Genomic DNA, 90,076 nt, shown 5'->3' with positions numbered 1-90,076 from the left:
GGCAGGTGGCAGGTGGCAGGTGGCAGGTGGCAGGTGGCAGGTGGCAGGTGGCAGGTGGCAGGTGGCAGGTGGCAGGTGGCAGGTGGCAGGCGGCAGGCGGCAGGCGGCAGGTGGCAGGTGGCAGGTGGCAGGATAATAGTTTGTTATTCAATCATTTCTACATTTAACCTGATGCCTAAAAAACAGACAAACAGTGGTGGATAGCTGGATTGCATCCGCAAGTTACTTTATAATCCCGCGCCACAGGCCCCTTAGCTCAGTGGTTAGAGCAGGCGACTCATAATCGCTTGGTCGCTGGTTCAAGTCCAGCAGGGGCCACCAGATTTTACCTGTTAAATCAGGAAATTAAGCCACTCTTAACCGAGTGGCTTTTTTGTTTGTGGTGGTCAGTGTCGCAAAAGTGTCGCATGACTTTTTTGGCCCTTCTGAACGCAGGTACAAAAAAACCCGCTTTCACGGGCTATCAGTGAAGCAATGATGGCTGTCTGTCGTTGTGCGTAAAAATCGGCACCTTGTTAGTCTGGCCTGGCGAGACGATCATCCCTGCGATGCTTTCGTGCGTTTTGAAGGTACAGCTGCAATTAATGTTCTGGCACTGGTGATAACGTTCTTTTGTCTCGCGTGAGATATAGCGGCTGCTTTTGGCATGGGCAGCGGTCTGGCAAAGCGGGCAATGCATCATGGTAGCGTTCTCCTTGTGTACACTGCCTTAATAACTCAAACCTACAAAAATAACAATAAAATTCACTTAAAGTGAGTTTTAATTTTCTGATTCAGTTTTATACTCAACATCCGACAGCAACACCTCAAACTCTAGCGCCGTCGTGTAGCCGCTGTCGCTCAGGCTGTGCGTTACCTTGCTGATTAGCCACGGCTGCGCGTCGATCACTGCCTTAAACCCGCTTACCCTTACCGGCGTTTCCGGGAAGAGATCCGCCCGCCCTATTGCAAGCGTCAGCGAGAACTCAGCAACGCCGCGCTGCAGCTTGTCCCATTTCGCCTTTGCGGCCCGCATCGCGGCGGTCTTAGTGGCGTAAACCGTGGTCAGCGCAAATACGTTATCTTCCGTGCCGGCCAGATAGTCGCCTTCCTTTGCCTCCGGGGATTTGGTGGCGGTGGCCTTTTTCTTTCTGGCCGCCGGATGCTCCAGCGCGCGCAGGTGCTTTTCCTTCGGCTTGCGCTTCACCTTTACCTTCTTCGGCTTCGGATCTCTGGTGTGCAGCCAGCTGGCCGACACGCCGGTATAGGCGCCACGGTCGGCAATGCTAAAGCTGTGCCGGTCGCCGTCCTGTCGCGTAATGTTCAGTTGCGGGATCGGTTTGCCGCTGGCCGTGACGCAGCTGCCCGGACGCAGAAACAGCAGCTTTCCTGCTTTCACGGCGGCCACCGCGCCGTACAGCGTGGCAAGCCGCGTCAGGAACGCCGCGTCGGTTTCCTGCGTCTGGTCGATATGGCTCACCGCCTGCGTGGCGAATCCTGCGGCCAGCACCGCCTTCAGCTTGTTGCGCTCCGCTACTTGCTTCACCACGTCGCCCAGGGTGGTGTCGTGATACGACACCTCGCGCCGCGAGTTAAGCGTCCCGCGAAAATCCGCGCTGCGCGCACGGATCGTCATGGTGTCCGGCGCGCCGTGGTGCTCCACTTCATCCACCGTAAACTCGCCCTTACCGACCAGCGCCTGGCCTTTCCAGCCGAGAAACAGCTTAATCACCGCGCCGCGTACCGGCATCGCCAGCAGCCCGTCGGCGTCGTCCAGCTCAAGGTCGAGCTGGTCGGCCTCAAAGCCCCGGTTATCGGTCAGCGTCAGCGAGATAAGCCGGTCGCGGATATTGGCCGTGACGTCCTTAGAGTTCACCGACAGCATAAAGTCCGGGGCCATCTGCGCGCCCGCCTGTATTGCCATGCTGCTGATGCTCATGACAGTAGCCCGCCCACGGTTGCGCTCGCGCTGGCGGCGACGGTTTTCGCCTGACTGATAACGGACGTAATCTGTCCCGGCAGGTTGCCCGCACCGCTTATCAGCCCGTCGGCCTGCTTTTTCAGGTCGCCATACATTGAGGTTAACGACTCGTCAACGCGCTTCAGGCTCAGCGTAAAGGTGATTTTCAGCGCGCTACCGTTGCTTAAAAACTCGCTGTGCGAGGCCGAAAAGTTCTCCGTCACGTACATGCCGTAAATAGTGCCGTTACCGCCAATCAGCGGCCACGCCCGGCCCTCGTCGGCCAGCAGCTTAAAGCTCAGCAGCGACACGGCGCCGCCGGTGACTTCCGGGCGCAGCTCGCCGGTCAGGGTGATTTTTTCATCGCCCACGCCGAGAAACTGCGCCGACGCCCGCTGCCCGACGCGGCTGTTAGTGGGCCAGCGGTAGTCGATATTCTGCTGCATATCTGAATAGGGCAGCGTCTGGCGCATAAACGGCAGCAGCCCGTAAATCATCATCATGTTATTCCCATCCCATTTTGCTGCGCTGCTGTGCCTGGCGTTTGCGTTGCTCGCGGGCCTGATGCTGCGCCATCAGCTCCAGCGCGTCGTCTTTGGTCATACCCGGATGCATGTGGATATCGTACTGGTAGCTGTTCTGGCTCTGGTCGTTGTAGCCGCCCGCCGCCGGTGACGTTACCGGGTTATAAGGCGGCGCCGTGTCGGCCAGGCTCCACGGCAGGCCGTTCGGCGCGACCGGGTCGTGCTTATCCTTCGGATTGTTCGGATCGCTCCCCGGCTGCTTGTCCTTCAGGTCTTCGGACTTGCTGTCGATAAGGTGCAGTTTTTCCAGCATCCAGCTGATACCGTTTGTAAGCTGCTCAAGCGCCTTGCCGGGTATCTTCAGCCCCTCGGCCAGCGCGTTGCCGAACTTCTTGCCCATATCACCCGCGCTTTTCAGCTCCGCTTGCGTGGACTTCACCGGCTCCAGCAGCTTTTTAAACCAGTTCCAGGCGGCCTTAATTTTTTCTGTTATCCAGTCAAAAACGGGCTTCAGCGGCCCGAAAGCCTCGCTGATTGGCCCAATCGCGGCCTTAAAGCCCTCGGCCACACCGCCCATAAATGCTTTAATGGGCTGCCAGTACTTACGGATAAGCAGCGCCCCCGCAACGACGGCGGCCACCACGGCCACGACCGGCCAGGAAATCAGCCCCATTTCCGTCACAATGGCTTCGCCCGCCTTGGTAAAGGCGGTGCGCAGCAGGCCCGCGCCGCCGATAAGCGCATTAACGCCGGTAATCACCGGCCAGGCGACAAGGCCAATTGCACCAATCGCGCCCACTAAAACCAGCCCCGCCGTGGCGGCCAGGGCCATCCCCTTTGCCAGCATTGGGTTTTTCTGGATCCAGCCGTCCACGTTCAGCAAAAACTTTGTGGTCTGCTTTGTCAGCGAGCGCAGGGTCTTATCAAGGCCGTCAAACAGGTCGGTGCCGATAGCCTCTTTGGCAGACTGCAGTTCTTTAAGATCGCCGCCGAGGTTGTCCTGCTGCACGTTGACCAGCTTCGCCGTGCTGCCGTCCGATCCCTGAAAGGTTTTCGTCAGTTTGTCCAGCTCACCGCTGGCGGCGGATTTCATCAGCGTGACGGCTGCCGACGCGGCCTCCTCGCCGAAGATGGTCTTCAGGTATTCCGCCTGCTGGGTATCGCCGAACCTGTTTTTATCAAAGGACTTTTGCATCTCCTTCAGGATGGTGAAAAACGGCCGCAGGTTGCCCTTGCCGTCGGCGGTCTTTACGCCCAGCTCTTTAATCGCCTTGAACGCCTCGCCGGTCGGCCCCTGCACGCGCAGCAGCATGGCGCGGATACCCGTCCCGGCCATGCTGCCGGTCGTGCCGTTGTTAGCCAGCGATCCAATCATCGCCGCCGTCTGCTCGGCGCTGACCTTCGCATTTTTCGCCACCGACGCGACGTAGGGCATGGCGTCGCTCAGGTCGTCGAATTTGGTCGCGGTTTTGTTGAGCGTCGCGGATATCACGTCGCCCAGGTGCGCGACCTCGCTGTTAGCCAGCCCGAACGCGTTTTTCGTGCTCATTAAAAGCTCGGCGCTTTCTTCCATCGTGCGATTGTTCGCCAGCGACATATTCAGCGTAACCGGCGTGGCCGCCTTAATGTCGTCAACGTTCGCGCCCGATTTGGCGATAACGATTTGCGCCTGCGCGGCATCGTTGGCCGAGGCCGCCGTGTTGTCGCCGATGCTGCGCGCCTGGATGCGCAGTGATTGAAAGTCGGCGGAGTTTTTATCAAGGCCGAGCGTCGCCTGCAGCGTGGAGTTTGCCAGCGCGAAGTCGTAGCCGGGACGGAGGACGGAAGAGGCCGCGACCGCGCCGACCGTGGCGGCGCCGACACCGGCCGCGCCGACGTTGCGCATTTTCGCCGACAATTCCTGGCCTTTACGGTAGCGCTCGCCGGTCTGGTTCAGCCGCTCCTGCTGCTGACTCAGGCGCTGCAGCTCCATTTTCTGACGGCTCAGGCTGACGGTCGCCTGGGCGGCGGCGGTTTTCAGCCGCTGCTGCTCGCTGCCGAGGTTTTTGGTGGAGATCCCGGCGGCGTTCAGCGCCTCGCGCTGCTGCTGCACCGACAGGCGCAGGCTGTTGCTTTTGGTCTGCAGCGCGCTGGCCGCCTGCCGGGCTTTTTCCAGCGCGCGGGCCTGCGCCGTAGTGGGCTTTTCGGTATTTTTAAAGGCCACGGCCAGCGCGGCCGCTTCCGCCTTCGCATCCTTCAGGCTCTGCTGCGTGAAGGCCAGCTGTGCGCTTGATTTGCGAAAGCCGTCAATCTTCGCTGCCTGCGCGTCCAGTTCCTTCAGGCTGCTTTGCGCGTCGCGGATGCCGCCCGCCAGCGCCTTGGTCTGGTTCTGAATGGCCTTAAAGGGCCGCGTCGCCTGATCCACCGCCTTCAGCAGCACCTGCAACTTGAGGTTATTCATCGGTTTTTACTCCGCTGCGAATGATGGCCTTGTGCCGCCAGTCGATAAGCTCGGCCAGCGGCATGGCGTACATTTCAGACGGCGGCCAGTGAAACACCGTCGCTATGTCCGCCATCAGGTCGTTAACGGTCAACGCGTTGGGCCAGCTTACGCGTCCGACTTCGGCGACAAAAAACCGATCACCTTACCGGCCAGGGCAATCAGGTCGGCCGGATCGAGGTTCAGGCACTCTGCTTTTGTTAAGTTGGGCAGCGTGATGCGCGGCAGCACGGTAATCAGCGCGTCCACGTCCGAGCCTGCGAGATCGGCCAGGCGGGTGCCGCGCAGCGCGCCGGAATTCGGCTTAATCACCTCAACGCTGTTAATTGCCTGCTCGCCGCGCATCAACGGGGTTTCCAGGGTGACGACGTTTTCTTTGTTTTCCATGATTGTTCTCTTTTTTAAGTCGGGATAAGACCAGCGCCGGGCGCTGGCTCAGAAATTAAACGAGGCCGATATTTTTACGGCGTTGCTCCAGACGGTCGGTGCCGTTGACCTTCTCCACCATGTTGATGGTGTCAATTTCAATCAGCTCCTTGCCGTTAAAGGTCATCTTGTAATAGGTGCATTTGGTGGTGATTTTGGTTTCTGTATCCTCGCCCTGTTTGGCCTCCCCAAAATCAAACGCCTGATGCTTGCCGCGCACCTCAATCTCCACCGGGATTTCCTCGCCGGTGTCGTCGCGCTGGTAAGAGCCGGTAAAGCGCAGCGGCACGGACGTTGCGCCCCACTGCGTCAGCACCAGCTCGTCGATACCGCCGATGCTCCATTCGATATCCAGCGCGTCATCGTCCAGGCCCATATCAATATGGGCCGCGCCGCTCATGCCGCCGCCCCGGAACGGGTCAAGCTTGCGGCTCAGCTTCGGCAGCGTGACGCTGGTTACAACGCCCTGATAGCTGTTTGAGTCGTTAAAGAGGTTCATCCCCTTGAGTTTTCGTGGCAGTGCCATTTTTCAGTCCTCAGCTGTTAACAGACGCGGCGAAGTTCGCCAGATAGGAGTCGGTAATACGCTGGCGTAGGGTTAAATCTTCCAGCGGCGGCACCGGCGTATAGTCGTAATCAATCGACAGCTTGCCCGCCTTCAGGGTGTCCTTATCGTTGGCCGCCTCGTCGTACCAGCAGTTGGCGCCCAGCAGATAACCGGCGTTGACCAGCTCGCGGAATTTGGCATTAATGCCCGCAATAATCTCGCGCACCAGTACCGGCGTCAGCGGCTTGTCGTTGGCCCACATATGCGCCTCGGCCATCGTGTCGGCCAGTACCTGCGCGGTGCGGGTGTAGTTCTCAAACGCGAATAGCGGATCGTCGCTGCAGGTGCGGTTGCCCCAGAAGCGAAAGCCGTCCTTGCGAATAAGCGTGGTCACGCAGGCTTCGTTAAGCAGGTCGGCGTCGGTGCCGGTCTGCTGCAGATCCCAGAAGACGCCCGCAGAAATGCCGGTGACGCCGTTCACGCCGACGTTAGAAAGCGTCTTATGCCAGCCGGTGTCGTTGTCGGTTTTGGCGCGCAGGCCCAGCGCGCGCGCCGTGGCCCAGGCGGTTTCGGACGCGTTAATCGAAGTATTCCAGGCAATGAAATCCGGCCAGATAACCATGATTTCGCGCTGGCTGAAGTTCTCACGGTATTTCATGGCGTCAGAGACGGTTTTGCAGTTCCACGCCGAGACGTAGCAGAAGGCACGCAGCTGCTGCGCGATGCTGGCAAGCGCGGTCGCTACTTCTAAAGAGTCGAGGCCCGGCACGCCGAGAATACGCGGCTTGACGTCGAGCTGGGTCTGCGCGCTTAACAGCGCCTTCATGCCGGTATACTGGCCGTTTTCGTCGGTGGTGCCGATGATATTGGAGATGGTTTCCGCGTCGGTCGCGCCTTCGGCCACGCGCACCACGACGGTGACGGGCTTGGACTGGTCGGCAATCGCCTGCAGGGAAGCGGCCAGCGTGCCATTCTTACCGGCTTTGGCGATACCGGCCTGCACGTTGGTCAGGAGTACCGGCGTGTTCAGTGGGAACGCGGTGGCGTCGGCGTCGTCGGCAGTACAGACCAGCCCGACAATCGCCGTGGAGACGGTGGAAATGGTGCGCGTGCCGTCGTTGATTTCGACGACGCGGACACCGTGATGGTAATCAGACATCTGATGCACTCCGTTAAATGGGTGTGCTCAGATTGTCAGGTCAGGCGGGATAGTGCATGCGATTAATGTTCGCTGAGATCTAGCCGAACGCCTATTTATCGTCTATAAAATCACTTAATTTATCGAGGATACTTATTATCATAAACAATAAAAATTCCAGAGGCGGCATATGCAGGATCAAGAAGAAGTTAAAAAAAATGATGCTAGTTTGAAGAACAAAGCTGAGGATAACTACATTGACAATTGGATTAAAGAAAGTTTGTGGAATGATGTTTTTTATAGATATCTAACGTGGTTAATTATTACGTTAATATCTTACTCAATAATTCATGGCATTCGTGACTTTTCGACACTCAGCTACTTTTCAGGTTATGTTAAAAACACCCTTTCCATATTAAACTTCATTGTACCCTTAAATATTTTCATTATGTTTATAGCCATTACATTTAAAGATATGGAAGCCAGAGAGGTAGAAGCATGGACGCAAAAAAGATGGTGGGGAATTTTAGGTGCAATCTTAAGGAAAATTAATTGTGAGACTTTGTTATTTACAAGCGGCATATCTTTTAGCTTTACAATTATAGTGATTTTATCAGCGCTTGATATAGTTACAAATCCTCCTAATGTAAGTATACATAGTGCACTTACAATATTTTTCTTTTGCCTTTTTATTTCGGCAATCTCCTTCATTCACGCTTTTCTCTACGTTATATGCAAGAGAGAAAGGGAGACTATATTCTGCTCCCTAATTAAAAAGAACATGCTTATTCCAATGATTTACACCTTAATATCCCTTGTTGCTTTTGGTTATATTTATATTGGTTTTTAAATATAAACTGTAAAGGTAAAATTTAAAGCGGCTGAGGCCAGCAGATATCAGGTGCTGAATCAGTATTTATTGCCTGAACTTCCTGTACATATTTCATCCATGCGGTAAGCGATGCCTTATCCGCATCGGTGATAATGTCGAGCCGCAGCTGCGTCTGCCACGCCTGCGTCGTGCTGTTGGCTTCGCTGATGCGCGCTGCCTTTTCCGCCTCGGCCTCGCTCACTGCTGCGGCCTGCTGCGCGTCGCCGTCCGTTACCCATTTTTCGCCGTCCCACTTATCAAACGCGGTTGCCGGTACCTGCGTGGTGGTGCCTGCAGGGTAATTACCCGGCGCGGTGATTGCTGTCGCCGAGCCGTCCGCCGTAAAATAAACCGTTTCGCCCCGGTGATCGGCCACGGTCTGCCAGCCGCCGTCCCGATAAATTGACACAAAGCCGGTTTCTGCAGACGGTGGCGCGCTGCTGCAGGCGCAGGCCGGAACGCCCACGCCCTGCGGCAAATATTCATCCGTTGCGCCGGTAAACTCGCCGGTCAGGTTGTCAAAGTTGTAAACCGTCAGCGTGCCGGCTGCTTTCGCCAGACCGTTTTTATCAAGGGTAATCTTCGCCATTATGCGGCCCTCACAATGTAGTTAAATGCGATGTTGCGTGGGCGTACTGAAATCCACTGGCTGCTCGCCACGCTTCCGCCCTGTTTCTGTTCGGCAATCATACTGTTGTCACTCAGAATTGCCCCCAGAGCGCCGTTTGCCGGTGCCTGCGCATCGGCAGGCTGCGCACTGGTTACGGAGTCGGCCTTACTGAAGGCCGTGCCGACCGTGGCGTTTGTAGTGGTGCTGTCAGCGCCGTAATAGTCCAGCGCCGCCGTACGGATACTGGTTGCGCCCTGCGCGGTGCCTATGCCGCGCCCGGTATCCACGCCGCGCCCGTCGTCCCAGCCGCGAATAAACTCGCCGCGTAAGTCCGGCAGCTTCAGCGATGGATAGACCTTCGCCAGCAGCGGGTAAGCGGTGGCGCTGAACGATGCACCGTTGCACTTCAGCCAGCCGTCCGGCGCGGTTGCCGCCGGGTAAGGCAGCGGCACGCCAACCGGCACCGCCGACCCGTCGCCCAGCCCCAGCGCGGCCAGCGCTTTTGTCACCAGCCCGGCGCCCTTAATTTCCGCCAGCGCGTTAGCGGTCTGTAGATACTGCTTATGCGGATTAGCGGCGGCAGCGTGCGCGGCCAGCGCCTTGTCGGCATACGCCTTTACCTCAATCACCGCGTTGTCCACGTACTGCCGCGTTGCCAGCACCACGGCAGGGTCGATTTTCAGCGTAACGGCGCTTGTGCTGTTAACGATTAAAATCATGCGTACCGTCTGCGTGCGGCCGCTGCCCTCGGCGAGCTGCGGCTTGTAGGTTTCCGCGCAGTTAGCCACGGCAATCAGCACGCCGTCGGCGTCAAACAGCCCGATTTCCCGGATCCAGAATCCGCCCTCGCTTTCGGGGATAATCTGCTCGGCAATGATCTGGCTGCTGTTGGCCGCGTCAACCGTCAGCGCGTTAAGCAAGGCCCGGCGCTTTTCGCCGATAAGCTTTGTCTGCGCCGCGTCGGGCGTGGGCAGCGAGCCGCCGCCGTCGCCCACGGCCATTTCGGTAATCTGCAGCTTTGTGCCGAGCGCCGCAGCGTTCGCCAGCTTCGCCGCGCCCTGGCTGGTCAGCAGGGCAAAATATTTCGTGGTCATGTGCTCACTTCCGTCAGGTCAATAAGATGCACCGCCGCGCCGGTATAGCCCGGCCCGCCGACGCTGATAAGTTCAGGGGTATAGGGGTAAACGGTCAGCTCGTCGCCGCTGTAGCAGGCGGCGGCAACCGGCAGCGCGCCGCTGGCGTCGAGGTTAATCGACAGCCCGATAAGGTGGCGGCTGCACGGCTTCGCATCGGCGATCAGACGCTCCAGCTCGTTATACATTTCTTCGGTAATGCCGGTATCCAGCACGCCCACATCCAGGCGAAAAGTACCGGGCGCTTCGCCGGTCTTCCACCACTCAACGATACGGATCAGATAGCCGAGCGGCTCCACCACGCGCCGGATCGAGCCGAGCGTGCCTTTGTGCTTATGCACGTACTGCGAGGCCGACACCACGGCGCGCTTTGTGGACTCGCTCCAGCCGGTGTCCCAGCGGTCAACCGACCACGCCCAGGCAAGATACGGCAGCAGCTCCGCCGGGCAGGTTTGCGGGTTCCATAACCGGCGCAGCGGTGCCGGAATGGCCTCAATCGTGGCGCAGGCTTCGGCGGCAGCCACCTCCAGCGCCGACGAGCCGGACGGCAGCAGGCGATCACTCATCCGAACCCCCGACCGTAATGCCGTAGCCGGTGCAGTAGGCGGCCTGGGTTTTATCCAGCACCACGTCGGCGGCAGGCTGCGCCAGCTCCACGCGCTGCACGCCTTCAACATGCAGGGCAGCATAAAGCGCCGATTTGCGGACATCCCTGCCGAGGCGGGCCTGCGCGCTGACGAAAGCGGCAAGCTTTGCCTCGGCGGCGGCGCGTATCGGTTCAGCCTCCGGCCCCGGATAGAGGTACAAAACGGCCTCAACGGCGTAATCAACAATCGCCGCCGACTGCACCGTTACCCTGTCGGCCACCGGGCGGACGTCCTCGTCGTTTAAGGCGGCATCCACCACGGTCAGCAGGTCGGCGGCCGCCTCGCCGTTGCCCTCGCGTGACAGCACGGTAATGGTGACGCAGGCGGGCGACGGGCTGACAGCGGACGCATCCGCCACGCGACCGTCGGCGCTTTTGGCGTGGTACTCATAGGCACCGGTCGGCCCGGCCACGCTCAGCCCCTCAAAGGCGGCGGCGATGCGCACGCGGTAATCGTCGTCGCTCTCCATCACGGCGGCGGTCGGCGGGGTTGTGGTGTCGTCGGCAGCCGTCCGCGTCAGGCGGCTGACGCCGTTGTTTGCGCCGAGCTGGTCTAAATCATCCGCCAGGGCATAGGCAACCATGACGGCCTTTGCCGCCTCGTTGACGCGCTGGCGCAGGATAACCTCGCGGTACGCGTTTTCCTGCAGCAGCTTTACCACCGGCTCGGACTCCAGCGCCAGCGTGCGCGCAACGGCGTCCTGCTGCTCTGCCGGATACAGCGATATCAGCGTTGCCTTGCGTTCATTGAGTAACGTTTCATAGTCGAGCGTTTCCACCACGTCGGGCGCGGGTAGCTGGCTCAGGTCGATAGTTGCCATATCAGCTCACGGGAACGGTTAGAGAAAAATCCTGCGTGGTATCGGTGCGGCTGCCGGTGATTTCTACCACCATGCCGCCGTCAAACGCGGATTCGTAAGAGATGCCGGTCAGCTTTACGCGTGGCTCCCACTGCAAAATCGCCATATAGCAGGCCGACATAATCTGCAGACGCAGCGCCTCGTTCTGTGGTTGGTCAATCAGAGCGGACAGCAGCGAGCCGTAGCTGCGGCGCATAACCCGACTACCGACCGGCGTTAACAGAATATCGCGCACCGACTGGCGGATATGGTCAAGGTCGGTCAGCGCCTCGCCGGTGTCGCGGCTCATGCCGGAATATCGCACGGTCATGACTGCGGCCCTCCCGACGTGTCGCCGCCGGACTTTACACCGCCGTGTTTGTGGGAATGCACGACCACGCCGTTAGAGCTGAAGCTGCCGCCGCTGTGCTGAACGTCGCCTTTCATCGTGCCGCCCTGGGTCACTTCCAGCGTGGCGGTTTTCAGCAGCGCGGAGCATTCCACTTCGGGCGAGTCCAGCATTATTTTGACGACGGCCTGAATGGTTGCGGTCTGGATGCCAGTTGCCTTCAGCGCGCCGCTGGCCGGTTCGTACTCAATCACCGCGCCGTCGGGAAAAGACCAGTGCAGCGCGTCAGCCGAAGCGGACGGTGCCGGGTTGTCGTCAGAGAACACGCCCGGCAGCACAAAGCCGGTATCCAGCTCGCCGCCCAGGCACAAAACAAGTACCTGCTCGCCGACCGATGGCGCATTCCATGAACGGGTGCGACCGGCACGGGCGGTCAGCCAGTGCAGCCAGTTGGTTGTGTTGTTGCCGGTATCCACGCGGCACAGCCCGTCGTCGAGGTTGACGGCGGACACGGTGCCGATGCGGATCAGGTTACGCAGCAGGCGCAGGATTTCTGGGATTTGTGTGTTCATAAATGCATAATGCAGTCCTAAGCAAGAGTCGACAATCCATTACTGTTTAGCTATTTATGAGCAAACACCCTATAAATTAAACTGAGAGCGTTATGCAAAAATTTTTTGATACTGAATATACTAAAAACGCTATTGCTTCCTATATTCGCTTACTGGGGCAGTCTAGTGAATCAAATCAATTCACTTTGGAAAGAAACAAAATAATTTTATTTTTACTGCGAAACATGGTTACTAATGCGCATGTATGGGACGAAAGGACTCAATTTAACATTAAGCATATTTCTCAAAATTTTCTCAATCGCCTTACTGAAGCTGATATGAGTAGTGACGGTGTTGATTATGTTTTTGCAAACGTGTTTCGTTTTTATATCGAGGAGTATCTTTCAGGCCCTGAAGACTTCTCTCCTGACTACCAAGAAATAAGAGATTTCGCCAGGGAAAATATAAAGTCATTTTCATCCAAGGCAGGAGGGCAAGTTGAATATGCTATGCAGGATATGACAACATCTCTTTTTAAGCAGCTAATAAATAGCGATGAACTAATTACTTTTAAAGATTATGTTAATGCGAAAAAAGAAGCAGAAAAATTGAATGAAAGCTGGAGTAGTGACTTAGAAAAAAGGCAGGCTGCTGTCGAAGCTCTACAAGAGACGCTTGAACAACAAAAAAATGCATTCAATTTTGTAGGGCTATATAAAGGCTTTGAATCACTAGGAAACACTAAAGAAATACAGCTATCATGGGCGAGAAAAGTTCTCATTGCCTTAGGTTTTATTTTGCCAGTAGTAATTTTAATGGAGTCTTTTTACTTTTTTCTTCCCGGGAAAAAAGTTGAAAGCCCTTATGAGCTGGTAGGTTTTTTGCCTGCTATATCACTAACACTAATTCTGATATATTACTTCCGTGTCGCCTTGATAAATTACAACTCTATACGTTCTCAAATAATGCAAATTGAACTGCGAAAAAGCCTCTGTCAGTTTATACAGAGCTATGCAGACTACAGTGCCACTATTAAAGCTAAAGATAATGGTCTACTTAACAAGTTTGAAGATGTCATTTTTTCTAATATTATGGCATCCGAAGATAAAGTGCCATCTACTTTCGATGGCATTGAGCATTTAGCATCATTAATAACGTCACTTAAAGGAAAGTCTAAGTAGCATCGTCATTTAATTCATTTATTATACATTTTTCTATCATTATCCGAACTTTATGATTGATACCTAATAATGGCCTGGCCTCATACTGCACCTCTTTTCCCCCACGGGCTGGCCGGTCGCGCAGCCCGTAGTGATGCACGCGGGCCATGCGCTGCACGTTTCCGGCAAACTCCACCACGGCGTCGTCGGCGTTGCCTTTTGCCTTCATGTATTTAGCCGTGCGCAGCTTTGCGAACATCTCGCGCTTTATCCGGCCTTTCTTTTTGCGCACCGGTGCCTTGCGCGGCTTAAACGCGGTGCCGTCCGGTGCCTGCTGGCGTTTGATATTCTGCTGCTGACCGGCACGCAGACGCTTTGCGATGGTGCGTGCCATCTTCTTGCGGGCAGCAGGCGACAGATTGCCGATAAGCGCGTTTAGCCTGGCGTCGAACGCTTCCAGCCCGTTCACAGCTGCAGCCCGCTGACCAGTTCACCGCCCGCATAAAGCTGCGTTGGCCGGGCCACATTATCCGGCAGCGGATTTTCGCCCGCGTGGGTAACGTGCAGCGCGCCGCCTTCCTGTTTCACGATCACGCGCTCGGTCAGCTGCAGGTCAATGCTGATATCGCAGAGCATGTCGCTTAACACGTCCACCTTAAAGGTGAAGCCGGTGCAGCGCTTCTCTTCGGTTGCCATAATATCCGGCTGATTCTCGCGCAGCCACGCCAGCAGCGGCACCATAATCAGATCGATATCGTCGCCGTAATCGGTGATGACCAGATTAAGCTGATACTGGTACTCAAACGACAGCGAGCTGGCGAGCGTGGAGGCGATGCGCCCGCCGTCGATAAACATATTCAGCCCGTCAGGGTTTCTTTGCAGCAGCGGCACGCTGTCGGTCAGCGCCCGGCGTAGCTGTTTCGGTTTCAGCATCGTGCTGCTCCTGGCATTCTTTGATGATTTCCACCTGCAGCCCGCACGACGCAAGCGCAGCCTCTAACTGGCGGTTATCCGCCGCTAAATCGCCCTGGGTCTGCAGGCTGTTGCCCGGCAGCGGGCAGCTTGTCACGCGCGGACAGCCAGTCCAGATAATCTCGGGCGTTGCTGAATGCGGGCCGCGACTGCAGCCGGATAACGTCAGCAGGCAGAGCAGCAGCAGACCAGCTGCGTAATGTCGGATTGGCATCGGTTTCTCTCTGTATGGTCAGTTCACGGTTCAGGGCAGCCGTCCCGGCGCGGCCCTGCAGCAGGCGCAGCGCGGCCTCGCGTTTCTGGCCCGCCTTCGCCTCATCGTTCAGACGGGTAATCGCCTTATCGCGGCTTTCAATTCCGGCGGAAAGCGTGCCGATAATGCGCTGCGCGTCGGTAAGGTGGCCGTTTGCCGCATTCAGTCGCCAGCCGGTCAGGCCCAGCGCGACTAGCGCCACGGCCAGCAGCGCCGCTAACAGGCGGATCATAACGCCCCCTTTAAGCACCAGGCCTTTTCCCGCTGGCGGCGGTTTTCCAGCCCGGCATTTCTGACGCCGTTCACGTATACCCAGCGGTCAAGCTGCAGGCAGGCGCGTTGCCACTCGCCCCGGCGAACAAACCCGGCCAGCGTTGAGGTGCAGGCCGCACGCACGCCCACGTTAAAGCCGAATGATACGACCGCATCGTAGACCGGCTGCGGCATGGCGGGCATACAGGCATCAATCCCGCGCTCAACGCGCATCACGTCGTACACCAGATTAACGGCGGCCTGTCGTTCGCTGACGTGGCTTTCTGGCGTCACGCCTGCGGTGTGACCCATGCCGTTTGTCCAGACTCCGGCGCTGCACTGGTAAGGCGAGGTGCGGCAGCCCTCGGCATCAGCAATTAGCGCCAGCCCGCCGTCGGATATTTTCAGCATGTTGAACTGCGGCAGCAGCGTTGCAATTGCCAGCACCGCAAGCACGGCGCAGTGTTTAGCGGCTTTCATTGCCTTTCCCCTTAGCCAGCGCCTGTTGCAGCTCCCAGGTCTTGCGGCGGTAATGCCAGTTAATAAAAAACGTCGCCACGTTAATCACCAGCGTCACCATGGCCACGCCGGAACCGACCATAAAGGCGACATCCTGCGGCGTGTGGCGGCCGAACCACATCAGCACCAGGCCAATCAGGTAGTTAACCAGCGAATTGATTTTCTCCATCTTCTTCAGTCCCACAGGTTGACGGTTTCATCCGTTGACGATTCCGGCAGATCCGGCAGCGTCACCTCGCAACCGTGCATTAACACCGGCCCGCTTTCGGCCAGCCCCGGATTGGCGGCATAGACCAGCTCAACGGCCTGCGCCGTGCGCCCGTAGTACCGCCAGCAAATCTGGTCTACGGTGTCGCCCTGCTGTGCGTAAATAATCACAGCAGGCTCACGATGCAGCCGGAACGCCCGGAGATACGGCTGATACTGAAACGCGCGTCACGCCAGTACTCGTCGGCGCTTGCCTCCACCTCTGCGCCTTTTTTGCCGCTGGCGTCATAGCCGCGATAGCGCTCAACAATCGCGGCCCCGGTCAGGGCACTGACGGCGGCAAAATAGTGCGCGGCCTTTTCGCTTTCGCCGTCGAACGTTTCCGCCGGAACGTCGGAAAGCCGGTTAAAGCCAGCCGCCATCTGTTCGGCGCGCCAGTCGTACAGCTCGGCGTTCACTTCTGAAATCGCCGTTTTCACCGCAAGGCGCAGGCGCTGCGCGGTCACGGTGCCTTCGTAGCGCAGCGTGTTGCGCAGCTGCTGCAGGCTCACGTCAGGCCAGAAAAAGGTGTTCTTTACCGGCGGCTCGGCATCGTCTGCCGGTCGCGGGGCGGGGATTACAATCGTGTTCATAGTCGGCCTTAAAATAGGTGGGCGGTGGAGAGCCGCGCAGACATTAAAAATGCGTTGCAGCTCTGCCGCCCGGCGCGGGGCGCGTTCGGTCAGCGGCGGGCAAGGGCCTGCTTTTTCAGCTCCGTAGCCAGCCGCTCAATGTCTTTTTTGACGCCGCAGCCGTCGTGCAGCTGTAGCGCCCGTGTAAGGTGCTCCATCGCATCCAAAGCCCTGCCCGCATCGCGTAAGACGTACCCGGTGATTTTGTGCAGCTTTGCGCGCACCTGATCGGGCATGTCTGCAGATTTCGTCAGCTCAAGCGTTGCCAGCAGCGGCCCGGTATCAACCGGCGCTTTCAGCGTCCAGGCGCGTGTCGCCGCGTCGGCCACCTCTTCGGCCAGCAGGTAGGCGGTCGCGTCGCGCTTAAAGCCGGGCGGCGGTACTAATCCGTACTGAAGCGCGTACCGGGCAATTTCCAGCGCGCCCGGCACGTCGCCCGCGTCCAGCCGCCAGATCATGACGGTCATCAGTACGGCGTCCTGCGCGCCGCTGCCTTTCGCCAGCACGCCCGCCACCCAGGGCAGATACTCCGGCAGCATCTGCCGCTTGAGTTCCGCCTTGCGCTCCTGCGAGCGCACTTTTTTCAGGCGGCGCTTGTCGTCGTTGAGCTTCAGCAGCATCAGCTCGTAGCCGTTGGCGTGGCGCAGCGGGTTGCTGGCCTGCTGCGAGGCCGCTTCCGCCTGCTGGCGCATAAGGTGACGTCGGGCAGGGCTTAACATGCGTTATGCCTCCGGCGTGGCCGCTGCTACAGGCGCGTCGGACAGGGTGATGTTTTCAATCAGGCAGCCCGCCGCGTAATCCTCCACCACGTAGTCCTCGTTGATGGACTCGTAGTTTTCGATGCGGTCGCGCTTCGCCACCTCGTCGATCATGCGGCGGTGCGTGCCTTCCTGAAAATAAATCGACAGGTTGTCCAGGCGGGTAATCAGCATCGCGTCCGCCGGGAAGTACGGCACGCGCACGGCGGGCAGGTTGCCGATACGCTTCTGGCTCACAATCAGATCGCCCGCCAGCGCCTCGGTGTTGGCCTGCACCTGGTTAACCAGCGGGAAATACTTGTCGGCCAGCAGCTGGCGACCGCAGACAACGACCAGCTCCGGGTCTTCCTGATACCACGGCTCGATCAGGGTGTTGGTTGCATCCATAACCACGGCGTCAAGGTTGGCGTAGGTGCGGCCCTTACCAATCAGCACGCCGTCGGTCACGGTGCCGTCTTCCGCCGTGGTTTTGTTCATCACGCGCTCCGGCGCGTCGTTGCGGTACTTCTGCAGCCAGCCCACCGCCACGTCCTGCAGCATCGGATTTTTGGCGCGGTTGGAGGTTTTGGCGCGCGACACGCCGTTAAAGCCGATCATGATGCGGTCAAGGCTCTGGCGCTTGATAATGGCGTCACGCAGGCGGGCCTGAAAATCTTCATAGCGCGCCCACAGGTCAAGCGTGTTGTAGCGGATGTGGAAATCGTAGTTAACCTGCACGCACTCGTAGCCGGTGCTGTCCAGCGCGGAGAAGTCGGCGGTTTCACGTTCGTCGCCGCCCGCCGTGTCGGTGGTGCTGGCAATCGAGCCGGACACGCCGATCCCGATTTTCTCGCCCTTCATTTCGGACACCGGCACGATGTTAATGCGCGTTAAAAATTCTGACGACTCCTGCACGCGGTTCATCAGCGTTTGCGTCACCGCTGGCTCAACGGTGAATTTCTTGTTCATGTCGCCGGTTTCGACGTTGTTCAGCTCGGCCAGGCGGGTCATGAAAGCGTTAAATTTAAAGCGGGTGTTCTGGCGCATTTGCGCTCCTGTATTCAGTTAAATGTTTTAATCAGCGGCCTGTCTGCACGCCGGTAATCAGCAGTCGGTCTGCACGCCGGATTTAACATCGCCGCCGGTCGAAGCCGGGCGACGGGAAAAGCCGCCGTCGGTTTTACTCAGCTGCGCCTGCAGCGCGGTAAAGGCGGTGCGGTCTTCCCTGGCCTGCACTTCCAGCGCGTTGAGCCGTTCGGTTAAGGCGGTTTCCAGCGCCGACAGGTTTTGCGCCTGCGCCTCGCCGTTCTGCTGCACCTGCTCGGCCACGGCGGTCACGGCCGCACTGACGTCGGCAAACTGCAAATCGGCACCTTTTTTCTTCGCGGAAAACATCGCGGTAACGCGGGCCAGCAGCGACGGCACCGGGTCGGTCTCTTCGGTAAATTCGATCAGCGTTTCTTCGGCGGCGGTAAACAGGTTGTCCTTGTGCTGCTTCCGGGACGCCAGCGGGTTCGCTGCGGCACTGGCGCTGAAGCTCAGGATCTCGGTGCCGAGGCTCGCCGGGTCGTCGGTGACAGCCAGGCCAATCAGGTATGCTTCGCCGGTGTCGGCAAACTTCGGGTTAACCTCAATGGAGGTGTAGATTTTCTGGCGGGCTTTGGTCAGTTCGACCAGCTCCGGCGTCGGGCTGATTTCGCCGTAAAGCGCCAGCTTGCCTTTCAGCGGGCCGTCCGCAATTTCCTCCGCGCTCAGGGCGGTGACGTCGCCATAGCGGCGGAAAGGGCTGTCGGGGGTATAGCCCTTGATGTGCTCCATGTTGATGCGCGCGCCGTACATCGCCGGGTCATAGTTCGCCGCCATCTGTGAAATCCAGTCGCGGGAAATCTCGCGGCCGTCGGTGGTTGCGCCTTCCACTGCGATACGAAAACGCTTTGCTTTAGTTGCCATTAATCAGGCTCCGGTTGTGGGTTCGTTCAGGTCGGGGCCAGTTTCCCCGCCACGGGCCATCCGCTCAACGAAAGCCAGCCCGCTCAGCGACCAGCAAACAGGGACAGCGGGCGCGCCTTTTTGCGCCCCGGTAGCCTTGTCGGCATGAACATACAAACCACCATCAGCGATCCGCGCCGTCAGGCTGCGCTGCTTTACTGGCAGGGATATTCCGTGCGCCAGATTGCGGAGACGCTCGGCCAGAAAACACCGACCGTGCAGAGCTGGAAGCTGCGCGACGCATGGGAAGATATCGCGCCCATCAGTCGCGTTGAGGCCAGCATGGAGGCGCGGTTAATTCAGCTCATCATGAAAGAGGTCAAGGGCAACGGAGACTACAAGGAGATAGACGCACTGGGCCGCCAGATAGAACGCCTGGCCCGCGTCGAGCGCTACCGCAGTTCGGGCAACGAGGCGGATTTAAATCCGAACGTGCGCAACCGTAACAAGGGCGAGCGCCAGCCGGTGATTAAAAACGTCTTCAGCGATGAGCAGACCGAAAAACTGACCGGCCTGTTTATGGATAACTGCTTTGAATATCAGCTCAACTGGCACCGGGCCGGGCTGGCACACCGTATCCGCAATATCCTGAAGTCCCGCCAGATCGGCGCGACGTTCTACTTTGCCCGCGAGGCGCTGATTGATGCGCTGACCACCGGGCGCAACCAGATTTTTCTGTCGGCCAGCAAGGCACAGGCGCACGTTTTCAAAAATTATATTATCGACTTTGCCCGTCAGGTTGACGTTGACCTGAAGGGCGATCCGATTGTGCTGCCGAACGGCGCCCGTCTGATTTTTCTGGGCACCAACGTGCGCACCGCGCAAAGCTACACCGGCAATCTCTATCTGGATGAGTATTTCTGGATCCCGAAGTTTCAGGAGCTGCGTAAGGTCGCCAGCGGCATGTCGCTGCACAAGAAGTGGCGCACCACGTACTTTTCCACGCCGTCGAGCCTGTCGCACAGCGCGTATCCGTTCTGGTCAGGGGAATTATTCAATAAGGGACGCCGCAGCAAGGGCGACCGCATCGAACTGGACTTATCACACTCGCATCTGGCGAAAGGCGCGCTGTGCGGCGACGGACAGTGGCGGCAGATTGTCACCGTTGAGGATGCGCTGACCGGCGGCTGTAACCTGTTTGACCTTGACCAGCTTTCGCTGGAATACAGCCCGTCGGAATATCAGAACCTGCTGATGTGTGAGTTTGTGGACGACGAGGCGAGCGTGTTCCCGTTTGCCGAGCTGCAGACCTGCATGATCGACAGTCTGGAAGAATGGACGGACTTTAACCCCTACGCGCTGCGCCCGTTCGATTACCGCCCGGTGTGGATTGGCTATGACCCGTCGCACACCGGCGACAGCGCGGGCTGTGCCGTGATTGCGCCGCCGCTGGTTGCGGGCGGCAAGTTCCGCGTGCTGGAGCATCACCAGTGGCGCGGGATGGACTTTGCCGCGCAGGCAAAATCCATTGAGGACTTAACCAAAAAATACACCGTGGAGTATATCGGCGTGGACGCCACCGGCATCGGCCAGGGCGTTTTTCAGCTTGTCCGCCAGTTCTACCCCGCGGCCCGCGAGATCCGTTACTCACCGGAAGTCAAAACCGGGATGGTACTCAAAGCCAAAGACACCATCGGCAACGGGCGGCTTGAGTACGACGCCGGAAGCACCGACATAACTCAATCCTTTATGGCGATCCGTAAGACCATGACCGCCAGCGGCAACCGCTCAACCTACGAGGCGAGCCGCAGTGAGGACGCCAGCCACGCGGACGTCGCCTGGGCCATCATGCACGCGCTGTTAAACGAACCGCTCACCGCTGCCAGCGGCGGCGCTAACCCTTCAATTCTGGAATTTTACTGATGAACAAACGCAGCCGTAAGGCATTTAAGGCAGCACCAGCGGCGCAGGCCGCCCCGCAGCAGGTCGAAGCGTTTACCTTCGGCGAGCCCACACCGGTGATGGATAAGCGGGATATTCTGGATTACGCAGAATGCATCGGCAATGGTCGCTGGTACGAGCCGCCTGTCAGCTTTCACGGGCTGGCGAAAAGCCTGCGCTCGGCGGTGCATCACAGCTCGCCTATCTACGTTAAGCGCAACATTCTGGCCTCAACCTTTATCCCGCATCCCATGCTGAGCCAGCAGGAATTTAGTAAGTTTGCGCTGGATTATCTGGTGTTCGGGAATGCCTTTGTCGAGCTGCGTCGCAACAGCCTCGGCAAGCCGTTCAGGCTGGAAACCACCCCGGCAAAGTTCACACGCAAGGGCGTGAAGGAGGGTGAATACTGGTTTGTAAACGACTGGAAGGAGCCGCATCAGTTTGCAGCCGGCAGCGTGTTTCACCTGATTGAGCCGGACATTAATCAGGAGCTTTATGGCCTGCCGGAATATCTCAGCGCGCTAAATTCCGCCTGGCTGAACGAGGCGGCCACGCTGTTTCGCCGCAAGTACTACCAGAACGGCGCGCACGCCGGTTACATCCTGTATATGACCGACGCGGCGCAGAGTTCCAGCGACGTTGACCGCATGCGTCAGGCAATGCGCGACACGAAAGGCCTGGGCAACTTCCGTAACCTGTTTATGTACGCGCCGAACGGCAAACCGGACGGAATTAAAATTCTGCCGCTCAGCGAGGTGGCGACAAAGGATGATTTCTTTAACATCAAAAAGGCCAGCCGCGACGACCTGTTAAGCGCGCACCGCGTGCCGCCGCAGATGATGGGCATTATCCCGGATAACTCCGGCGGGTTCGGGGATGCGGTGAAGGCGGCGCAGGTATTTGTCAGGAATGAGCTGACGCCGCTGCAGGAGCGGATGAAGGAGATAAATAACTGGCTGAATCAAGAAATTATCAAATTCAAAGAATATCAATTAATTTAAACTTAAAAATTTAACCTTCATAAATTTTGGACTAATTATGAAAAAATAGCGCCTTCCATGTAGGGAATTGCTCTTAATTTAAATATAAAATTAAGAGCATTTTAACTAAATCTGAGCTGTGAACACTCGCCTTACAGCATCATGTAACCTTTGGAAATTCATACCTTTCCTTGAAGCACCAAACTCCATTAGCTGATGACCACTAAACTTAGTGGCCCTTCTTTTGTCTGACAGACGACGCGTCAGCAAAGCAAACAAAGATTTCCCGCGAATTAAATTCCCTATATTTGATTGAATTTCAGCATATAGATGCTCAGGATAATCTTCACCTACCTCCAAGACTAATGAGGAACGATAAAATTCTGGATCATCTAAAACTTTCCCTGGATGCTCTCGGAATGAAAATGAATTATTTTGCCTTTTATATCTGTCCAGTGACAAAGCAAACCACCTTGAGAACAACTGAACTTCACTGACAAACTGCCTTTTCTCATCCGCAGTCAAAAGACTAATCAAATCCCCATCAAAATATAAATCATTTTCAATTGAATACCCAGTCGTTGTGATAATATCATCAATACCTTCAGGCTTACCAAAATAAACCCAAGTATCATTATCTACTATGAAGGCAATGGGAGTTTTAATCTGGCTTTGGATAATTTTTTGGCGCAATTCCAATACTGAACCCTTACATCCAGCAGGTAACATATCTACACCCAGGTCCGACAACCCCTCTTCAAGGCGCCTATAGAAAATAATATCATCCTTTCCTTCAACTAAAACAGTGGGGATGCTAGTTCTCTTGAGCAATTCAAAAAGTTCATCTACAGATGGCCTACGCTTTGCATCACTCATTGTCATTCCCCTTTATCAATGCCCATTGAAACTTCTTTATCTGGATATTTACCATAAATAAAAGGCGAGTGTGTAGCAAATATAAATTGATTTGAAGGATTTTGATTTTGAAGAATTGAGAATATCTGTCGTTGCCAATCAACATGTAAGCTGAGCTCAGGCTCATCAATGAAGATTACTGAGTCATGATGAAATGCATTATAACAAATAAAACTTAAAAGTTGTTTTTCGCCTGCAGACAAAACATCACTATTTACGGCTTCCGCTGCATCGCCAAAATTTAGCCTCTTGCCAAATGAAATTCCCGAGTGTTGAAATAATTTTTCAACTAGGGCCCTAACAGCCTCATAAGGAACCATTGTTTGCGATCTGAATTCTTCAATCTTTTCTATTTCTTCTCTCGTTTCTGAGAGTAAAGAATCGGCGTCCCCATGCTCTCCCTGGGATTTTTGATGCCTCTTTATTTTATCAATAACGCTTCTAGACACTTCTTGCTGGAACGAATTTATCTCCTCTGAAAATGCTGCATAGCGTCTTAAAAGCAAGCTGTTAATGTCTTTTGTAGATATAGCCGCTACAAAAAGGTTTGAGGAATTGCTAAATTTTCTGGAAAGAGAATCCAATGCCTCATCGATTTCTGAAACAGGCCTTGCACCGGGACGAGTCCTAGCATTGTTACTTTGTAACAATGAAAAGCCTCCTTCAATCCTGCGAAATGTCGGGAAGAATATAGACCCGCCATTTGAGAGCAAATAAGACTTAGCTTTTTCTTCAGCCGACTCACCAAAAAAACCTTCCTCAGGAAAATCAGGATCATCTTCTAAAGTAAAGGTTTCTCCATTTATGGTCATTTCAATTTTACAGTAAACATCGCCCGTTCTTATGACGGTGCAAGTATAAAGAGACGTTACAATGGTGCAAGATTTAAAATCGACTTCTCTCAGCGCAAAAATTATATTCCCACTTATTATAAACCAAACCAGCTTCATCAATGTGGTTTTACCGGAACCATTTCTTCCCGTAATCAGATTGAGATCTTCATTAAATATATATTTCTGTTGAGAATTTTTCCCAAAAAGACCAACCACCGTAACTGACCTTATTTTCATTTAGACCTCATAAAAAGGGGTAATTAAAAGCGTGCATAACCTCGAATGTGAGACTTATCTCATTGCATAAATTTGTTTGTCAATATTTTATACATTTACAATTTGATAACGTCAATCTTTACTGAGTAAAATCTGATTGTGAGAACATCAAAAATCAATTGGAGCATATACCCTTGCGCGCAATGCTATCCCCGCCACGCCTGCCCGCTTCGTGTATCGCTTTTAATGCAGTTGCATAACCCAGCCGGATCCGCGCCAGCTCAGGCCTTCAAAGGGATCCTCAGGAGGGTTCGAAGCATGCAAAACCATGCACCTGATGCATGCATGGCTGCTTACCCGTTTTGCTGACAGTCAACCGAAACTATTTTTGACAAGGCACGGTCGAAAATGCGACCGAAAAATTTCCATCTGAAAGCGTGTTATTGGCTGCGATCTCGGCGATCAGATTGAGCGCAATCTCCCTGTCCCGCTCTTTACACATACCTTCTGTTGTCAGCCTGGCTATCAATTCGACACGTTCAAGCGTTACACGCTCTTGTAACTCGTTATCCACATTCCCTCCCCTATTTACTGTGTTTTTATACAGTATCATAACCTTAAATCGTTACGTGAGAAAAATCTCATTCCAAAGCAACATTTTTATGTCCCTGATTAAAATAGCTTTTTATTCTATAGATGTGATTTGGCGTTTTTATCCGCCAAGCGGTTGAATCTGCTTAACAGGCTTTCAGCATCAATACGCTTTTTCGGCCTAAATAATTCACCACCGGCAGAGCTGCGGAACCATTGCCCGTTGATTTTGGTTTCTGTACCGCTAATAAGGCGCACGGCGACTGCCCGGCTGATGGTTTCGCGGGTAATATCGCGTACCTGGCCGATCACGTTGTCACACGCTGCTTCTGTTTTGTCAGAGCGGCGTAGCTGACGATGCCTCTTTTCCGGTATATCAGCCCTTACCCTGGCTAACAGCCTCCGGCGTTCCTTACGGGTTAACGCTGAAAGGTCACGATCACCAATGCTTTCCGGCAGTTTCGAATCCTGCGATCTCAAACCTCCCGTACAGTTATTGACAGAACTCCGAGAGGACGCGGACGCGTCCTTAAAATCAACGGCCAGGTCAACGGCGCGCTTTGGCACAATCTTCCACTGTGCGAGGCGGGTTAAAATTGGGGTGTCTTCGCCAACTGACGTGGCGTAAACACCCTTGATGCGCACGGTTTCCTCGCCGTACTCGTTGCCGTCTTCGCTTGCCTGATACCAGGTGCGCACGGCCAACTCGTTACGCTTCACGAACGGGCCGCCCTGGGCGTTGACATATTCCGCCCAGTCGCCCGCGTCTGCAGCATCGTGCGCGGCGGCAAACTCAACGCTTAAGCCCTGCGCCGTTTCGCTGTCAGTCATGCGGCGCAATTCACGATAAACCGTTACCGGCGCACCGCCCACAAACTGAAACTGGCGGATGTGCCAGCGCGCCGCCCAGGCAGACACGGCGGGCGCGGTTTCCTTCAGCTCTTTGTCGCTTTCGTCGTCCAGCTCGCCGTCGAGCGCGTAGCCATCGATGTTTTTGGAGATGTACTTAGCCACATAGCCGGTCGCGCTGCCTTTCTCCGGATCGATAGCCTCAGCATGAAAGCGGGCCTTTCTGGCTTTGTCCGTGGTCAGCTCGTAGCTGTCCTGCTGATACGCATAATCGCGGATCACCTGACGCACGCGCTGTACATCTTCCGGGCGCATAAACATCAGCATATGCCAGTGCGGTGTACCGTCATGATGCGGCTCGGCCACGCGGATCCCGAAGATGCGAATTTCTTCCCGGTGCAGTTTGGCGCGGACTTTCTGCCAGACGTTGCAGAGATAGCGCTGCGTTTCCGCCGGACTGGCCCCGCTCCATTTGCGGTTGCGATAGCCTGTTTTGATTGTGGCGTGATAGCGGGCAGGCGCGGTCAGCGTGTAGAAATCGCCAACAAAGCCCATATCGTTGCAGATATTTTCAAAGCCACGAATGCGGGTCATCAGCTCGCAGCGACGGATCGCCGGGTTTGCCACGCTGCCGTCGTATTTTTCAATCAGGCTGATGCGGTTGCCTTCCTCGTCTTCCAGCTCCATGCCTTTCAGAAATTCACGCGTGCGGCGTTTCTGCTCGCGCCACTCGTTTACGGTCATGGTGCTGGCGTAAGGCGTGTGTTTTTTGCTGACGTTGGCGAGCGCTATTTGCAGGTGTTCACGCCATGAGGCGGCCACGCGGCGCAGGCGACCTTTCCACCATTTTTCAGTCTGCATACGCATAATGGCGGGCGTCACATCTTCCGGGCAGAAAATACGCGAGGTAACTTTCTCCCACAGCGGCGGGGTCTGCTTCAGCTCGCGGGTGATGGTTGCAGCCGTCATGTAAACGCGGTGCGTGTATAGGTAGTCCGATTCATCCTCAGACTGGCCGTGCGCCTGTACCATTTCCGCCAGGATAAAGCTGGCGATATCACCGGCCAGCAAATCCACGTCGGCGCGGGCCAGATCCGGCAGGTGGTTAAAGCGATTCATCAGTTCCCACAGCATACCCACCGCACCGGCTGCGCCTGTTTTATCAATGGCGTTGCCGGTCAACAGCGTAAAGGTACCGTTATTCATTTCGCCGAGGCGATACTGCGAGCTAACGCTTTCAACGCGTGGCAATGTGCGCTCAACAAATGTTTTCGTTAAGTACGCATTGGCACGGGCTGTACCGTGCGTTTTCTCCAGCTCACCGGTGCGGCGCTTTACATCGAGCTGCACGAGTATCGGCTGCTTTTCCAGTAAATCTTGCGCATGTGACAAAGCCGCAATCATCTGACTGCGGCTGTGCTCCTCTTTATAGGTGCGGTAAGGGCTGGCGATAGCTTCCCGTGGAGCGTTCCACGGGTAAGCATATTCCTGTATCACTCACACACCCCCAGATACACGCTGCTGCAAACGGATTTGTTATCCATTGCTGCCAGCATGTCGAACTGACGTCCCCCACGCGTGGTCAGCGCCCAGTCGCGATAAGTTTCGATGCCATGCGAGGCCAGCGTTACCTTGCGGCTGTTCGTTTCTGCCTTTACCGGATCCATGCCTGAATGAAAAAACGCGGCATTACCACGGCGTGAGCACTGAGCCACGATCCTTTCCCACTCGGCTACACGACTTACCTCTTCAGGCCAGCGGGTGAAAATTTCTGCCAGTTCGGCTTTATTCACGTTTACGCACGGCATACAGCCGACACGGCTGCAGCCCTGCTGGTAAAGCGGGTTAGGCTTGATCCCGTGACGCTTTGCCAGAGCAAAGACATCATCATGCGTCCATTTGAGAATGGGCCGGTAAAGAGACAATCCAGGGCCGAGATCAAAGCCTTCCTCCCACTCGGGAAGCGCAGCCCGGCTTGCTGATTCCTGCGCACGCACGCCCTGCCACGTAATGACGTGCTTTCCTGCAGCAATCAGCCTGTTAACTACCTGTTCCTGCATTGGGATTTGTTTGAGTTCGAAAGAGCAGAACCTGCGCTGGCTTGACGGGAATGTGCCTTTCCAGATGCATAAATCAAGAAAAGGAATGCCGGTAGGCTTCAGGGCATTCAGGGCGCGGCGTACCGTTCGGGTCGCTTCCTCCTCTGTAAAACTTAAATCCCTGACCAGTAAAGTCGGCCATTTATCCTTTACGAAAATTCTTTTGTCAGCGATACGCTGTGTGAAATCAGCCCGGACACGCCGCAATGGCCCGAGCTTTGATTCAAGGTAATTAAGATACTCAACTGTTTCAGGGTGCTCATGACCGGTGTCAGCATGTGCCGCCTGGAATTCAACGCCGGATTCAATAGCAAGCAGCCAGTCAGCCAGACTGTCCTTACCACCTGACACGGTCACAAGATTCATTACACCGGGTGTGAAACAACGGGCATCGATCATGCTGTACCGCCGTTAAACTGAGCGTTGACGCGTTCCGCCATTTCCTGACAGGTCACGCAGCGGGTAACGCCTTGAACGGCGCGGCGGCGCGCTTCAGGGATGGGCGCATCGCAGTCTTCGCAGAAAGAGGCGCTGACCGTTACCGGGCGGTAAATTACCTGGGCGATATTACGCGCCAGCATTTCTTCAGTACGAAGCTGCACCAGATCCATTGAGTCAGCCATCAGTGCAGCTCCTGTGATTCATTGGTGTAACGCTCAGCCTCACGGCGGATAAGTTCGGCGGCTTCGATGCTATTTAGTTCCTGCTGATGAATATGCACAGCCAGCTCGACCAGGCGATCGGAAACAGCCAGCGCACGGTCTTTACGCTCTTCAATGCGGGCCTTATTCAGCAGCGCGGTCAGCGCCTCTGTTTCGCTGTCAAAATTGCGGGTTTCGATATTTCTCATTTCTATTTTTCCTGAATGCGGGCAAAAGGATGCCCGACGGGTTGACGTCATTTATTTAAAAAAGGTGATTAATTGGGCAGAGTCATTCTCTTGGGAAATAAGCTTACAACTGCACGAAAATGGTTCATCGCACGAATAAGCGCGCTTCTTTCATCAGTGGTCAGCTCACTGAAATCAAGCTCGTGCCGCTCAGTCCTGATATTCGCCAGATAGAAAATGGCGCTTAATGCTCGCTTGTTTTCCTGATAGTTCCGGTCAGTGGTATCGCGTATTTCATCAAAAAAGCGGGTGATATCTTTTCCGCAGTCGTTGCCCCAAAATTTAGAGCGCAGCTCGGCAACGTGATTCAGTCCGGCCACTCTCGCGCCCGTTTTTATTTCAGCCAGTGCTGCTTCAGCTTCGATAGCCATGATTTACCTCTTTTGCTTACTACCAAACTTACGGCGGGTTGCTGCTTGCTTAATGTCGGGTGCCAGCGCTGGCCTTCTTTAGTTATAATCCAGCCATGACCGTAAGCGGGCAGCGGGCTTCGGCGCTTCAGTAGCGCAGCCATTGAGATCGTCATAATTAACTCAGGCCGATGGAGGCACCGAGGCCGCTAATTGCATCAACGGTGTTAGCCAGGGCGGGATTAGAATGCACCCGAGCGTGAACGCTTAAACCGATCAGCGACAGGCAACGGATACCCGCATTGATGTTTTCCATAAATGCGCTTTTACAGGAAGGCGTCATTTTCTGGCCCGACACGGCAACAGCGGCCACCTTCCCTATTTCCGACGTTGCCTGCAAAACGTAATGCGTCATGCGTTCAGCTTTTGCCTCATTAACCGGCACCGCTGGCATGCATTTCATTTGTGCCAGCAGACCGTCGATTAGTGTTGCGTCCTCGGTAACGTCGGTAATCGCCGCTATCTCCATCGCTGTAAGCTGATGCACCTGCTCCGGGTTCAGCTTGTTACGCAATGTCTGGTGATTCATCCCCAACCTGTCGGCCAGCTCACGAATGTTATGGCGGCTGGCAAAAGCCTGACAGGCGTTATCGAAGTGCGGTTGTATGGAAACCTGATAATCAAACATGATTCGCTTCATCCTAGCTGATACGATCTTTTCACGCCTGAAGTGAGACGTTGCATTCACTTAGCGCCTGAATAGTCAGCGCCGCCATGTTCACTTCGACTAAAGCCTTTTTCTGTTTTCCTTTAGCCTTGATAGGCAGTTTTCCATATTCAATCAGGTTCTTAGCTGTCTCTTTGTTGGTGCCTGTCCTGCGGCAGTACTCATCCAGCGGCAGATAAGGTTCAGGTATCACAATTGTAATGTTGGGACGCATGGGGCAAACTCCGTTGGTTAATCCGATAGGTCAATATCGGGCAATAAGCGTTAATACTTCCTTAAACCTACAAAACGAAGTTTAAACTCACTTCGTGAAAACTTGCAAGGTCAAACTTTCGTGAACCTACAAATTAACTTCACTCAGGGCGGAGCTGCGGTACTGGATCGGGTTATCGAAGCGTACGGTTTTAGTACAAAACTTGCTCTGGCCGACCACCTTGGGATCGCAAGTAGTAGTCTCGCCAATCGTTATAAGCGTGACTTTTTCCCTGCTGATGTTGTGGTGAGATGTATGGCGGAAACAGGTGCGACGCTGGAATGGCTGGTTACGGGCCAGGGACTTAAGCAAAGCGACGGCGAGCTGGATGTGTTGAGTTTTCCGCGCCACAAAATTGTGGATGGACAGCTTTTCGATGACGGCAGTTTTATGATTGATAAGAACGTATTCCTACCAGGAAAGGCCTTACCAAAAAATCCTGTCTGCGTGGTGGAAGGCCTAACTCAATACATTATCGATAAAGATTTTGGTGAAATTTACGACAACAGCTGGTTGATTGAGATTGAAGGTAAAACCAGTGTAAGAGTACTTACACGAATTCCTGTGAAAAAAGTGCGCGTGTCCGGTGTTGGCGCAGGGGCATCTTTCGACTGCTCACTTGATGAAATTAATATCATCGGCCGCGTTGCTCTGACGATAAGCTAGCTCAAAATTGGCCAGGTCAGGCTGTATACAGACAACAGAAACAATGGGTATTGAATAACTAATTATGCCAGTCAGGAAGCTCCCCAACGGTCAATGGATCGCTGATTTCTACACTATTGACCGTAGCAGCGGAAAAGAAGGTAAGCGCGTCCGCAAGAAGTTTGCGACCAAAGGCGAAGCCCTGGCGTTTGAAAGCTATACGCTTGAGAAAATAGAAGCGGCTCCTTGGTTGGGTGAAGCGAAAGAAACGCGACGCTTAACTGACCTGGTAGAACTTTGGTTTAGCCGTCACGGTATTACGCTCAAAGATGGTGAAAAGCGTAAGGCCGCTATGACATGGGCGTGTGAATGTATGGGCTTTCCGCTTGCAGCAGAATTCAATGCACAGCTTTTCACTTCCTATCGAGCTAAACGGCTTGAAGGTCATTTCGCTCGCACTAAGCGAATAAGTAAGGTCGCGCCGCGAACCTTGAATCTGGAACTGGCTTATTTTCTTGCCGTATTTAATGAACTTAAAAGGTTAGGCGAATGGACGTTACCGAATCCCCTCGAGAACGTCCGCCATTTTCGCGTCGATGAAAGCGAAATGGCTTACCTGACTGCAGAGCAAATCGCATTGTTATTAAACGCATGCGAAGCAAGTTCAGCGAAAGACCTGCTGATGATCGTTAAGCTATGCCTGGCGACTGGCGCGCGATGGAGCGAGGCGGAAGGACTGAAACGTTCGCAGGTTTCAGGGCAGCGTATTACCTTTGTCAAAACCAAAGGAAAGAAGAATCGCACAATTCCCATTTCCACAACTTTGGCCGAAGAATTGCCTAAGAAGAACGGCGCGCTTTTTACACCTTGCTATTACGCGTTCCGTTCAGCTTTAGATCGAGCCGGAATTGAGCTGCCTGATGGTCAAATGACGCACGTGCTGCGTCATACCTTCGCCAGTCACTTTATGATGAATGGCGGGAACATTTTGGTACTGCAGCGAATACTCGGCCATACCGATATCAAAATGACGATGCGTTATGCGCATTTTGCGCCCGATCACTTTGAAGATGCCGTTAAGCTCAACCCTTTGGAAATGTGTCGCAAAAGTGTCGCTGAAGATTAGGTTTATTGCCCTATATTGCCTTATATTAACTTTATAAATCACTGATTTTAATATAAGTTATTGTTTTTATATAGCGCCTGATAGTTCTCATAATCGCTTGGTCGCTGGTTCAAGTCCAGCAGGGGCCACCAGATTTAATGATGAAAATCATGCAGTTAAGCCACCCTTTATGGGTGGCTTTTTTGTTTGTGTTTTTTGAGTGGCGATGAAATGGCGATGTATTTTTCATTCCTCTGAAATTAGCGACAAAAAATCCCGCTTTCACGAGCCCTTCATCAGAGCAATCATGCTTTGTCTGTCATTGTACTAAAAAATCGACACCTTTCCGTCTGGCCGGGCAAACGCTCTCCCCGTCACGCCTGTCCGTTTTGTAAATCAATTTTTCATACAGCCATATCGAGCCATTAAAACGGTGCTAATACAGGTCGGCAATATCAAAAATGAGAGGAAGTAATGCATGTATAATAATGCACTCAATGCATGCATAACTTTGATGAAGGTGATTATCGGTAATGCATGCTTCACTTGCTCTCAGGGCGTGACCATGATCGATAGATTTTGCTCACAGCGGAGACAGTGAGAAAAGCCAAGACGACGGAAAAAAGGCCCAGGAAAATTATTAGCGAGAGTAAGGGGTTCATCGCTCCCCCTAAGCTCGTAAAATCACTCATCCTCGCGAGCTGCTCAGGCGTTAATACACGAAGAATGACCTCCGGTATAATTAAAAATAAAATAATAACAGTCGAGACATAAATCAGCAATTTTTTTGTTTTTCCCATCTTCTTTCTTGCTCTTGTTGGTGAATATGATCAAAAATTGGGCGAATAACACAACAAGGATCTAAGGTAGATCACAAACCTATTTGCAATTGAAGATGCAGGCCAATAAGAAATTAGCTATTGCATTAACAAACTCTCTAAATGACCTCAATGATGATTATATGTCTACTATCGAAAAGATAAAGCTGGGTGAGCTGCGTATTATTAATTATGGATCTTGCCTTGTTCCAAATTAATATTATCGTAGTTCATGCCGCGATACATTCAGAGAAGATAAACGGTTAGTCTTTTCTTTAAGTGAGATATATAGAAGAAACAATATAGCTCTGGATATGGTTGAAATTTACTTCCGCAAAACATTAGCAAGACCTGGAGATGAAAAAAGCTATAAACTTGCATCTCATATCCAAAATTTGTTAGGTAAAGCAGCAGAGCATGCATCAACCAAAGCCAGCAAATTGGTTCTGTCCTTCACAATTGCTAACCTGGTACTTAATAGTGCCGAATTCAAAGAAAATCATATAAGAATTGTTAATTCTTTTTCAACGTGGTTTGTGAATGCCGCGACACTTTATGCAAAAGCGCAAGTAGCTGCATCAGCCGCAAACAGGCTAAAGTTCCAGAACCCTTCATATTATCAAGCGCTATGTAAAGAAAACATTGAAATGCTTTATTTTCTTATTGAATCCCAAACATCTGAAATAATCTATTAGGTAAACTCTGAAGATAACAATGAAGAAAAAATTGCAGATGCGCTGTATGAGATTTTACGCAAATGAAGCGCGCATTATTATGGCTACTTCAGTAATTTTTTATTTGGTACCTGCCGCAATCATTGTGGCAGGCGTGTATGTTTTTATACGTTTCATCCCTGGCTATGCCGCACCTCTTATTTTATTATGGGTAATTATCGTTTCTTTGGTATATGTCAGGTATAATAAATGGTATTAATAATACCCAGCCCCCTAAAAGTTAGCTTGTAAGGGCAGTTATTAAAATTATTATAAGATGCTGTATTATGCGCTCATAGAAAATATCATCATGTTTAATAAGGCGTATAACACCATTCCTGAAAAGTAGATCCTCAGCCTTTTGATGCTGGCAAACATCGTTATATTCATCGGTGAAACAAGATGTGTAATACAGCAGACGGGTAGCTCCTTTTTTCAACTCTCAGCTTGATTAGCAACCGGCTGCCCGACCGCAGAAACAGCCTAGTAAAGCTGAGCACTGCCACCATGAAAACGCCGCCCCGGAAAGATGAATAATTTTGTTGTGGGGAACAGCCCTGTAAAAAACTCACACCCCGAAAGACTCCACTAATCGCTGGCCCTACTCCACCATTACAAGCATCTCAAATACGGGTTTCCCCGCTGCTAAAGCGCCTCAGAAACCTTCTCATAACGTCGGAACAAATATTTGTTAGCGCACCTTCTGCAAGAACTTTCGACTGTAAAGAAACGTAGTTAAATGTAAATAAACCAATTTTTAGATAAACGTTATTTATGCATTTGCCGCACGTTAATCATATGTTAAATATATATCCACCTTCAAATCAGCATTTTATCTTAGTTGAATCAGAGCTATTTCTATTGAAAGGTTGGCAGTTCAAATAATGAAGAATGGACTAATTTTAACAAAAGCGGGCAGGATACGTGATGCACTGCCGATGAGTACCGTGGAATTTACCACCGGGTTAAAAAGAGAGTGTTTTGTATTATGGTCTTTGCCGCAATTCAGGGCAGACGAGCTTACCAAAACGCCTCTTTTTCCATCAGATGCAGATCTTGTTGAAAGTAAAAATTCAGATTTACACGGGGCTTTATTATCGGCGCATTTCGAGGCTGGCCTGTGGCCCGTAGTCTATCAGGGTGAGAATAACGGCCATTTAATCCGCCACGTCTGTCCGATGATGAAAGCAGAAGATAAAATCAGTTCTCAGGGAGGAAAGTATGATTTTTATCCGCACGTCGATAATCCCGATCTGCCGATTACCGGAGAAACGCCGTTTTCAACCTTAGGTAATTGTCCCGATACGCTGACGCTTCTTTGTTTACGAAAAGAAGATAATGTCAGGACCAGTTTACTGAAGCTGGATTCAGTCATCGCCCTTCTGTCTGAAGAAACAAAATTTATTCTGACGCAGCCGTTTTTTAAAGTCGACAGGCCGGCAAGCTTTGAAGGAAATGCTTCTGTAGAAGGCGTCCCTGTTCTTGTAGCAGAGAGCGGCGTATGGTACTCGCGCTTCGACTGGCACAATACCAGCGGCATGAATCCTGAAGCAGAAAACGCGCTGAAAATTATGCGTGAACTCACTCTGGACCGAAGCCTGTGGTTTGATGCGCCGCTCAATCCCGGCGATGCCATTACTTTTTTAAACCAGAGAACCATGCATACCCGAAATGCATTTCAGCCACGTTTTGACGGCACGGACAGATGGCTGCTGCGGGTCTTTGGTTTACTCAATCGTCCGCTTAACAGTCAGCTGCTTGACGCTGCAAACTGCCTTCATCACTTACGCACTATTTAACGGAAAGAAGTATGCCTGAATTATTTAATTCCTCATTTTTTATTGAGGGAAGCCTCATTGCCCACTATTTTTTTATTGGCTTAATTCTGCTGGTCGCAGCCTCTTTTGTCGCTGGTTATATTGATGCCATTGCCGGTGGAGCGGGTCTGATTCTTATTCCTGCCTTTATTTTAACCGGGCTTCCTCCGCAGCTCGCGCTCGGTCAGGAAAAATTAGTCAGTACCATAGGCACCATTGCAGCAATAAAAAACTTTATTAAAAACAAGTCAGTAATATGGAGTGTCGTACCAGCCGGTCTGATATCTGCGCTCGTTGGCGCCTATGTCGGTGCCCGGGTAATACTTTTATTACCTGCTGAGGCGCTATCTCTGGTTATCGTTGCGTTGCTGCCTGTCGGCTTACTGGCCGCCACCATCAAAGGCAGGGTAAAAACCACGGCGCAATCTGCAGGTAATGCCTCGTTTCTGGCCGTGTTCCTGGTTTGCTTTACCGTGGGTTTTTATGATGGTTTCTTCGGGCCGGGCACGGGGAGCCTGTTTATTATTGCGTTGACGGTAATTAATAAGTTTGGGCTTTTACAGGCCTCTGCTACCAGTAAAATATTCAATTTCTCTTCAAATATCGGCGCGTTTGTGGCTTTCGCCATTGCCGGAAAAATGGCTTATCTTATCGGCATTCCAATGATCGTTGCCAGTCTGCTGGGCAATCATATTGGCAGCCTGCACGCGATACGCACTAACGGTGAAATAATAAGAAAAGTTCTTTTTGTTTCCGTTGGCGTGATGATGATTACTTTACTGGTTAAATATTTTACGGGTTTTTAATGATGAAAAATTGTGCTGAAAATATCACTTACCGTTTGGCAACCCACGATGATATCGCCGGAGTTAAACAGCTGCTGGAGCGGCATCACGTTAAGAATCTGAATAGCGACCAGCGTGAGAACGGCTTTGTTACTACCGATATGACCGAGCAGCAGCTACAGGATTTAAGCGATAGAGAGAACGGCGTGACCATTGCTTACGATGAAAAAGAGAAAAAAGTCGTTGGCCTGTTATTAGGGGCATCATGGTTTTTTTTAAAACCCTGGCCGATGTTCGATTATATGGCGAGCATTCTTAAAGATTATTCGTTCAATGGCGAGGCGCTTTCCGCCGATACTTCCTATCAGTACGGGCCTGTTTGTATTGATGTTGCCTACAGAAGCCAGGGAATTGGCGAGAAATTGCTGGCCCATCAGCGTAAGGTTTTTGCCTCTCGTTATAAGCACACCGTGACTTTTGTTAATGTGCTTAATCCTCGCTCTTACGCTTTCCACCACAGGAATAATTTCGAAGACTTAGGCTTCTTCGAATTCAACAGCAATAAATATTATATGCTGGCCATTAACACCGCAGAGTAAAAAGCTTTTCAACCCGGCCCTGGCGACGTCAGGGCTTTAGTCTGAAAGTGAATTGTCCGTACGGCCACAGAAGCAAAAGAAAGTGACAAATTTATTAATAAACCTTATAAATTGTTTTGTGCCGATGGTTTGGTTTTTAGCATGGGGTATTAAATGAAGTTAAATGAACTTCTTGCGTTCGTAACGGTTGTGGAGACAGGAAATATTACTCAGGCCGCCGAGCGTCTGAATCGCGTGCAGTCGAGCATTTCACACCGAATCAGAAGCCTTGAAGATAATCTGGATGTCACCCTGCTCGACCGGAAAAGCGATGGCTGTTCGCTGACGGCGCAAGGCCAGATACTCTACGACTATGCAGTTAAAATACTGAACCTCGCGGATGACTGTAAAAGCAACATCTTCCACTCCAGAAGCAGCCAGGTGAACATGCGTATTGGCATAATCGAATGCCTGCCCGCGTGGGTGATCAGTTCAATGATCGACTCAGGTTACGATCTGGGCTGGAACATCGATGTGTCGATTGGCAATACTATCAGCCTGCTCAACGCTTTCGATCAGAATGAATATGATGCAGTAATCATTGGTGCCGGTTTCTCTAATGCGCAGCATACGCGGTCGACTTTGCTATCCAGCGAGCTGGTCATCATTACAGAAAAGGATTTTCCGACCATCACGGATATCTCCACGCTGGATGACGAAGTTTTTATGCTTAGCAGCAAAAAGTGTGCAACCTCGACCCGCAACTATACCACTTTGTTCAAAGAAGGCCGTATCACCCCAAGACGAATTGTCGAGTGCGGCTCTTATCCCGTGCTGTTTTCAAGCGTTGCTGCGGGTAAAGGCGTCTCTCTGGTATTGCGCTGTTCAATCAGCAGCGAGGTACAGAACAAAATTAAAATCCATGAGCTCTCCGGCCAGTTTAACGACTTCAGAATCGAGCTCGTTTACCGTGCCGATTGCGCTAACCTGGACAGCACGAAATTCAGAAGCGTGATGACATCCGTTTTTCAGGATCCCCGTCTGCACAATCCCGGTCATTAAGACCTGGCCTTTCCGCCAAAGCGCATACGGACTTCCTGCTGAGCCAGCAGGAAGTCCGTAATCTGCTACATGCTCTCAACCTGAATAACCGAGCTGTTTGTTGATCCCGTTGCCTTAAGTTATGAAGGCTTACGCACAATGACCAGCGCCTTGGTTCGGCACTTTTCCAGAATCAATTTCATCACTGGCACTTCAAAATACTTGTACATAAATGACGCCAGCGAAACGGAGAGCACCAGCGCAACGGCGATCAGCGCGATACCTTCCGGCAGGCTGAATTTTCTTCCCGCCGTAAGGTTTAAAAAATAGAACAGTACTAAAAAGTGAACCATATAGAACGCATAGGATATTTCTCCCAGCCATACCGAGGTCTGATTATTCAGCACGGTCTTTCTGGTTTTCAAATCATCGCCAGCCATAGAGATAATCAACAGGCAAACAGGAATGATGAATACCACGCTCATGCTGAACTGGTAGGGAATATACATTGAGCCGACGTAAGTCGCCGCCAGAATGGCAAGCGAGGCCGTTTTACTCAGCACCAGTGCCCGACCGTTAATCAACAACCTGGCGGCAAACATACCGGCGAGAAACTCAAATATACGCGCCGGGGGAAAAATATATGACACCCAAAAATGCTGCTGCGAAATCGGAAATGCGCCCATCATGTGGTTCGGCTCAACCCAGAGATAAATGCCGGTCTGCACCAGCAGGGAGGCAGCAGTAACGGCGATTAATCCGGGCAGGTCAAATTTTGCCGGTATCGCTTTCATGACCCTGAAGAGGAAAGGAAAGGAGAGGTAAAACATCGCTTCGATGCACAGTGACCAGCTGGGGCGGTTGCCCACAAAGAAATAATGTACATCATCAAACCAGGTATTCAGCAGCAGCAGGTTCACGGACCACAGCTTATATTGATAAAGGCTGGTCGCGCCAATAATAAACGCCATCACCCAGGTGAGGCAGTGGGTAGGATAGATCTTGGCAAAACGACGCAGATAGAAATCGCCAGGCGTATCGTTATTTTTCGCTGACCATACCATGATAAAGCCGCTGAGTATGAAGAAGTAGGAAACGCCGAGCCAGCCCGCTTTCCCTACCATCACCGTAAAGATGTGCTGGATGTTGGCATCAGCAAACGGCGCCAGATCGCTTGGCAACGATGAATGAAATAAAAAAACTAAAAAGGCGGCCCAGAATCTGCTCCCTGTTAATGAGGGAAGTTTAGGCAGCCTGGGAAGTTCTCCTGGGCCCAGCGATTGACCGTCATTAAAATGATTCACCTCGCCGCAAGCGGCATTAACACCTGTTTCTCTATTAAGCGCAGAATTCATTATATTCCCTATAAGGATAGTATTGAGATACCAAAATATATTCTGAAAGATAGCGATATGCAGAAAAAAGCAGCGATGACAAAGCAGCCTGAATAAATACTGCCTTGCCATTCGATAAAACAATTATTTTCAGAGCATGAAGCTCATTACGTTTTTTTATTTTTTAATATTGACGACTCCGTATCCTGAATTGCCCTTTTCAATATGGCCAAAGCCGTATTCTCCGAAATGCATGCCGCCAATAAGAACGCGATCGGAGCTGACCATATCGAGCACGCGAGAACGAGTTTCTGCCGCCATCTGAGCGTCGTAATCAAAGGCGATCGTCACTTCCGGTTTCTGCAATTGAATGTGCGGAAAATGTACAATATCGCCCCAAATCAGCAGGCTCTCCTGACTGCCTTCAATTCTGTAGCCCGTATGGCCCGGCGTGTGGCCTTTCAGCGGCATGGCAAAAATACCGGGCAGTACCTCACCTTTATCGAACGGGCGAAAATTCTGCTGATACTTTTCAAATATGCTGCGCGCCAGCAGGAAATTCCCCTTAACCCGATCGGCGACCGCCGCAAAATTTTTGTCATCCTCCAGATAGCGATATTCCTCATTATTGATCACCAGTTCGGCATTGCTGAAGACCGCTTCACCTTCCGCATTGAGCAGGCCACCGATATGATCGGGATGCGCATGTGTCAGCAGCACCGCGTCGATATTTCCCGGCTCCAGCCCCATTTTTGCCAGGTTAGCCACCAGCCCGCCTCCCCAGCCCTTAATGCCGCCGGCTCCGCTATCGATAAGAATATTTTTGCCCTGGCGGCGCACCAGGAAAGTATTGATATGCACATCGTTAAGCCCGTTTACCCGTGCGCCATTCTGAATGTTTTCGCACTCTGCTGCGTTGACGTTAGCCAGCATGCCAAAGTCAACCTGCAGATAGCCGTCGCTCACCGCAGTAATCGACATATCACCGAGTTCGAGGGTGGGAAATAGTGTACTCATAGCCTGTTCCTTAGTTTTTTACACAGATGTTATTTACGTCATAAGAGAAACAGCGGATCCTCGCAACGACCCCCATTTTCTCCCTAATTAATTCATCAACCTGATGCAAAAATTCTTCCAGTACCGGCGCGGTACGAAATGTTTCCTGCCTTAGCTTTGCTTCAAAGTATACCGGCGTACCAAAACCTATTTCGGCCGTAAGGTAACTAATATGAATATTGTTTTCTTTTGCCTTTAATACCTTCATAGCAATATGAGTTAACGAGGCTGAAAATTCCGCAAAGGCATCGTGGTTAATGCGATGGGCCGCGGATGTATAAAGGGTAATACTGGGCATTTTACCTCGCTCCTGCGAATGGATATTTACGCTGCTTTCAGTGGGATTAATCTCATGCTTTTTATAACGTCAGGATTGACCACCGTACCGAGTTCAGAACATCCACGGCGAAGCCCATCGATCAGTTCCATTCCGCGCGTCACTTTGCCAAAAGCGGTGTAATTTTGATCCATAAAGCGCGAGCGGGCGGATGTGATAAAAAACTGATGGCTGGCACTGTGCGGATGTCTGGATCGGGCCATGCCGAGAGTGCCGCGTTCAAACGGCAGGCTGTTAAATTCTGCCGCCAGTTTCGGTAGCCTTAAATAATCCAGGCCAGTCTCTTTTACCGGATCTCCCGTTTGTGCCATAAAGCCTTCAATAACTCGCGCGAACGGCATGCCGTCATAGAATCTGGCCTGCACCAGAGTTTTAATGCGATCCACGTGATTAGGAGCCAGCTCGGGAAACAGGCTTATGGTTACCGTTCCACTGTGCAGCTTCATTTCAATGAGATCATGACGGTTATTTGCCCGGTTAATCATGCCGGGCAATATCAGCGCCCCGGCACACAGGCCCAGGCTACCGCCAATGAACTTCCGACGATTCATAGTGTTACTCCAGTTGCGCGGCCGGATCTTGCCGGGCATAGTTTGCTCAGCCCGAACCTGCCTCAGGATGGCTTATCGGCACCAATAAACGAGAGAATTTCATTCGTAAGGGCATCAGGCTGCTCAAAATTGGGCAGGTGTGCCGCCCCAGGTATGGTGTGCAGCTCTGCGTGCCATTTTTCAGCCAGGCGTCGCGCATAATCTGGCGGCGTGAGCAGATCGTCCGCACCTCTCACCACTACCGCCCTGACGCGTGGAAAAGTCATATTGGTCAGATCGGTATCGGCGATGGCATAAGAACAGCCGGCGAAGGCTTCAACCGTGGTGCGGCGCAGCATCTGCTTCATGCCGTCTGCGTAGGGCGAGTCGATAAACTTCGGCGTGACCCATTTACCCAAAATACCCGTTTCAAGATGTTCAACACCGTGGTGAAAAACATCTTCCGCTCTGGCTCGCCAAAGTGAAGGCGGAGCGGCATTGACCAGCGAGGTATCGACAATCACCAGTCCCTGTACACGCTCAGGTATCTTGAATCCGATCCACTGCGCGATGGTTCCACCAATTGACACTCCCGCAACCGAAAACTCAGTGATGTGCAGATGGTCCAGCGCGGCGATGACATCGTCGGCCAAATCGGCCATGGAGAATGGCAGCGCGTCGATTGCGCTTAAACCGTGGCCTCGAATATCCAGCCGCACCACGCGATAGCGTTCGGTTAAACGCGGCATTTGCAAATCCCACAGGTGCAAATCCGTGCCCAGCGAATGAAGAAGTACCAACGTTTTCGCATTTTCTGGCCCCTGCACGTCTACATGCTGAGTTATTTTAAGCGGCCGAATAAACATTCAATACTCCCCATTTTTATTTTTTCTTTCTCTTCGGTTCCATCGCTTGCACTATTTGAATTTGCAATATTTACTTATGGAATCCGTGAATTTTTTTGAGCTGCAGGACTATGCTGCCGCTCTTATTAATAGGGTAATCCGGCCGTTTGCCCTAATGGATAATTTCGATACCGCTATCGAAATTATTGAGTCGCCCCGAAAATTCGCACCGACGCTGATGTTAAACAGCACCAAACGGATAGCTTCTCCTGCCAGGATAATATAAGTAATCAAAAAATATTCAGCCCGATCTCCCGATTTTTTTCGTAATGCTGCCCATCTCATTAGCCATCTTCCATTTTCAGAATATCGCCAGAATATTCATATTTTCGATGAAGATCTCGATTTTATTCGCTGGCGTTTACCTGACGTGAAAAATAACATCTGGCGAACAAGACCCGGCGATAACTCACAGGTTAATGCTTTATTTTAATTCTCTGCATATAGCCGTAGCGGATCGCCGTTGCTGATTTCCTTTAAATCTGTTTTAGCGTATGGGATAAATTATGGCGCAGGCCGAATTTGATAAAATAATGGTTGAACTGGTTGATTATGCCTATGAGCAGTCAACCTTTGATGATGAGACTTTGCGCCTGGCGCGTTTCTGTCTGCTGGATTCCGTCGGCTGCGCGATTGCCGCCTCCAGCGATGACGACTGCTTAAAACTGATGCGCAGCGCACAGTTCAGTAAGAGCAGCGAGGGTGTTCCGGTGATGGGGACCGCCCTGAAGCTGGGACCGATTGAGGCTGCCTTTCAAATCGGGTCGATGATCCGCTGGCTTGAGTATAACGATACCTGGCTGGCGCAGGAGTGGGGACATCCCTCCGATAACCTGGGCGCAATCCTGGCCGCCGCAGCATGGCATAGCCTGACAGACGGTAGCCAGCAGGAACCCGATATGGCAGCCGTATTAAATACGCTGATTCGCGCCTACGAGATCCATGGCGTGCTCTGCCTGTCTAACTGCTTTAACGCGCTGGGCATCGATCATGTTGTGCTGGTCAAGCTGGCCTCGGCGATCGCCTCAGCTCAGCTGCTTGGCCTGTCAAAAGCGCAGGCGCTAAGCGCCCTTTCCAACGCCATTATCGATGGCCATTCTCTCAGAACCTACCGGCATGCGCCCAATGCAGGCACGCGTAAATCCTGGGCGGCGGGTGACGCGACAGCACGCGGGCTTCAGCTGGCGCTGTTCGCTCAGACCGGCGAAATGGGCTATCCCTCCGCGCTTACCGCCAGCCGTTGGGGATTTGATGATGCGGTTTTACGCGGAAAGCCCTTTAATTTGTCACGCGGCCTCTCCGACTTTGTTATCAAAAATATCCTGTTCAAGGTTCCCAATCCTGCGGAATACCATGCGCAGACCGCAGTGGAGGCGGCGATTAACCTGCGCGAGCGGATAGTCGCCGCCGGATTCTCGCCCGAAAGCATTGAATATGTCCGCGTGGAAACGACGCGACCGGCCATGCAGATTATTGATAAGTCAGGGCCGCTTAAAAACGCCGCCGATCGCGATCACTGCCTTCAGTACATGATTGCGGTTGGGCTGCAGACCGGAAATCTCACCGTACAGGATTTTCACGAACCGCTCGCCGCCGATCCGCAGCTGGATGCACTACGCATGAAAATTACCTGCACCGAGCGGCCTGCTTTTACCGAGAGCTACTACGACCCGGAAAAACGCGCCATTCCCAATGCGCTTTACCTGAAGTGTCGCGGCATGACGGAAGAGATCGCTGAAACCATCCACTATCCGCGCGGCCATGTACGTCGTCGTGGAGAGTGTTTCGATGCGCTGCTGGCCAAATTCCATCTGAATCTTTCAGACAGCCCGCTGCGCAACCGTGCGTCGGTTCTGGCCGACACCCTGATTTCTGAATCAAAGCTGGATGCGATGCCCGTTACCGACTTCCTGAAGATGTTCTCATGGCTATAGATCCCATAAAAACAACATCCGTTAATTTATTTCGAGGTGATGAAGTGAAAAAAGCAATACTGGTTGGCTGCGGCGCGGAGATCGGCGCAAACCTGCTGATTCAAAACGATCCGGCAAAAGATGGCTTCGCTATTCAAACCGTGGTGACCAATCCGCCGTCTTTAGATAAGCATTATCCGGACCTGCGCCCGATTGACGGCATCATTGCCCGCCTGGCGATGGCGCAACCCGGCATGCAATCGCGTATTGAGATTATTAGCGACAATACGCTCAACATCGAAGGTCGCGAAGTTCACTTCTTCTTTGGCAATTTAGCCGAAGAGCTTCCGCCGCAAAGCGGCCGCTTCGACATCGGTTTTATCGCCACCAGCAAGCTGGATATGGACAGAAACAGCCCGGTTGCCCGTAATATGCTGGAGCTCGCCGACGTGGTGCTGGGCGTTGCAGAGGCAAACGAGCTGCCGAGCATTTATGGCTGCCTGGAGGATCTGACCAGCGATGAGATCGGCACCATTCAGCGCCGGGTGGTTGATTCCGGGATGTACTGCCTCGGCTCCTGCCAGACGAACGGCATGCATGCCTCGCTACGTGTCGTGACCGAGGCGCTGAAAGCCGTTCATTGCAATGCCTCGCATATTATTTCGGTAGAAACCGATATTGTGCATCCCGATACGCCTAACGGCGTGCTCGGCACGCGATCTTTTGAAGGGCGCATGCAGGACGCACGCGACAATCTGCGTCCCAGCTTCTCGCAAATCGCCATGAGTCAGGAGAAAGTTATGCCCTGGGCGCCGCTGGTGAATACCGTTTCACTACGCGCGCCCGTCCACGCGCCTGGCTATCAGATTAACCGTTTTATCGTCCGGGACAGCGGCGCGTTAAGTCTCGATCTTATCAAGACGGCGATCGAGCGCGTGAGTGAAACGCATCCGCACGTCGTCAGAGCATCCCAGACGCCTTTGGGCAGCCGTGCCTATGCCTGGGAGCGCCGCTGCTCCACCATCCTTTCCGACAAGAATCACCTACTTATCCTGCGTCCGGCCTGGCTGGCAGAGCAGAATTTAAGTGAGATTATCGTTCAGTCATTTGTAAACAATACGGTTGGCTATAGCGCAGTCGTTCGCTCCGTCGCGCGCAGCGTCGCGCTTGGCCTGCCCGTCGCCACTTTCCAGGGGATTGAAAAATGACACGCTCCCACACGGTCGATCTGTTGAGTTCAGGCCTTGTCGTTAAGACGGCCAGCTCCGCCACGTTTAACGGCAAACTAAAAGCTGAAGTCGATCAGATACGCGCGCTGCACGATATTTACCCGGATTTGATGGTTCCGGTATTGCACGACGGGCTGGCCGCCGGACGGCAGTTCTATATTCTGGAAAAGATCGACGCCCTTCCGCTGTCGAAAATCGTGTTTGACGACGGGCGCCCGCTGGCTGAACGCAGAACAATTGTTATCAACGCGCTGGAAAACGTTCAGCGAGCCATCGGCATGGAGCTGGATAATCAGCTGGCGACGTTCGACGATATGCCGGCCAGGCTACGGGAAGAGTGGGAAGGCGCGCGTTTCGCCCATGACCTGTTCGATAAGCCGATTCTGCTTAACGGGGCGAGGTGCAACCGAACCGCCCGCGAGATCGTCGAAAAGTCGCTGGAGCTGGCGCGAACGGAAAAATTCAGATCGGTGGAAAAAGCCCACTTCAATTTTCACTTTGGCAACGTGCTTTACAACGAGGAACAGGCGCAGACCCGCTTTATCGATCCCGATTTTTCAGTGCGGGGACTCGATCCGCTTTTCGGTTTCTCCCGATTTGCCTTTTCTTTTTGGCACGAACTTGCCGCCGAAGTGAAGGATGCGGTGAAAGTGGTGCCGATGGCTGACGCGTTGATGTTCGTGCTGGCGAAGCCCGACTACGGCAACATTCTCGGTGCCATCCCGGAGCTGGGAGGCATTGCCGGGCTGCTGCCGCTGATGGGCGAAAGCATGCGGAATCGGTTCTACGTGCTCACCACCTACTGCTTCCTGAGAAGTATCCGCATCAACGGCAGTAAAACGCTCTGGAAAGCCCCACGCTCCCCTATGGTAGCCAGCCCGGAAGAAGTGCTGATGCTGGGCCTGGTGGCTTACCTCGAAGGGGCGAATGTTGAAACTGAAAGTCTCTGTGCATAATTTTCACCCACTACAGGATGTTAAGGCATGTCGTTGGTAAGCAGCAGTACCCTGGAACAGGGATTTGAGGCCCCGAGACGCTATCTGGCGGCAGCGGCTATTTTAATCGGTGTGATCATGGCGGCGCTCGACAGCTCCATCGTTAATATCTCGCTGCCCTCAATCGCCGCAGCCTTACAGGTGGATTCAGCCTCTGTTATCTGGGTTACCAACGGCTATCAGGTTGCCAGCGCGGCGGCGATGTTGATTTGCGCCTCGCTGGGTTCGAGGATTGGGGAGCGGCGCTTCTACACGGCGGGAATGATTCTGTTTACGCTGGCGTCGCTGGGCTGCAGCCTCTCCCCAACCTTTGGCGTTCTGGTGGCGATGCGGGTGCTCCAGGGAATCAGCTACGCCGTTATGATTAGCGTCGGGCTGGGACTTTATCGGGTTATCTTTCCGCCGCACATGCTGGGCACCATACTGGGGCTGAACGCGCTGGCGTTTGCGGTGGGAACGGCGATTGGCCCTGCGCTGGGCGGGCTGATCATCTCTTATCTCTCGTGGCCCTGGCTGTTCTATATCAATCTTCCGCTGGGGGCGCTTGCCATCGTGTTTTCGTTTGTCTCTCTGGGCGTGGATGCGGAGAAGGAAAAAGGCTTCGACTGGGGAGGCGCGATAACGTCGGCCACTGCATTAGGCCTGATGGTTGTCGCAGTCGATCAGATCGGCCGCTGGGATAGCCGCACGCTCGTGCTGTGCGGCGTCGCATCGGCAGTGCTGATCGCCATTTTTGTTAACGCGCAGAGGCGTTCAAAACATCCGCTGCTGCCTTTTGATATCTTCCATTCCCGGCAATACACCTTTGCGGTGCTCTCTTCCGTCTCCATGTTTGTGGCGCAGGGGATGGCGCTGGTCGGGCTGCCGTTTGTTCTGCAGCACGCCTTCCACTATTCCGTGCTGGAGGCCGCGTTTATCTTTACGCCATGGCCGATTGCCGTAGCCGTCTGCGCCCCGCTTGCAGGCAGACTTTCTAACCGTTTAAATCCGGCGCAAATTTCTACCGTCGGCGTGGTGATTTTCTGCCTGGGCCTGGGGTCGCTGGCGCTGCTGCCGGAAGCCGCCACGGTCAATGATTTCCTGTGGCGGGTGGCGGTTTGCGGGATCGGCTATGGGCTGTTCCTGCCGCCGAATAACAAAGAGATGTTTTCCAATGTCGCCGCGAACCGTACGGTAACCGCCTCTGGCGTTTTATCAACGGCGAGAACCGCCGGCCAGTCGATCGGCGCGGCGCTGGTGGCGATGGTCATTGCCCTGCTTAACGGATTGAGCGACCCGGCCGGAATGCGGTTCGCCGTCTGGGTATTTGGACTGGCCTGCCTGATATCGGCGCTGTCGGCACTTTCCAGCATGCTGCGCCTGCAGCGATAGCGATTGAGCCACTTCGCAGGAGGTGGCTTTTTTATCTCCTTTTCTTGCTTCAGCGGGAGATTAAAATAGCTTATCGATCCTTCACTTAGAGGGCTTCACATCTCGTAAAAATAAGATTAATCTTAACTGTTCGTTTTTTTTAAGGTTTTTCAGCATGAAAAAATTTCTGGGATTCGCGTTATTTTTTGCCGCCTGCGCGGCTAATGCCGCTTTTGTTCATCCAATGGATTTCGACGGTTCAGAAGCGCAAAAAAAAGGAGTGATTGAATATATTCAGGCCAAAGTTAAGAAGGATTACTGCGAAGGCAGCATCGATATGTGCCAGCCGACCACGCTTCGCATGATGGAAAAGCAGAATCTTAACGCCTTCAAACATCTCACCGCGGCGAAAGATCGAACCATTCTTAACAAGGTCATCAGCGATTACTGCAAGGGCTCAATTGATATGTGCAGTTATGTGACGCTGGATATGATGTATAAGCAGAATCTCAAAGCCAGCAAGGAATCGCTTTCCTGGTAAGCGACAAGATAACTATTATCACGTAATACTTATTTTTGGACGCAATGCCATGACCTCTTCCCGCGCCTCACTCCCCTCATCCTGCTGTATCGCAGGCGCGGGCCCTGCCGGGCTGATGCTCGGTTATCTGCTGGCCCGCAACAGCATTCCCGTCACCGTGCTGGAAAAGCATGCCGATTTTCTGCGCGATTTTCGCGGCGATACTATTCATCCCTCTACGCTGGAAATTATCTGGCGGCTGGGCTTTCTGGAGGAATTTCTGGCGCTGCCACATCAGAAAGCGGAAAGGCTCTCCGGCGAGATCGACGGTCAGGAAGCCACCATGGCGGATTTCACCCGTCTTCCTACCCAATGCAAATACATCGCCTTTATGCCGCAATGGGATTTCCTGAACTTTATCAACGCGAAGGCCGCAGAACTGCCGGGCTTTACGCTTATTCATAATGCGCAGGTTGATGGGCTGATCGAAGCACAGGGTAAAGTGTGCGGTGTTAAAGCCACCATTGACGGTGAGCAGCAGGAAATTCGTAGCGAGCTGGTGATTGGCTGCGACGGCCGTAACTCGGCAGTGCGTAAACATGCTGACCTGGCCGTACAAAATTTTGGGGCGCCGTGCGATGTGCTGTGGTTGAAAATTGCCAAACTGCCCGACGATCCTGAATAGTCCGTGGGACATCGCGGGCCGAAGAAGCATTTTATTATGATCGATCGCGGCGATTACTGGCAGTGCGGCTACTCCATTCCCAAAGCGAGCCTGGAGGCGCTGCAGCAGGCCGGTTTGCCTTCATTTCTGGAAACGCTGGCGGAGGCATCGCCTTTTACCCTCGCGCGGCTGCGACAGGAAGTAACGGACTGGAATCGGGTAAAGCTGCTGGAGATCCGTATCGATCGCCTGCAGCAGTGAGCAAAGCCGGGACTGCTCTGCATTGGCGATGCGGCCCATGCGATGTCGCCGATTGGCGGCGTTGGCGTCAACCTGGCGATTCAGGATGCCGTTGCCGCTGCCAATCTGCTCTCTGCACCATTAAAGGCCGGTTCGCTTACGCTCAAAGATCTGCAAAAGGTGCAGCGTCGCCGGATTTTCGCCACATGGGCAACGCAGTCGCTGCAAATCATGATAAGCAAGGCAGGGCAGAAACCGCGCCGCAAACCGCCCGGTAACATGGAGAAGTGGCTGCGCAAGCGGAAGTTTTTGCCTTTCCTGTTTGGCCGCCTGATTGGCATCGGCTTTTATCGCGAGCTGCCGAAAGAGCCGCAATAAAAAACGAGATTGTTGACAAAGTCTGGTCAGGTCAGCGGCAAGATCGAGTCTGTGCAGGGAACACGGTCAGATCGGAAAGACGCAAAAAACGTCGTCCCTGACAGCTCGACCCACGCCGTCCATGGCGCGGGACGCTTTCCTCCTCTGCTTGTGTTCCCTGCACCTTGAGTCTATGGGGTGCTGCCAGATTCACCCTGTTCCAGGTTTGTCAGTACGCTAAACGGCCCTTTCGGGCCGTTTAGCGTACTGAGCAAAAAGCGGGCTCAGGCGCCGGAAGGTCGCTGCTGCCGCTATTACGCTACGGCCCTCTTTGCAGCCTTAGAAAGCAGAACAATTAATTGCCATGCTGATCATCCGCTGATGAAACGCTACAAAACTGCTCTTATTTCTAATTAAGTGAAGTAAGGGTTAGCCTGTTAATAATAAAAACACACGCCTTTTCTCATAGCGCTAAAACCTGCCGGACTATGCTAAACCGGTTGCCTGTATCGGCTTGCCGCAGCGCAGCTTTGCCAGCACCAATATGAAACATTAGTGCTGTCCGGCCCGATGTAGTTTGATCTTCTTCCTGACCAATGATAACAATTATCATTTATTGAGTTAGCCGGACGGTCCTGAATGAACACCTCTACCCCTTCTTCCTGCTGCATCGTCGGCGCAGGCCCGGCCGGGCTGATGCTGGGTTATCTGCTGGCGCGCAACGGCATTCCTGTGACGATACTGGAAAAACACGGGGATTTTTTACGGGATTTTCGTGGCGACACTATCCATCCCTCTACGCTGGAAATTATCTGGCGATTGGGTTTTCTGGATGAATTTCTGGCGCTGCCACACCAAAAAGCAGAGAGGCTTTACGGCGAAATCGATGGTCAGCCCGCGACGATGGCGGATTTCACTCGTCTGCCTACCCGCTGTAAATATATCGCTTTTATGCCGCAGTGGGATTTTCTGAACTTCCTGCACGCTAAAGCCTTACAGCTGCCCGGTTTTCAGCTAATCCAGAACGCAAAGGTTGACGCATTAATTGAAGAGCAGGGCCAGATCAAAGGCGTTAAGGCGACAGTGGAAGGCGAAGCGCGCGAATTCCGCAGCAATCTTGTTATTGGCTGCGATGGCCGCCGCTCCGTCATTCGAGAGCTCGCCGGTCTGGAAGTACAGCGTTTCGGCTCGCCACGCGATGTTCTGTGGATGAAAGTCGCTAAACAGGCCGACGATCCTGAATGGTCGCCAGGCCATCGTGGGCCTAAGAACCATTTTATAATGATCGATCGCGGCGACTACTGGCAGTGCGGCTATTCGATTACCCAGGGCAGCTTTACTGCTTTGCAGGAAACCGGACTTTCCGCTTTTCTGCAGCAGGTTGCCAGCGCTTCGCCTTTTTCCCTTGAGCGACTCCAGCTGGAAATTGCCGACTGGGATCGGGTTAAGCTGCTGGAGATCCGCATCGACCGTTTGCAGCAGTGGGCCAAACCTGGCCTGCTGTGTATTGGGGATGCCGCGCACGCCATGTCACCCATCGGCGGCGTGGGGGTCAACCTGGCGATCCAGGATGCCGTAGCGACCGCTAATCTTCTGTCAGGGCCTTTGAGAAAGGGTTCGCTGACGTTGAAAGATCTGGAGAAAGTCCAGCGGCGGCGCGCTTTCGCTACCTGGGCTACGCAGTCGCTGCAAATTATGATTAGCAAAGCGGGGAAAAAGCCTCGACGCAAGCCGCCCGGTCGTATGGAGCTTTGGCTGCGTCGTCGCCCTTTCCTGCCATTTTTATTCGGCAGGCTGATAGGGATGGGATTTTATCGTGAGCTGCCTGAAGAAGCGCAGAAATGAAAGCGGCCCCGCAGGGCCGCATTTAATCAGCTGGCCGGCGGTGTTTTGCCTTCCTCAATAAACTCTGGGTCCAGCTCTTCGCTGTTGCCTTCGTGATCGCGTCCGGAAAGCAGGTTCCAGCAGGCAATAAACATTGCGGCAATCAGCGGGCCAATGACAAAACCGTTGATGCCGTAGATTTCCATTCCGCCTAACGTAGAAATGAGGATCAGATAATCCGGCATCTTAGTGTCTTTGCCTACCAGCAACGGCCGCAGGAAGTTATCCACCAGGCCTACAATCACCACAAAGAAAGCGACCAGGAAAATGCCTTTCCAAATTAATCCGGTAGAGAAAAAGAAGATGGCGGCGGGCACCCAGACAATAGCCGAACCTACGGCCGGCACCAGCGACAGGAAAGCAATCAGCGCGCCCCACAGCAGGCTGGCATCAATGCCGGTCACGTAGAAGGCAAAGCCGCCAAGCGCGCCCTGCACCACCGCTACCACGACCGTGCCTTTTACCGTAGCGCGGGCCACCGCAGCGAACTTCGCCAGCAGATGGTGTTTTGCATAGCGTGAAAGCGGCAGCGATTTCAGAATAATGTTGACCAGCCAGGAGCCGTCTTTCAGCAGGAAGAACAGCAGGTAAAGCATGATACCGAAGCCTAACGCAAAGCTCAGGCTGCTTTTCCCGATCAGGAACACGCTGCCGGCCAGATACTGGCTGCCCCGCAACGCAACCTGAGAAAGCTTCTGCTGAATGCCGCCCACGGTATTCAGCTGATGATCGGCCAGGTAATTTTGCGCCCATTGCGGAAGATGGTGCACCGTATTCGTCATCATTGTCGGTAGCGGCGTGCTGTTAGCCTGAATTTTGCTGTAAACGATGTTGAACTCAACCGCCAGCGACGAGAGGATCAGCGCCAGCGGCGTAATAACGATCAGACAGATAATCGCCACGGTCACCAGGGAGGCGGCGCCGTTTCTTTCTCCCATCCACTGGCGGATTTTGTTTTTCATCGGATGGAAAATGACCGCCAGGATCGCTGCCCACAACACAGCGGAATAATAAGGTTGCAGCACCTCGAAAAAAGCGACGGTCACGATAAGCAGGATTAAGAGAAAAAATCCTTTGGTCAGGCCGGGAAATCTCATTTTATGCTCTCTGAAGCAAGAATTTGCTAACGCAGCATAGAGGGCTGTGCTGGTTTTGCAATACCAGCCCAAAGATGAGGCCGTACGCCCGGCCCTTTTATCCACGCTTTTTTCTGAATATGGCTTTAGTGCCGTAAAAAAACTCTCTTTGCAGCAGCGGCATAACAAGATGCGATGGCAATCAGGCGACCTGACACACATCCCTCTCCCTGACTTCCTTCTCCGTTGCTTTTCAGCGGGTAAAAGGCTACCTTCATGTTGTCTGACATAAGGGTTGGCCTCACTTTGATAATATCGGGTGGGGCCTTTCTCTTTCTGTCCTTTGCTATGCCCGGGACCGAAAGATCCAGAGCATCCGCCGCGCAGTTTACCCCTTTCCCTTTGTTATCCCACCGGCAAAGCGCAGAGTTGCGTGACAGCTCGGCAATTCCTGCAACGGCGTCAACGGATCGCATTCCCGATCGTGGGGTCGATCAAAAAATACCGTACTGACCGTTAAAACAGAGCCGCCACAAATATAATCCGCAAGTCCATTTATCAATATTTATGGCCCTAAGAAAAAGAGTAACGTACAAAAAGAAGGGTGCTCGTGGATCATGCCGCAACAGGCGGCGGGACTACGCCCGCCGCCGGGTCGCCTTACCTTCCGGATTCGTAAGCCAGGCTGGCGACAACCTCCGTTCCTCCCTGTCTGATATGCAGTTCACACAGCGAGCCGCGCGTTATCCATGTAAATATCAGTACCGTTACACAGAAGATGAGCAGGCTCAAAAAGAGTAACTTTGCTGCCTTCATTGGCTTCCTTCTCCGTTGCTTTTCAGCGGGTAAAAGGCTACCTTTATGTTGTTGGACATAAGGGTTGGCCTCACTTTGATAATATCGGGTGGGGCCTTTCTCTTTCTGTCCCTTGCCATGCCCGGGACCGAAAGATCCAGAGCACCCGCCGCGCAGTTTACCCCTTTTCCCTTGTTATCCCACCGGCAAAACGCAGAGTTGCGTGACGGCTCGGCAATTCCTGCAACGGCGTCCGGGGAGCCAACACTCAGCTGTGGGGTCAATCAAATAACAGCGATCCGAACGTTATAAAAAGGTCCGCTATAAAATGTAAAATTTTAGTTTTTAATAATATGCACTTGGTACGAAAAGAAGGATGAAAGTACCTGAAGGTTAAAAGCTTCAGCGATGATGGCGAAACGGCTGAGTTCAGCCTCCACCGAATCTACCGAATCTACCGATTCCGTTAACTCTAACGACCGCACCAAAGCCATCAATTCCAACGACTCCACCAAGTCCAGCGACCATACCAAATCTATCAAGTCCACCAAGTCCACCAAGTCCACCAAGTCCACCAAGTCCACCAAGTCCACCAAGTCCACCAAGTCCCACGACTACACCAATTCCAGCAACGCCACCCATTCCAACGACTACACCAGGTCCACCCACTCCCGTTTTATCCAATTAGCCGGGCATACATCACAATTTTATCTGCACCGCTTTCGGAAACAGGGCGCCGCCGCTACAGTGGAACTCATCCGACCACTTTGACGATCGCAACTATGAGCCGCTCACTTTTTTCGCCTTTGGATTTAGGGTTCACCCAGTTAAAAAACCGTGTGCTGATGGGATCGATGCATACCGGGCTGGAGGAGCATCCCGACGGCCCGCGCCGCCTGGCCGCTTTTTATGCGGAACGCGCGGCCGCAGGCGTGGCGCTGATTGTTACCGGCGGGATTTCTCCCTCGGCGGAAGGCGTGGTCACGGCTGGCGCTTCCGTCCTCAACCATCCTGACCAGCTTGCGCACCACCGCGTAGTCACCGAAGCCGTGCATCAGGCCGGCGGCAAGATTGCGCTGCAGATTTTACATGCTGGTCGTTACAGCTATCAGCCAGGCCTGGTTGCGCCGTCCGCATTACAGGCGCCCATCAATCCCTTTAAGCCAGCCGTGCTGAGTCATGAGAGCATCCTGACGCTTATCGCTGATTTTGCGCGCTGTGCCGCACTGGCGAAACAGGCAGGCTACGACGGCGTGGAAATCATGGGTTCAGAAGGCTACCTGATTAACCAATTTCTGGCTGCCAGAACCAATCAGCGCGACGACGAATGGGGCGGCGACGAGCAGCGGCGCATGCGGTTCGCGCTGGAAATCGTGCGGGCGGTTCGTCAGGCGGTCGGCGAGGCGTTTATCATTATCTATCGCCTGTCGATGCTCGACCTGGTGGAACAGGGCAACACGCTACCGCAGACGGTGCGGCTGGCACAAGCCGTAGAAAAAGCGGGCGCGTCGCTGATCAATACCGGCATCGGCTGGCACGAGGCGCGCATTCCCACTATTGCCACCTCCGTTCCGCGCGGCGCTTTCGGCTGGGTGACAAAGCAGCTGAAGCAGCATCTGACCGTGCCGCTGATTACCACTAACCGCATCAATCATCCGGACGTGGCGCAGGCTTTGCTGGATGAAGGCTACGCCGATATGGTGTCGATGGCGCGTCCTTTCCTGGCCGATGCGGCCTTTGTACGTAAGGCGCAGGAAGGCCGCAGCGATGAAATCAATACCTGCATCGGCTGCAACCAGGCGTGCCTGGATCAGATATTTGCAGGCAAGCTGACCTCCTGCCTCGTTAATCCGCGTGCCTGCCACGAAACCGAAATGGCGATCGCGCCCGCGGCAAAGCCGCAAAACCTGGCCGTAGTCGGTGCCGGGCCGGCCGGACTGGCTTTTGCGGTAAATGCTGCCGCACGAGGACATCGCGTCACGCTGTTCGATCGGGCAGCCGTTATCGGTGGTCAGTTTACGCTTGCCAGGCAAATTCCGGGCAAAGAGGAGTTCAGCGAGACGCTACGCTATTACACGCGCCAGCTGATGCTGAATAACGTTACGCTGCGGCTTAATCATGCCGTCACGGCAGAAGATCTGGCCGGATATGACCAGGTGGTGCTGGCAACCGGCGTATTGCCGCGCACGCCGGAAATCCCCGGTATCGACCATCCCAGCGTGCTGAGCTATCTGGCGGTGCTGCGCGATAAAAAACCGGTGGGCAAGCGCGTGGCGATTATCGGCGCGGGCGGTATTGGTTTTGATATTGCCGAGTATCTGACCCAGCACGGCGAGCCAACCAGTCAGAACATCACGGCTTTCTGTCAGGAATGGGGCATTGACCGCACGCTGCAACAGCCTGGCGGCCTGACGACACCGCAGCCTCCGCAGAGCGAGCGCCAAATCTGGCTGCTTCAGCGCAGGCCAGGCAAACCCGGCGCCAGCCTTGGCAAAACCACCGGCTGGATCCATCGCGCCAGCCTACAGATGCGTCAGGTCAAGATGTGGGGCGACGTGCAGTATCTGAAAATTGACGATGACGGCCTGCATATTCTGCATCAGGGCGAGCCGGTTCTGCTGGCGGTGGATAACGTGGTGATCTGCGCGGGCCAGCAGTCCGATCGTCGTCTGGCGGAAGCGCTGGGCGACCGTCCGGTGCACATTATCGGCGGCGCGGATCGCGCGTTAGAGCTGGATGCACGGCGCGCTATCGCCCAGGGCACGCGGCTGGCATTAACGATTTAGCCACACCAGCGCGGCGAAGCTTTTCCCGGCGGCGGCAACAAAAGTTATCCGCCGTTCACATCGCCAGGTTAAGCTGTCAGGACTCAGGACATCCGTTAAAAAGGTCGCCCGATGCCGCACGCTTACCATTCCACCCTGCTCTCTTCTCTTGCCTGGCTCGATCATGCTTTTCAGCCCGCTGGCGAGCCGCCGCCGCCGGAAAGCATCATGAATCGTCAGCGCCACACGGCTAATGTCCTGCTGAGCAGCGAAGCGCTGCCGGTGAAAAGCCACGAGGCCGACGGCCTGATTGCCACAGATTTGTACCCCGTTGCGGTCTATACCGCCGACTGCCTGCCGGTGCTGATCGCCGACGTGCGGCAGAAGCAGGTCGCCGCCGTTCATGCCGGGCTGAACGGCGCGCTAAAAGGCGTGCTCATTCAGGCTATCCATCGGCTTTGCGAGCGCGGTGCAACGCCGGACAGCCTGTATCTTGCCGTTGGCCCGTCGATTGGGCCGTGCTGTTATGAACTGGGCGAGGATCGCATCGCGGCTATGCGTCAGGAAAACCCGCACGACCTGCAGCCGTTGCTGGCGTACTCCACGCGGCAATATCGCAATCCGCAGGCGGTCAGAGCGCAGGCAATCGGCACCACGCAGGGCGTCTGGTTCGATCTGCCGCTGCTGGCGAAACGCATGGCGATGCGCGCAGGCGTGCCGGAAGCGCAAATCGAGCTGAGCGGCATCTGCACCTATTGTATGGCGGAAGAACAGGCGAGCTATCGCCGCAACGGCCATTTTCAGCATGGCTATCAGCAGCGATATGCCTGGATCAGGCGGCGTTAACGCAGTTTTACCGAACGCAGGATCACAAACTTTTGGTTAGAGGCGACGGTGGTGCAGTTGCCGAACAGCTTCTTCATTTTGCGATAGTAGTCGAGATGACGGTTGCCGACGATGCGCAGCTCGCCGCCGTATTGCAGACAGCGGCGCGCATCGCGGAACATCTGCCAGGCAATATGATCGGTCAGCGTGTTCTGCTGATGGAAAGGCGGATTGCAAAGCACCGCATGCAGGCGATCGGAAGGAAAACCGGCCAGCGAGTTATTGACCGCAAAGTGGCTGCGCGCCATGTCCTGCGGGCGGTTAACCTCCACGTTCATCCGGCTGCTGGCGACCGCCATCCAGGATTCATCAACGAAATGCACTTCCGCCGTGGGGTTCTGCTCCAGCGCCATCAGGCCGATTACGCCGTTGCCGCAGCCCAGATCGACAATTTCACCGTCGATATTATCCGGCAGATGCGCCATAAAGAAACGCGCGCCGACGTCCAGCCCGCTGCGGGCAAACACGTTGGCGTGGTTATGAATGTGGTAAGGCGTGCCGTCCAGCGGCCAGCTGTAGGTTTCCGCGCCTGCGGCCAGTTCCGGCAGCGCTGGCGTACAGTAGATCAGCCGCGCTTTTTTTACCGCCAGCGACGTGGTGGTTTTCCCCAGCACGCGCTCGAACAGCTGTAGCGTCGAGGTATGAATATCTTTTGCTTTACCCGCCGCGATAACCTGCGTTTCCGGCGTTACCACATGGCGCAGCGCGCGCAGCTGTTGCTCCAGCAGCGCAAGGGATTTAGGGATTTTTATCAGCACGCGGCCCGGGCTGGCGGGCAGCGCGGCCAGGCTGTCCAGGAAATGCACGTCGCCTTCGTCCATGCCGTTTTCCAGCAGGTTCTGCCGCGTCGCCTGCTGGCTGATCCACGAGTCGCTGATGCTAAAAAGTTCTTCGCCCACCAGCGCACAGGCCAGCGCGCCAAAGGTGTCGTTAAAGATCAGCGTCGTGCCGTTGGCAGGCTTGTCCGCAACCTGTTGCAGCAAATATTCATCGGCGGCGTCCCACGCCTGTAACGGGCTTTCTTCACGCATCTGGGGAAAACGGTGCAGCGTCAGCGTGCGGTGGCTCAGTTCGAATTGGCTCATGGGATCTCCGGCTGGATAAAAATTCCCGCGAGTTATCCCCTAAAATGCGCCGACAGTAAATGTTTTTCTTGTTCAGGCGAGAGTTGCGACCGCTGTCACCTTTTCTTCTTTTGTCGCCGCCGTGCCGCGCTGACTTTGTTATCGCCTGAAATTGCTGATTTTTTCCTGACGGATCCGCGCTGCCTGCGGCTGCCGTCAGCTGCGGGTTGCCTGATGCTGATGAATAATAGCGAGAATGTCCTCAATGGTTGCGTTTAACAGCCGACCTTCCCGATAGGCCTGTAGCTCGGCTTCACCGCCGTGGATCGCTTTTTCCGGTCTTTCCACAAAAGTGCCGATCGGCTCAAACTTCTCATCCAGCACCACGGTAAAAGGGATCCGCACCTTATCCAGCGCCAGCGCGGGCAGCAGCGTACGTTCCGCCCGGCTTTTGCTGATAATCGCCTGGGAGATGGTCGGCTGTAGCTCGCTGATAAACTGCATCGCGGTCACGTTGCGCTGGCAGTCCGGACACCACAATTCCGCTGCGGTCAGCAGATAATAAGCGCCGCGCACCTGTTTTACCTGCTCCTTCAGCTCGCTGGAAACATACTCTTCCGAGTTCAGCTTCGCGCGCGCCTCTTTGACGGCGGCAATTTCGCCAGCCAGGCCGGTTTTGGCAAAAGCCTCAAAGCCCGCGCCCGCGCTGAACAGCTCTCTGTAATCAATCATGATGACTCCGAATCATTCACTAAACCGACAGTATGCGAAAAGGTCTTAAGGCTTGCAACGTCACGCGCCGTCGACGCAAAGATCCCCCGGCGCGGCGTCCGCATGATAAAATCCGGCTTTCGACCATTATTTATGTGGGAGCGCCTGTGTCTTTACTCTATTTACAAGGTTATCCGGAGTCATTGCTGACTCAGGTGCAGCAGCTAATCGATCAGCAGCGGCTGGGCGAAGTACTGCAAAAACGCTATCCCGACACGCACGCCATCACCAGCGACAAAGCGTTATATGACTACGCGCTGACGCTGAAAAACCAGGCCCTGCGTAACGCGCCGCCGCTGAATAAAGTGATTTACGACAGCAAAATCAAGGTAATGAAACACGCGCTGGGGCTGCACACCGCCATCTCCCGCGTGCAGGGCGGCAAGCTGAAGGCGAAGGCGGAAATCCGCGTGGCGACCATTTTTAAACAGGCGCCGGAGGCATTTTTACGCATGATCGTGGTACACGAGCTGGCGCACATTAAAGAGAAAGATCATAACAAGGCGTTTTATCAGCTTTGCTGCCATATGGAGCCGCAGTATCACCAGCTGGAATTTGATACGCGCCTGTGGCTGACCGAACAGGCGCTGCGCGGCAGAGAAAGCTAGCGCCGCCGCGACGTGCCTCCGTGCTCGCCGCGACCTGCTGTCGCATTATAAAAAGTCCTTTGCTTTCTGGATCAGGCTGGTTTTGGTAAGCGCGCCCAGAAACTTGCGCTCGACAGGATTATTCAGCACCGGCAGACGCTCCAGCGTCACCCTGGCGAAGGCTTCCCAACCTTCCGTAATGGTTTGATTCTCAAAAATATAAGGGAAATTCTCGTCCGTTACGCAGCTTATCGGCGAGTTCAGCGTAATCTCCTTATCCAGCACCTTGCGCGAAATATCGTGGATCGACACCGCGCCCATAAACTGACCGGTTTCGTTAATCACATAGACGAAACGTTCGCGCTTCAGCGAGCTCACCGCCAGCGCCTTGCCGACGGGATCCTGCGGCTGTAGCGCCGCGCCGGAAACGATAAACTGCGAGATAATGCCGTTGTCAAAATCGAACTTGGCGTCCGAACGGCTGAAATGGCGCTGAATAACCGGATAGGTGCTGCTGGATTGCAGACGGTACACCACCATAAAAGCCAGCACGCAGGCGATCATGGTTGGAAACAGCAGGCTGCTGTTTAGCGTCATTTCCAGCACCATCAGCATCGCCATCAGCGGCGCCTGGCTGACCGAGGCCAGCACCGCGCCCATGCCCACAGCGGCGAAAATGACGACGTTATCCACCGGCAGCCCGGCCAGCGCGGCCAGGCTGGCAACCACCACGCCCAACAGCGCGCCGGTCAGCAGCGATGGCGTAAACAGCCCGCCGACAGCGTTGGAGCCAACCGAAATAGCCGTGGCCAGCATCTTTAACAGCAGCAGCGCAATCAGCCCTTTTAGCATAAAGCTGCCGGCCATGATCTCCACAATCACCTCATAGCCGTTGCCGAGCACCTTAGTGCTGCCGATAGCCAGCACGCCCACCATTACGCCGCCCAGCCCCAGCCGCAGCGGCAGGCTTTTAACGCGGCTAAAGCGCTTACGGCTCTGCGCGATCAGCCAAATCAGCGTCCAGCCGGCCAGGCCCGCCAGCAGGCCAATCAGCACCGTCAGCAGCATGTTTTCCGGCGTCAGCGCAAACTGCGCGTGGGCAAAAGGGTAGATGGCGGAACGATAGCCCAGCGCGGACATGGTCAGCACGGCCACGCCAGCCGAGATAATCAGCGGGATCAGCCGCTGTAAGGCGGAAATGCCGAACGCGATTTCCGCCACAAAGATAGCCGAGGCAAGCGGTGCATGATAAACGGAAGAGAGCCCGGCTGCCGCGGCCATCGCCACGACGTCCGTGTTCTTCAGCGGCAGATTTTTGAAGCAGAAGCGTCCCATCAGGCTGCCCACCAGCGCCGAAAGCTGCACCATCGGCCCTTCTTTACCAATGGACGCGCCGCTGCTGATGCTGGCGATGGAAGAGAGCGCGCGAAACAGCGAGGTTTTGGTCGGCACCGCGTCCAGCCTGGCGTTGATCACTTCCAGATAATCGGTGCGAACCGTCGCTTTCTGTTCAATAGCGGTGGCGTAGCGCAGAAAAAATCCGGCCAGTACCCCGCCGCCGCCGACAATTAGCGGCCACGTATACCAGGGCCAGACGCCGATGGCCTGGGTCACATCCTGACGGCTGCCGAACATCAGCAGATTGATGCCTTCTATCAGCAGGCGGAAGCCCAGCGTCACCAGCGAAGCCGCCAGCCCCACAGGAATAGCGACCAGCAGGCTGGTCCAGTTAAGTGCATGTTTACTGCCTGTGGACATGAATTTTTTGACCTCGCCGCCGTTAACCTGCTCTTATCGTGAGAGAGGCAGCGTTAAAAATCAAATAGTCAGCGCGCCCGCCGCGCTTTTTTGCCTGCTACGCTGGTAGATAAGGTTACGGCGCGCACGGCGCCCGGCTCAATGAATCAACCGTTCGGGAAAAATTATGATCCGCTTCGCTGTTATTGGAACCAACTGGATTACGCGTCAGTTTGTCGACGCCGCGCACGAAACCGGGAAAATGAAGCTTACCGCCATTTATTCACGCACGCTGGAGCAGGCTCAGGCCTTCAGCCGCGACTATCCCGTTGAGCATTTTTTTACCTCTCTCGATCGGCTGGCGCAGTCGGAGGCGGTAGACGCCGTTTATATCGCCAGCCCCAACGCGCTGCACTGTCAGCAGGCGCTGCTGTTTTTACAGCACAAGAAGCACGTGATTTGTGAGAAGCCGCTCGCCTCTAACCTTCGCGAAGCGGAAGCGATGATCGCCTGCGCGCGCGCTAATCAGGTGGTGCTGTTCGAAGCGTTTAAAACGGCCAGCCTGCCGAACTTTCACATTTTGCGCCAGGCGCTGCCGAAGGTCGGCAAGCTGCGCAAGGCGCTGTTTAGCTACTGCCAGTATTCATCACGCTATCAGCGCTATCTGGAGGGAGAGAACCCGAATACGTTTAATCCGGCCTGGTCAAACGGCTCGATAATGGATATCGGCTACTACTGCCTGGCAGCGGCGGTCAGCCTGTGGGGCGAGCCGGCGCGCGTGGTCGCCACGGCTTCGCTGCTGGAGAGCGGCGTCGACGCCCACGGTACGGTGGTTATGAGCTACGACGGTTTCGACGTGACGCTGCTGCACTCCAAAGTCAGCCAGTCCGATCTGCCCGGCGAAATCCAGGGCGAAGCGGGATCGTTGGTTATCGGGCAGCTGGCCGACTGCCAGCAGATCCATTTCATACCGCGCGGCGCGAAGCCGCAGGATCTTAGCCAGCCTCAGCACATCAACACGTTACTGTACGAAGCGGAAACCTTTGTCCGGCTGGTGGAAGAACACGCTGTAGACCATCCGGGCCTGACCGTGACGCGCATCACAGCGGCGCTGCTGACGGAGATCCGTCGCCAGACCGGCGTGGTTTTTCCTGCCGATGCGCTGGCCGTCGTGTAAATATTGCTAAATATTTCTGCGTAAGATTGACCAATGTGCTCGCGGCCACTATCTTCACTGCTGTAAAGGGGAGTAACTTCTTCGTCGGTCAATCGTCATTACGGTGCGTAAGCGCCCGGTTGCCGGGCAGTCAGCAAGCTGACTGTAAGTGAGACCTTGCCGGAAGGCGAGGTTTGCTCACAGCAAAAATAGTGTGGCTGACGTCTTCCGATGTTGGCCATTTTATTTTTGAAAGGAAAAAACTATGAATACTGTAGGCACGCCGTTACTTTGGGGCAGCTTTGCTGTCGTGGTGGTGATTATGCTGGCCATCGATCTGCTGATGCAGGGGCGGCGCGGCGCGCAAACCATGTCGATGAAGCAGGCCGCCTTCTGGTCGCTGGTCTGGATTAGCCTCTCGCTGCTGTTCGCCGCCGGGCTGTGGTGGTATCTGAAAGAAACCGTCGGGCCGCAGATCGCCCATACGCAATCCCTCGCCTTTCTGACCGGTTACGTGCTGGAAAAAGCGCTGGCCGTCGATAACGTTTTCGTCTGGCTGATGCTGTTCAGCTACTTCTCCGTTCCTGCTGCGCTTCAGCGACGCGTGCTGATTTACGGCGTGCTGGGCGCCATCGTGCTGCGTACCATCATGATTTTCGCCGGCAGCTGGCTGGTGTCGGAATTCAGCTGGATCCTCTACCTGTTCGGCGCGTTTCTGCTGTTTACCGGCGTCAAAATGGCGATGGCAGGCGGCGATGAAGGCGCGGTAGGCGATAAGCCGGTGGTGCGCTGGCTGCGTGGCCATCTGCGCATGACCGATAACCTGGAAGGCGAAAAGTTCTTTGTGCGCCGCAACGGCCTGCTCTACGCCACGCCGCTGCTGCTGGTGCTGATTATGGTCGAGCTGAGCGACGTTATTTTCGCCGTGGACAGCATTCCGGCTATTTTTGCCGTTACTACCGATCCCTTTATCGTCCTGACCTCTAACCTGTTCGCTATTCTTGGCCTGCGCGCGATGTACTTCCTGCTGGCTAACGTGGCGGAACGCTTCTCTATGCTGAAATATGGTCTGGCGATCGTGCTGATTTTTATCGGTATCAAGATGCTGATCGTCGATTTCTATCATATTCCGGTGGCGGTTTCGTTGAGCATCGTCGGCGGTATCCTGGCCATTACGCTGCTGATTAACGCTCTGGTTAACCGCCGCAACGATCGTTTAGCGCTGCGGAAATAACTTTTACCCTGACGTAACAGCCAGGCCCGACGGCAGAATATTCCGCCGCCGTCGGGCCACTTTTCGCTTCCCCTGCCAACACATTTCCTTATACTGCCTGCGCAAACACACCGATGCCGTCAGTTCAGCGCACACGACGCTGAGGCGCATTCCATCACTTTTACAGCTGGTTTTTATATGAGTATTGAAAAGAATCGTCCCGGCCTGTTGCAGCGTCTGATGCAGGCAGGCCTGGTTACGCAGATCTTGATCGGTCTGGTCGCTGGCGTGGCGCTGGCGTGGTTTTCCAAAGAGAGCGCGCTTTCCGTCAGCCTGTTCGGCTCGCTGTTTGTCAGCGCGCTGAAAGCCGTAGCGCCGCTGCTGGTCATGGTGCTGGTGATCTCCTCTATCGCCAACCACAAGCAGGGCCAGAAAACCTCTATCCGCCCTATCGTGATACTGTATCTGCTGAGCACGTTTTTTGCCGCCGTGCTGGCTGTGGCGTTCAGCCATTTGCTGCCGCAGACGCTGACGCTGAGCGCCGCCAATAATGAAATCACGCCGCCGTCCGGTATCCTGGCCGTCTTAAACGGCCTGCTGATGAGCATGGTTTCCAACCCGATCGACGCGCTGATGCATGCCAACTATATCGGCATCCTGGTGTGGGCGATTGGCCTGGGCTTCGCTTTCCGCCACAGCAGCGACACCACGCGCGCTTTCCTGAATGATGCCTCCGACGCCGTGACTTACCTGGTGCGTATTGTGATCCGCTTCGCTCCTGTCGGTATTTTCGGCCTTGTGGCGTCGATTCTGGCCTCTACCGGCTTTTCGGCGCTGTGGCAGTACGCGCATCTGCTTGCCCTGCTGCTGGGCTGTATGCTGCTGATGGCGCTGGTTATCAACCCCATTCTGGTCTACTGGAAGATCCGCCGTAATCCTTACCCGCTGGTCTTTACCTGCCTGCGGGAAAGCGGCGTCACCGCCTTCTTTACCCGCAGTTCGGCGGCCAATATCCCGGTAAATATGGCGCTGGCGAAGAAGCTTAATCTGGATGAAGACACCTATTCCGTCTCGATCCCCGTGGGCGCCAATATCAGTATGGCGGGCGCGTCCATCACCATTACCGTACTGACGCTGGCGGCGGTGAATACGCTGGGCATCCATGTAGATATCGGCACCTCGATCCTGCTTAGCCTTGTGGCCTCCATCTGCGCCTGCGGCGCGTCCGGCGTGGCGGGCGGTTCGCTGCTGCTGATCCCCGTCGCCTGCAATATGTTCGGCATCCCTAACGATGTGGCGATGCAGGTGGTAGCCGTAGGCTTTATTATCGGCGTTCTGCAGGACTCCGCCGAAACGGCGCTGAATTCTTCCGCCGATATTCTGTTTACCGCCGCGGCCTGCATGGCCGAAGAGCGTCGGGTGGAACAAAAAGCTTAACCGGCGGCGCCGTCAAAAGATGGCGCCCTGCTCAGCGAGAAATCCTGCCCTGCCGAACGGGTGGGTGGGGTTTCTCGCCCTGTCGCGCAGCGTTACGCGCCCGCTATAAAGTCACCCCGCTTTTAAAAATCGCCAGCTCGCGAAAATCATTCAGCTCGTTTCTGGTCTGACGGCCGCAGGCGATTTCCACCAGCAGATCGATAAATTTTTCCAGTAGCGTCGTCATCTCCACGCCCTGAAGCAAAGGCCCGGCATCAAAATCGATCCAGTGCGGTTTCTTCGCCGCCAGTTCGCTGTTGGTCGCCAGCTTAACGGTGGGCACAAAGCCGCCGTAGGGCGTGCCCCTGCCGGTACTGAACAGCACCATATGACAGCCCGCCGCCGCCAGCGCGCTGGTCGCCACGGCATCATTGCCCGGCGCGCTGAGTAAATTCAGCCCCGGCTTGCGTACGCGCTCGCCATATTTCAGCACGTCCACCACCTGGCTCCGACCCGCTTTCTGCGTGCAGCCCAGCGACTTTTCCTCCAGGGTAGTGATGCCGCCCGCTTTGTTGCCCGGCGAAGGGTTTTCAAAAACGGGCTGATGGTGCTGCAGGAAATAACGCTTGAAATCGTTAATCATATCGACAGTTTTGCGAAAGGTTGCTTCGTCCCGACAGCGGTTCATCAGGGTCTGTTCGGCGCCAAACATTTCAGGCACTTCCGTCAGCACTGTGGTGCCGCCGTTGGCTATCACCTCGTCTGAGAAACGTCCCAGCAAGGGGTTAGCGGTAATGCCGGAAAGGCCATCCGAGCCGCCGCATTCCAGGCCAAACGTCAGCTCGCTTAGCCGTCCAGCCTCGCGGCGATCGTTACGCATCGCTTTATACAGGCGACGTAGTTGAGCCAGCCCGGCTTCCACTTCATCATCGTGCTGCTGTAGCGTCATAAAGCCGACGCGATCGGCATCCACTTCGCCCAGCGTCTCGCGAAAAGCATCGATCTGATTGTTTTCGCAGCCCAAACCTATCACCAGTACCGCGCCGGCATTTGGATGGCGCACCATATTTTGCAGCAGGGTGCGCGTATTGAGATGGTCTTCTCCCAGCTGCGAGCAGCCATACGGATGGGTGAAGAGGAAAACGCCGTCAATATCTGTCGCGCCCTCGCTTTCTGCCATAAAGCGGGCCACCATTTGCTTTGCTATACCGTTGACACAGCCAACCGTTGGCAGTAGCCAGAGTTCGTTACGAATGGCGGGCCTGCCGTCACGGCGGCGGTAAATCTGCACTTCGCGATCGCCAGCCGGTTTTGGCAGCGTGACGAAATCCGGCCGATAGCGATAGGCATTTACGTCCCCAAGATTGGTACAGAGGTTATGAGAATGGACCCCTTCCCCTGCGGCGATCGCCTGGGTGGCATGCCCAACAGGCAGGCCATATTTTATAACTGGCTCATCCACAGCCAGCGGTAAAAGGGCGAACTTGTGCCCACGTGCGACAGGCTGTTGCAACACGATTACGTGCCGGTTTGCTTCCAGCGCCTCGCTTTCCGCCAGGTCAGCCAGCGCGACGGCGACGTTATCTTCAGGATCGATCCGGATATAACGCTGCATAATGTTTTCCTCAGCTAAGCGGGGCTGGCGTATGCCCTTGCTGATAAGTCGTGGCACCAATAACGTTACCCTTGCGGTCAGTCCCGGTACGGCATTGCGCTCCTTCCCCGGTATTGCGTTTCGCCCAGGGCGTTTTCTGTCCGTACTGGTAGCGGAGCCGCAACGATTCAGGACGGCGGTTACAGCTCAACGGCAAAATAGTCGCGCGCATTGTTAAAACAGATGTTTTCCACCATTTTGCCCAGCAGATTGAGATCGGCCGGTGCTTCACCGTTATCCACCCAGCCACCGATCGTTTCACACAGCAGGCGACGGAAATATTCATGCCGCGTGTAGGAGAGAAAGCTGCGGCTGTCGGTTAACATGCCAACGAAACGGCTGAGCATGCCCATTTGCGCCAGCTGCGTCAGCTGTCGCGTCATGCCGTCTTTCTGATCGTTGAACCACCACGCGGAACCGAACTGCATTTTGCCCGGCGCTCCTTCGCCCTGAAAATTGCCGGCCATCGTGGCGATAACTTCGTTATCCCGTGGGTTCAGGCAGTAGAGAATGGTTTTTGGCAGCGCATCCTTTCGGTGCTGGGCATCCAGCAAACGCGCCAGCGGTACGGCGATCGGAGCGTCGTTAACAGAGTCATGGCCCACGTCCGGCCCCAGCCGCGCAAACTGACGACTGTTGGCGTTACGCAATGCGCCGATATGATACTGCTGAACCCAGCCGCGCTGAGCGTACTGCGCGCCAAGCCATACCAGCACCGCCGTTTTAAATTGCGCAATCTCCAGCTCGTTCGGGCTTTTTCCGGCAAGACGCCGCGCCAGGATGCCGTCCAGCGTGGCTTCGTCCGCATCGGCATACAGCACAACATCCAGCGCATGGTCGGCAATTTTACAGCCGTGAGCGGCAAAATGGTCAAGCCGGCGGCTGAGTGCCTGGCGGAGATCGTCGAAGCGGACAATATCCGTATCGCTAACCGCAGCCAGTTTTTGCAGATAGTCACAGAAGCCGCCAGCCTCCAGATTGAGCGCCTTATCAGGACGCCAGCCTGGCAATATTTTGACAGCAAAACTGGCATCTTCAGCGAGCAGGCGATGGTAGCGCAGGTCGTCGATCGGATCGTCGGTCGTGCCCGCCATTTTCACATTCATCTGCTGCATGATGCCGCGAGTGCTGAACGCATCCTGTGCCAACAGCGCGTTGCACCGCGACCATATTTCTTCCGCCGTTTCCGACGACAGCAGCGTGTCCGTAATGCCAAAAGGTCGGCGCAGCTCAAGATGCGTCCAGTGGTAAAGAGGATTGCCAATGGTATCGGGCACCGTGCTGGCCCAGGCGGCAAACTTCTCACGATCGCTGCCGTTACCGGTAATCAGCGCTTCCGGTACGCCATTCGCCCGCATCGCTCGCCATTTGTAATGATCGCCTTTTAGCCAGATGTCATACAGATTTTTGAATCGATAATCCTCGGCAATCTGCTGCGGCGGCAGATGGCAGTGGTAGTCAAAAATGGGCTGCCCGGCCGCAAACTCATGGTACAAGCGGCGCGCAAACTCCCCCGACAGCAAAAAATCTTCCTGCATAAAACCCGACATACCCTTCTCCTGTGGTCAACATCCTTTGCTGCAAAGTTATCACACCAATTATTGAGATACGGCGTAATTTTGTGCAACCCCGATCACAAAAATGCCATTTACGCCTGACGGCGTTGCCGGGATAAAAAATAACCTATTGATTAATATGATATTAAAAAAACATTAGCCGCCTGGGCTGCAATTGTGACGTTTCTCTCCTTTAGAATCTGTATGACAAGTTATTGTTGCGGCATTCAGCCTCCTGACAGTACGGCGGTTGGAGAGTTAACGTGCGGGTGCCAACCAGCAAGCCGTCCCGCGTTGAAAAGGAAGCCATAAATCAATAGGGATTAGAAAAAGCGGGAGAATTTTATGCGTAAAATCAAAGGACTGCGTTGGTATATGATAGGTCTGGTCACGCTGGGCACCGTGCTGGGCTACCTGACACGCAATACGATTGCCGTTGCCGCGCCTACGCTGGAATCACAGCTGCATATCACGACCCAGCAGTACTCCTATATCGTCGCCGCCTATTCGGCCTGCTATACCGTGATGCAACCCGTCGCGGGTTATATCCTTGACGTGCTGGGAACGAAAGTGGGTTACGCTCTGTTTGCCATTCTTTGGGCGATTTTTTGCGGAGCCACGGCGTTGGCCAACAGCTGGACGGGGCTGGCGCTGGCTCGTGCCGCCGTAGGCGCGGCAGAGGCAGCGATGATCCCCGCCGGATTAAAAGCCAGCAGCGAATGGTTTCCGGCCAAAGAACGATCTATCGCGGTAGGCTATTTTAATGTCGGCTCGTCCATTGGCGCCATGCTGGCACCGCCTCTGGTTGTCTGGGCTATCGTGGCGCACAGCTGGCAGATGGCCTTTATTGTTACCGCCATCCTTAGCTTTATCTGGGCGTTATGCTGGCTGATTTTTTATCAGCATCCAAAAGATCATAAAAAACTGCATGAAACCGAGCGTCGGTACATTCTTTCAGGCCAGGAAGCGCACCATCAGGTCAGCAATGCGACCAAAATGAGCGCCTGGCAAATTGTTCGCAGCAGGCAATTCTGGGGGATCGCGCTACCGCGCTTTCTGGCTGAGCCCGCATGGGGAACGTTCAACGCCTGGATCCCCCTGTTTATGTTTCGGGCCTACGGCTTCAATCTGAAAGAAATTGCGCTGTTCGCCTGGATGCCGATGCTGTTCGCCGATCTTGGTTGTATCATCGGTGGCTATCTACCGCCGCTGTTCCAGCGCTGGTTCGGTGTCAATCTTATCGTCTCGCGTAAGCTGGTGGTTACTATGGGCGCGCTCCTGATGATTGCTCCCGGCACCATTGGCTTATTTAGCAGTCCCTACACCGCGATTGCCCTGCTTTGCGTAGGCGGCTTTGCTCATCAGGCGCTGTCGGGCGCGTTAATAACCCTTTCCTCCGATGTGTTTGGCCGCAATGAAGTGGCGACCGCCAATGGCCTGACGGGGATGGCGGCCTGGAGCGCCAGCACGCTGTTTGCGTTGATCGTCGGCGCCCTGGCGGACACGCTGGGATTCAGTCCGCTGTTCGCCGTGCTGGCGCTGATGGATGTGCTTGGCGCAGTAGCTATCTGGACATTATTAAGCAACCAACCCGCAGTCGATCAGAAGCAGCAGAGCGTCAGGTCGGCCGGGGCCGCCGCGCGCTAGTCCGGGTTTCTCCCGCCCGGCGGAAGTGGTATAACAAATTCCATCATTGTGCGGCAGGAGAAAGATTATGGTGTTGGCCGAATCCCGACGTCTTTACCAGCAGCTCGCTGCGGAATTTAAACGTCGTCTGGAGGAAGGGGTTTATGCCGTTGGCGAGAAATTACCGGCTGAACGCTTTATTGCAGAAGAAATGGGCGTCAGCCGCACTGTGGTGCGTGAAGCGATCATCATGCTGGAAGTAGAAGGATACGTTGAGGTACGCAAAGGCTCAGGTATCCATGTGATCTCACAACACCAGAGAAACAGCGTCGTTCCGGACGAACAGTCAGAATTTGCCAGCTTTGGCCCGTTTGAACTGCTACAGGCTCGCCAGCTGATTGAAAGCAATGTGGCAGAGTTTGCCGCCACTCAGGTAACCCGGCAGGATATTCAGCAGTTAATGGAAATCCAGCAGCAGGCCAGAAAAGAAGATCGCTTCCGTGATTCAGAATGGGATTTAAAATTCCATGTGCAGATTGCCCGCGCCACGCAAAACGGCGCGCTGGCCGCTATTGTAGAAAAAATGTGGCTGCACCGTTTGCACAACCCCTACTGGCTGAAACTGCATGAACACATTGACGACAGCGCTATGGAAAGCTGGTGTGACGATCACGATCGCATACTTAACGCCTTGATGCGTAAAGATCCGGCCGGCAGCAAGCTGGCCATGTGGCGGCACCTTGAACATACCCGCCAGATGCTGTTTAAAGCCACTTCAGACGATTTTGAACCCAGCATCGATCGTTACATGTTTACTGAAAATCCCGTTGTCGCCATCAAAGGCATCTCTGTGACCGATAAGTAAGGGTTTTGCCGCCGCCAGGCGGCGAAATTATTGCAGTTAACCCTCTAATTATGTCAGCCTGTGTAAAACTCCTTTGCACCTCCTGATTGCGCCTGTACAACAACGGTAATGCTGGCTTTGCCCAGGCTTATCAGACCGCATTCATAACGATTTGACGGCCCGGCGTATCAAGCCCGACAGGCCGTTTATTTTCACCTTTGTTTCTTTTTTTCGTGTTAAGACCAGGTTCCGCACGCATACTAACTACAACCATTTGTGATGAACTTTGCCGGAACATGGCGAAAATGCTATTCAGGGACACTTTATGGATATTTTAAAAGCGCTGGTCCATGCCCTCTGGCACCAGGATTATGTCATGCTGGCCGATCCCTCCTTGGTCTGGGCAATCTATTTAGTGCTGTTTATGATCTTATTTTTGGAAAATGGCCTGCTTCCTGCCGCTTTCCTGCCGGGCGACAGCCTGCTGATCCTGGTCGGCGTGCTGATTGCCAAAGGCACGATGAATTTTCCGCTTACGCTGCTGGTATTGACTACCGCCGCCAGCCTGGGCTGCTGGGTAGGCTATATTCAGGGGCGCTGGCTGGGCAATACGGCCACGGTGCAGCGCTGGCTCGCCCATCTACCCGCGCAGTATCATCAGCGCGCGCACGCTTTGTTCCATCGCCACGGGCTTTCGGCCCTGTTGATCGGCCGCTTTATCGCTTTTGTCCGCACGCTGCTGCCGACCATTGCCGGGCTGTCGGGCTTAAACAACGCGCGCTTTCAGTTCTTCAACTGGGTGAGCGGGCTGCTTTGGGTACTGATCCTGACGGTGCTGGGCTTTGCGCTGGGCAGAACGCCTCTTTTTCAGCGGTATGAAGATCAGCTGATGGCGTGCCTGATGATGCTGCCGCTGATTTTATTGGTTGTCGGCCTGTTTGGGTCGCTTTATGTTTTATGGAAAAAGAAACGCACTATGAATGAGAAAGGAAACTCATGATGAAAAATTACGCTTCCCGCAAACGAATACTGGGCCTGGTGGCGCTGGCATCGGTTGCGCTGACAATGATTGCGCTTTTGCCTGCCCTGTTTGGCGGTGAAACGGCGCTGCAAATTCGGGCCTCTCGCCAGGGTATTACGGTGCCAGACGGCTTCTATGTCTATCAGCGGCTGAACGCGGAAGGCATCCATATTAAAAGCATCACGCCGGATAAAAACACGCTGGTGATTAAATTTGATTCACAGGAGCAAAGTACCGCCGCCGAGAAAGTACTGCGCCGCCTGCTGCCGGAAGGCTTTGATATCGCTCAGCTCGAACAATCTTCTGAGTGGCTCAGCCGCATCAGCCCGCATAAGCAGAGCATCGGCTAAGAAACGTGCCCGGCAGTGCCACTTCCGGGCCTCTATCCTTAAGAATCTTCTCTCTTTTTGAGCTTTCCGCATTTCCTGACTATGCTTAACTGGCCGGCGTAAGCGGCAAGCATGACAGGATTAACGGGGTTGTATCAGCGAACCCAAACAATGGAAGGTCACTTTATGAAATACCGCACGATCCTTGGCCTCAGCCTTTTATCCCTGACCACTTTCGCTCAGGCGGCAGACTCGCTGTGCCTGCAAAAAGAGCAGGACATTCAGCACGAGATCGATTTAGCCCGTCAGCACGACAACCAGCGCCGCGTTACTGGTCTGGAGCGGGCGTTGACGGAGGCTCGCGCGGGCTGTACGGACGACAAACTGAAGGCGAGCCATCAGGAAAAGATCGATGAGCTGCAGCAGAAAGTGGAAGAGCGGCAAAAAGAGCTGAACCAGGAGAGAGCGGATGGCGATGATAAAGAGAAAATCGCTAAACGTGAACGCAAGCTGGCAGAAGCAAAACGTGAACTGAAGGAAGTCCAGGCCGCCCCTTACTGAGGCAGGCAGGATTCTCATTACTGATTATAAAGGAGTTTGTTATGTCAAAAGATATCACTTCCGATCATCTGCGTGCGGAATTAAAGAATCTGGCGGATACGCTGGAAGAAGTGCTGAGCAACACCACTGACAAATCAAAAAACGAGCTGGACAAGCTGCGTAGCAAAGCACAGAGCGCGCTGAAAGATACCCGCGCACGTTTAGGCGACTCCGGCGATCGCCTCGCCAAAACTTCGCGTGAAGTTGCCGATAATGCGGACGTTTACGTGCGCGAAAATCCATGGACCAGCGTGGGCATCGGCGCCGCTATCGGCGTAGTGCTGGGCGTGCTGCTGACGCGTCGATAACAATGAAAGATTCCCAGCAAAGCCAGGGCCCAGGCAAAGGGGTCATCAACATCGGGCAGCGCCTCGTCACCACTCTGGTCGGGATTGTAGAAACCCGCGTCAGGCTGGCCGTCGTGGAGCTGGAAGAAGAGAAGGCGAACCTGATCCAGCTGTTGATCATGGTCGGGCTGACCATGCTCTTTACCGCTTTTGGCCTGATGAGCCTGATGGTGCTCATTATCTGGGCGGTGGATGCACAGTATCGCCTGATGGCTATCGGCATTACCACGGCGGTGCTTTTTGCATTAGCGCTGTTCTTTGGACTCTGGACGCTGGCCAAATCTCGTCGTTCTACCCTTCTGGGCGCTACCCGTAAAGAACTGAAATCCGATCGTAAGCTACTGGAGAACGATTAATGAGCCGCGAGCGTGACGAGCGTAAGGCCGAACTGCTGCGTCAGATCCAACAGCAGCGGCTCGATCTCAGCATCCAAAAGAAATTCTGGCTGGAAAGTACTGCCCGTTACGATCGCGGCTGGCTAACGCTGCTCAGCCTGAAGCGTTATATTGCGGTCGGCAGCGGCCTGGCGGCTATCTGGTCGGTGCGTAATCCACGCCGTATTACCCGCTGGGCCAAGCGCGGCCTGGGTATCTGGAGTACGGTGCGTATGGTACGCAACTTCCTGCCGGGCCGCTGATGCTTTCTGTTCTTTCTCAGGTTCAGCCTCGCTGAACCTGAATACTCAATTTTTCTGAAGAACTTTGACAGTTTAACTCGCTTACAATCCTCTCTCCTGACGAATATTATCTTCTGCAACGACCGGGAATTAACGCGTATTCAGCGTCACAACCGGGCTTCATGCGGCCAGGAGCTATTCAGGCCAGATAAAATTTATCGGGGATTAACATGAAAAAATTAGAAGATATCGGCTTTCTGGTCGCGCGTATTTTGATGCCTGTCCTGTTTATCGTGGCGGGCTGGGGAAAAATTACCGGTTATGCGGGCACGCAACAGTATATGGAAGCAATGGGCGTACCGGGCTTTTTACTGCCGCTGACCATTTTGCTGGAGTTCGGCGGCGGTCTGGCTATCCTGTTTGGCTTCCTGACGCGCTTTACCGCCATCTCCACCGCCATTTTTACGCTGATTACCGCATTTGTGTTTCACAGTAATTTCAGCGTAGACGGTAACTCTATTAACTTTATGAAAAATATGAGTATCTCTGGTGGTTATCTGCTGCTGTTTATTACCGGCCCTGGTGCATACAGTATCGACCGCTTAATTAAAAGAAAAAAATAAACAATGATTAAAGCAGGGCTTTATGCCCTGCTTTCAATAAGCGCCAGCGTATCTGATTAAAAGATTAACCAATTTCTTAACCAGACGACTATAACGTTAATTTTTCTGTACGGTATAAAAATAATGCCAGGGGATGTGACTCTCCGAACCAGACCGCCAATTAAGCCGATTTATTTTTGATCTGTGAGATAGCGCTGATACCAAAATTAACGATACCGACGATGCCGGAACCGATATTCGTAATAGCGCTAATGAAATCCAGTTCCAGAATGCTGCCGATACCGGATCCCAGCGTACCCGCCGCCGAGGTTGCATCCGTTGTCAGGCCGCCAGCTGAGGTGCCCAGATCTACCACGCCTCCAATTGCTGCGCCAATGCTTTTACCTAAATCGGCAAAGAAGCCGGCACCTGAGACGACGTCAACTTCCTGGCTGTTTAATTCACGCATAAAATTCTCCTTTTTTATTAATAACCCCACGCCATAAAACAGGCGAGGAACTATTTTAATGACAGCCAGCAAAAAAAGTCAAATATCTACAGGCCCAAATCAATACAGAATAAAGGCAGCCTTAAAACAGGCATTGTATTAATGGTGAAAACCAGAATGTAATTAGCGCTTTTAATTATAAAGCCGGGGCATTACATCCAGTAAAGTTAAAAAAACCAACCTGATACCCTCTATTTTATCGCATAATTATTTTTAGGAGAAAGTAACGAGCTTTTTTCTGATAACAGGTTATATTCTTTTATTATCATTTAATTATCAGGGAGTTTACATGGGACAGCTTATTGACGGCGTCTGGCACGATAACTGGTACGACACAAAATCCACGGGCGGGCGCTTTAAACGTTCTGATTCTGCCTGGCGCAGTTGGGTAACGCCCGACGGCTCTGCTGGCGCAGACGGCAAAGCCGGTTTTCGTGCCGAGGCGGATCGCTATCACCTCTATGTTTCGCTTGCCTGCCCCTGGGCGCATCGAACGCTGTTGATGCGTCAGCTAAAAGGGCTGGAAAAGCTTATTTCCGTGTCGGTAGTCCATCCGCTAATGCTGGAAAACGGCTGGACGTTTGATGAAGATTTTGCGGGCGCGACGGGCGACAGCCTTTATCAGAACGAATTCCTGTATCAACTTTATTTGCACGCTGATAAGGACTATACCGGCCGGGTCACCGTCCCGGTACTTTGGGACAAGCAGCAGCAGACTATCGTCAGTAATGAATCAGCCGATATTTTGCGAATGTTTAACAGCGCATTCGACGCGGCAGGCGCCCGCGCCGGCGATTACTATCCGGCGGACTTACGCGCCAAAATCGATGAGGTGAACGGCTGGGTTTACGACACCGTTAACAACGGCGTCTATAAAGCGGGGTTCGCTACTTCTCAGGCGGCCTATGACGAGGCGGTCACCGCCCTTTTCCAGTCACTGGACAGGCTTGAACAAATACTGGGGCAGCATCGCTATCTGACCGGCGACCGGCTGACCGAGGCGGACCTGCGTCTGTGGACGACCTTAGTTCGCTTCGATCCGGTTTATGTGACGCATTTCAAATGCGATCGCTATCGTATTAGCGACTATCTGAACCTGAGCGGCTTTTTACGAGAAATTTATCAGCTGCCGGGCATCGCTGAAACGGTCGATCTGGCGCATATCCGCCATCATTATTACCGTAGCCACAAGACGATCAATCCCTACGGCGTTATCTCGACCGGCCCGGCTTTCGACTGGGACGAGCCACACGGGCGCGATGAACGCTTCCGCTAGCCGGCGTTATCCCCTGAGCGGCGCGTGACGCTTCGCCAGCAGCTTAGGGATCTCCCGCAGGCACCATGATTTGGCTTCGCCCATGCTGTCGCGGCGCCAGGCCATAATGATATCGACCTCTTTGCTGTATTCCGGGCTGACAACACGCAGACGCCCTTCGGCAATATCTTTTTCCACCATCGGGTACGGCATGGACGCCACGCCCAGCCCGGCCAGCAGCGCACGGCGCTTATCTTCGATTGAACTGACGGTCAGCCGCTGCTGCTTATCCAGTAGCTGTACGGTCAGTACCGGGCGCTCGCGCGCCGTATCCGCTACGGCAATACCCCGATATTTCACCCGTGATGGTTCCGATAACGGTTCCGGTTCCTGATGGATAGGATGATCCGGGCTGGCGACGATCACGCTCATAATGCTGTACAGTTTGCGGGTGTTGATCTCTGAAGAGGCGCGAAAATGCATATCCGGCGCGATAACGATATCCGCGCGGCCCTGCTCCAGCCTTTCCCAGGCGCCCGCCAGCACTTCCGTCACCAGCGCGATTTGCGTATTGGCTTTTTCGGCAAGTTTATCAATCAAAGGAAAGAGATATTCGCAAGGAACCAGCGCTTCGGTAACGATAGTCAACTGTGTTTCCCAGCCCCGCGCCAGCGCTTCCGCATCGGTGGTCAGCTTATCGGCCGCTTCCAGCAAAATCCGGCCCCGCTCCAGCAGCATGCGTCCTACGTTGGTAAACTTAGTTCGGTGTCCGGAGCGGTCAAACAGCACCACGTCCAGCTCCTCTTCCAGCTTTTGCATGGTGTAGCTGAGCGCTGAAGGGACGCGGCCCAGCTCATCTGCCGCCGCCGCAAAGCTGCCGCGTCGATCGATAGCATCCATTACTCGCAGCGCCTCCAGCGTCAGAGCGCGATCTTTTGCCATAGCGGTTCTCTTTCAGGATTTTTGAATATGGCAAGCAGATTAACTGGCTAACAATCTGGCGTCCAGCGCCTTACTATAGCGGCATAATAAATGACCGACGCGGTTTGCCGGTTAATAAGGAGGAAAATATGATTACCAGTCGCACCGTACAACAGTGTGGTCAAGCCGATTACGGCTGGCTCCAGGCGCGATACACGTTTTCCTTCGGCCACTATTTTGATCCTCAACTGCTGGGCTACGCCTCTTTACGCGTGCTCAATCAGGAAGTGCTGACACCAGGGGCTTCCTTCCAACCCAGAACCTGGCCAAAGGTCGATGTTGTTAATCTGATCCTGCAGGGCGAAGCGGAGTACCGCGACAGCGACGGCAACCATGTCGTGGCGCGCGCGGGCGAAGCTTTGCTGCTGGCTGCCCAACCGGGGATCAGCTACAGCGAGCATAATATCAGTGGCGAGAAGCCATTGACGCGTATGCAGCTTTGGCTGGACGCCTGTCCCGACAGGGAAAACGCGGCGATTCAATGCCTGTCGATCCCGACTAACGCGAGCGCCATACTGCTGGCCTCGCCGGACGGTGCACAACAGAGCCTGCAGCTTCGCCAACAGGCCTGGATTTATCATCTGAGACTGCAACCGGGCGAAGATGTGACGCTGCCGTTACGTGGTTCGCGCGCCTATCTGCAATCAATTCACGGCGGCTTTACCGTGACCGCATCTTCAGCGGATCGGCAGACGCTTGCCTGCGGCGACGGCGCATTTATCGAAAAAGAGCAGAGCGTGACGATAACGGCAACCACGCCAACGCGCGCGCTGGTGATTGATTTAGCCGAGTAGTCGCCGTTGCCTACTCCTGTAAAACTCGCCAGCGATGCATGACGGGTTTAGCTGCCTGATACGTCAAATAAGCTGATGGGCACGGCGACCCTCTCGCCGATTGACCAGCCTTTTTTGCCTAAAATATGCTGAGGCGTGTTTTCCGGCACGGTAAAAAAGAAGGTGTTGCTCTCTTCTTCTACTTTTCCCTCGTCTAAATCTTCAGGGTCCAGATCCATCTCGTCCAGCTCTTCTTCAGACAGCCCTAAATGGGTGGCCAGTATCGATCTTTTCATCGTTTATCTCCTCAGCGTTAACGCTTACGGTTAAAATTTTCAAAGCGCCGTAGTTATTTTATATCCTCAGGTAAATTTCGTTCGTTAATCGCACGTTGATTTTCTCTGGCCTATTGTCAGAGGTGAGCGATAACACGAGGAGCAGGGAATGAAAAAGCTGGCTGTGATGTTTGTGCTTTTACTGGTTGGCTGTGTCGATTTAGGGCGCATTGGGACGCATCCTGACATGAAACAGGTCTACCTGAAGGGATATCCACACAATGTTGCCGACTGTCTTTTTGCTGCGGCGCAGAGTCAGCACCTTCGGCTGGAGCGGGACGGCCGCCTGACTCAAGGTATTGAAAAGTATAATCTGACGGACAGAAATTACGACAACGTGGCCTGGATTGAAATTGCGGCAGCAGGCCGTCAACAATCCAGCGTGACCTTCTATTATGCTAAGGAGCCTGACGTCAGCGCGGCGGTTTCCGCCATGGCGGCGCGCTGCAAAGACTCGCGCTTTTAAGCTTTTGCTTACACAAAAAGCGTTGTGAACAGGCCGCACCGTAGAAAGCAAAAAACCCGCCGAAGCGGGTTTCTTACTGAAAATGTTGAAGCTGACCGGTAAGCCGCTTTCCTTTCATAAAAAGCGTCGTGGACGGTTCTGCCGCAGAAAGCAAAAAACCCGCCGAAGCGGGTTTCTTACTGAAAATGTTGAAGCTGACCGGTAAGCCGGGTTCTGTCGTGGACAGTCATTCATCTAGGCCAGCAATCGCTCACTGGCTCAAGCAGCCTACCCGGGTTCAGTACGGGCCGTACCTTGTGAACCCCTATTTGGCCTTGCTCCGGGTGGAGTTTACCGTGCCACGAACTGTTGCCAGCCGCGCGGTGCGCTCTTACCGCACCCTTTCACCCTTACCTGATCCCACAAGTGGGCCATCGGCGGTTTGCTCTCTGTTGCACTGGTCGTGGGCTTGCGCCCCCCAGGCGTTACCTGGCACCCTGCCCTATGGAGCCCGGACTTTCCTCCCCTTTGTCTGTCTCCCCCGAAGGAGGACGGCAACAAAGCGGCGACTGTCTGGTCAGCTTCGGCGCGGATAATAGGGCATTCCGCGCGGTTTGTCACCCCTCTTGCTGCTCCAGCGCATACTTATAGAGCGCATTCTTTTTTACGCCGTGAATTTCGGCGGTCAGCGCGGCGGCTTTTTTCAGCGGCAGCTCCTGCTGCAACAGCGCCAGCGTGCGCAGCGCTTCCGGCGGCAGCGCGTCTTCCACGGCCTGATAGCCTTCCACAATCAGCACCATTTCGCCTTTGCGGCGATTTTCGTCTTCTTTAACCCAGGCCAGCAGCTCGCCCACCGGCGCGCCGTGAATCGATTCCCAGGTTTTGGTGATTTCCCGCGCCAGGACTACGTAGCGCTCGCTTCCCCATACGCTGACCATATCCTGTAAGCTTTCCAGCAGGCGATGGGTGGATTCATAAAAAATCAGCGTGCGGGATTCCTGCTCCAGCGCGCGCAGCGTGTCGCAACGGCCTTTGCTTTTGGCGGGCAGAAACCCTTCGTAACAGAATCGATCGGACGGCAACCCCGCCGCGCTTAATGCTGTAATCGCCGCGCAGGCGCCAGGCAACGGCACCACGTTTACGCCCGCTTCCCGGCAAAGACGAACCAAATGATAGCCGGGATCGTTAATCAACGGCGTGCCGGCATCGGAAACCAGCGCTATGCTTTGCCCGTCCCGAAGCTTTGCCAACAGCGTTTCCGCCTTCTGCTGCTCGTTGTGATCGTGTAATGCGAACAGGCGCGCATTGATGGCGAAATGTTGTAGCAACAGCCCGGTATGACGTGTATCTTCCGCTGCGATCAGGTCGACGCTGGCAAGCACCGAGAGCGCACGCTGGGTAATATCGCCCAGGTTACCAATCGGTGTGGGAACGATGTAGAGCGTGCTGGCCGAAATCTCTTCGCGTTGTTTCATTGTTTGATCCGAATTGCCGATTTAATATTGAGCATCTTGAAAAAAACATAACTGGATACAGTATGCTTCCTTCGAAAGTCATTCATAACAAAGCAGGACGCTGCGTGCCTCTGCTGCTGGCGGCCCTGATTTTTGCCGGTTGTTCCGGCCAGGGCCCACAGGCGCCGACGGTCAACGTGCAGGGCACCGCGACAGGCACTTCCGACTCTTATTTGCAGCAAATGCAGCAAAGTTCAGATGATAACAAGGTTGACTGGCAATTACTCGCAATCCGGGCGCTGCTGAACGAAGGAAAAATTCCTCAGGCCAGCGACCAGCTGGCCAACCTGCCGCAGCAGCTGAATGATGTCCAGCATCAGGAATCGCTGCTGCTACAGGCGCAGCTCAAGGTGATGCAGAAGGATGCGGCCGGCGCGGCGCAGCTTTTGCAGCAGATTGATGCCGCCTCCCTGTCGAAGGAGCAGCAGGCCCGTTACTACCAGCTGCAAATTGCCGGCAGCCAGGGATTAACGCAGCTGCGCGCTTATATTGCGCAGGAACCGCTGCTGAGCTCGCCAGCCGATAAGCAGAAAAATATTGATGCAACCTGGCTGGCGCTGAGCCAGATGACGCCAGAGCAGGCCAACGGCCTGGTGATCAACGCCGATGAAAACACGCTACAGGGCTGGCTGGATCTGCTCAACGTCTATAAGGCCAACGTCAGCGATCCCACGATGCTGAAAGCGGGCATCAGCGACTGGCAGACGCGCTATCCTAACAACCCGGCGGCGAAAATGCTGCCAACGGCGCTGAGCCAGGTGCAGAACTTCCAGCAGTCGTCGACCGGTAAAATTGCGCTGCTGCTGCCGTTAAGCGGCCAGGCGCAGATCTTCGCCAAAGCGATTCAGAAAGGGTTTGACGACGCACGCAATGGTGCGCTGGCCCAGCCGGCTGCACAGCCGCAGGCCGCCGCCGCCAGCACCGCACCTGTTGACGCCAATACCGCCACGCCTGTCGATGCCAACGCCGTGCCAGCAGCAGCCAGTCCGGCCACCGATAGCGCTGCTGCTCAGCCAGCTGCGCAAAACAGCGATAGCGCCGCTCAGCCTGCCGTGCAGAACGGCAGCGTGGCGCAAACCGCGCCGCCATCCAGTTCGGCGCAGGTTCAGGTCTACGACACCAGCAGCCAGCCGATAGATCAGGTGCTGGCGCAGGCGCAGAAAGACGGCGCCACGCTGGTGGTCGGCCCGCTGCTGAAAAGCAACGTCGAGCGTTTAGCTGCCTTACAAACGCCGTTGAATATCCTGGCGCTTAACGAGCCGGAGACGGTACAGAACCATCCGAATCTTTGTTACTTTGCGCTTTCTCCTGAAGACGAAGCGCGTGACGCCGCGCATCATATGTGGGATCAGGGCAAGCGTTCGCCGCTGCTGCTGGTGCCGCGCAGCTCGTTGGGCGATCGCGTCAGCAAAGCATTTGCTGCAGAATGGCAGCAGCTGGGCGGCGCGACCGTGCTACAACAGCAGTTCGGTTCGCAGGGCGAGCTGAAGCAGGGCATTAATAGCGGTGCGGGCTTGCGTCTGACCGGTACGCCGATCGTTGCTCAGCCGCAGCAGCCGCAGGGCGTAACTATTGCGGGCCTGACCATTCCGGCGCCGCAGGCGGATACACCAGCGGCAGGCGACGGCAGCGTGGATTCGCTGTATGTCGTGGCGACGCAGGATGAGATGGCGCTTATCAAGCCTTCCCTCTCCATGCGCGTCAGCAGCCGCAATATGGCACAGATTTATGCCAGCTCGCGCAGCTATCAGGCGGGCAGCGGCCCGGACTATCGTCTGGAGATGGAAGGCGTGCAGTTCAGCGATATCCCGCTGCTGTCGGGCGCTAATCCCTCGCTGATGCAGCAGGCGGCTAAAAACTTTAACAACGATTACTCTCAGGTTCGTCTCTATGCCATGGGCGTGGACGCATGGACCCTGGCCAATCACTTCAATGAAGTGCGCCAGCTGCCGGGCTTCCGGCTGCAGGGGGAAACCGGCAACCTGAGCGCCACCCAGGACTGCGTCATCAACAGGAAGTTGGTATGGAGCCAGTATCGCCAGGGACAAATCGTTCCGGCATCCTGAGCCGTCAGCAAACGGGGGCGGGCTATGAGCTACAGGCCCGCCGCCTGCTGGAAAGTGCAGGATTAACTTTTATCGCGGCTAACGTCCGCTTTCGCGTCGGAGAGATCGACCTGATTATGCGCGATGGCGAGACGTGGGTTTTCGTAGAGGTGCGCTATCGCCGTAACGATCGGTTCGGCGGCGCCGCCGCCAGCGTAACCCGCAGCAAGCAGCAAAAGCTGCTGAAAGCCGCAGCCTTATGGCTGAACGGTCGCCAGAGCAGCCTTGAGAGCGCCCGCTGCCGCTTTGATGTGGTAGCGATAACCGGCGCACGAACGGACTGGTTGTCCGATGCTTTTACGGCGGAGTAATTTCGCCAACCACTTGCCAGGTGAAAAACGTGCTGGAAAGAATCAAAGTTTGTTTTACCGAAAGTATTCAGACGCAGATAGCCGCAGCGGAAGCGCTGCCGGATGCTATTTCGCGCGCGGCGATGACGATTGTCCAGTCGCTGCTGAACGGCAATAAAGTGCTGAGCTGTGGCAACGGCACCTCCAGCGCCAACGCCCAGCACTTTGCGGCCAGTATGATCAACCGTTACGAAACCGAGCGCCCCAGCCTGCCTGCGGTAGCGCTGAGCGCGGATAACGTGCTGCTGACGGCAATCGGCAACGATCGCCTGCACGACGAAATCTACGCCAAGCAGGTCCGCGCGCTGGGCCATGCTGGCGATATTCTGCTGGCCATTTCAACGCGCGGCAACAGCCGTGATATTGTGAAGGCCGTTGAGGCAGCGGTAACGCGCGATATGACGATTGTCGCGCTGACCGGCTATGACGGCGGCGAACTCGCCGGTTTGCTGGGTCCACAGGACGTGGAAATTCGTATTCCCTCGCACCGGAGCGCGAGGATTCAGGAAATGCATATGTTAACCGTGAATTGCCTGTGCGATTTGATCGATAACACCTTGTTTCCCCACCAGGACGTTTAAGGAGCTATGATGAAGCTGATTTCCGCAACCGCCATCGTGCTGTCCGCGCTGATGCTACAGGGCTGCGTCGCCGCCGTGATCGGCAGCGCGGCGGTCGCCACCAAAACGGCCACCGACCCGCGTACCGTGGGCACCCAGGTTGATGACGGCACGCTGGAGTTACGCGTCAGCAACGCGCTGGCGAAAGACGACCAGATCAAAAAAGAAGCCCACATCGTGGCAACGGCCTATCAGGGCAAAGTGCTGCTGACCGGCCAGGCGCCGAGCGCCGATGTCGCTAACCGCGCCAAACAGATCGCCGTCGGCGTGGATGGCGCAACCGAGGTCTATAACGAAATCCGCACCAGCGAGAAGGCCAGCTTTGGCACGGCCTCTTCCGATACCTGGATCACCACCAAAGTGCGTTCCAACCTGCTTTCCAGCGACCAGGTCAAATCTTCTAACGTGAAGGTCACCACCGAAAACGGCGAGGTGTTCCTGTTAGGTCTGGTCACTACCGCAGAAGCCAAAGCGGCGGCCGATATCGCCAGCCGGGTCAGCGGCGTGAAGCACGTCACCACCGCGTTCACTATTCTGCAATAAGCAGCAAAAGCCCGGCCAATGCCGGGCTTTCACTTTTATCATACCGCGTCGCCCGCTATAGCCGACTCAGACAATCCATCGCTACCGCCTTGAAGCTGACAAAATCCTTGCTGTCGCGCAGCCGCGCCATCGCCCGCTCGCGCAGGAACGTCACGAACAGATCGTAAATCGCCATCGCCTCTTCATAATCGCTTTTGCTGATCGCCAGCAGAAAGATCACCGAGGCCGTTTCGTCTCCCCATGCGATGCCCTGCGGCGCCAGCACGGTATAGACCACGCTTTTCTTCGCCAGCAGGCCCAGCGAGTGCGGTAGCGCAATGCCTTCGCCAAACATCGTGCTGACAATGGCTTCGCGCTCCACGACGGAATCGTGAAACGTCTGGTCGACCGCGCCCTCTTTTTCCAGCCGATCGCAGAGCATACGGAACAGCTCCGCCTGGGTTACGGGCTGGTCGATAACAAGAAAATGGCCGGCGTCAAAGAACTTTTCCAGCATATAAGGCCGGGTGCGATCCACCAGCACCAGTTTGCCAATCTGCTCCAGCTGGTATTCCGTGGGAAAAGGCGACATCACCACCACCGGCTTTTGTTTCTCGACCAGGCGCGTAGTGGAGATAACAAAATCTTCTTCAATACCCGGCTGCTGCTCATACTCGCGCTGCGAAATAATATTGTTGACCACGATCTGCGGATATTTCCGCATCAGCATCGCCTGGATCATGCGCACGGTGGAATTGCCGGTATCGCACACCAGCAGCACCTGCGGATGGCGCCGGTAGCCGACGTCATAGTGCCGCTCCAGGCCGACGCCGATATGCAGCACCAGAAATCCCATCTCGTTTTCACTGATGGTATAAGGGGTGTATTTTCCCCAGCTGGATACGGCGGCCAGCGTCACGTCCCACGCCATCGGATAGTGCTGCTTGATGTTCGCCAGCAGCGGGTTAGGAATAGCGATCTGGTAACGCACACGGGTGATCATGGTTTTAATATGGGTCAGCAAATCCGCCCGCAGCTGCCCGTCGCTTTGCAGATTAAAGTTGTAGTGAGTATTGATGTAGCTAAGGATGTAATTGACCAGCGATTCGCCGTCGTCCGGGCTGATGGCATCCGGCGCAATCGCCTCAACGCGCCGTGCCGCGATATTAACGCGCAGGTAGGCTTCTTCTGCGGCTGAGAACGCTTTGCCGGTGAGCGGCTGTAGTAGCGCAATCAGATGGCGCGCCGCGCCTCGCACGTCGTCATCCACGTCGTCAGCCGTGAAATCGGAAAGCGGATAGCCTTCGCTGATGCGCCTTACGGACACCGCACAGTAGAGGCGCAGATAAAACTCACCCTCATCCGTCATCCTGACGGCAAAACGCCCCAGCGACTGGCTCAGCAGCGGCTGTAGCGTAGCCAGAATGCCGCTGTTCAGCACCTCCAGATGCAGCAGCGGATCGTCGGCATCCTCCTGTGCAATCTGGTAGAGCAGATCGGTCAGGCAGGTGCGCACGGCCATTTCGCTGCCGAACAGCTTCATGCCGTAGCGCGGCCGGGTTTCAATCACCAGCTGATAGCGCGCCAGCCACTCTCTCACTTCAGCCATATCGCTTTGCAGCGTGGCGCGGCTGACAAACCATTCATCGGCCAGATCTTCCAGCTTAAGGGAATAGGCTGAGGTGAGAAATCGGGTTAACAGGTAATGCACTCGCGCCGCCGAGGTGCGGGGAATGCGTAAAGACGAAGGCGACTGGTGCCGCAGCTGGCTGTAGCGCTGCGCATCTTCAATTTTTAACCGATAGCCCTCGCCCCGATTCAGCACAAAGCGGATGCCATGATCGGCCAGTAGCTCATTCAGCGCGGTAATGTCCGTACGTACGGTGCGGGTAGATACCGCAAAACGGCGCGCCAGCTCGTCCTGAGGCAGCGTTTCGTTTTGCAGCGTATCGAAAAGTCTTGCAAGGCGTTGGTTAGGGAATCTCACCGGGTTTCCTGTGGTTGTCTTGGTTGCGCTCCGTTAACGAAACGGGCCGGGATCGCCCGGCCTTGATCGCGCGCTTACCCCACCAATTTTTTCGTCATGGCCAGCAGCGCGCGGACGTCGTCCGGACGAGTATTGCCGGAAGCCTTATCAATAATCGAGCTGTAAATGTGCGGGATGATTTTGCTGACGCCCGCCTCCAGCGCGATTTGCAGAATGGCGGCATAGTTATCCAGGTCGATGCCGCCCGTCGGCTCCAGCCAGAAATCCTGCTCGGCGCAGGCTTTCGCCACCGCGCGAAACTCCTCGATAGCCTTTAGTCCGCCCATCGGGAAATATTTCACCGAGCTGCCGCCCATATCTTTCAGCAGCGCAATCGCGGTCGCTATCGGTACTATCCCCTCTGGCGCCTGCGAACTGAGCGGCCCGGTGGAAATTTTGACCATGCCTGGCCTGCCCGTCGGCGAAATCAGGCCGTTAACCACCGTCTGGCGCTGGCCCAACAGCGCGCGGCTGGCCGCCACGCCGGTAAACACCTGGTTCACGTGCTGTGGTTGCAGCTGGCCTGCAATAGCGCTGACCATCGCCGACTGGTTCGGATCGCCCGCCCCCAGCCCAACGGAGAGCGCATTGTCGATCAGCGCCGCGTAGTCACGCATATCGGCAACGGCGCTTGCCACGCTGTCATAGTTTTTCGACAGCACGCCAACCAGCACGTGGCCTTCAGCCGCCTGCCAGATCTCGCGGGCGTTCTCTTTCGATCCTGCCAGCACGTTCAGACAAACGCGATCGCGATAGAAATTTGGCATAAGCGTCATGCTGTTTTCCCTTCTGATAATAATGCTCTGACGGAAACGTAAATAGTATTCAGCTGCTCTGGCGAGACGCTGCGCACGTCGACCTCGACAATGCCTTCATTGGCTTTATAGCCGCGAAAATAGATCGCTATCTCGCCTGTTTTTAACCTCTGCACGACGTCGCCCGTGGTCAGACCGATCTTAAGCTCGTCGAAATGGATTTCTGCCCTGGCGATATCTCGTCCGGCGGCATCCCAAACCACGCGCGCGCTGATGCCGTCCAGCGCGTTCAGGTTGTCGATAAACGGCGTCATCTTCTCGACCATCTGTGCGCCGGACATTTTCGGCTGTTGCAGATAGTTTTCGATAGCCTGCGTCAGGCCAAGGATGCCTTCCTTGCCGACCTTCATTGCCCGGCCGATGCCCTGCGACTGGCGCTTCACCCACTCAACGTATTTTTTGCGCCCCATCACCAGCCCGCTCGTAGGGCCTTCGATAGCCTTCGCGCCGCTGTAGATCACCAGATCCGCGCCGCCCTGGTAGTAGCGCTGTAAATCTTCTTCCGCCGCCGCATCGACAATCAGCGGCAGATTATGCTGGCGCGCAACGGCGGCCGCCTGTTCGACGCTGAGGTGGCTTTTCTGCACGCAGTGATGCGATTTGATATAAAGAATGGCCGCCGTTTGCGGCGTCACGGCGGCGGAAAGCTGCGCGGCGGAGCATTCGTTGGCGTAGCCTGCTTCTACCAGACGCCCGCCGCCCAGCGCGACCATAGTGCCGACGGGCGCGCCGTAATTAACGTTATGGCCTTTCGGCACCACGATATGGTGAGGAACAATCAGCGGCGCGGCGTGTAGGTTTTCCAGCAGCCAGTCGTTATCTTTGACGATGACCGCCGCCACGGATTGCGCGATGCCCGCCGACGCGCAGGAAACCACCACCGCATCCTCACAGCCGAGCAGGCTGGCGATATAAGCGCCGGTTTTATCAACCAGATCGTTCATTTCAAAATAGTGGTTAAGGCCGTACTTTACCGTGTCCACCACGTCGGCGGCAGGGGTAGAGACGCCCAGAATGGTCATGCGGCCCGAGGCGTTAATGACCTGTTTTAAGCCATATTTCTCATAAATCGAAGACATGATGCTTTTTCCCTTCTTCGGTAACAAACCAGCGGCCAGCCACCACGGCGGCCAGCGGCACCAGTTGCTTGTCGCCCGTGGCCGACTGGCCTTCGGAATCGGTAAACACGCAGGACGCATCCTGCACGTCGAAAACAGTCAGATCGGCGTCATAGCCCACCTCCAGCCGTCCCTTCTGCGATAGCCGCAGGCCGTCAGCCGCGTTGGCGGTCACGCAGTCAATAATTTGCGGCAGGGTCATGCCTACGCTGAAGAATTTCGCCATCACGTGCGCCAGCGAATGCACCGGCCCGTTAAGGCGGTTGCGGCAGTAAATATCCGAGCTGATGGTTTGCGGCAGAATGCCCTGCGCGATAGCCACGCGCGCCACGTCGAAGCTGAAGCTGGCCGTGCCGTGCCCCACATCCAGCCGCACGCCGCGCTCCAGGGCACGATGAACGGAGGCGCGCAGCTGACCGGCAGGCGTCAGGATGCGGTTGGGCTTGCCGTTATAGCAGTGGGTGATGATGTCGCCGCTGTCCAACAGATCGGCTATTTCATCCAGATCGGGCGGGTTATTGCCAATATGTACCATCAGCGGCAACCCGCCGTTTTCCTGCTGGATCGCTTTGGCACGGATCAGCGGCTGCACGCCGTTTTTACCTACCACGCTGCTGCTTATGCGCGCCTTGATGCCAAGAATAAACCCTGGCAAACGCTGCACCGCCTCACGCACGCCGACGCGGTCGATTTGCGTCATATCCGCCAGCTCGTTTTGCGTTACGATGCCGGTGCGCGCGATATTCAGCAAGGCGTAAACCTGCGTGCGGGCGCTGCGGGTTAAACGACAGAACTCGTCAACATCGTCCGCGCCGGTGCTGCCCGCATCCACGACGGTCGTCACGCCGGTAGCGACGCCGATGCAGTCCGCTTCGTCGTGATAAATCGGCGAATTGGGATAGCAGTGCACGTGCGAATCGATCCATCCGGCGCTCAGGTAAAAAAGCCCGGCCAAATCGTACTCGCGCGTGGCCTGGCCGCTGACCTCGCCCAGCGCGGCAATTTTTCCGTTGTGTACGGCGATATCGGTCAGCCCGCCGTCCGCCAGGCGCGCCCGGCGCACAATAAAATCAAACATGGCAAACTCCTCCGTCTGCAAAAGCGGTCGCCAGCGCCGCTGAGCCCTGGCGATCGGGCTAGAGCGCCACCGGGAAAAATGCGCCCAGCAGCATTGCGCCCAGAATGGCGCCGCCGGTAATAGGCTTGTTCCAGAGATAAAACAGCAGCGCGCCGATGAGCGAACCCAGACCGATGGGAATTGAGGCGGCCATAGCCGAGAGAATAATTAGCGGCCCGAGGAAACGCCCGGACGCGTTGCCCGCGCCCATCATGACGTCGGCGCCATAGGTTGAATCGCTGTTATTGATGGTGAACCTGCGCGCCAGAATAATGAGGTAGCCGATCGCCAGGCCCAGGATCAGGCCGGTCAGCAGCGAGGCGGCAAAGTTGGCCACGGGGAAGATAAATCCGGCGCCCAACAGCAGCGCCGGCACGCCAAGGCCGACGCCCGTCTGGATGGCGCCGCCAATATCCAGAATGCCCACCAGCGACCCTTCGATAATACGGGCGAACAGAAAGCTCGCGCCAAAGGCCGCCACCGCGCCATAGACGCCGGTTTCCATACCCGCGCGCAGCATAGAGACAAAGGCGACCTCGTTAAACGCGCCCAGCCCATAGACGTAATACATATGCGTTCCGGCGAACACGCCGGCGGAAAGCAGGCCGACAAAGATCGGGAAAGACCAGTCGGCATACCAGAAACCGCTTTTTGCTTCCATTTTCCTCTCCTTATTTTCCGCTCAGCGCGTTATGGAACATCGACAGCCAGTCCGGCACGCCCAGCCGGAAAGATTCCAGCATTTTCATATCGAAGCCGCGGAAGAAGCCACTCAGGACAAACAGCAGCACGATGGCGAACATCATCACTTTGGTGACGCGATGCCAGCCGCTCTCCTCAACGCCCTTGCCGATCAAAATGCCCAGCACCAGTCCCGGCACCGCATTGCCCATAATCAGCTGCGCCAGGCCGCCGAAGATGGTGGCCCAGAAACCCGATTTTTTACCGGCATCGATTGCCGCCAGCCAGAAGATTACCGGCATCACGGTATTGACCAGCAGGTTAGCCGCAGGCACCAGCACCTTAACGGCGGTGATCTGGAGCGCCGCCGGCACGGCCGAAGCGGTAGAATTCAGAAAGGCGACCACCACCATGCCGATCAGGCCGCAGGCGATGGCCATTTTTTTCGGATCGTGCAGCGTTTCTGCCAGGTTGCGGTTTCGGATCATCAGCGCCGCCGCGCCCCAGTTTGGGATAATGCGGTGGTCGACGTCCTGGGTAAACGAGCCTGCGGCAACGGAAGAAGCCCAGGCGTTAAAGAAGAAACCCAGACCAAACGAGAAGTGAGAGGCGGGATCGCCTTCACAGGAGTTGAGTTCACCCAGCGTGCGAAAGGCGCCCATACCCTGAGTCGCCGGCGCATGAAACATACGCGCGGCGCCAGCGCCAACGCCTACTCCGACCAGGCCGCCGATAATAAGAGATTTAAAAAGGATAATTAAAAACATCACACTTTCCTTGCAGGCTTGCGCCAACGTTTTTAAGTTATGTTTGCCCGGCTAGCGCGTGAGGAAATCGATTTTGTCGACATCGATAGCATTCACGCTGACGGTAATTTCCAGTTCGATGCTGTAACTCCGCCGCTCCCTCGCCAGAAAGAAAAACAAAAAGCGTTCTTTCCTGACGCTTTCCCGCGCCTGCACCACCCTGACCTCCTGCGGCTCAATGCGCAGCAGCACCTTACCGGTCGTCTTTAGCAGCGTGCTCTGCACACGGCTCAGCGCATCGGCGAACGCTTTCTCTTTGCTGTCGCCTTTGCCGCTGACCTTTACCGCTGTGGTAAATTGCTCCTTCATCGGTCAGGCACCGTGCTTCTTGTTCCAGGCCTGCACCAGGCGTTCGCCCAGCTCTTCTTTGTCCATAAAGCCAAAGCCGAGCACGTTCGCGCCCTCGTTGATGGCGGTTACGCCCTCTTCTACAGAGCGCATGCCATATTTCGCTTTGTAGCCGTGTTTGGTTTGCGCGGTAATAGCGCCTGCGCCGCCGCTGCCGCAAAAAGAGATGCCGAAAGTGGCATTTTCCGCTTTCATGACGTCGCCCAGCTTCATGTCCGCCGCCACGCCCGGCACCACCACGGCCTTCCCGCCCGCTTTCTCGACGCCTGCCGCGACTTTCTGGCCTTTCCCTAAACGATCGCCAATAACAACAATGACTTGTGACATATTGCGTTCTCCGGTGAGTAAATTAGTTTTCTTTTGCCACTTCAAAATGAACAGAGAGCAGCCAGGCTTCCTCTTTTGGCAGATTGCCAAAAAGATCCACCACCTGCTGAGCCAGCGACATAGATTCAGGCGAGATATCCTCAAACAGGTCGGCCTCAACCTCCGGCAGCGACTCGCCGGTCAGCGAACGCAGCGCCATCGCCCGCACGTGCGAAGACAGCATTTGCTGCTGCACCGCATTGGGATAAATTTTTTCGGCGGCAAACAGCTGATTAATTTGTGTCATCACGCTGTCGGCCAGCGCCTGAATGGCCGTATCGCCGTTCTCTACCGCCACTGCTCCATTTTTCACGCAAAGCCCCTTATTTTCCGTTTTGGTTCGGCTGTAAACCGAATTTATTCGCGAGAGAAATAAAGTAGCGCCGGAGGTAGCGATTTTGTAGACCGCATTTTTCCGTTTCAAAGTGGAAATAAGCGCGAAGCCAGGGAAATCCTTCACAAAATGGTTATTTCACTTAACAGAAGAGCAAAAGTGGAAGGTAAATCACAGTACGACAGA

At 54.7% G+C, this 90,076-nt stretch carries 101 protein-coding genes, 1 tRNA gene, 1 other RNA gene and 2 pseudogenes; 43 read left to right on the top strand and 62 right to left on the bottom strand.

Features of this window, described 5'->3' with window-relative positions; genetic code table 11:
- The first annotated feature begins 245 nt into the window (after positions 1 to 245).
- A tRNA-Ile gene (locus tag ACMGEE_RS18985) sits at positions 246 to 321 on the top strand.
- Positions 322 to 463: 142 nt separating this feature from the next.
- Here the strand turns inward: ACMGEE_RS18985 and ACMGEE_RS18980 are convergent.
- The 8 genes from ACMGEE_RS18980 to ACMGEE_RS18945 all read right to left on the bottom strand — a co-directional run bounded on the left by ACMGEE_RS18980 (position 464) and on the right by ACMGEE_RS18945 (position 7,074).
- A complete protein-coding gene (locus tag ACMGEE_RS18980) occupies positions 464 to 682 on the bottom strand; it encodes an ogr/Delta-like zinc finger family protein (RefSeq protein WP_124234400.1) in 219 nt (72 codons plus the stop codon).
- 78 nt (positions 683 to 760) lie between these two features.
- The gene (locus ACMGEE_RS18975) at positions 761 to 1,918 is read right to left on the bottom strand and encodes a phage late control D family protein (RefSeq protein ID WP_436830498.1); all 1,158 of its coding nucleotides are present in this window, start codon (positions 1,916 to 1,918) and stop codon (positions 761 to 763) included.
- Positions 1,915 to 2,442 (bottom strand): phage tail protein, encoded by a 528-nt coding sequence (locus tag ACMGEE_RS18970; protein ID WP_436830497.1) that lies wholly within the window; start codon positions 2,440 to 2,442, stop codon positions 1,915 to 1,917. The genes ACMGEE_RS18975 and ACMGEE_RS18970 overlap by 4 nt, the downstream gene beginning before the upstream one ends.
- A gap of 1 nt (position 2,443) precedes the next feature.
- A complete protein-coding gene (locus tag ACMGEE_RS18965; RefSeq protein ID WP_436830496.1) occupies positions 2,444 to 4,903 on the bottom strand; it encodes a phage tail tape measure protein in 2,460 nt (819 codons plus the stop codon).
- A complete protein-coding gene (locus ACMGEE_RS18960) occupies positions 4,896 to 5,018 on the bottom strand; it encodes a GpE family phage tail protein (protein WP_125287881.1) in 123 nt (40 codons plus the stop codon). The genes ACMGEE_RS18965 and ACMGEE_RS18960 overlap by 8 nt, the downstream gene beginning before the upstream one ends.
- 32 nt (positions 5,019 to 5,050) lie before the next feature.
- Entirely contained in the window at positions 5,051 to 5,329 is a 279-nt protein-coding gene (locus ACMGEE_RS18955) for a phage tail assembly protein (protein WP_436830495.1), read from the bottom strand.
- A 55-nt stretch (positions 5,330 to 5,384) separates the two neighbouring features.
- Positions 5,385 to 5,894 carry a phage major tail tube protein gene (locus ACMGEE_RS18950; protein WP_301730238.1) on the bottom strand — a complete coding sequence of 170 codons (510 nt, stop codon included), beginning with the start codon at positions 5,892 to 5,894 and terminating at the stop codon, positions 5,385 to 5,387.
- 10 nt (positions 5,895 to 5,904) lie between these two features.
- On the bottom strand, positions 5,905 to 7,074 hold the full coding sequence (locus ACMGEE_RS18945; protein ID WP_436830494.1) for a phage tail sheath protein: 1,170 nt from the start codon (positions 7,072 to 7,074) through the stop codon (positions 5,905 to 5,907).
- A 169-nt stretch (positions 7,075 to 7,243) separates the two neighbouring features.
- Between ACMGEE_RS18945 and ACMGEE_RS18940 the strand changes: the two genes are divergently transcribed.
- Positions 7,244 to 7,903, top strand: a complete 660-nt coding sequence (locus ACMGEE_RS18940) for a hypothetical protein (RefSeq protein WP_436830493.1) — start codon at positions 7,244 to 7,246, stop codon at positions 7,901 to 7,903.
- A gap of 22 nt (positions 7,904 to 7,925) precedes the next feature.
- Here the strand turns inward: ACMGEE_RS18940 and ACMGEE_RS18935 are convergent, their stop codons facing one another.
- Genes ACMGEE_RS18935 through ACMGEE_RS18910 form a run of 6 tightly spaced genes read right to left on the bottom strand, consistent with a single transcriptional unit; the run spans position 7,926 to position 12,073 of the window.
- Entirely contained in the window at positions 7,926 to 8,513 is a 588-nt protein-coding gene (locus ACMGEE_RS18935; RefSeq protein ID WP_436830492.1) for a tail fiber assembly protein, read from the bottom strand.
- On the bottom strand, positions 8,513 to 9,628 hold the full coding sequence (locus tag ACMGEE_RS18930; RefSeq protein ID WP_436830491.1) for a phage tail protein: 1,116 nt from the start codon (positions 9,626 to 9,628) through the stop codon (positions 8,513 to 8,515). Before ACMGEE_RS18930 ends, ACMGEE_RS18935 begins: the two co-directional genes overlap by 1 nt.
- On the bottom strand, positions 9,625 to 10,233 hold the full coding sequence (locus ACMGEE_RS18925) for a phage tail protein I (RefSeq protein ID WP_436830490.1): 609 nt from the start codon (positions 10,231 to 10,233) through the stop codon (positions 9,625 to 9,627). The genes ACMGEE_RS18930 and ACMGEE_RS18925 overlap by 4 nt, the downstream gene beginning before the upstream one ends.
- Positions 10,226 to 11,134: a baseplate J/gp47 family protein gene (locus ACMGEE_RS18920; RefSeq protein ID WP_436830489.1), complete on the bottom strand. Its 909-nt coding sequence runs from the start codon at positions 11,132 to 11,134 to the stop codon at positions 10,226 to 10,228. The genes ACMGEE_RS18925 and ACMGEE_RS18920 overlap by 8 nt, the downstream gene beginning before the upstream one ends.
- Position 11,135: 1 nt before the next feature.
- Positions 11,136 to 11,483 (bottom strand): GPW/gp25 family protein, encoded by a 348-nt coding sequence (locus tag ACMGEE_RS18915; RefSeq protein ID WP_436830488.1) that lies wholly within the window; start codon positions 11,481 to 11,483, stop codon positions 11,136 to 11,138.
- Positions 11,480 to 12,073 (bottom strand): phage baseplate assembly protein V, encoded by a 594-nt coding sequence (locus ACMGEE_RS18910; protein ID WP_436830487.1) that lies wholly within the window; start codon positions 12,071 to 12,073, stop codon positions 11,480 to 11,482. Before ACMGEE_RS18910 ends, ACMGEE_RS18915 begins: the two co-directional genes overlap by 4 nt.
- A 92-nt stretch (positions 12,074 to 12,165) precedes the next feature.
- Between ACMGEE_RS18910 and ACMGEE_RS18905 the strand changes: the two genes are divergently transcribed.
- Entirely contained in the window at positions 12,166 to 13,233 is a 1,068-nt protein-coding gene (locus tag ACMGEE_RS18905; RefSeq protein ID WP_436830486.1) for a hypothetical protein, read from the top strand.
- Here the strand turns inward: ACMGEE_RS18905 and ACMGEE_RS18900 are convergent.
- From ACMGEE_RS18900 to ACMGEE_RS18850, 11 genes and pseudogenes are all read right to left on the bottom strand, one after another.
- Positions 13,226 to 13,681 carry a phage virion morphogenesis protein gene (locus ACMGEE_RS18900; protein WP_436830485.1) on the bottom strand — a complete coding sequence of 152 codons (456 nt, stop codon included), beginning with the start codon at positions 13,679 to 13,681 and terminating at the stop codon, positions 13,226 to 13,228. The two genes, ACMGEE_RS18905 and ACMGEE_RS18900, sit on opposite strands and share 8 nt — an antisense overlap.
- On the bottom strand, positions 13,678 to 14,145 hold the full coding sequence (locus ACMGEE_RS18895; protein ID WP_436830484.1) for a phage tail protein: 468 nt from the start codon (positions 14,143 to 14,145) through the stop codon (positions 13,678 to 13,680). The genes ACMGEE_RS18900 and ACMGEE_RS18895 overlap by 4 nt, the downstream gene beginning before the upstream one ends.
- The gene (gene lysC, locus ACMGEE_RS18890) at positions 14,078 to 14,398 is read right to left on the bottom strand and encodes an Rz1-like lysis system protein LysC (protein WP_436830483.1); all 321 of its coding nucleotides are present in this window, start codon (positions 14,396 to 14,398) and stop codon (positions 14,078 to 14,080) included. Before lysC ends, ACMGEE_RS18895 begins: the two co-directional genes overlap by 68 nt.
- Positions 14,319 to 14,669, bottom strand: a pseudogene (locus ACMGEE_RS18885) (Rz-like lysis system protein LysB); the annotation flags it as partial. The pseudogene ACMGEE_RS18885 and the gene lysC, both read right to left, overlap by 80 nt.
- On the bottom strand, positions 14,666 to 15,169 hold the full coding sequence (locus ACMGEE_RS18880; protein ID WP_436830482.1) for a lysozyme: 504 nt from the start codon (positions 15,167 to 15,169) through the stop codon (positions 14,666 to 14,668). The pseudogene ACMGEE_RS18885 and the gene ACMGEE_RS18880, both read right to left, overlap by 4 nt.
- Positions 15,156 to 15,377: an HP1 family phage holin gene (locus ACMGEE_RS18875; RefSeq protein ID WP_436830481.1), complete on the bottom strand. Its 222-nt coding sequence runs from the start codon at positions 15,375 to 15,377 to the stop codon at positions 15,156 to 15,158. The genes ACMGEE_RS18880 and ACMGEE_RS18875 overlap by 14 nt, the downstream gene beginning before the upstream one ends.
- A 5-nt stretch (positions 15,378 to 15,382) precedes the next feature.
- Positions 15,383 to 15,586, bottom strand: coding sequence for a tail protein X (locus tag ACMGEE_RS18870; RefSeq protein WP_436830480.1), 204 nt, complete (start codon positions 15,584 to 15,586; stop codon positions 15,383 to 15,385).
- Positions 15,583 to 16,047 carry a head completion/stabilization protein gene (locus tag ACMGEE_RS18865; protein WP_436830479.1) on the bottom strand — a complete coding sequence of 155 codons (465 nt, stop codon included), beginning with the start codon at positions 16,045 to 16,047 and terminating at the stop codon, positions 15,583 to 15,585. The genes ACMGEE_RS18870 and ACMGEE_RS18865 overlap by 4 nt, the downstream gene beginning before the upstream one ends.
- A gap of 89 nt (positions 16,048 to 16,136) precedes the next feature.
- Positions 16,137 to 16,805: a phage terminase small subunit gene (locus tag ACMGEE_RS18860; RefSeq protein WP_436830478.1), complete on the bottom strand. Its 669-nt coding sequence runs from the start codon at positions 16,803 to 16,805 to the stop codon at positions 16,137 to 16,139.
- 3 nt (positions 16,806 to 16,808) lie between these two features.
- Positions 16,809 to 17,870 (bottom strand): phage major capsid protein, P2 family, encoded by a 1,062-nt coding sequence (locus ACMGEE_RS18855; RefSeq protein ID WP_436830477.1) that lies wholly within the window; start codon positions 17,868 to 17,870, stop codon positions 16,809 to 16,811.
- Positions 17,871 to 17,927: 57 nt separating this feature from the next.
- The gene (locus ACMGEE_RS18850) at positions 17,928 to 18,773 is read right to left on the bottom strand and encodes a GPO family capsid scaffolding protein (RefSeq protein WP_436830476.1); all 846 of its coding nucleotides are present in this window, start codon (positions 18,771 to 18,773) and stop codon (positions 17,928 to 17,930) included.
- 144 nt (positions 18,774 to 18,917) lie between these two features.
- Between ACMGEE_RS18850 and ACMGEE_RS18845 the strand changes: the two genes are divergently transcribed.
- Together ACMGEE_RS18845 and ACMGEE_RS18840 are read left to right on the top strand one after the other, a co-directional pair.
- Positions 18,918 to 20,675: a terminase ATPase subunit family protein gene (locus ACMGEE_RS18845; RefSeq protein ID WP_436830475.1), complete on the top strand. Its 1,758-nt coding sequence runs from the start codon at positions 18,918 to 18,920 to the stop codon at positions 20,673 to 20,675.
- Positions 20,675 to 21,694: a phage portal protein gene (locus ACMGEE_RS18840; RefSeq protein WP_436830474.1), complete on the top strand. Its 1,020-nt coding sequence runs from the start codon at positions 20,675 to 20,677 to the stop codon at positions 21,692 to 21,694. Before ACMGEE_RS18845 ends, ACMGEE_RS18840 begins: the two co-directional genes overlap by 1 nt.
- 105 nt (positions 21,695 to 21,799) lie before the next feature.
- Here ACMGEE_RS18840 and ACMGEE_RS18835 read toward each other — a convergent pair whose 3' ends face one another.
- The 11 genes from ACMGEE_RS18835 to ACMGEE_RS18785 form a co-directional block, all read right to left on the bottom strand.
- Positions 21,800 to 22,549 (bottom strand): DUF4435 domain-containing protein, encoded by a 750-nt coding sequence (locus tag ACMGEE_RS18835; RefSeq protein ID WP_436830473.1) that lies wholly within the window; start codon positions 22,547 to 22,549, stop codon positions 21,800 to 21,802.
- A 2-nt stretch (positions 22,550 to 22,551) separates the two neighbouring features.
- On the bottom strand, positions 22,552 to 23,658 hold the full coding sequence (locus ACMGEE_RS18830; RefSeq protein WP_436830472.1) for an AAA family ATPase: 1,107 nt from the start codon (positions 23,656 to 23,658) through the stop codon (positions 22,552 to 22,554).
- Between the two features lie 361 nt (positions 23,659 to 24,019).
- On the bottom strand, positions 24,020 to 24,211 hold the full coding sequence (locus ACMGEE_RS18825) for a hypothetical protein (RefSeq protein ID WP_253455651.1): 192 nt from the start codon (positions 24,209 to 24,211) through the stop codon (positions 24,020 to 24,022).
- A 116-nt stretch (positions 24,212 to 24,327) separates the two neighbouring features.
- Positions 24,328 to 26,574 (bottom strand): replication endonuclease, encoded by a 2,247-nt coding sequence (locus tag ACMGEE_RS18820; RefSeq protein WP_436830471.1) that lies wholly within the window; start codon positions 26,572 to 26,574, stop codon positions 24,328 to 24,330.
- Positions 26,571 to 27,575, bottom strand: coding sequence for a phosphoadenosine phosphosulfate reductase domain-containing protein (locus ACMGEE_RS18815; protein WP_436830470.1), 1,005 nt, complete (start codon positions 27,573 to 27,575; stop codon positions 26,571 to 26,573). The genes ACMGEE_RS18820 and ACMGEE_RS18815 overlap by 4 nt, the downstream gene beginning before the upstream one ends.
- Positions 27,572 to 27,799, bottom strand: a complete 228-nt coding sequence (locus ACMGEE_RS18810) for a TraR/DksA family transcriptional regulator (protein ID WP_436830469.1) — start codon at positions 27,797 to 27,799, stop codon at positions 27,572 to 27,574. Before ACMGEE_RS18810 ends, ACMGEE_RS18815 begins: the two co-directional genes overlap by 4 nt.
- On the bottom strand, positions 27,799 to 28,026 hold the full coding sequence (locus ACMGEE_RS18805; RefSeq protein ID WP_436830468.1) for a DUF2732 family protein: 228 nt from the start codon (positions 28,024 to 28,026) through the stop codon (positions 27,799 to 27,801). Before ACMGEE_RS18805 ends, ACMGEE_RS18810 begins: the two co-directional genes overlap by 1 nt.
- 68 nt (positions 28,027 to 28,094) lie before the next feature.
- Complete coding sequence (locus ACMGEE_RS18800) at positions 28,095 to 28,436, bottom strand: DUF5347 domain-containing protein (protein ID WP_436830467.1); 342 nt, start codon at positions 28,434 to 28,436, stop codon at positions 28,095 to 28,097.
- A complete protein-coding gene (locus ACMGEE_RS18795) occupies positions 28,400 to 28,579 on the bottom strand; it encodes a phage filamentation protein Fil family protein (protein ID WP_436830505.1) in 180 nt (59 codons plus the stop codon). The genes ACMGEE_RS18800 and ACMGEE_RS18795 overlap by 37 nt, the downstream gene beginning before the upstream one ends.
- A 14-nt stretch (positions 28,580 to 28,593) precedes the next feature.
- Positions 28,594 to 29,103 (bottom strand): phage regulatory CII family protein, encoded by a 510-nt coding sequence (locus ACMGEE_RS18790; protein ID WP_436830466.1) that lies wholly within the window; start codon positions 29,101 to 29,103, stop codon positions 28,594 to 28,596.
- Positions 29,104 to 29,134: 31 nt separating this feature from the next.
- Positions 29,135 to 29,356 (bottom strand): regulator, encoded by a 222-nt coding sequence (locus ACMGEE_RS18785; protein WP_253455671.1) that lies wholly within the window; start codon positions 29,354 to 29,356, stop codon positions 29,135 to 29,137.
- A 120-nt stretch (positions 29,357 to 29,476) separates the two neighbouring features.
- Here ACMGEE_RS18785 and ACMGEE_RS18780 point away from each other — a divergent pair, with 120 nt between their 5' ends.
- From ACMGEE_RS18780 to ACMGEE_RS18745, 8 genes are all read left to right on the top strand, one after another.
- Complete coding sequence (locus ACMGEE_RS18780; RefSeq protein WP_436830465.1) at positions 29,477 to 30,061, top strand: phage repressor protein CI; 585 nt, start codon at positions 29,477 to 29,479, stop codon at positions 30,059 to 30,061.
- A gap of 64 nt (positions 30,062 to 30,125) precedes the next feature.
- Positions 30,126 to 31,166 (top strand): phage integrase, encoded by a 1,041-nt coding sequence (locus ACMGEE_RS18775; protein ID WP_436830464.1) that lies wholly within the window; start codon positions 30,126 to 30,128, stop codon positions 31,164 to 31,166.
- Between the two features lie 1,111 nt (positions 31,167 to 32,277).
- A complete protein-coding gene (locus ACMGEE_RS18770; protein ID WP_253455684.1) occupies positions 32,278 to 32,658 on the top strand; it encodes a hypothetical protein in 381 nt (126 codons plus the stop codon).
- Between the two features lie 19 nt (positions 32,659 to 32,677).
- Positions 32,678 to 32,896 (top strand): hypothetical protein, encoded by a 219-nt coding sequence (locus tag ACMGEE_RS18765; protein ID WP_301252963.1) that lies wholly within the window; start codon positions 32,678 to 32,680, stop codon positions 32,894 to 32,896.
- A gap of 664 nt (positions 32,897 to 33,560) precedes the next feature.
- Positions 33,561 to 34,475: a TauD/TfdA family dioxygenase gene (locus tag ACMGEE_RS18760; RefSeq protein WP_301252962.1), complete on the top strand. Its 915-nt coding sequence runs from the start codon at positions 33,561 to 33,563 to the stop codon at positions 34,473 to 34,475.
- Positions 34,476 to 34,486: 11 nt separating this feature from the next.
- On the top strand, positions 34,487 to 35,299 hold the full coding sequence (locus ACMGEE_RS18755) for a sulfite exporter TauE/SafE family protein (protein WP_253455693.1): 813 nt from the start codon (positions 34,487 to 34,489) through the stop codon (positions 35,297 to 35,299).
- Complete coding sequence (locus ACMGEE_RS18750) at positions 35,299 to 35,877, top strand: GNAT family N-acetyltransferase (RefSeq protein WP_253455696.1); 579 nt, start codon at positions 35,299 to 35,301, stop codon at positions 35,875 to 35,877. Before ACMGEE_RS18755 ends, ACMGEE_RS18750 begins: the two co-directional genes overlap by 1 nt.
- A gap of 153 nt (positions 35,878 to 36,030) precedes the next feature.
- Complete coding sequence (locus ACMGEE_RS18745; RefSeq protein ID WP_253455699.1) at positions 36,031 to 36,918, top strand: LysR family transcriptional regulator; 888 nt, start codon at positions 36,031 to 36,033, stop codon at positions 36,916 to 36,918.
- Between the two features lie 119 nt (positions 36,919 to 37,037).
- Here the strand turns inward: ACMGEE_RS18745 and ACMGEE_RS18740 are convergent, their stop codons facing one another.
- From ACMGEE_RS18740 to ACMGEE_RS18720, 5 genes are all read right to left on the bottom strand, one after another.
- Entirely contained in the window at positions 37,038 to 38,252 is a 1,215-nt protein-coding gene (locus ACMGEE_RS18740) for an acyltransferase family protein (protein WP_253455702.1), read from the bottom strand.
- 156 nt (positions 38,253 to 38,408) lie between these two features.
- Positions 38,409 to 39,248 carry an MBL fold metallo-hydrolase gene (locus ACMGEE_RS18735; RefSeq protein WP_253455704.1) on the bottom strand — a complete coding sequence of 280 codons (840 nt, stop codon included), beginning with the start codon at positions 39,246 to 39,248 and terminating at the stop codon, positions 38,409 to 38,411.
- 10 nt (positions 39,249 to 39,258) lie between these two features.
- Positions 39,259 to 39,585, bottom strand: coding sequence for a hypothetical protein (locus ACMGEE_RS18730; protein WP_301252961.1), 327 nt, complete (start codon positions 39,583 to 39,585; stop codon positions 39,259 to 39,261).
- 26 nt (positions 39,586 to 39,611) lie between these two features.
- Positions 39,612 to 40,175, bottom strand: coding sequence for a peptidylprolyl isomerase (locus ACMGEE_RS18725; RefSeq protein ID WP_253455710.1), 564 nt, complete (start codon positions 40,173 to 40,175; stop codon positions 39,612 to 39,614).
- Between the two features lie 62 nt (positions 40,176 to 40,237).
- The gene (locus tag ACMGEE_RS18720) at positions 40,238 to 41,020 is read right to left on the bottom strand and encodes an alpha/beta fold hydrolase (RefSeq protein WP_253455713.1); all 783 of its coding nucleotides are present in this window, start codon (positions 41,018 to 41,020) and stop codon (positions 40,238 to 40,240) included.
- Between the two features lie 545 nt (positions 41,021 to 41,565).
- Here ACMGEE_RS18720 and ACMGEE_RS18715 point away from each other — a divergent pair.
- The 7 genes and pseudogenes from ACMGEE_RS18715 to ACMGEE_RS18685 all read left to right on the top strand — a co-directional run bounded on the left by ACMGEE_RS18715 (position 41,566) and on the right by ACMGEE_RS18685 (position 50,172).
- On the top strand, positions 41,566 to 42,993 hold the full coding sequence (locus ACMGEE_RS18715; protein ID WP_253455715.1) for a bifunctional 2-methylcitrate dehydratase/aconitate hydratase: 1,428 nt from the start codon (positions 41,566 to 41,568) through the stop codon (positions 42,991 to 42,993).
- A gap of 44 nt (positions 42,994 to 43,037) precedes the next feature.
- Complete coding sequence (locus tag ACMGEE_RS18710) at positions 43,038 to 44,180, top strand: hypothetical protein (protein ID WP_253455718.1); 1,143 nt, start codon at positions 43,038 to 43,040, stop codon at positions 44,178 to 44,180.
- Positions 44,177 to 45,157: an aminoglycoside phosphotransferase family protein gene (locus tag ACMGEE_RS18705; protein ID WP_253455721.1), complete on the top strand. Its 981-nt coding sequence runs from the start codon at positions 44,177 to 44,179 to the stop codon at positions 45,155 to 45,157. The genes ACMGEE_RS18710 and ACMGEE_RS18705 overlap by 4 nt, the downstream gene beginning before the upstream one ends.
- 27 nt (positions 45,158 to 45,184) lie before the next feature.
- The gene (locus ACMGEE_RS18700; protein ID WP_436830463.1) at positions 45,185 to 46,567 is read left to right on the top strand and encodes a DHA2 family efflux MFS transporter permease subunit; all 1,383 of its coding nucleotides are present in this window, start codon (positions 45,185 to 45,187) and stop codon (positions 46,565 to 46,567) included.
- A gap of 154 nt (positions 46,568 to 46,721) precedes the next feature.
- Positions 46,722 to 47,087, top strand: a complete 366-nt coding sequence (locus ACMGEE_RS18695) for a hypothetical protein (RefSeq protein ID WP_253455727.1) — start codon at positions 46,722 to 46,724, stop codon at positions 47,085 to 47,087.
- 49 nt (positions 47,088 to 47,136) lie between these two features.
- A pseudogene (locus ACMGEE_RS18690) lies at positions 47,137 to 48,348 on the top strand (FAD-dependent oxidoreductase).
- 618 nt (positions 48,349 to 48,966) lie between these two features.
- Positions 48,967 to 50,172 (top strand): FAD-dependent oxidoreductase, encoded by a 1,206-nt coding sequence (locus tag ACMGEE_RS18685; RefSeq protein ID WP_301252957.1) that lies wholly within the window; start codon positions 48,967 to 48,969, stop codon positions 50,170 to 50,172.
- Between the two features lie 26 nt (positions 50,173 to 50,198).
- On the opposite strand, the gene ACMGEE_RS18680 is transcribed toward ACMGEE_RS18685, so the two are convergent.
- Positions 50,199 to 51,308, bottom strand: coding sequence for an AI-2E family transporter (locus tag ACMGEE_RS18680; protein WP_253455732.1), 1,110 nt, complete (start codon positions 51,306 to 51,308; stop codon positions 50,199 to 50,201).
- A gap of 639 nt (positions 51,309 to 51,947) precedes the next feature.
- Positions 51,948 to 52,103, bottom strand: a complete 156-nt coding sequence (locus tag ACMGEE_RS18675; RefSeq protein ID WP_253455735.1) for a Hok/Gef family protein — start codon at positions 52,101 to 52,103, stop codon at positions 51,948 to 51,950.
- A 387-nt stretch (positions 52,104 to 52,490) separates the two neighbouring features.
- Here ACMGEE_RS18675 and ACMGEE_RS18670 point away from each other — a divergent pair, with 387 nt between their 5' ends.
- The 3 genes from ACMGEE_RS18670 (at position 52,491) to ACMGEE_RS18660 (ending at position 55,693) form a co-directional block, all read left to right on the top strand.
- Positions 52,491 to 52,853, top strand: coding sequence for a hypothetical protein (locus ACMGEE_RS18670; protein WP_436830462.1), 363 nt, complete (start codon positions 52,491 to 52,493; stop codon positions 52,851 to 52,853).
- Between the two features lie 11 nt (positions 52,854 to 52,864).
- The gene (locus tag ACMGEE_RS18665) at positions 52,865 to 54,868 is read left to right on the top strand and encodes a 2,4-dienoyl-CoA reductase FMN-binding domain-containing protein (protein WP_436830461.1); all 2,004 of its coding nucleotides are present in this window, start codon (positions 52,865 to 52,867) and stop codon (positions 54,866 to 54,868) included.
- A gap of 111 nt (positions 54,869 to 54,979) precedes the next feature.
- A complete protein-coding gene (locus ACMGEE_RS18660; RefSeq protein ID WP_436830460.1) occupies positions 54,980 to 55,693 on the top strand; it encodes a purine nucleoside phosphorylase YfiH/LACC1 family protein in 714 nt (237 codons plus the stop codon).
- Here the strand turns inward: ACMGEE_RS18660 and rlmG are convergent.
- Both rlmG and ACMGEE_RS18650 read right to left on the bottom strand, forming a co-directional pair.
- A complete protein-coding gene (rlmG, locus tag ACMGEE_RS18655; RefSeq protein ID WP_301252951.1) occupies positions 55,690 to 56,817 on the bottom strand; it encodes a 23S rRNA (guanine(1835)-N(2))-methyltransferase RlmG in 1,128 nt (375 codons plus the stop codon). The genes ACMGEE_RS18660 and rlmG overlap by 4 nt on opposite strands.
- A 195-nt stretch (positions 56,818 to 57,012) precedes the next feature.
- On the bottom strand, positions 57,013 to 57,528 hold the full coding sequence (locus ACMGEE_RS18650) for a thioredoxin family protein (RefSeq protein ID WP_301252949.1): 516 nt from the start codon (positions 57,526 to 57,528) through the stop codon (positions 57,013 to 57,015).
- Between the two features lie 146 nt (positions 57,529 to 57,674).
- On the opposite strand from ACMGEE_RS18650, the gene ACMGEE_RS18645 reads away from it, so the two are divergent.
- Positions 57,675 to 58,175, top strand: a complete 501-nt coding sequence (locus ACMGEE_RS18645) for a M48 metallopeptidase family protein (protein ID WP_253455745.1) — start codon at positions 57,675 to 57,677, stop codon at positions 58,173 to 58,175.
- Between the two features lie 45 nt (positions 58,176 to 58,220).
- Here ACMGEE_RS18645 and ACMGEE_RS18640 read toward each other — a convergent pair whose 3' ends face one another.
- Positions 58,221 to 59,912 carry a chloride channel protein gene (locus tag ACMGEE_RS18640; RefSeq protein WP_301252947.1) on the bottom strand — a complete coding sequence of 564 codons (1,692 nt, stop codon included), beginning with the start codon at positions 59,910 to 59,912 and terminating at the stop codon, positions 58,221 to 58,223.
- A 166-nt stretch (positions 59,913 to 60,078) separates the two neighbouring features.
- Here ACMGEE_RS18640 and ACMGEE_RS18635 point away from each other — a divergent pair, with 166 nt between their 5' ends.
- The 3 genes from ACMGEE_RS18635 (at position 60,079) to sstT (ending at position 63,697) form a co-directional block, all read left to right on the top strand.
- Positions 60,079 to 61,068, top strand: a complete 990-nt coding sequence (locus ACMGEE_RS18635; protein WP_301252945.1) for a Gfo/Idh/MocA family protein — start codon at positions 60,079 to 60,081, stop codon at positions 61,066 to 61,068.
- A 244-nt stretch (positions 61,069 to 61,312) separates the two neighbouring features.
- Positions 61,313 to 62,281 carry a TerC family protein gene (locus ACMGEE_RS18630; protein WP_253455751.1) on the top strand — a complete coding sequence of 323 codons (969 nt, stop codon included), beginning with the start codon at positions 61,313 to 61,315 and terminating at the stop codon, positions 62,279 to 62,281.
- A 177-nt stretch (positions 62,282 to 62,458) separates the two neighbouring features.
- Positions 62,459 to 63,697, top strand: a complete 1,239-nt coding sequence (gene sstT / locus ACMGEE_RS18625; RefSeq protein ID WP_394148764.1) for a serine/threonine transporter SstT — start codon at positions 62,459 to 62,461, stop codon at positions 63,695 to 63,697.
- 103 nt (positions 63,698 to 63,800) lie between these two features.
- Here sstT and ACMGEE_RS18620 read toward each other — a convergent pair whose 3' ends face one another.
- Positions 63,801 to 65,291: a UxaA family hydrolase gene (locus tag ACMGEE_RS18620; protein WP_436830459.1), complete on the bottom strand. Its 1,491-nt coding sequence runs from the start codon at positions 65,289 to 65,291 to the stop codon at positions 63,801 to 63,803.
- 179 nt (positions 65,292 to 65,470) lie between these two features.
- On the bottom strand, positions 65,471 to 66,880 hold the full coding sequence (gene uxaC / locus ACMGEE_RS18615) for a glucuronate isomerase (protein ID WP_436830458.1): 1,410 nt from the start codon (positions 66,878 to 66,880) through the stop codon (positions 65,471 to 65,473).
- Between the two features lie 351 nt (positions 66,881 to 67,231).
- On the opposite strand from uxaC, the gene ACMGEE_RS18610 reads away from it, so the two are divergent.
- The 9 genes from ACMGEE_RS18610 to ACMGEE_RS18570 all read left to right on the top strand — a co-directional run bounded on the left by ACMGEE_RS18610 (position 67,232) and on the right by ACMGEE_RS18570 (position 72,892).
- Complete coding sequence (locus ACMGEE_RS18610) at positions 67,232 to 68,533, top strand: MFS transporter (protein ID WP_253455761.1); 1,302 nt, start codon at positions 67,232 to 67,234, stop codon at positions 68,531 to 68,533.
- A 67-nt stretch (positions 68,534 to 68,600) separates the two neighbouring features.
- Positions 68,601 to 69,377: a transcriptional regulator ExuR gene (exuR, locus tag ACMGEE_RS18605; RefSeq protein WP_436830457.1), complete on the top strand. Its 777-nt coding sequence runs from the start codon at positions 68,601 to 68,603 to the stop codon at positions 69,375 to 69,377.
- 304 nt (positions 69,378 to 69,681) lie between these two features.
- Positions 69,682 to 70,356: a DedA family protein gene (locus ACMGEE_RS18600; protein ID WP_253455768.1), complete on the top strand. Its 675-nt coding sequence runs from the start codon at positions 69,682 to 69,684 to the stop codon at positions 70,354 to 70,356.
- A complete protein-coding gene (mzrA, locus tag ACMGEE_RS18595) occupies positions 70,353 to 70,727 on the top strand; it encodes an EnvZ/OmpR regulon moderator MzrA (protein ID WP_253455772.1) in 375 nt (124 codons plus the stop codon). Before ACMGEE_RS18600 ends, mzrA begins: the two co-directional genes overlap by 4 nt.
- A gap of 165 nt (positions 70,728 to 70,892) precedes the next feature.
- Positions 70,893 to 71,267: a DUF1090 domain-containing protein gene (locus ACMGEE_RS18590; RefSeq protein ID WP_148101255.1), complete on the top strand. Its 375-nt coding sequence runs from the start codon at positions 70,893 to 70,895 to the stop codon at positions 71,265 to 71,267.
- 41 nt (positions 71,268 to 71,308) lie between these two features.
- Positions 71,309 to 71,614, top strand: a complete 306-nt coding sequence (locus ACMGEE_RS18585; protein ID WP_125290365.1) for an ElaB/YgaM/YqjD family protein — start codon at positions 71,309 to 71,311, stop codon at positions 71,612 to 71,614.
- Positions 71,615 to 71,616: 2 nt separating this feature from the next.
- Positions 71,617 to 72,009: a phage holin family protein gene (locus ACMGEE_RS18580; RefSeq protein ID WP_125290364.1), complete on the top strand. Its 393-nt coding sequence runs from the start codon at positions 71,617 to 71,619 to the stop codon at positions 72,007 to 72,009.
- Positions 72,009 to 72,290 carry a YqjK-like family protein gene (locus tag ACMGEE_RS18575; protein WP_253455775.1) on the top strand — a complete coding sequence of 94 codons (282 nt, stop codon included), beginning with the start codon at positions 72,009 to 72,011 and terminating at the stop codon, positions 72,288 to 72,290. Before ACMGEE_RS18580 ends, ACMGEE_RS18575 begins: the two co-directional genes overlap by 1 nt.
- Positions 72,291 to 72,499: 209 nt before the next feature.
- Positions 72,500 to 72,892 (top strand): DoxX family protein, encoded by a 393-nt coding sequence (locus ACMGEE_RS18570; RefSeq protein ID WP_253455778.1) that lies wholly within the window; start codon positions 72,500 to 72,502, stop codon positions 72,890 to 72,892.
- A 160-nt stretch (positions 72,893 to 73,052) separates the two neighbouring features.
- Here ACMGEE_RS18570 and ACMGEE_RS18565 read toward each other — a convergent pair whose 3' ends face one another.
- Complete coding sequence (locus ACMGEE_RS18565; RefSeq protein WP_301252936.1) at positions 73,053 to 73,340, bottom strand: hypothetical protein; 288 nt, start codon at positions 73,338 to 73,340, stop codon at positions 73,053 to 73,055.
- Positions 73,341 to 73,668: 328 nt separating this feature from the next.
- On the opposite strand from ACMGEE_RS18565, the gene ACMGEE_RS18560 reads away from it, so the two are divergent.
- Complete coding sequence (locus ACMGEE_RS18560) at positions 73,669 to 74,655, top strand: glutathione S-transferase family protein (RefSeq protein ID WP_436830456.1); 987 nt, start codon at positions 73,669 to 73,671, stop codon at positions 74,653 to 74,655.
- Between the two features lie 6 nt (positions 74,656 to 74,661).
- Here ACMGEE_RS18560 and ACMGEE_RS18555 read toward each other — a convergent pair whose 3' ends face one another.
- Positions 74,662 to 75,576: a LysR family transcriptional regulator gene (locus ACMGEE_RS18555; protein ID WP_125290359.1), complete on the bottom strand. Its 915-nt coding sequence runs from the start codon at positions 75,574 to 75,576 to the stop codon at positions 74,662 to 74,664.
- Between the two features lie 128 nt (positions 75,577 to 75,704).
- On the opposite strand from ACMGEE_RS18555, the gene ACMGEE_RS18550 reads away from it, so the two are divergent.
- Positions 75,705 to 76,409 carry a pirin family protein gene (locus ACMGEE_RS18550; protein WP_253455784.1) on the top strand — a complete coding sequence of 235 codons (705 nt, stop codon included), beginning with the start codon at positions 75,705 to 75,707 and terminating at the stop codon, positions 76,407 to 76,409.
- A gap of 47 nt (positions 76,410 to 76,456) precedes the next feature.
- On the opposite strand, the gene ACMGEE_RS18545 is transcribed toward ACMGEE_RS18550, so the two are convergent.
- Positions 76,457 to 76,684 (bottom strand): hypothetical protein, encoded by a 228-nt coding sequence (locus ACMGEE_RS18545; RefSeq protein ID WP_253455785.1) that lies wholly within the window; start codon positions 76,682 to 76,684, stop codon positions 76,457 to 76,459.
- Positions 76,685 to 76,832: 148 nt separating this feature from the next.
- Between ACMGEE_RS18545 and ACMGEE_RS18540 the strand changes: the two genes are divergently transcribed.
- On the top strand, positions 76,833 to 77,189 hold the full coding sequence (locus ACMGEE_RS18540) for a hypothetical protein (protein ID WP_253455787.1): 357 nt from the start codon (positions 76,833 to 76,835) through the stop codon (positions 77,187 to 77,189).
- Between the two features lie 186 nt (positions 77,190 to 77,375).
- On the opposite strand, the gene rnpB is transcribed toward ACMGEE_RS18540, so the two are convergent.
- Together rnpB and rsmI are read right to left on the bottom strand one after the other, a co-directional pair.
- Positions 77,376 to 77,753, bottom strand: an RNA gene (gene rnpB / locus ACMGEE_RS18535) — RNase P RNA component class A.
- Positions 77,754 to 77,785: 32 nt separating this feature from the next.
- The gene (rsmI, locus tag ACMGEE_RS18530) at positions 77,786 to 78,643 is read right to left on the bottom strand and encodes a 16S rRNA (cytidine(1402)-2'-O)-methyltransferase (RefSeq protein WP_253455789.1); all 858 of its coding nucleotides are present in this window, start codon (positions 78,641 to 78,643) and stop codon (positions 77,786 to 77,788) included.
- Between the two features lie 62 nt (positions 78,644 to 78,705).
- On the opposite strand from rsmI, the gene ACMGEE_RS18525 reads away from it, so the two are divergent.
- The 4 genes from ACMGEE_RS18525 to dolP are packed head-to-tail and all read left to right on the top strand — an operon-like array spanning position 78,706 to position 82,300.
- Positions 78,706 to 80,748, top strand: a complete 2,043-nt coding sequence (locus ACMGEE_RS18525; RefSeq protein WP_369895153.1) for a penicillin-binding protein activator — start codon at positions 78,706 to 78,708, stop codon at positions 80,746 to 80,748.
- A complete protein-coding gene (locus ACMGEE_RS18520; protein ID WP_301252923.1) occupies positions 80,706 to 81,098 on the top strand; it encodes a YraN family protein in 393 nt (130 codons plus the stop codon). The genes ACMGEE_RS18525 and ACMGEE_RS18520 overlap by 43 nt, the downstream gene beginning before the upstream one ends.
- A gap of 29 nt (positions 81,099 to 81,127) precedes the next feature.
- A complete protein-coding gene (gene diaA / locus ACMGEE_RS18515; RefSeq protein WP_125290352.1) occupies positions 81,128 to 81,718 on the top strand; it encodes a DnaA initiator-associating protein DiaA in 591 nt (196 codons plus the stop codon).
- A gap of 9 nt (positions 81,719 to 81,727) precedes the next feature.
- Positions 81,728 to 82,300 (top strand): division/outer membrane stress-associated lipid-binding lipoprotein, encoded by a 573-nt coding sequence (gene dolP / locus ACMGEE_RS18510; protein WP_301730289.1) that lies wholly within the window; start codon positions 81,728 to 81,730, stop codon positions 82,298 to 82,300.
- A gap of 55 nt (positions 82,301 to 82,355) precedes the next feature.
- On the opposite strand, the gene ACMGEE_RS18505 is transcribed toward dolP, so the two are convergent.
- The 9 genes from ACMGEE_RS18505 to ACMGEE_RS18465 form a co-directional block, all read right to left on the bottom strand.
- A complete protein-coding gene (locus ACMGEE_RS18505) occupies positions 82,356 to 84,266 on the bottom strand; it encodes a BglG family transcription antiterminator (protein WP_253455800.1) in 1,911 nt (636 codons plus the stop codon).
- Positions 84,267 to 84,340: 74 nt separating this feature from the next.
- On the bottom strand, positions 84,341 to 85,081 hold the full coding sequence (dagF, locus tag ACMGEE_RS18500; protein ID WP_436830455.1) for a 2-dehydro-3-deoxy-phosphogluconate aldolase: 741 nt from the start codon (positions 85,079 to 85,081) through the stop codon (positions 84,341 to 84,343).
- Positions 85,078 to 86,199 carry a DgaE family pyridoxal phosphate-dependent ammonia lyase gene (locus tag ACMGEE_RS18495; RefSeq protein ID WP_370734780.1) on the bottom strand — a complete coding sequence of 374 codons (1,122 nt, stop codon included), beginning with the start codon at positions 86,197 to 86,199 and terminating at the stop codon, positions 85,078 to 85,080. The genes dagF and ACMGEE_RS18495 overlap by 4 nt, the downstream gene beginning before the upstream one ends.
- The gene (locus tag ACMGEE_RS18490; protein ID WP_436830454.1) at positions 86,183 to 87,316 is read right to left on the bottom strand and encodes an amidohydrolase/deacetylase family metallohydrolase; all 1,134 of its coding nucleotides are present in this window, start codon (positions 87,314 to 87,316) and stop codon (positions 86,183 to 86,185) included. The genes ACMGEE_RS18495 and ACMGEE_RS18490 overlap by 17 nt, the downstream gene beginning before the upstream one ends.
- A gap of 58 nt (positions 87,317 to 87,374) precedes the next feature.
- On the bottom strand, positions 87,375 to 88,016 hold the full coding sequence (locus tag ACMGEE_RS18485; RefSeq protein ID WP_125290346.1) for a DUF4310 family protein: 642 nt from the start codon (positions 88,014 to 88,016) through the stop codon (positions 87,375 to 87,377).
- Between the two features lie 10 nt (positions 88,017 to 88,026).
- Positions 88,027 to 88,803 (bottom strand): DUF4311 domain-containing protein, encoded by a 777-nt coding sequence (locus ACMGEE_RS18480; protein WP_253455811.1) that lies wholly within the window; start codon positions 88,801 to 88,803, stop codon positions 88,027 to 88,029.
- A 51-nt stretch (positions 88,804 to 88,854) separates the two neighbouring features.
- Positions 88,855 to 89,151 (bottom strand): DUF4312 family protein, encoded by a 297-nt coding sequence (locus tag ACMGEE_RS18475; RefSeq protein WP_436830453.1) that lies wholly within the window; start codon positions 89,149 to 89,151, stop codon positions 88,855 to 88,857.
- A 3-nt stretch (positions 89,152 to 89,154) separates the two neighbouring features.
- Entirely contained in the window at positions 89,155 to 89,517 is a 363-nt protein-coding gene (locus ACMGEE_RS18470) for a glycine-rich SFCGS family protein (RefSeq protein ID WP_253455817.1), read from the bottom strand.
- Positions 89,518 to 89,539: 22 nt separating this feature from the next.
- Positions 89,540 to 89,869, bottom strand: coding sequence for a glycine dehydrogenase (locus ACMGEE_RS18465; protein WP_301252916.1), 330 nt, complete (start codon positions 89,867 to 89,869; stop codon positions 89,540 to 89,542).
- Between the last annotated feature and the right edge of the window lie 207 nt (positions 89,870 to 90,076).

Origin of the sequence: Erwinia artemisiae (assembly GCF_051400835.1) — a bacterium.
GTDB lineage: Bacteria > Pseudomonadota > Gammaproteobacteria > Enterobacterales > Enterobacteriaceae > Erwinia > Erwinia aeris.
The sequence above is the reverse complement of the archived record's forward strand: the minus strand, read 5'-3'. Positions and strand labels throughout refer to the sequence as shown.

Excerpts from the sequence above, each read along its gene's own strand:
- ACMGEE_RS18980 (WP_124234400.1), bottom strand. The coding sequence starts at position 682 with ATGATGCATTGCCCGCTTTGCCAGACCGCTGCCCATGCCAAAAGCAGC.
- ACMGEE_RS18975 (WP_436830498.1), bottom strand. The coding sequence starts at position 1,918 with ATGAGCATCAGCAGCATGGCAATACAGGCGGGCGCGCAGATGGCCCCG.
- ACMGEE_RS18970 (WP_436830497.1), bottom strand. The coding sequence starts at position 2,442 with ATGATGATGATTTACGGGCTGCTGCCGTTTATGCGCCAGACGCTGCCC.
- ACMGEE_RS18965 (WP_436830496.1), bottom strand. The coding sequence starts at position 4,903 with ATGAATAACCTCAAGTTGCAGGTGCTGCTGAAGGCGGTGGATCAGGCG.
- ACMGEE_RS18960 (WP_125287881.1), bottom strand. The coding sequence starts at position 5,018 with ATGGCGGACATAGCGACGGTGTTTCACTGGCCGCCGTCTGAAATGTAC.
- ACMGEE_RS18955 (WP_436830495.1), bottom strand. The coding sequence starts at position 5,329 with ATGGAAAACAAAGAAAACGTCGTCACCCTGGAAACCCCGTTGATGCGC.
- ACMGEE_RS18950 (WP_301730238.1), bottom strand. The coding sequence starts at position 5,894 with ATGGCACTGCCACGAAAACTCAAGGGGATGAACCTCTTTAACGACTCA.
- ACMGEE_RS18945 (WP_436830494.1), bottom strand. The coding sequence starts at position 7,074 with ATGTCTGATTACCATCACGGTGTCCGCGTCGTCGAAATCAACGACGGC.
- ACMGEE_RS18940 (WP_436830493.1), top strand. The coding sequence starts at position 7,244 with ATGCAGGATCAAGAAGAAGTTAAAAAAAATGATGCTAGTTTGAAGAAC.
- ACMGEE_RS18935 (WP_436830492.1), bottom strand. The coding sequence starts at position 8,513 with ATGGCGAAGATTACCCTTGATAAAAACGGTCTGGCGAAAGCAGCCGGC.
- ACMGEE_RS18930 (WP_436830491.1), bottom strand. The coding sequence starts at position 9,628 with ATGACCACGAAATATTTTGCCCTGCTGACCAGCCAGGGCGCGGCGAAG.
- ACMGEE_RS18925 (WP_436830490.1), bottom strand. The coding sequence starts at position 10,233 with ATGAGTGATCGCCTGCTGCCGTCCGGCTCGTCGGCGCTGGAGGTGGCT.
- ACMGEE_RS18920 (WP_436830489.1), bottom strand. The coding sequence starts at position 11,134 with ATGGCAACTATCGACCTGAGCCAGCTACCCGCGCCCGACGTGGTGGAA.
- ACMGEE_RS18915 (WP_436830488.1), bottom strand. The coding sequence starts at position 11,483 with ATGACCGTGCGATATTCCGGCATGAGCCGCGACACCGGCGAGGCGCTG.
- ACMGEE_RS18910 (WP_436830487.1), bottom strand. The coding sequence starts at position 12,073 with ATGAACACACAAATCCCAGAAATCCTGCGCCTGCTGCGTAACCTGATC.
- ACMGEE_RS18905 (WP_436830486.1), top strand. The coding sequence starts at position 12,166 with ATGCAAAAATTTTTTGATACTGAATATACTAAAAACGCTATTGCTTCC.
- ACMGEE_RS18895 (WP_436830484.1), bottom strand. The coding sequence starts at position 14,145 with ATGCTGAAACCGAAACAGCTACGCCGGGCGCTGACCGACAGCGTGCCG.
- lysC (WP_436830483.1), bottom strand. The coding sequence starts at position 14,398 with ATGCCAATCCGACATTACGCAGCTGGTCTGCTGCTGCTCTGCCTGCTG.
- ACMGEE_RS18880 (WP_436830482.1), bottom strand. The coding sequence starts at position 15,169 with ATGAAAGCCGCTAAACACTGCGCCGTGCTTGCGGTGCTGGCAATTGCA.
- ACMGEE_RS18875 (WP_436830481.1), bottom strand. The coding sequence starts at position 15,377 with ATGGAGAAAATCAATTCGCTGGTTAACTACCTGATTGGCCTGGTGCTG.
- ACMGEE_RS18865 (WP_436830479.1), bottom strand. The coding sequence starts at position 16,047 with ATGAACACGATTGTAATCCCCGCCCCGCGACCGGCAGACGATGCCGAG.
- ACMGEE_RS18860 (WP_436830478.1), bottom strand. The coding sequence starts at position 16,805 with ATGTTAAGCCCTGCCCGACGTCACCTTATGCGCCAGCAGGCGGAAGCG.
- ACMGEE_RS18855 (WP_436830477.1), bottom strand. The coding sequence starts at position 17,870 with ATGCGCCAGAACACCCGCTTTAAATTTAACGCTTTCATGACCCGCCTG.
- ACMGEE_RS18850 (WP_436830476.1), bottom strand. The coding sequence starts at position 18,773 with ATGGCAACTAAAGCAAAGCGTTTTCGTATCGCAGTGGAAGGCGCAACC.
- ACMGEE_RS18845 (WP_436830475.1), top strand. The coding sequence starts at position 18,918 with ATGAACATACAAACCACCATCAGCGATCCGCGCCGTCAGGCTGCGCTG.
- ACMGEE_RS18840 (WP_436830474.1), top strand. The coding sequence starts at position 20,675 with ATGAACAAACGCAGCCGTAAGGCATTTAAGGCAGCACCAGCGGCGCAG.
- ACMGEE_RS18835 (WP_436830473.1), bottom strand. The coding sequence starts at position 22,549 with ATGAGTGATGCAAAGCGTAGGCCATCTGTAGATGAACTTTTTGAATTG.
- ACMGEE_RS18830 (WP_436830472.1), bottom strand. The coding sequence starts at position 23,658 with ATGAAAATAAGGTCAGTTACGGTGGTTGGTCTTTTTGGGAAAAATTCT.
- ACMGEE_RS18815 (WP_436830470.1), bottom strand. The coding sequence starts at position 27,575 with ATGATCGATGCCCGTTGTTTCACACCCGGTGTAATGAATCTTGTGACC.
- ACMGEE_RS18810 (WP_436830469.1), bottom strand. The coding sequence starts at position 27,799 with ATGGCTGACTCAATGGATCTGGTGCAGCTTCGTACTGAAGAAATGCTG.
- ACMGEE_RS18805 (WP_436830468.1), bottom strand. The coding sequence starts at position 28,026 with ATGAGAAATATCGAAACCCGCAATTTTGACAGCGAAACAGAGGCGCTG.
- ACMGEE_RS18800 (WP_436830467.1), bottom strand. The coding sequence starts at position 28,436 with ATGGCTATCGAAGCTGAAGCAGCACTGGCTGAAATAAAAACGGGCGCG.
- ACMGEE_RS18795 (WP_436830505.1), bottom strand. The coding sequence starts at position 28,579 with ATGGCTGCGCTACTGAAGCGCCGAAGCCCGCTGCCCGCTTACGGTCAT.
- ACMGEE_RS18790 (WP_436830466.1), bottom strand. The coding sequence starts at position 29,103 with ATGTTTGATTATCAGGTTTCCATACAACCGCACTTCGATAACGCCTGT.
- ACMGEE_RS18785 (WP_253455671.1), bottom strand. The coding sequence starts at position 29,356 with ATGCGTCCCAACATTACAATTGTGATACCTGAACCTTATCTGCCGCTG.
- ACMGEE_RS18775 (WP_436830464.1), top strand. The coding sequence starts at position 30,126 with ATGCCAGTCAGGAAGCTCCCCAACGGTCAATGGATCGCTGATTTCTAC.
- ACMGEE_RS18770 (WP_253455684.1), top strand. The coding sequence starts at position 32,278 with ATGGTTGAAATTTACTTCCGCAAAACATTAGCAAGACCTGGAGATGAA.
- ACMGEE_RS18765 (WP_301252963.1), top strand. The coding sequence starts at position 32,678 with ATGAAGAAAAAATTGCAGATGCGCTGTATGAGATTTTACGCAAATGAA.
- ACMGEE_RS18760 (WP_301252962.1), top strand. The coding sequence starts at position 33,561 with ATGAAGAATGGACTAATTTTAACAAAAGCGGGCAGGATACGTGATGCA.
- ACMGEE_RS18755 (WP_253455693.1), top strand. The coding sequence starts at position 34,487 with ATGCCTGAATTATTTAATTCCTCATTTTTTATTGAGGGAAGCCTCATT.
- ACMGEE_RS18750 (WP_253455696.1), top strand. The coding sequence starts at position 35,299 with ATGATGAAAAATTGTGCTGAAAATATCACTTACCGTTTGGCAACCCAC.
- ACMGEE_RS18745 (WP_253455699.1), top strand. The coding sequence starts at position 36,031 with ATGAAGTTAAATGAACTTCTTGCGTTCGTAACGGTTGTGGAGACAGGA.
- ACMGEE_RS18740 (WP_253455702.1), bottom strand. The coding sequence starts at position 38,252 with ATGAATTCTGCGCTTAATAGAGAAACAGGTGTTAATGCCGCTTGCGGC.
- ACMGEE_RS18735 (WP_253455704.1), bottom strand. The coding sequence starts at position 39,248 with ATGAGTACACTATTTCCCACCCTCGAACTCGGTGATATGTCGATTACT.
- ACMGEE_RS18730 (WP_301252961.1), bottom strand. The coding sequence starts at position 39,585 with ATGCCCAGTATTACCCTTTATACATCCGCGGCCCATCGCATTAACCAC.
- ACMGEE_RS18725 (WP_253455710.1), bottom strand. The coding sequence starts at position 40,175 with ATGAATCGTCGGAAGTTCATTGGCGGTAGCCTGGGCCTGTGTGCCGGG.
- ACMGEE_RS18720 (WP_253455713.1), bottom strand. The coding sequence starts at position 41,020 with ATGTTTATTCGGCCGCTTAAAATAACTCAGCATGTAGACGTGCAGGGG.
- ACMGEE_RS18715 (WP_253455715.1), top strand. The coding sequence starts at position 41,566 with ATGGCGCAGGCCGAATTTGATAAAATAATGGTTGAACTGGTTGATTAT.
- ACMGEE_RS18705 (WP_253455721.1), top strand. The coding sequence starts at position 44,177 with ATGACACGCTCCCACACGGTCGATCTGTTGAGTTCAGGCCTTGTCGTT.
- ACMGEE_RS18700 (WP_436830463.1), top strand. The coding sequence starts at position 45,185 with ATGTCGTTGGTAAGCAGCAGTACCCTGGAACAGGGATTTGAGGCCCCG.
- ACMGEE_RS18695 (WP_253455727.1), top strand. The coding sequence starts at position 46,722 with ATGAAAAAATTTCTGGGATTCGCGTTATTTTTTGCCGCCTGCGCGGCT.
- ACMGEE_RS18685 (WP_301252957.1), top strand. The coding sequence starts at position 48,967 with ATGAACACCTCTACCCCTTCTTCCTGCTGCATCGTCGGCGCAGGCCCG.
- ACMGEE_RS18680 (WP_253455732.1), bottom strand. The coding sequence starts at position 51,308 with ATGAGATTTCCCGGCCTGACCAAAGGATTTTTTCTCTTAATCCTGCTT.
- ACMGEE_RS18675 (WP_253455735.1), bottom strand. The coding sequence starts at position 52,103 with ATGAAGGCAGCAAAGTTACTCTTTTTGAGCCTGCTCATCTTCTGTGTA.
- ACMGEE_RS18670 (WP_436830462.1), top strand. The coding sequence starts at position 52,491 with ATGATGGCGAAACGGCTGAGTTCAGCCTCCACCGAATCTACCGAATCT.
- ACMGEE_RS18665 (WP_436830461.1), top strand. The coding sequence starts at position 52,865 with ATGAGCCGCTCACTTTTTTCGCCTTTGGATTTAGGGTTCACCCAGTTA.
- ACMGEE_RS18660 (WP_436830460.1), top strand. The coding sequence starts at position 54,980 with ATGCCGCACGCTTACCATTCCACCCTGCTCTCTTCTCTTGCCTGGCTC.
- rlmG (WP_301252951.1), bottom strand. The coding sequence starts at position 56,817 with ATGAGCCAATTCGAACTGAGCCACCGCACGCTGACGCTGCACCGTTTT.
- ACMGEE_RS18650 (WP_301252949.1), bottom strand. The coding sequence starts at position 57,528 with ATGATTGATTACAGAGAGCTGTTCAGCGCGGGCGCGGGCTTTGAGGCT.
- ACMGEE_RS18640 (WP_301252947.1), bottom strand. The coding sequence starts at position 59,912 with ATGTCCACAGGCAGTAAACATGCACTTAACTGGACCAGCCTGCTGGTC.
- ACMGEE_RS18635 (WP_301252945.1), top strand. The coding sequence starts at position 60,079 with ATGATCCGCTTCGCTGTTATTGGAACCAACTGGATTACGCGTCAGTTT.
- ACMGEE_RS18630 (WP_253455751.1), top strand. The coding sequence starts at position 61,313 with ATGAATACTGTAGGCACGCCGTTACTTTGGGGCAGCTTTGCTGTCGTG.
- sstT (WP_394148764.1), top strand. The coding sequence starts at position 62,459 with ATGAGTATTGAAAAGAATCGTCCCGGCCTGTTGCAGCGTCTGATGCAG.
- ACMGEE_RS18620 (WP_436830459.1), bottom strand. The coding sequence starts at position 65,291 with ATGCAGCGTTATATCCGGATCGATCCTGAAGATAACGTCGCCGTCGCG.
- uxaC (WP_436830458.1), bottom strand. The coding sequence starts at position 66,880 with ATGTCGGGTTTTATGCAGGAAGATTTTTTGCTGTCGGGGGAGTTTGCG.
- ACMGEE_RS18610 (WP_253455761.1), top strand. The coding sequence starts at position 67,232 with ATGCGTAAAATCAAAGGACTGCGTTGGTATATGATAGGTCTGGTCACG.
- exuR (WP_436830457.1), top strand. The coding sequence starts at position 68,601 with ATGGTGTTGGCCGAATCCCGACGTCTTTACCAGCAGCTCGCTGCGGAA.
- ACMGEE_RS18600 (WP_253455768.1), top strand. The coding sequence starts at position 69,682 with ATGGATATTTTAAAAGCGCTGGTCCATGCCCTCTGGCACCAGGATTAT.
- mzrA (WP_253455772.1), top strand. The coding sequence starts at position 70,353 with ATGATGAAAAATTACGCTTCCCGCAAACGAATACTGGGCCTGGTGGCG.
- ACMGEE_RS18590 (WP_148101255.1), top strand. The coding sequence starts at position 70,893 with ATGAAATACCGCACGATCCTTGGCCTCAGCCTTTTATCCCTGACCACT.
- ACMGEE_RS18585 (WP_125290365.1), top strand. The coding sequence starts at position 71,309 with ATGTCAAAAGATATCACTTCCGATCATCTGCGTGCGGAATTAAAGAAT.
- ACMGEE_RS18580 (WP_125290364.1), top strand. The coding sequence starts at position 71,617 with ATGAAAGATTCCCAGCAAAGCCAGGGCCCAGGCAAAGGGGTCATCAAC.
- ACMGEE_RS18575 (WP_253455775.1), top strand. The coding sequence starts at position 72,009 with ATGAGCCGCGAGCGTGACGAGCGTAAGGCCGAACTGCTGCGTCAGATC.
- ACMGEE_RS18570 (WP_253455778.1), top strand. The coding sequence starts at position 72,500 with ATGAAAAAATTAGAAGATATCGGCTTTCTGGTCGCGCGTATTTTGATG.
- ACMGEE_RS18565 (WP_301252936.1), bottom strand. The coding sequence starts at position 73,340 with ATGCGTGAATTAAACAGCCAGGAAGTTGACGTCGTCTCAGGTGCCGGC.
- ACMGEE_RS18560 (WP_436830456.1), top strand. The coding sequence starts at position 73,669 with ATGGGACAGCTTATTGACGGCGTCTGGCACGATAACTGGTACGACACA.
- ACMGEE_RS18555 (WP_125290359.1), bottom strand. The coding sequence starts at position 75,576 with ATGGCAAAAGATCGCGCTCTGACGCTGGAGGCGCTGCGAGTAATGGAT.
- ACMGEE_RS18550 (WP_253455784.1), top strand. The coding sequence starts at position 75,705 with ATGATTACCAGTCGCACCGTACAACAGTGTGGTCAAGCCGATTACGGC.
- ACMGEE_RS18545 (WP_253455785.1), bottom strand. The coding sequence starts at position 76,684 with ATGAAAAGATCGATACTGGCCACCCATTTAGGGCTGTCTGAAGAAGAG.
- ACMGEE_RS18540 (WP_253455787.1), top strand. The coding sequence starts at position 76,833 with ATGAAAAAGCTGGCTGTGATGTTTGTGCTTTTACTGGTTGGCTGTGTC.
- rsmI (WP_253455789.1), bottom strand. The coding sequence starts at position 78,643 with ATGAAACAACGCGAAGAGATTTCGGCCAGCACGCTCTACATCGTTCCC.
- ACMGEE_RS18525 (WP_369895153.1), top strand. The coding sequence starts at position 78,706 with ATGCTTCCTTCGAAAGTCATTCATAACAAAGCAGGACGCTGCGTGCCT.
- ACMGEE_RS18520 (WP_301252923.1), top strand. The coding sequence starts at position 80,706 with ATGGAGCCAGTATCGCCAGGGACAAATCGTTCCGGCATCCTGAGCCGT.
- dolP (WP_301730289.1), top strand. The coding sequence starts at position 81,728 with ATGAAGCTGATTTCCGCAACCGCCATCGTGCTGTCCGCGCTGATGCTA.
- dagF (WP_436830455.1), bottom strand. The coding sequence starts at position 85,081 with ATGACGCTTATGCCAAATTTCTATCGCGATCGCGTTTGTCTGAACGTG.
- ACMGEE_RS18495 (WP_370734780.1), bottom strand. The coding sequence starts at position 86,199 with ATGTCTTCGATTTATGAGAAATATGGCTTAAAACAGGTCATTAACGCC.
- ACMGEE_RS18490 (WP_436830454.1), bottom strand. The coding sequence starts at position 87,316 with ATGTTTGATTTTATTGTGCGCCGGGCGCGCCTGGCGGACGGCGGGCTG.
- ACMGEE_RS18485 (WP_125290346.1), bottom strand. The coding sequence starts at position 88,016 with ATGGAAGCAAAAAGCGGTTTCTGGTATGCCGACTGGTCTTTCCCGATC.
- ACMGEE_RS18480 (WP_253455811.1), bottom strand. The coding sequence starts at position 88,803 with ATGTTTTTAATTATCCTTTTTAAATCTCTTATTATCGGCGGCCTGGTC.
- ACMGEE_RS18475 (WP_436830453.1), bottom strand. The coding sequence starts at position 89,151 with ATGAAGGAGCAATTTACCACAGCGGTAAAGGTCAGCGGCAAAGGCGAC.
- ACMGEE_RS18470 (WP_253455817.1), bottom strand. The coding sequence starts at position 89,517 with ATGTCACAAGTCATTGTTGTTATTGGCGATCGTTTAGGGAAAGGCCAG.